Annotated in this window: 123 protein-coding genes, 1 tRNA gene and 4 pseudogenes (2 of these 128 running past the window's edge); 76 read left to right on the top strand and 52 right to left on the bottom strand. The window is 57.8% G+C overall.

The window, feature by feature from the left end:
• The 11 genes and pseudogenes from OLX72_RS04425 to OLX72_RS04375 all read left to right on the top strand — a co-directional run.
• Positions 1-499, top strand: partial view of a TadE/TadG family type IV pilus assembly protein gene (locus OLX72_RS04425; RefSeq protein WP_114868745.1) — the 3' portion only. The gene continues 197 nt to the left of window position 1, outside the view; only the last 499 of its 696 coding nucleotides appear in the window; its start codon lies beyond the left edge, outside the window; its stop codon occupies positions 497-499.
• Positions 492-1,733, top strand: coding sequence for an AAA family ATPase (locus OLX72_RS04420; RefSeq protein ID WP_433989910.1), 1,242 nt, complete (start codon positions 492-494; stop codon positions 1,731-1,733). The genes OLX72_RS04425 and OLX72_RS04420 overlap by 8 nt, the downstream gene beginning before the upstream one ends.
• Positions 1,734-1,747: 14 nt before the next feature.
• Positions 1,748-3,139, top strand: a complete 1,392-nt coding sequence (locus OLX72_RS04415) for a CpaF family protein (RefSeq protein WP_433989909.1) — start codon at positions 1,748-1,750, stop codon at positions 3,137-3,139.
• 3 nt (positions 3,140-3,142) lie between these two features.
• A complete protein-coding gene (locus OLX72_RS04410; protein ID WP_433989908.1) occupies positions 3,143-4,114 on the top strand; it encodes a type II secretion system F family protein in 972 nt (323 codons plus the stop codon).
• A gap of 10 nt (positions 4,115-4,124) precedes the next feature.
• Positions 4,125-5,126, top strand: coding sequence for a type II secretion system F family protein (locus OLX72_RS04405; protein ID WP_114868749.1), 1,002 nt, complete (start codon positions 4,125-4,127; stop codon positions 5,124-5,126).
• A gap of 224 nt (positions 5,127-5,350) precedes the next feature.
• Positions 5,351-6,205 carry a helix-turn-helix transcriptional regulator gene (locus OLX72_RS04400; RefSeq protein WP_433989907.1) on the top strand — a complete coding sequence of 285 codons (855 nt, stop codon included), beginning with the start codon at positions 5,351-5,353 and terminating at the stop codon, positions 6,203-6,205.
• Positions 6,195-6,683 carry an A24 family peptidase gene (locus OLX72_RS04395; protein WP_114868751.1) on the top strand — a complete coding sequence of 163 codons (489 nt, stop codon included), beginning with the start codon at positions 6,195-6,197 and terminating at the stop codon, positions 6,681-6,683. Before OLX72_RS04400 ends, OLX72_RS04395 begins: the two co-directional genes overlap by 11 nt.
• Positions 6,684-6,938: 255 nt before the next feature.
• The gene (locus OLX72_RS04390; RefSeq protein WP_433989906.1) at positions 6,939-7,643 is read left to right on the top strand and encodes an IS6 family transposase; all 705 of its coding nucleotides are present in this window, start codon (positions 6,939-6,941) and stop codon (positions 7,641-7,643) included.
• A 38-nt stretch (positions 7,644-7,681) separates the two neighbouring features.
• Positions 7,682-7,813 (top strand): annotated as a pseudogene (locus tag OLX72_RS04385) (IS5/IS1182 family transposase); the annotation flags it as partial.
• A pseudogene (locus tag OLX72_RS04380) lies at positions 7,801-8,097 on the top strand (DDE-type integrase/transposase/recombinase); the annotation flags it as partial. The pseudogenes OLX72_RS04385 and OLX72_RS04380, both read left to right, overlap by 13 nt.
• A gap of 179 nt (positions 8,098-8,276) precedes the next feature.
• Positions 8,277-9,023 (top strand): transglutaminase-like cysteine peptidase, encoded by a 747-nt coding sequence (locus OLX72_RS04375; RefSeq protein ID WP_433989905.1) that lies wholly within the window; start codon positions 8,277-8,279, stop codon positions 9,021-9,023.
• A gap of 71 nt (positions 9,024-9,094) precedes the next feature.
• On the opposite strand, the gene OLX72_RS04370 is transcribed toward OLX72_RS04375, so the two are convergent.
• A complete protein-coding gene (locus tag OLX72_RS04370; protein ID WP_433989904.1) occupies positions 9,095-10,294 on the bottom strand; it encodes a hypothetical protein in 1,200 nt (399 codons plus the stop codon).
• A gap of 856 nt (positions 10,295-11,150) precedes the next feature.
• On the opposite strand from OLX72_RS04370, the gene OLX72_RS04365 reads away from it, so the two are divergent.
• Positions 11,151-11,852, top strand: a complete 702-nt coding sequence (locus OLX72_RS04365) for an IS6 family transposase (protein WP_433989903.1) — start codon at positions 11,151-11,153, stop codon at positions 11,850-11,852.
• 180 nt (positions 11,853-12,032) lie between these two features.
• On the opposite strand, the gene OLX72_RS04360 is transcribed toward OLX72_RS04365, so the two are convergent.
• Positions 12,033-13,064, bottom strand: a complete 1,032-nt coding sequence (locus tag OLX72_RS04360) for an IS110 family transposase (RefSeq protein WP_433989902.1) — start codon at positions 13,062-13,064, stop codon at positions 12,033-12,035.
• Positions 13,065-13,152: 88 nt separating this feature from the next.
• Here OLX72_RS04360 and OLX72_RS04355 point away from each other — a divergent pair.
• Positions 13,153-13,245 (top strand): annotated as a pseudogene (locus OLX72_RS04355) (IS6 family transposase); the annotation flags it as partial.
• Positions 13,246-13,391: 146 nt separating this feature from the next.
• Here the strand turns inward: OLX72_RS04355 and otnC are convergent.
• Genes otnC through OLX72_RS04335 form a run of 4 tightly spaced genes read right to left on the bottom strand, consistent with a single transcriptional unit; the run spans position 13,392 to position 16,337 of the window.
• Positions 13,392-14,036, bottom strand: a complete 645-nt coding sequence (gene otnC, locus OLX72_RS04350; RefSeq protein ID WP_433989901.1) for a 3-oxo-tetronate 4-phosphate decarboxylase — start codon at positions 14,034-14,036, stop codon at positions 13,392-13,394.
• The gene (gene otnK / locus OLX72_RS04345; RefSeq protein WP_433989900.1) at positions 14,033-15,259 is read right to left on the bottom strand and encodes a 3-oxo-tetronate kinase; all 1,227 of its coding nucleotides are present in this window, start codon (positions 15,257-15,259) and stop codon (positions 14,033-14,035) included. The genes otnC and otnK overlap by 4 nt, the downstream gene beginning before the upstream one ends.
• The gene (locus tag OLX72_RS04340; RefSeq protein WP_433989899.1) at positions 15,256-16,050 is read right to left on the bottom strand and encodes an N-acyl homoserine lactonase family protein; all 795 of its coding nucleotides are present in this window, start codon (positions 16,048-16,050) and stop codon (positions 15,256-15,258) included. Before OLX72_RS04340 ends, otnK begins: the two co-directional genes overlap by 4 nt.
• Positions 16,047-16,337: a putative quinol monooxygenase gene (locus OLX72_RS04335; protein WP_433989898.1), complete on the bottom strand. Its 291-nt coding sequence runs from the start codon at positions 16,335-16,337 to the stop codon at positions 16,047-16,049. Before OLX72_RS04335 ends, OLX72_RS04340 begins: the two co-directional genes overlap by 4 nt.
• Before the next feature lie 133 nt (positions 16,338-16,470).
• Between OLX72_RS04335 and OLX72_RS04330 the strand changes: the two genes are divergently transcribed.
• Genes OLX72_RS04330 through OLX72_RS04320 form a run of 3 tightly spaced genes read left to right on the top strand, consistent with a single transcriptional unit; the run spans position 16,471 to position 19,253 of the window.
• On the top strand, positions 16,471-17,565 hold the full coding sequence (locus tag OLX72_RS04330; protein ID WP_433989897.1) for an isocitrate/isopropylmalate dehydrogenase family protein: 1,095 nt from the start codon (positions 16,471-16,473) through the stop codon (positions 17,563-17,565).
• Positions 17,562-18,572 carry a Gfo/Idh/MocA family protein gene (locus tag OLX72_RS04325; protein WP_433989896.1) on the top strand — a complete coding sequence of 337 codons (1,011 nt, stop codon included), beginning with the start codon at positions 17,562-17,564 and terminating at the stop codon, positions 18,570-18,572. The genes OLX72_RS04330 and OLX72_RS04325 overlap by 4 nt, the downstream gene beginning before the upstream one ends.
• Positions 18,573-18,578: 6 nt before the next feature.
• Positions 18,579-19,253 carry a GntR family transcriptional regulator gene (locus OLX72_RS04320; protein ID WP_433989895.1) on the top strand — a complete coding sequence of 225 codons (675 nt, stop codon included), beginning with the start codon at positions 18,579-18,581 and terminating at the stop codon, positions 19,251-19,253.
• 4 nt (positions 19,254-19,257) lie between these two features.
• Here the strand turns inward: OLX72_RS04320 and fahA are convergent, their stop codons facing one another.
• Together fahA and hmgA are read right to left on the bottom strand one after the other, a co-directional pair.
• A complete protein-coding gene (fahA, locus tag OLX72_RS04315; RefSeq protein WP_433989894.1) occupies positions 19,258-20,517 on the bottom strand; it encodes a fumarylacetoacetase in 1,260 nt (419 codons plus the stop codon).
• 214 nt (positions 20,518-20,731) lie between these two features.
• Entirely contained in the window at positions 20,732-22,093 is a 1,362-nt protein-coding gene (hmgA, locus tag OLX72_RS04310; protein ID WP_433989893.1) for a homogentisate 1,2-dioxygenase, read from the bottom strand.
• 71 nt (positions 22,094-22,164) lie between these two features.
• Here hmgA and OLX72_RS04305 point away from each other — a divergent pair, with 71 nt between their 5' ends.
• Positions 22,165-22,617, top strand: a complete 453-nt coding sequence (locus OLX72_RS04305; protein ID WP_433989892.1) for a MarR family winged helix-turn-helix transcriptional regulator — start codon at positions 22,165-22,167, stop codon at positions 22,615-22,617.
• On the opposite strand, the gene OLX72_RS04300 is transcribed toward OLX72_RS04305, so the two are convergent.
• The 17 genes from OLX72_RS04300 to OLX72_RS04220 form a co-directional block, all read right to left on the bottom strand.
• Complete coding sequence (locus OLX72_RS04300; RefSeq protein WP_433989891.1) at positions 22,614-23,423, bottom strand: division plane positioning ATPase MipZ; 810 nt, start codon at positions 23,421-23,423, stop codon at positions 22,614-22,616. The genes OLX72_RS04305 and OLX72_RS04300 overlap by 4 nt on opposite strands.
• 180 nt (positions 23,424-23,603) lie before the next feature.
• A complete protein-coding gene (gene rpmE / locus OLX72_RS04295; RefSeq protein WP_114868763.1) occupies positions 23,604-23,825 on the bottom strand; it encodes a 50S ribosomal protein L31 in 222 nt (73 codons plus the stop codon).
• Positions 23,826-23,836: 11 nt separating this feature from the next.
• Positions 23,837-24,232, bottom strand: coding sequence for a 50S ribosomal protein L19 (rplS, locus tag OLX72_RS04290; RefSeq protein WP_114868764.1), 396 nt, complete (start codon positions 24,230-24,232; stop codon positions 23,837-23,839).
• Between the two features lie 279 nt (positions 24,233-24,511).
• A complete protein-coding gene (locus OLX72_RS04285; RefSeq protein WP_433989890.1) occupies positions 24,512-25,321 on the bottom strand; it encodes a GNAT family N-acetyltransferase in 810 nt (269 codons plus the stop codon).
• Entirely contained in the window at positions 25,311-26,126 is an 816-nt protein-coding gene (gene trmD, locus OLX72_RS04280; RefSeq protein WP_433989889.1) for a tRNA (guanosine(37)-N1)-methyltransferase TrmD, read from the bottom strand. The genes OLX72_RS04285 and trmD overlap by 11 nt, the downstream gene beginning before the upstream one ends.
• Complete coding sequence (locus OLX72_RS04275; protein ID WP_433989888.1) at positions 26,123-26,917, bottom strand: hypothetical protein; 795 nt, start codon at positions 26,915-26,917, stop codon at positions 26,123-26,125. Before OLX72_RS04275 ends, trmD begins: the two co-directional genes overlap by 4 nt.
• A 57-nt stretch (positions 26,918-26,974) precedes the next feature.
• The gene (gene rimM / locus OLX72_RS04270; protein ID WP_433989887.1) at positions 26,975-27,478 is read right to left on the bottom strand and encodes a ribosome maturation factor RimM; all 504 of its coding nucleotides are present in this window, start codon (positions 27,476-27,478) and stop codon (positions 26,975-26,977) included.
• On the bottom strand, positions 27,475-27,618 hold the full coding sequence (locus tag OLX72_RS04265; RefSeq protein ID WP_162797883.1) for a hypothetical protein: 144 nt from the start codon (positions 27,616-27,618) through the stop codon (positions 27,475-27,477). Before OLX72_RS04265 ends, rimM begins: the two co-directional genes overlap by 4 nt.
• 10 nt (positions 27,619-27,628) lie before the next feature.
• Positions 27,629-28,258: a 5,6-dimethylbenzimidazole synthase gene (gene bluB / locus OLX72_RS04260; RefSeq protein WP_433989886.1), complete on the bottom strand. Its 630-nt coding sequence runs from the start codon at positions 28,256-28,258 to the stop codon at positions 27,629-27,631.
• A gap of 17 nt (positions 28,259-28,275) precedes the next feature.
• Positions 28,276-28,725, bottom strand: a complete 450-nt coding sequence (gene rpsP, locus OLX72_RS04255; protein ID WP_114868770.1) for a 30S ribosomal protein S16 — start codon at positions 28,723-28,725, stop codon at positions 28,276-28,278.
• Between the two features lie 41 nt (positions 28,726-28,766).
• The gene (locus OLX72_RS04250) at positions 28,767-29,063 is read right to left on the bottom strand and encodes a chorismate mutase (protein ID WP_114868771.1); all 297 of its coding nucleotides are present in this window, start codon (positions 29,061-29,063) and stop codon (positions 28,767-28,769) included.
• The gene (locus OLX72_RS04245; protein WP_433989885.1) at positions 29,056-29,664 is read right to left on the bottom strand and encodes a GNAT family N-acetyltransferase; all 609 of its coding nucleotides are present in this window, start codon (positions 29,662-29,664) and stop codon (positions 29,056-29,058) included. The genes OLX72_RS04250 and OLX72_RS04245 overlap by 8 nt, the downstream gene beginning before the upstream one ends.
• Positions 29,661-30,200 carry a GNAT family N-acetyltransferase gene (locus OLX72_RS04240; RefSeq protein ID WP_433989884.1) on the bottom strand — a complete coding sequence of 180 codons (540 nt, stop codon included), beginning with the start codon at positions 30,198-30,200 and terminating at the stop codon, positions 29,661-29,663. Before OLX72_RS04240 ends, OLX72_RS04245 begins: the two co-directional genes overlap by 4 nt.
• 88 nt (positions 30,201-30,288) lie before the next feature.
• A complete protein-coding gene (ffh, locus tag OLX72_RS04235; protein ID WP_433989883.1) occupies positions 30,289-31,785 on the bottom strand; it encodes a signal recognition particle protein in 1,497 nt (498 codons plus the stop codon).
• A gap of 180 nt (positions 31,786-31,965) precedes the next feature.
• A complete protein-coding gene (locus OLX72_RS04230; protein ID WP_433989882.1) occupies positions 31,966-32,187 on the bottom strand; it encodes a hypothetical protein in 222 nt (73 codons plus the stop codon).
• Positions 32,188-32,208: 21 nt separating this feature from the next.
• A complete protein-coding gene (locus OLX72_RS04225; RefSeq protein WP_433989881.1) occupies positions 32,209-32,460 on the bottom strand; it encodes a hypothetical protein in 252 nt (83 codons plus the stop codon).
• Positions 32,461-32,499: 39 nt separating this feature from the next.
• Positions 32,500-33,081: an FMN-dependent NADH-azoreductase gene (locus OLX72_RS04220; protein WP_433989880.1), complete on the bottom strand. Its 582-nt coding sequence runs from the start codon at positions 33,079-33,081 to the stop codon at positions 32,500-32,502.
• 120 nt (positions 33,082-33,201) lie between these two features.
• Here OLX72_RS04220 and OLX72_RS04215 point away from each other — a divergent pair, with 120 nt between their 5' ends.
• The 3 genes from OLX72_RS04215 (at position 33,202) to OLX72_RS04205 (ending at position 35,470) form a co-directional block, all read left to right on the top strand.
• Entirely contained in the window at positions 33,202-34,080 is an 879-nt protein-coding gene (locus OLX72_RS04215) for a LysR family transcriptional regulator (protein WP_433989879.1), read from the top strand.
• A complete protein-coding gene (locus OLX72_RS04210) occupies positions 34,077-34,955 on the top strand; it encodes a DMT family transporter (protein WP_433989878.1) in 879 nt (292 codons plus the stop codon). The genes OLX72_RS04215 and OLX72_RS04210 overlap by 4 nt, the downstream gene beginning before the upstream one ends.
• Before the next feature lie 101 nt (positions 34,956-35,056).
• Positions 35,057-35,470, top strand: coding sequence for a universal stress protein (locus OLX72_RS04205; protein WP_433989877.1), 414 nt, complete (start codon positions 35,057-35,059; stop codon positions 35,468-35,470).
• On the opposite strand, the gene OLX72_RS04200 is transcribed toward OLX72_RS04205, so the two are convergent.
• Positions 35,467-35,805 carry an ArsR/SmtB family transcription factor gene (locus tag OLX72_RS04200; protein ID WP_433989876.1) on the bottom strand — a complete coding sequence of 113 codons (339 nt, stop codon included), beginning with the start codon at positions 35,803-35,805 and terminating at the stop codon, positions 35,467-35,469. The genes OLX72_RS04205 and OLX72_RS04200 overlap by 4 nt on opposite strands.
• Before the next feature lie 259 nt (positions 35,806-36,064).
• Between OLX72_RS04200 and OLX72_RS04195 the strand changes: the two genes are divergently transcribed.
• The 5 genes from OLX72_RS04195 to OLX72_RS04175 all read left to right on the top strand — a co-directional run bounded on the left by OLX72_RS04195 (position 36,065) and on the right by OLX72_RS04175 (position 38,655).
• Positions 36,065-36,367, top strand: coding sequence for an AtpZ/AtpI family protein (locus OLX72_RS04195; protein WP_433989875.1), 303 nt, complete (start codon positions 36,065-36,067; stop codon positions 36,365-36,367).
• Between the two features lie 51 nt (positions 36,368-36,418).
• A complete protein-coding gene (locus tag OLX72_RS04190; protein WP_433990429.1) occupies positions 36,419-37,126 on the top strand; it encodes a F0F1 ATP synthase subunit A in 708 nt (235 codons plus the stop codon).
• Between the two features lie 67 nt (positions 37,127-37,193).
• A complete protein-coding gene (locus tag OLX72_RS04185) occupies positions 37,194-37,430 on the top strand; it encodes a F0F1 ATP synthase subunit C (protein ID WP_114868782.1) in 237 nt (78 codons plus the stop codon).
• Positions 37,431-37,516: 86 nt separating this feature from the next.
• Positions 37,517-38,089: a F0F1 ATP synthase subunit B' gene (locus OLX72_RS04180; protein ID WP_433989874.1), complete on the top strand. Its 573-nt coding sequence runs from the start codon at positions 37,517-37,519 to the stop codon at positions 38,087-38,089.
• 5 nt (positions 38,090-38,094) lie between these two features.
• The gene (locus tag OLX72_RS04175) at positions 38,095-38,655 is read left to right on the top strand and encodes a F0F1 ATP synthase subunit B (protein WP_433989873.1); all 561 of its coding nucleotides are present in this window, start codon (positions 38,095-38,097) and stop codon (positions 38,653-38,655) included.
• Positions 38,656-38,762: 107 nt separating this feature from the next.
• On the opposite strand, the gene OLX72_RS04170 is transcribed toward OLX72_RS04175, so the two are convergent.
• Positions 38,763-39,539, bottom strand: a complete 777-nt coding sequence (locus tag OLX72_RS04170) for a FadR/GntR family transcriptional regulator (protein WP_114872051.1) — start codon at positions 39,537-39,539, stop codon at positions 38,763-38,765.
• Positions 39,540-39,657: 118 nt separating this feature from the next.
• Here OLX72_RS04170 and OLX72_RS04165 point away from each other — a divergent pair, with 118 nt between their 5' ends.
• Positions 39,658-40,068, top strand: a complete 411-nt coding sequence (locus OLX72_RS04165) for a hypothetical protein (protein WP_114868785.1) — start codon at positions 39,658-39,660, stop codon at positions 40,066-40,068.
• Between the two features lie 37 nt (positions 40,069-40,105).
• Here the strand turns inward: OLX72_RS04165 and OLX72_RS04160 are convergent, their stop codons facing one another.
• Entirely contained in the window at positions 40,106-40,684 is a 579-nt protein-coding gene (locus tag OLX72_RS04160) for a HupE/UreJ family protein (protein ID WP_433990428.1), read from the bottom strand.
• A 255-nt stretch (positions 40,685-40,939) separates the two neighbouring features.
• Here OLX72_RS04160 and smc point away from each other — a divergent pair, with 255 nt between their 5' ends.
• Entirely contained in the window at positions 40,940-44,395 is a 3,456-nt protein-coding gene (gene smc, locus OLX72_RS04155) for a chromosome segregation protein SMC (protein WP_114868787.1), read from the top strand.
• Between the two features lie 56 nt (positions 44,396-44,451).
• Positions 44,452-44,811, top strand: coding sequence for a hypothetical protein (locus OLX72_RS04150; protein WP_114868788.1), 360 nt, complete (start codon positions 44,452-44,454; stop codon positions 44,809-44,811).
• A 9-nt stretch (positions 44,812-44,820) separates the two neighbouring features.
• On the opposite strand, the gene OLX72_RS04145 is transcribed toward OLX72_RS04150, so the two are convergent.
• Entirely contained in the window at positions 44,821-45,996 is a 1,176-nt protein-coding gene (locus OLX72_RS04145; protein ID WP_433989872.1) for a lytic murein transglycosylase, read from the bottom strand.
• Between the two features lie 46 nt (positions 45,997-46,042).
• A complete protein-coding gene (gene cbiB, locus OLX72_RS04140) occupies positions 46,043-46,951 on the bottom strand; it encodes an adenosylcobinamide-phosphate synthase CbiB (protein ID WP_114868790.1) in 909 nt (302 codons plus the stop codon).
• A 214-nt stretch (positions 46,952-47,165) separates the two neighbouring features.
• Between cbiB and OLX72_RS04135 the strand changes: the two are divergent.
• A pseudogene (locus tag OLX72_RS04135) lies at positions 47,166-47,529 on the top strand (response regulator transcription factor).
• On the opposite strand, the gene OLX72_RS04130 reads toward OLX72_RS04135, so the two are convergent.
• Positions 47,530-48,510 carry a glutathione S-transferase family protein gene (locus OLX72_RS04130; RefSeq protein ID WP_114868792.1) on the bottom strand — a complete coding sequence of 327 codons (981 nt, stop codon included), beginning with the start codon at positions 48,508-48,510 and terminating at the stop codon, positions 47,530-47,532.
• Positions 48,511-48,728: 218 nt separating this feature from the next.
• Between OLX72_RS04130 and OLX72_RS04125 the strand changes: the two genes are divergently transcribed.
• Positions 48,729-49,079, top strand: coding sequence for a hypothetical protein (locus tag OLX72_RS04125; protein ID WP_114872052.1), 351 nt, complete (start codon positions 48,729-48,731; stop codon positions 49,077-49,079).
• A 13-nt stretch (positions 49,080-49,092) separates the two neighbouring features.
• Here the strand turns inward: OLX72_RS04125 and OLX72_RS04120 are convergent, their stop codons facing one another.
• Positions 49,093-50,265: a MalY/PatB family protein gene (locus tag OLX72_RS04120; protein WP_114868793.1), complete on the bottom strand. Its 1,173-nt coding sequence runs from the start codon at positions 50,263-50,265 to the stop codon at positions 49,093-49,095.
• 96 nt (positions 50,266-50,361) lie between these two features.
• Here OLX72_RS04120 and def (OLX72_RS04115) point away from each other — a divergent pair, with 96 nt between their 5' ends.
• Genes def (OLX72_RS04115) through OLX72_RS04090 form a run of 6 tightly spaced genes read left to right on the top strand, consistent with a single transcriptional unit; the run spans position 50,362 to position 53,309 of the window.
• A complete protein-coding gene (gene def, locus OLX72_RS04115) occupies positions 50,362-50,880 on the top strand; it encodes a peptide deformylase (RefSeq protein ID WP_433989871.1) in 519 nt (172 codons plus the stop codon).
• Positions 50,881-50,884: 4 nt separating this feature from the next.
• Positions 50,885-51,382: a peptide deformylase gene (gene def, locus OLX72_RS04110; RefSeq protein ID WP_433989870.1), complete on the top strand. Its 498-nt coding sequence runs from the start codon at positions 50,885-50,887 to the stop codon at positions 51,380-51,382.
• Positions 51,379-51,873 (top strand): peptide deformylase, encoded by a 495-nt coding sequence (gene def, locus OLX72_RS04105; protein ID WP_114868796.1) that lies wholly within the window; start codon positions 51,379-51,381, stop codon positions 51,871-51,873. The genes def (OLX72_RS04110) and def (OLX72_RS04105) overlap by 4 nt, the downstream gene beginning before the upstream one ends.
• Positions 51,874-51,914: 41 nt before the next feature.
• Positions 51,915-52,829, top strand: a complete 915-nt coding sequence (gene fmt, locus OLX72_RS04100; RefSeq protein ID WP_433989869.1) for a methionyl-tRNA formyltransferase — start codon at positions 51,915-51,917, stop codon at positions 52,827-52,829.
• A gap of 1 nt (position 52,830) precedes the next feature.
• Complete coding sequence (locus tag OLX72_RS04095; protein WP_114868798.1) at positions 52,831-53,067, top strand: hypothetical protein; 237 nt, start codon at positions 52,831-52,833, stop codon at positions 53,065-53,067.
• 5 nt (positions 53,068-53,072) lie between these two features.
• Positions 53,073-53,309 (top strand): GlsB/YeaQ/YmgE family stress response membrane protein, encoded by a 237-nt coding sequence (locus OLX72_RS04090; RefSeq protein WP_114868799.1) that lies wholly within the window; start codon positions 53,073-53,075, stop codon positions 53,307-53,309.
• A gap of 54 nt (positions 53,310-53,363) precedes the next feature.
• Here the strand turns inward: OLX72_RS04090 and OLX72_RS04085 are convergent, their stop codons facing one another.
• The 6 genes from OLX72_RS04085 to OLX72_RS04060 all read right to left on the bottom strand — a co-directional run bounded on the left by OLX72_RS04085 (position 53,364) and on the right by OLX72_RS04060 (position 57,157).
• Complete coding sequence (locus OLX72_RS04085) at positions 53,364-53,987, bottom strand: trimeric intracellular cation channel family protein (RefSeq protein ID WP_433989868.1); 624 nt, start codon at positions 53,985-53,987, stop codon at positions 53,364-53,366.
• The gene (gene rnhA / locus OLX72_RS04080) at positions 53,984-54,457 is read right to left on the bottom strand and encodes a ribonuclease HI (RefSeq protein ID WP_433989867.1); all 474 of its coding nucleotides are present in this window, start codon (positions 54,455-54,457) and stop codon (positions 53,984-53,986) included. Before rnhA ends, OLX72_RS04085 begins: the two co-directional genes overlap by 4 nt.
• Positions 54,450-55,043: a class I SAM-dependent methyltransferase gene (locus OLX72_RS04075; RefSeq protein ID WP_114868802.1), complete on the bottom strand. Its 594-nt coding sequence runs from the start codon at positions 55,041-55,043 to the stop codon at positions 54,450-54,452. The genes rnhA and OLX72_RS04075 overlap by 8 nt, the downstream gene beginning before the upstream one ends.
• On the bottom strand, positions 55,040-55,501 hold the full coding sequence (locus OLX72_RS04070) for a DUF3429 domain-containing protein (RefSeq protein WP_205389032.1): 462 nt from the start codon (positions 55,499-55,501) through the stop codon (positions 55,040-55,042). The genes OLX72_RS04075 and OLX72_RS04070 overlap by 4 nt, the downstream gene beginning before the upstream one ends.
• Before the next feature lie 14 nt (positions 55,502-55,515).
• Positions 55,516-56,466 (bottom strand): 4-hydroxy-3-methylbut-2-enyl diphosphate reductase, encoded by a 951-nt coding sequence (gene ispH / locus OLX72_RS04065; RefSeq protein ID WP_433989866.1) that lies wholly within the window; start codon positions 56,464-56,466, stop codon positions 55,516-55,518.
• 115 nt (positions 56,467-56,581) lie between these two features.
• A complete protein-coding gene (locus OLX72_RS04060) occupies positions 56,582-57,157 on the bottom strand; it encodes an NYN domain-containing protein (protein WP_433989865.1) in 576 nt (191 codons plus the stop codon).
• A gap of 96 nt (positions 57,158-57,253) precedes the next feature.
• Between OLX72_RS04060 and folK the strand changes: the two genes are divergently transcribed.
• The 11 genes from folK (at position 57,254) to recO (ending at position 65,910) form a co-directional block, all read left to right on the top strand.
• Positions 57,254-57,862: a 2-amino-4-hydroxy-6-hydroxymethyldihydropteridine diphosphokinase gene (folK, locus tag OLX72_RS04055; RefSeq protein WP_114868805.1), complete on the top strand. Its 609-nt coding sequence runs from the start codon at positions 57,254-57,256 to the stop codon at positions 57,860-57,862.
• A gap of 88 nt (positions 57,863-57,950) precedes the next feature.
• Positions 57,951-58,304: a DNA-directed RNA polymerase subunit omega gene (gene rpoZ, locus OLX72_RS04050; RefSeq protein ID WP_433989864.1), complete on the top strand. Its 354-nt coding sequence runs from the start codon at positions 57,951-57,953 to the stop codon at positions 58,302-58,304.
• Between the two features lie 30 nt (positions 58,305-58,334).
• Positions 58,335-60,479 carry a RelA/SpoT family protein gene (locus tag OLX72_RS04045; RefSeq protein WP_433989863.1) on the top strand — a complete coding sequence of 715 codons (2,145 nt, stop codon included), beginning with the start codon at positions 58,335-58,337 and terminating at the stop codon, positions 60,477-60,479.
• Positions 60,480-60,492: 13 nt separating this feature from the next.
• Positions 60,493-61,149 carry a DUF2062 domain-containing protein gene (locus OLX72_RS04040; RefSeq protein ID WP_114868808.1) on the top strand — a complete coding sequence of 219 codons (657 nt, stop codon included), beginning with the start codon at positions 60,493-60,495 and terminating at the stop codon, positions 61,147-61,149.
• 33 nt (positions 61,150-61,182) lie between these two features.
• Complete coding sequence (locus tag OLX72_RS04035) at positions 61,183-61,932, top strand: pyridoxine 5'-phosphate synthase (RefSeq protein ID WP_114868809.1); 750 nt, start codon at positions 61,183-61,185, stop codon at positions 61,930-61,932.
• On the top strand, positions 61,929-62,330 hold the full coding sequence (gene acpS / locus OLX72_RS04030) for a holo-ACP synthase (RefSeq protein ID WP_114868810.1): 402 nt from the start codon (positions 61,929-61,931) through the stop codon (positions 62,328-62,330). Before OLX72_RS04035 ends, acpS begins: the two co-directional genes overlap by 4 nt.
• 54 nt (positions 62,331-62,384) lie before the next feature.
• Positions 62,385-63,221 carry a signal peptidase I gene (gene lepB / locus OLX72_RS04025; RefSeq protein WP_114868811.1) on the top strand — a complete coding sequence of 279 codons (837 nt, stop codon included), beginning with the start codon at positions 62,385-62,387 and terminating at the stop codon, positions 63,219-63,221.
• Entirely contained in the window at positions 63,218-63,901 is a 684-nt protein-coding gene (gene rnc, locus OLX72_RS04020; RefSeq protein ID WP_114868812.1) for a ribonuclease III, read from the top strand. The genes lepB and rnc overlap by 4 nt, the downstream gene beginning before the upstream one ends.
• Positions 63,898-64,803 (top strand): GTPase Era, encoded by a 906-nt coding sequence (era, locus tag OLX72_RS04015; RefSeq protein ID WP_433989862.1) that lies wholly within the window; start codon positions 63,898-63,900, stop codon positions 64,801-64,803. The genes rnc and era overlap by 4 nt, the downstream gene beginning before the upstream one ends.
• Positions 64,800-65,129, top strand: a complete 330-nt coding sequence (locus OLX72_RS04010) for a DUF1491 family protein (protein ID WP_114868814.1) — start codon at positions 64,800-64,802, stop codon at positions 65,127-65,129. Before era ends, OLX72_RS04010 begins: the two co-directional genes overlap by 4 nt.
• Before the next feature lie 58 nt (positions 65,130-65,187).
• A complete protein-coding gene (recO, locus tag OLX72_RS04005; RefSeq protein WP_114868815.1) occupies positions 65,188-65,910 on the top strand; it encodes a DNA repair protein RecO in 723 nt (240 codons plus the stop codon).
• Here the strand turns inward: recO and OLX72_RS04000 are convergent.
• The 4 genes from OLX72_RS04000 to OLX72_RS03985 all read right to left on the bottom strand — a co-directional run bounded on the left by OLX72_RS04000 (position 65,894) and on the right by OLX72_RS03985 (position 70,417).
• Positions 65,894-66,283, bottom strand: coding sequence for an META domain-containing protein (locus tag OLX72_RS04000; RefSeq protein ID WP_433989861.1), 390 nt, complete (start codon positions 66,281-66,283; stop codon positions 65,894-65,896). The genes recO and OLX72_RS04000 overlap by 17 nt on opposite strands.
• Before the next feature lie 28 nt (positions 66,284-66,311).
• On the bottom strand, positions 66,312-66,848 hold the full coding sequence (locus OLX72_RS03995; protein WP_114868817.1) for a TetR/AcrR family transcriptional regulator: 537 nt from the start codon (positions 66,846-66,848) through the stop codon (positions 66,312-66,314).
• A 67-nt stretch (positions 66,849-66,915) separates the two neighbouring features.
• Entirely contained in the window at positions 66,916-68,601 is a 1,686-nt protein-coding gene (locus OLX72_RS03990; protein ID WP_114872054.1) for an acyl-CoA dehydrogenase family protein, read from the bottom strand.
• A 217-nt stretch (positions 68,602-68,818) separates the two neighbouring features.
• On the bottom strand, positions 68,819-70,417 hold the full coding sequence (locus OLX72_RS03985; protein WP_114868818.1) for a phosphoenolpyruvate carboxykinase: 1,599 nt from the start codon (positions 70,415-70,417) through the stop codon (positions 68,819-68,821).
• Positions 70,418-70,755: 338 nt separating this feature from the next.
• Here OLX72_RS03985 and OLX72_RS03980 point away from each other — a divergent pair, with 338 nt between their 5' ends.
• The 7 genes from OLX72_RS03980 to OLX72_RS03950 are packed head-to-tail and all read left to right on the top strand — an operon-like array spanning position 70,756 to position 76,197.
• Complete coding sequence (locus OLX72_RS03980; protein WP_114868819.1) at positions 70,756-71,457, top strand: response regulator transcription factor; 702 nt, start codon at positions 70,756-70,758, stop codon at positions 71,455-71,457.
• A 29-nt stretch (positions 71,458-71,486) separates the two neighbouring features.
• A complete protein-coding gene (locus OLX72_RS03975; RefSeq protein ID WP_205389033.1) occupies positions 71,487-73,196 on the top strand; it encodes a sensor histidine kinase in 1,710 nt (569 codons plus the stop codon).
• A gap of 3 nt (positions 73,197-73,199) precedes the next feature.
• Complete coding sequence (locus OLX72_RS03970; RefSeq protein WP_433989860.1) at positions 73,200-73,673, top strand: HPr kinase/phosphorylase; 474 nt, start codon at positions 73,200-73,202, stop codon at positions 73,671-73,673.
• A 2-nt stretch (positions 73,674-73,675) separates the two neighbouring features.
• Positions 73,676-74,581 carry an RNase adapter RapZ gene (gene rapZ, locus OLX72_RS03965; RefSeq protein WP_114868820.1) on the top strand — a complete coding sequence of 302 codons (906 nt, stop codon included), beginning with the start codon at positions 73,676-73,678 and terminating at the stop codon, positions 74,579-74,581.
• The gene (locus OLX72_RS03960; protein WP_114868821.1) at positions 74,578-74,973 is read left to right on the top strand and encodes a PTS sugar transporter subunit IIA; all 396 of its coding nucleotides are present in this window, start codon (positions 74,578-74,580) and stop codon (positions 74,971-74,973) included. Before rapZ ends, OLX72_RS03960 begins: the two co-directional genes overlap by 4 nt.
• Positions 74,974-74,997: 24 nt before the next feature.
• Entirely contained in the window at positions 74,998-75,267 is a 270-nt protein-coding gene (locus OLX72_RS03955) for an HPr family phosphocarrier protein (protein WP_114868822.1), read from the top strand.
• Positions 75,268-75,303: 36 nt separating this feature from the next.
• Positions 75,304-76,197 (top strand): lysophospholipid acyltransferase family protein, encoded by an 894-nt coding sequence (locus OLX72_RS03950; protein WP_433989859.1) that lies wholly within the window; start codon positions 75,304-75,306, stop codon positions 76,195-76,197.
• A gap of 9 nt (positions 76,198-76,206) precedes the next feature.
• On the opposite strand, the gene OLX72_RS03945 is transcribed toward OLX72_RS03950, so the two are convergent.
• A complete protein-coding gene (locus OLX72_RS03945; protein ID WP_114872057.1) occupies positions 76,207-77,082 on the bottom strand; it encodes a 3-hydroxybutyryl-CoA dehydrogenase in 876 nt (291 codons plus the stop codon).
• Positions 77,083-77,255: 173 nt separating this feature from the next.
• Here OLX72_RS03945 and OLX72_RS03940 point away from each other — a divergent pair, with 173 nt between their 5' ends.
• Positions 77,256-78,077 carry a DUF6473 family protein gene (locus tag OLX72_RS03940; protein WP_114868824.1) on the top strand — a complete coding sequence of 274 codons (822 nt, stop codon included), beginning with the start codon at positions 77,256-77,258 and terminating at the stop codon, positions 78,075-78,077.
• Between the two features lie 62 nt (positions 78,078-78,139).
• Here the strand turns inward: OLX72_RS03940 and OLX72_RS03935 are convergent, their stop codons facing one another.
• The 6 genes from OLX72_RS03935 to OLX72_RS03910 all read right to left on the bottom strand — a co-directional run bounded on the left by OLX72_RS03935 (position 78,140) and on the right by OLX72_RS03910 (position 82,362).
• Positions 78,140-79,066: an electron transfer flavoprotein subunit alpha/FixB family protein gene (locus OLX72_RS03935; protein WP_433989858.1), complete on the bottom strand. Its 927-nt coding sequence runs from the start codon at positions 79,064-79,066 to the stop codon at positions 78,140-78,142.
• Complete coding sequence (locus tag OLX72_RS03930) at positions 79,066-79,824, bottom strand: electron transfer flavoprotein subunit beta/FixA family protein (protein WP_114868826.1); 759 nt, start codon at positions 79,822-79,824, stop codon at positions 79,066-79,068. The genes OLX72_RS03935 and OLX72_RS03930 overlap by 1 nt, the downstream gene beginning before the upstream one ends.
• Before the next feature lie 165 nt (positions 79,825-79,989).
• Positions 79,990-80,562, bottom strand: a complete 573-nt coding sequence (locus OLX72_RS03925; protein ID WP_433989857.1) for a cob(I)yrinic acid a,c-diamide adenosyltransferase — start codon at positions 80,560-80,562, stop codon at positions 79,990-79,992.
• 1 nt (position 80,563) lies between these two features.
• Positions 80,564-80,773, bottom strand: coding sequence for a twin transmembrane helix small protein (locus OLX72_RS03920; RefSeq protein WP_114868828.1), 210 nt, complete (start codon positions 80,771-80,773; stop codon positions 80,564-80,566).
• Positions 80,774-80,881: 108 nt separating this feature from the next.
• Positions 80,882-81,709 (bottom strand): SDR family NAD(P)-dependent oxidoreductase, encoded by an 828-nt coding sequence (locus tag OLX72_RS03915; RefSeq protein ID WP_114868829.1) that lies wholly within the window; start codon positions 81,707-81,709, stop codon positions 80,882-80,884.
• A gap of 68 nt (positions 81,710-81,777) precedes the next feature.
• On the bottom strand, positions 81,778-82,362 hold the full coding sequence (locus OLX72_RS03910) for an SH3 domain-containing protein (protein ID WP_433989856.1): 585 nt from the start codon (positions 82,360-82,362) through the stop codon (positions 81,778-81,780).
• 187 nt (positions 82,363-82,549) lie between these two features.
• Between OLX72_RS03910 and OLX72_RS03905 the strand changes: the two genes are divergently transcribed.
• From OLX72_RS03905 to OLX72_RS03895, 3 genes are read left to right on the top strand one after another with little or no spacing between them, the layout of a single operon-like run.
• A complete protein-coding gene (locus OLX72_RS03905) occupies positions 82,550-84,862 on the top strand; it encodes a DNA topoisomerase IV subunit A (RefSeq protein ID WP_433989855.1) in 2,313 nt (770 codons plus the stop codon).
• A complete protein-coding gene (locus OLX72_RS03900) occupies positions 84,783-86,117 on the top strand; it encodes a DUF898 family protein (RefSeq protein WP_114868831.1) in 1,335 nt (444 codons plus the stop codon). Before OLX72_RS03905 ends, OLX72_RS03900 begins: the two co-directional genes overlap by 80 nt.
• Positions 86,114-87,211, top strand: a complete 1,098-nt coding sequence (locus tag OLX72_RS03895) for a M48 family metallopeptidase (protein ID WP_114868832.1) — start codon at positions 86,114-86,116, stop codon at positions 87,209-87,211. The genes OLX72_RS03900 and OLX72_RS03895 overlap by 4 nt, the downstream gene beginning before the upstream one ends.
• Positions 87,212-87,250: 39 nt before the next feature.
• Here OLX72_RS03895 and OLX72_RS03890 read toward each other — a convergent pair whose 3' ends face one another.
• Positions 87,251-88,606 (bottom strand): cytochrome P450, encoded by a 1,356-nt coding sequence (locus OLX72_RS03890; RefSeq protein ID WP_433989854.1) that lies wholly within the window; start codon positions 88,604-88,606, stop codon positions 87,251-87,253.
• Positions 88,607-88,725: 119 nt separating this feature from the next.
• On the opposite strand from OLX72_RS03890, the gene OLX72_RS03885 reads away from it, so the two are divergent.
• Positions 88,726-89,325 (top strand): hypothetical protein, encoded by a 600-nt coding sequence (locus OLX72_RS03885; protein WP_114868834.1) that lies wholly within the window; start codon positions 88,726-88,728, stop codon positions 89,323-89,325.
• A gap of 116 nt (positions 89,326-89,441) precedes the next feature.
• Positions 89,442-90,617, top strand: a complete 1,176-nt coding sequence (gene tuf, locus OLX72_RS03880; RefSeq protein WP_114868835.1) for an elongation factor Tu — start codon at positions 89,442-89,444, stop codon at positions 90,615-90,617.
• A gap of 202 nt (positions 90,618-90,819) precedes the next feature.
• Here tuf and OLX72_RS03875 read toward each other — a convergent pair whose 3' ends face one another.
• Positions 90,820-91,386, bottom strand: coding sequence for a lysophospholipid acyltransferase family protein (locus OLX72_RS03875; protein ID WP_368073726.1), 567 nt, complete (start codon positions 91,384-91,386; stop codon positions 90,820-90,822).
• Positions 91,387-91,684: 298 nt separating this feature from the next.
• Between OLX72_RS03875 and OLX72_RS03870 the strand changes: the two genes are divergently transcribed.
• From OLX72_RS03870 to OLX72_RS03810, 13 genes are all read left to right on the top strand, one after another.
• Positions 91,685-92,332 carry a CatB-related O-acetyltransferase gene (locus OLX72_RS03870; RefSeq protein ID WP_433989853.1) on the top strand — a complete coding sequence of 216 codons (648 nt, stop codon included), beginning with the start codon at positions 91,685-91,687 and terminating at the stop codon, positions 92,330-92,332.
• Between the two features lie 136 nt (positions 92,333-92,468).
• Positions 92,469-92,544: transfer RNA gene (locus tag OLX72_RS03865), tRNA-Trp, on the top strand.
• A gap of 143 nt (positions 92,545-92,687) precedes the next feature.
• Entirely contained in the window at positions 92,688-93,248 is a 561-nt protein-coding gene (locus OLX72_RS03860; RefSeq protein ID WP_433989852.1) for a hypothetical protein, read from the top strand.
• A 153-nt stretch (positions 93,249-93,401) separates the two neighbouring features.
• Positions 93,402-93,599, top strand: a complete 198-nt coding sequence (secE, locus tag OLX72_RS03855; RefSeq protein WP_114868839.1) for a preprotein translocase subunit SecE — start codon at positions 93,402-93,404, stop codon at positions 93,597-93,599.
• A 223-nt stretch (positions 93,600-93,822) separates the two neighbouring features.
• Positions 93,823-94,356: a transcription termination/antitermination protein NusG gene (gene nusG, locus OLX72_RS03850; RefSeq protein ID WP_114868840.1), complete on the top strand. Its 534-nt coding sequence runs from the start codon at positions 93,823-93,825 to the stop codon at positions 94,354-94,356.
• A gap of 103 nt (positions 94,357-94,459) precedes the next feature.
• Positions 94,460-94,885 (top strand): 50S ribosomal protein L11, encoded by a 426-nt coding sequence (gene rplK / locus OLX72_RS03845; protein ID WP_114868841.1) that lies wholly within the window; start codon positions 94,460-94,462, stop codon positions 94,883-94,885.
• Between the two features lies 1 nt (position 94,886).
• The gene (rplA, locus tag OLX72_RS03840; RefSeq protein WP_114868842.1) at positions 94,887-95,585 is read left to right on the top strand and encodes a 50S ribosomal protein L1; all 699 of its coding nucleotides are present in this window, start codon (positions 94,887-94,889) and stop codon (positions 95,583-95,585) included.
• Between the two features lie 269 nt (positions 95,586-95,854).
• Positions 95,855-96,370 (top strand): 50S ribosomal protein L10, encoded by a 516-nt coding sequence (rplJ, locus tag OLX72_RS03835; protein WP_114868843.1) that lies wholly within the window; start codon positions 95,855-95,857, stop codon positions 96,368-96,370.
• 73 nt (positions 96,371-96,443) lie between these two features.
• Positions 96,444-96,824 carry a 50S ribosomal protein L7/L12 gene (rplL, locus tag OLX72_RS03830; RefSeq protein WP_114868844.1) on the top strand — a complete coding sequence of 127 codons (381 nt, stop codon included), beginning with the start codon at positions 96,444-96,446 and terminating at the stop codon, positions 96,822-96,824.
• Between the two features lie 239 nt (positions 96,825-97,063).
• On the top strand, positions 97,064-101,200 hold the full coding sequence (gene rpoB / locus OLX72_RS03825; RefSeq protein WP_114868845.1) for a DNA-directed RNA polymerase subunit beta: 4,137 nt from the start codon (positions 97,064-97,066) through the stop codon (positions 101,198-101,200).
• Between the two features lie 53 nt (positions 101,201-101,253).
• Positions 101,254-105,495, top strand: coding sequence for a DNA-directed RNA polymerase subunit beta' (gene rpoC, locus OLX72_RS03820; RefSeq protein WP_114868846.1), 4,242 nt, complete (start codon positions 101,254-101,256; stop codon positions 105,493-105,495).
• A gap of 118 nt (positions 105,496-105,613) precedes the next feature.
• Positions 105,614-106,420 carry a glycosyltransferase gene (locus OLX72_RS03815; RefSeq protein WP_433989851.1) on the top strand — a complete coding sequence of 269 codons (807 nt, stop codon included), beginning with the start codon at positions 105,614-105,616 and terminating at the stop codon, positions 106,418-106,420.
• A complete protein-coding gene (locus OLX72_RS03810; protein ID WP_114868848.1) occupies positions 106,421-107,287 on the top strand; it encodes a DMT family transporter in 867 nt (288 codons plus the stop codon).
• Here OLX72_RS03810 and OLX72_RS03805 read toward each other — a convergent pair.
• Complete coding sequence (locus tag OLX72_RS03805; protein ID WP_433989850.1) at positions 107,276-108,085, bottom strand: putative rhamnosyl transferase; 810 nt, start codon at positions 108,083-108,085, stop codon at positions 107,276-107,278. The two genes, OLX72_RS03810 and OLX72_RS03805, sit on opposite strands and share 12 nt — an antisense overlap.
• A gap of 342 nt (positions 108,086-108,427) precedes the next feature.
• Between OLX72_RS03805 and rpsL the strand changes: the two genes are divergently transcribed.
• The 3 genes in view from rpsL to fusA are tightly spaced (at most 23 nt apart) and all read left to right on the top strand, a layout consistent with a single transcriptional unit that may run on beyond the window.
• Positions 108,428-108,799 (top strand): 30S ribosomal protein S12, encoded by a 372-nt coding sequence (rpsL, locus tag OLX72_RS03800; RefSeq protein WP_011570072.1) that lies wholly within the window; start codon positions 108,428-108,430, stop codon positions 108,797-108,799.
• A 12-nt stretch (positions 108,800-108,811) separates the two neighbouring features.
• Positions 108,812-109,282 carry a 30S ribosomal protein S7 gene (gene rpsG, locus OLX72_RS03795; protein WP_114868850.1) on the top strand — a complete coding sequence of 157 codons (471 nt, stop codon included), beginning with the start codon at positions 108,812-108,814 and terminating at the stop codon, positions 109,280-109,282.
• Positions 109,283-109,305: 23 nt separating this feature from the next.
• Positions 109,306-111,177: the 5' portion of an elongation factor G gene (gene fusA, locus OLX72_RS03790; protein ID WP_114868851.1), read on the top strand. Its footprint extends 252 nt past the window's final position; the window shows 1,872 of its 2,124 coding nt (coding positions 1-1,872); its start codon is at positions 109,306-109,308; its stop codon lies beyond the right edge, outside the window.

Genomic DNA, 111,177 nt, shown 5'->3' with positions numbered 1-111,177 from the left:
CGTGATGCCTCCTGCTTGCAGTGCGGTTCCTACAACCAACGCCCGGGGTACGTATACTGACATTACGGGTCCTAGATTTGGCACCAATTGTAGTTTTGCAGCAGGCGTGTGCACAGAACCAGCCGCTACGATTTGCACCGGCGCAGCCCCGGTTGGAGCCGAAGCGCAAAACACAGTGACCGAAATTTGGAACATGCTGCAGTTTGCGGTGCCAAATGATCCGACCGCCGACTTCGACGAGGGGAACATTTCTTTCGCTTATGAATTTGACCCTCAAATGAATTTTTTGGGTGGACCCTATGTTCCAATGGTCACGGTCACCATAGAAGACCTTCCGTTCCGTTTCATCTCGCCGCTGGGGGGACTCGCTGCCCTGGTGATCGGCACGGACACACCGGAAACGAATGCCCTCACAACCGCGACAGCAGACTTCAAAATTTTAATCGACTTCACAGCCACCTTGCCTGGCGAAGACCTCGCCAGCGGAACCAATGGCTAAATTTTCAAAAGAAGGGATCTTCGAAATGACAAATAAATCATTGGGCCTTATCTCTGGTGATGATACAATCAATGCCTCTGTCTTGAAGGCAGTCGACCGACTGAACGACCTTTCCATCGAGACATTGAGCGGGACATTGTCCTCCGTCAACGGATCCGCCAGCCGGTTCCTAAGCGAACACGATCTCGTTGTGTTCCAGTTATCGGAACAAAAAGACGCAGATATTGTCGGTTCGTTGCGTCGGCAGGTTGGATCAAAATGCACTCTGCTTGCGCTCAGCAATAAAGACATTTCGCTATCCGCGGCGCGCGCTTTGAAAAAGTCTGGTGTGGACGAAATTCTGCCCTTTCCAATCGGGCAGGAAGAATTGACCGAACAAATCGAGCGCCTTACAGCCGACATGTCCCTGCTGCCCGCGATCTACAATCCGCAGACGGAACATTTGGGCCAAGTTATCAGTGTATGCCCTGCCCGCGGAGGGATCGGTGCCTCCACTTTGGCGGTCAATCTTGCCGACCAATTGCAGGGCCACACAGGCATTTTCAAGAAAAAGAAAAAGAACAAGGTTGCCATTGTCGATCTGGACCTTCAGTTCGGCACCGTCGCAACGGCACTCGACCTTACGCCATCCAACGGGCTTTTGCGAATGGCGCAGGGCGGTGTGACGCCGGACCACACGTTTCTGCAGCAATCCATGGTACAGCATGTCTCTGGTCTGGATGTGCTGACTGCCCCGGAAGAATTTATGCCGTTGGATGCTCTGACACGCGAACAAGTTCATGCACTAATCGAAAACCTGCGTCAGGAATACGACTATGTTGTAATCGATCTGCCGCGCGCATTGGTTGAGTGGCTAGGCGCTGTGGTGAAGGCCACAGACCGGATGCTGATGGTCAGTGACAGCACGGTTTCTTCTGTTCGCCAAGCCTGTCGGCTGATTGATTTCTTTGCCAAGGAGCGCTTGGAACCCCCTGTGGAGATGGTTGTCGGCCATGAAGCGAAACCAACGTTTCGGTCAGGACATCATGTCGAGGCGAAAAAAGCACTCGGTCGCGACTTGAAGTATTGGCTGCCATTCGACGTTCGCAATGCAAAGCATGCGCGGGATCGCGGCCAGTTGCTTTCGCAAACTTCGAGTAGCTGTGCCTTGTCAAAAGCCATCCGTACCATGGGTCGCAAAATCATGGATGAATCACTACTCAATGCAAACGTTCGCGTTGGCAAAATCGCCTAATTGGAGCCACTAAAATGTTCGAAAAATTCTCACGGGCCACACGCTCAAACGAAGCGGAAGTTATTCAACTGCACAGCCAACCAGCAAAACAGGTAGAAAAGGAAATTCAGCCTGAACCCGTGCAAGCAGACAGCCAATTGACAGAATGGTTGGAGCTGAAGAGCACTCTTCACGAAGCGTTGCTTGACCGGCTCAACTTGTCCGTCATCGAAAAGGTGGAGCAAGATGCGCTGCGCCGGGAAGTCGCCGGCGTTGTCAGCAGTACCCTTGGCCAAACGGGCCGCCCGCTCAACAGCGACGATTTTAACAAGATCGTGGATGAGCTTCTCGACGAAATCTTGGGCTACGGTCCATTGGAGCCACTTCTAGCCGATCCGACGGTCAACGATATTCTGGTGAATGGATACCGGACAGTCTATGTCGAACGCCAAGGTCTTTTGGAGCGCGTGCCCGTTCGTTTCCGGGATGAAAAGCATCTTTTGCGGGTTATTGACAAGATCGTCAGCAAGATTGGACGCCGTGTCGATGAACGCCAACCATGGGTAGACGCTCGCTTGGAAGACGGTAGCCGCGTAAACGCCATTATCCGCCCTTGTTCCATTGACGGACCAAGCGTTTCAATTCGGAAGTTTTCTGAATCCAAGCTCACAATGGACAAGCTGGTCGCGGCCGGAGCGCTGAACGAAAAAGCAGCGCGTTTTCTAGAAGCAATTGTCTATTCCCGCCTGAACATTCTGATCGCGGGTGGCACAGGCTCGGGTAAAACAACTATGCTGAACGCAATGTCCTCGTTTATCGATCACAGCGAACGTATTGTTACGATCGAGGATGCTGCTGAACTACAGCTTCAGCAAGAACATGTGGTCCGCCTTGAGACACGCCCCGCCACACCATCAGGCGACGGACAGGTCATCCAACGCGATCTTGTTCGCAACGCACTGCGTATGCGCCCTGATAGAATTATCGTCGGTGAGGTTCGCGGCGCCGAAACGTTTGACATGCTGCAGGCGATGAACACGGGGCATGACGGTTCCATGACCACCGTGCATGCCAACTCGGCGCGGGATTCATTGGGTCGTTTGGAACAAATGGTCACGATGACAGGTATCGAGTTCCCGGCAGCCGCCGTTCGATCACAGATCGCCTCAGGTTTGCAGTTCATTGTGCATTTGTCACGGCTTGCGGACGGGTCTCGCCGGGTCACCAGCATTTCGGAGATTACAGGAATGGAGGGTGCTGTTGTTACAATGCAGGATATCTTTGTGTTCCAAAAGCGGGGACGCACCGAGAAAGGCGAAGTGTTGGGCGAGTTTGTTTCTACTGGTATTCGCCCAAAATGCTTTGATTTGTTGACAGCCGCTGGTGTTGATCTTGATCCAGACATATTTCGGGTTACAGGAGACTAAGATATGAACAGCATATATTCCATCGAACTGCTAAACTATCTGACCTTGGCCTGCGTTTTCGTCGGTATATTCATGCTGGTCAGTGGGCTGGGCCATCTCATGCGTCGCGGGGAAAACCAGGCGGAAGCCCGCAATCGCCGCCTGCGCATGATCCGCGATGGTGTGAAGGGCGAAGACCGGCTCATGCTTCTGCGTCCCGAAACACCGAAAGGGTTTCTGGCTCGGGTGCCGCTGTACGGACAACTGCCCGAGATGCTTATGCAAGCGGGATTGCAAGTGTCAGTGCAGAATTTTCTACTGCTATCTGCAGGGGGTACCGCGACGCTCGCCGTTGTTGGGTTGCTGTTCCTGCCCATTTGGCAAGCCGCTCCAATCGCATTTCTTTTGGGCGCGCTTGCTCCTGTCTTAATCTTAAAATCCCGTCAGGAAAAGCGCCGGAAAGATCTCACCAACCAGTTGCCGGACGCGTTGGAACTTATGGCCCGCGGGCTTAGAATTGGTCACCCCGTCAACACTTCTATCAAGGCTGTTGCCGACGAGATGCAAGATCCCATCGGGTCAGAGTTCGGTATTATTTTTGACCAGGTCAACTTCGGCGAAGAGCTGCCGGACGCAGTTCAAGACTTCGCTGAACGGGTCGGTTCGGAAGACGCACAATACCTGGCGGCGAGTCTTGCCATCCAACATGGCACCGGTGGCGACCTTGAGCGGATCGTCTCAGTTCTGGCAAGTGTGGTCAGACGGCGGATCGCGCTTCGTTCTAGGATCCGAGCGATTTCTTCGGAAGGGCGATTGTCAGGGCTTCTGCTGTCAATTATTCCGCTGGTGATTATGGCCGTCATGTCTTTCAATGCGCCAGGATACTATACCGATATCAGTGACGATCCAGCCTTCGTCAAACTTGCAGCGCTGGTTGTGGTTCTGATGGTCTCCAACGTCATAATTCTTAACAAACTTGTCAATTTCCGCGTCTGAGGTAAGCATCATGAACAATATTTTAGAAAGTTTTTCACACCGGTTTGGCCTTCAGGCCGAAACACTTCTGCTGGCGCTTTTTGGTCTCGGTATTCTGCTGCTTTTTGCGGCAATCAGTTCGGCGCTAAGCCAGCGTCACCCTGCAGCGGCGCGCATTGCCAATCTGCGCAACCAAAGATTTGAGGCACGCAATAACCGTGGACTTTTGCGAGATACAGTCGCCACACCCAAAGGCCTGTTCAAGGCCGCGCTGCCAAGTAGGCAATCGGAACGGCGCAAGATTGAGGACAAACTCATCCAAGCCGGGTTCACAGGCTCAAGTGCTTTGCGCATCTATACGTTGACGCGCGTATGGTTGGGCTTGTTTTTACCTCTTATGGTGGCCGCGCTTATCGTCGCCTCAAGAGTGCCGGGAATTCCTGTTCCCTTATCGATTGCCAGTTTTTTTGCATCCATTAGCCAGTCCAACGCGATTCAACTGGTCGGTATATTAACGGCGATTGGGTATTTTCTGCCCGCAGTTTGGCTGAACCGCTGCTTGAAGGAACGCCAGCGCAGGATTCGGGAAGCCTTTCCGAATGCGCTCGATCTTTTGCAAATTTCAATTCAAGCAGGTCTTGGGTTCGACGCGGCAATGACCCGGGTCGGCAACGAATTGACCGTTGCATCTCCGGATCTGGCTTTCGAATTTCTCAACACGCAGCACGAAATTCAGGCTGGGCGCTCCCGTGCGACGGCACTATCCGAAATGGCGCGACGTTCTGGAGTTGAAGAGATCAGCTCGTTTGCGACGGTAGTCCAGCAGTCCATGCGGTATGGGACAAGCATGTCAGACGCTTTGACAGTTTATGCGACCGAAATGCGGGAGAGACGCGAGACTAGAGCGCAGGAACTGGCAAACCAGTTACCAGTGAAAATGTCAGCCGTTTTGGCATCACTTATGCTTCCAACACTGATGATTATCACCGCCGCACCTTCTGTGATTCGTTACTTCAGGGGATTCGGAGCATAATTATTGATCCCGATTTCGCTACATTATTGCGTTGTATACGGATGCGTTTCCAGAATCGGCATCAATATAGCCTTATTCTCTGTAAAACTTTTAAATAATCGAATTTGGAGTTAACTTTCAATTTAGTTTAGGTGGTTTCAGACCAAAAAAGAATCGAGACAAATAATTGGTGGGGGCCTTTTTGTAAGAGGGCTTTGATCGAATTTCGGTCAGTGTTAAAGAGTATGAGTAATTTATTTTCGGCGCGCAATTGCGCGTCAGGTGCCCGCGCGCCGTCGTCAGACCTGATTCAAGTTACCGAAGTCTTATGCCAGGCCTTTCTAGGCAGCCATCCGCTTTTGGACGCATTGCGCCATACGGCCCAGCTTATAGGTGCCGACTTTGCTTCAATCAGTCGTGTTGATATGCGATGCGAATCTGGTAGGGCGAAGGTTCTCAGCTTCGGTGCTCCTTGCCAGCTGTCCAACATCACGCGCAATGTCGACGTCTCCTTCGCCAAGGTGATCTGTGGCAACAATTTGCCGAGCGCCAAGTTGGGATCCGTCTGGTTTGGCTGCCTGGATGACTTTGAAGATAACGAAGCTCTCACCGACATTTTTCAAAGCAACAGATTGACCCAATCAGTCGTAATTTTGCTTGATCGAAAAAACGAAAACGCTGACTTTCTGGAACTGCATTTCGGTCACCAACTTCCTTACGGTTTTGATGATCACCTGTCACTTTTCGGCGTCGTCCTTTCCGATTGTTGGAATAAACGTGCGTTGGGGCAGGTTTTAGAAGCAAAGCTGTCTAAAATGCGCAGCAAGGTCGCCCAAAGGCGATTGAAGGATGTCTTATCACTGGAAAACCCGTGCCAACTGAGCCGAGCAGAATTTCGGGTTTGTTCCTTGCTGGCTCGGGGCCTAAATAACAAGGCCTTGCTGTTCGAGCTATCAATCAGCATCTCGACTCTGCGCACCCACCTGCGGAATATATACGCCAAAACGGGTGTCAGCACTCAACCTGAACTGATCCATTACCTTCTGAGCCCGGCTATATCGAGCCAACCAACTTCTTCGGATCGGGCATATGTCGCTTGAAATGATGCAATTTGCTCCGTTGGTTTTGATCACTCCTCTTTTGGTAACGATGGCTTTGTGTGACTTAAAGGATCTGAAGATTTCCAATCGGCTTGTTCTGACAATGCTTGCGGGCTTCATACTTTCAGCACCACTGTTTCTGTCGGGTCACGAAGCAGCCTATCGTGCAATCACAGGCTGCGCAGTATTCGCTCTGGGTGTAGCTGGGTTTGCTTTCCGGCTTTGGGGAGGTGGCGATGTCAAAGCGATTGCAGTGCTCACACTTTTTGTACCCGGATATTCCCTGCTCCTTTTCGCATTCACTTTTTCAGCATCCATGGCTCTCGGCATGATTATCGTTCTCACTGGAAGAGTCTTGCTTGGAAGCCCAAACTTCCACTGGAGCGCATTGCGACCTGAGGCCGGTTATCCGATGGGCGTGTCAATCGCCATGTCAGGGATATCCTTGCCTTGGATCGCGATGATCTTGTCGGGATAGATCAGCTCGGTCTTTCGCATCTGTTTACTCCTTCGAAAGGTTGAGCAAACTCTACATCAAATTGAGGGAAGTTCCGGGGGGCAGGTCACATATAAATACCTCCTTCGGCATTGTCAGATTAAACGACCTTGTCGGTCTCTTTCCGCCCGGAGCTTTGTATCTCCAGCGCAACTTTCACATTTGTTTGGACATCACCAAGGCTCTGTCAGAAGAAACTGACTTGAGCCGGGCAGGACGGTTTCGTGACGTCTGAAGATGACAAAATCTGACCCATTTCGCTATTTCAAAACAAGTCGTGAGATCATCCGCCTGGCGGTGATGCTGTATGTCCGGTTTCCTCTGTCCCTTCGCAATGTGGAAGATTTGCTCCATGAACGGGGCATTGATGTCAGCCATGAAGCCGTTCGATTTTGGTGGCATCGGTTCGGGCCGATTTTTGCTTCCGAGATCCGTAAACGCCGGATCGAAGGCATGAAATCCAGTCGCTGGCGCTGGCACCTGGATGAGATGTTCGTGAAGATCAGCGGCGAACAGCACTATCTCTGGCGGGCCGTCGATCATGAAGGCGAAATCCTGGAAAGATTCGTCACAAAGGCACGTGATAAGAAGGCTGCGTTGAAATTTCTAAAGAAAGCAATGCGTAAGCACGGCAGTCCCGACATGATCGTGACGGACGGGCTGGCATCGTATGGCGCGGCTCTGAAGGAGATCGGCGCTGCAGACAGACAGGAAACTGGTCGCTGGTTGAACAACAGAGCAGAAAACTCACACCTGCCGTTCCGACGACGAGAGCGGGCGATGCTGCGGTTCAGGCGTATGCGAAGTTTGCAGAAATTCGCCTCCGTCCACGCTTCCGTCTACAACCATTTTAATCAGGAACGCAGCCTCTCAACTCGAACGAATTTCAAACTCAACCGTGCCGCCGCTCTGGCTGAGTGGCGCGGTCTCGGTGCGGCATAAGGATCAGCCTTACTGTCCTTCCAGAGACTGGTTTGCATTTGTCTGACACCACCGGCGCGCGGGCACTGATGAGCAGTTTACCAAAGGTGGAATGGCTGCTGGGGGACCGCGGATATGATGCCGTCTGGTTCAGAGAAGCGTTGAAAGACAAAGGGATATCGTCACGGATCAGCTGCGATCGTACGGCGCGGCGCTGAAGGAAATCGTTGCAGTAGATCGTCAGGAAACCGGCCGGTGGGCGAACAACAGGGCTGAAAATTCGCACTTGCCGTTTCGACGAAGGGAGAGGGCGATGTTGCGTTTCAGGCGCATGCGAAGTTTGCAGAAATTCGCCGCAGTTCACGCTTCCGTCTATAATCACTTTAATCAGGAACGCAGCCTCTCAACTCGACCCAATTTCAAGCTCAAACGCGCCGCTGCTCTCGCCGAGTGGCGCTGTCTCGGCGCTGCATAAGGGGCAGTGTCACTGTCCAAGCTGAGACTAGTTCGAATTAGTCTGGCAGCACCTCCCCGAGGCAGTTAATAAACCCACATATCTGTTCTTCGCCAATTGTGTTAGCCTAACACTGGCGCGACTTACTGCCACTATTTCATCACGCATCGCGTCACTTTTTAGCAGCAATCAGGGGTAGTTTGCCTTATTCAGGTCTAAACTTTGCCATTAACACCCCGGATAAAGTTTTCAGTCGCGCTTTCTTTCTCTGCCGGGAAAGCAAACAGCGCTGGCTCATTATTAAATTGAATGAGGCTCCTGATATGACACGCATACGTTTCGCTTTTCGCCCGTTGCTCAGACTGCCCCGGGTTGCCACAGGTCTTTTCGCGCTCAGCCTGGGCCTCACCCTCGCAATTCTGCCCGCAACAGGTGCCCGGTCCGCCGATGAAAGCCGTTTCCTGCCTGCAAAGATGGCGATTGCCGCCCCTAGCGGCGCGCATAACCTCTGTGGAAAATATCGCTGGGCCTGCTCGCATTCGGGGACAAACAGTAAGGTAACACAAAATGATCTGCGTCAGGTCGATCAGATCAACCGGCGTGTGAACCGTCAGATCCGCGAAGTCACTGACCAGTCACAGTACCGCAAGCCGGATTACTGGACTTTGCCTAAGTCCAGGCGTGGTGATTGTGAAGACTTCGCCCTGCTCAAAAAGAAGGATCTTATAGGGGCGGGCATTGCCCCTCAGAACCTCCTGCTGACCACCGTACTTGACCGTAAGGGGCGCAGCCACGCGGTTCTGGTCGTGCGTACCACCGCCGGCGACTACGTACTCGATAACCTCAACGACAAGGTAAAGCCCTGGAAAAACACACGCTATACTTTCCTGCGGATGCAAAATCCGGCAAAACCCAATGCCTGGGTCGGGGTCCTGACCAAGACCTGACACTGGTCACCGGAACATAAAAAAAGCCGCGGCATGGACCGCGGCTTTTTTTCATTGAGGGGTGCCGAAGGTCAATTGTTACGGCCGCCTTTATTGCCTCCGCCGGCGCCGCTGTTGCCTCCGCCGGCGCCGCTGTTGCCTCCGCCGGCGCCGCTGTTGCCTCCGCCGGCGCCGCTGTTGCCTCCGCCGGCGCCGTTGTTGCCTCCGCCGTTGCCGGTTCCAGGACCCGAGCCGCCAGTGTTGCCACCCCCGTTGCCGGGATTGCCGGCATTGCCGTTCCCGTTGCCCGGACCATCACCGACGCTGTTGCCGCCGCCACCGCCGCCCTTACCGCTTTTGCCACCGCCACTGCGATCAGAGGAGTCGCGCCCTTGGTTGCCTGCGCTGGTACTGCTGCCTTGCCCCAGACTTTCTCCTGACCGGCCACTATTGGTACTGGAATTGCCATTGCCGCGTCGCTGTTGAGGTTCGGACGCCAGCTTCGTCGTGTACGGCTTGCCGTTCCACGTGAAGGTTTTCTTACCTGCCTTTTGCGCGGCGGCAAACGCTGAGTTAAATGAAGTTGCAGCTGATCCATCGCCCTGGTTGCCCGGACTGTTGGACGCTCCATTGCCGTTGCTGTCGCCGGAGTTGCCATTCGTGTTGGACGAGTTGCCGTTGCCGGGACCATCACCGCCGTTGTTGCCTCCGCCGTTGCCGGTTCCAGGACCCGAACCGCCAGTGTTGCCACCACCGTTGCCGGGATTGCCGGTATTGCCGTTCCCGTTACCCGGACCATCGCCATCGCCGTCCCCATCGCCGTCCCCATCGCCGTCGCCGTCGCCGTCCCCATCGCCGTCGCCGTCCCCATCGCCGTCCCCCTCGCCGTCGCCAGGGAAAGTCCCACCAGAGGGATCAGAATCCGATTCTGTGTTATCAATCGCGCCTGTGGGGTCATCTGACAGCAGCAGTGCGAGGCCCGGGCATGCCTCGCCTGCGCCGACAAGAATGTCGGCGTAGTTCGGATGGCGCTGAATGTATTCAATAAAGCCGGAGGTAATCGTCTCGCAGCTGCATAGAGCTTCGAGGGACATATTCTCTACGGCACTGCGAGTGCTACTGATGCTACATTGATTCAGGTTGCCTGAAAGCGCCTGCGCTTTCGCTCCCTCCGGTGCAGAAAGGCCAAGGGATGTCACCAAAACAAAGGACGTCGTCGTCCACAACCGTCTCATACTGATACTCATAACCATCTCACTCACTTCTCTAAAACGCAGCAGAACGCGCTGCATTATTACCATTGCGGCGCCGTATTATTGCCAAATTCGGTACACCAAGTCCACGCCATGGTACTGACAAATCAATTGCTTCGTGCGTCGCTTCGGCCGCAGCCTGGGACAGTGACATGTGGCAAAAAGCAACGCACGTAGCAAGAAAAGTCATACTCAAAGGCCCTATAAACAAGGATACTGGTTACAAACACAAACAACACTGGAGGGTATGGCGAACAACAAGCCCATTCAGCACGCTTTAGTTGTAAAGGATTGGCAGAAAGTGTCAATTGGTAGACTCTAAGGTGTACTTTTGTACACTAACGTTGTGAGATGGCACCTTAAACCACTGTCATCGCTTGATAAAACAGAGATTCAAGAGCGGTAGTTACTTTACCAAAATGACCCAGAAACAGTCTTATTCCTAACAAGAACCTATTCAATACTGAGCTGGTTAGTAACGAGTTCGTTGGGTTTCCAGATGAATGAACTGCATAAGGAAGGGCACGATGACCCCTTCGTCATTTGTAAAAAGTACATCCCGAGTTTTTGGGAACGCTCAGCAGAGATAGCCGAAGTGTGCGTTATTGCGTTGCTTGTCTGCGCTTCGGTCTATCATCTTATGCTGAGCTAACGCGCAGTCCGGCTTTCGTCAGCAAGGCGAAGGCCGGATGCGACGCTAATTCTGTGGACCTTTTGGGCAGTGGGGAAAAGGTCGCACCAATTCCCCCTTGCATACCAAAAGACCAGTACTAATTCGGATTTAGGTAGTGGCGTTTGTCGCGCACGAGTTTCCTGGGTTGGGGGCAGTGCACTGGAAGGTTCTGTCAGAGCAAAATCACTTGAGGCGGGCAGGGCGGTTTTGTAGCTTTGCCGGATGACCAAATCTGATCCATTTCGCTATTTCAAAACGAGGCGAGAGATCATCCGCCTGGCGGTAATGCTGTACGTCCGTTTCCCGCTGTCGCTGCGCAATGTGGAAGATTTGCTCCACGAACGCGGCATCGATGTTAGTCATGAATCGGTGAGATATTGGTGGCATCGGTTTGGCCCGTTGTTCGCTGCCGAGATAAGAAAGCGCCGGATTGCGAGCATGAAATCCAGCCGATGGCGCTGGCATCTGGACGAGATGTTCGTAAAAATCAACGGTGAGCAGCATTATCTATGGCGGGCTGTCGATCATGAAGGCGAAGTTCTGGAAAGCTTTGTGACAAAGACGCGCGACAAGAAGGCCGCGTTGAAATTCCTAAAGAAAGCAATGCGCAAGTACGGCAATCCTGAAGTGATTGTGACGGACGGGCTGGCATCGTACGGCGCTGCGCTGAAAGAAATCGGTGCGGAACACCGCCAAGAAACCGGCCGGTGGATGAACAATAGGGCAGAGAATTCACATCTGCCTTTCCGACGACGAGAACGGGCCATGCTTCGCTTCAGGCGCATGCGAAGTTTGCAGAAATTCGCCTCCGTCCACGCATCCGTTTACAATTACTTGTGTGGTTGCCGCCCGTTGTGCAAGAAGTTTTTCGATTGGATGGGTGATCGAGTGCGCACTTGTGTCAGGCCTTTTGTTGCAGCGTGATGTGAGCTGCTGGCCGGTATGGTGATCTGCAGACCGGTTCCACATCTTCAACACGAACTTTTAAGTTCTAATGATTGTCCTGGTTTTTCCGGTCCAGATCTGATCGATCATTTTGCCCATTCAGGTCGTCGACTTCTCACCCCTCTTTACCGACTTCAGGCTGTGACGTTCCGTATCGTTTCACGTAACGGCAGCCCATGCCGGATTTCGGTAATCCTCCTTCTTTGTCAGCATGGCCCAGATTGCCCGCGCCATCTTGTTGGCCAGCGCAATGGCCACCAGCATCCGTGGTTTTCTTGCCATCATCCGATCTAGCCATGAACCTTCGGGAATCGATCTGCGCCCGTGCCAGGCCAGTCGCGACATCGCACCGATAATCAGGAGCCGTCGGATGTCGGCTTGCCCTGCCTTTGAAACACGCCCAAGCCGCTGCTTGCCACCCGATGAGTACTGGCGCGGCACCAAGCCCAGCCATGCTGCGAAGTCCCGACCACGCTTGAAAGTCTTCATGTCTGGAGCAAAAGCTTCGATCGCTAACGCAGTGAGCGGGCCCACGCCTGGCATCGTCTGCAGCCGACGCGCAGTGTCGGCCTCGGCAGCAAGACCCTTGAGCCTTTCTGACTTTGTCTCGATCCGACCCGTTTTCTCGGTGATCTGTTCAAGAAGATCACGACATTCTTCCCGCATCAAGTCGGGAAGATCACTGTTTGGCTCCTCAATGATCGCCTCGATGCGCTTGATCTGCCCTATTCCTTTGGGTGCGATGTGGCCATATTCGTAAAGGTTTGAACGCAGTGCGTTCACCAACGCTGTTCGCTGACGAATGAGCCGTTCGCGACCGCGAAACAGGATTGCATGGGCCTGCTGCTCTTCCGATTTAGGCTCGACAAACCGCATCTCCGGGCGCTGCGCAGCAATGACAATTGCTTCAGCGTCAGCAGCATCGTTCTTATGGCGCTTTACGAATGGTTTCACATATTGCGGCGCAATCAGTTTTGTCTCATGGCCTAGGCGGACCATCTCACGCGACCAATAATATGCGCTGCCGCATGCTTCCATTACAACGACTGCGGGTGGATGGTCTCCCATGAACCTCAAAAACTGCACGCGTGTCAGCTTCTTGCAGAACCTGACTTGCCCTGTCATCGATGCGCCGTGAGCCTGAAAAACGCTCTTCGCCAGATCGACGCCTATCATTGTATCCTTCGTCATGGTTGCCGTCCTTTCCTGCTTCAGTGGCTGTACTCCACCATCATGGCACATTGCGATGCCGTCGAGGGAGGGCGGCAACCACCCCATCTTCAATCAGGACCGCAGCCTCTCAACGCGACCCAATTTCAAACTCAACCGCGCCGCCGCTCTGGCTGAGTGGCGCGGCCTCGGTGCGGCATAAGGAACAGCCTCACCGTCCTTGCAGAGACTGGTTCGCATTTGTCTGACAACACCAGCGCAACTGCTGTATTCGGGTCGTTTCCCTGTGATGGCCTTTCGCAACGCAACTGGCAATCCCGCGGCAGAATTGCCGAAGAAAAACCCGTGCTACCAGTCGACATCGAATTTGCGCACAAGGGCCTGAACCTGCGCATCATTCAGCAGATTGGGTGACATGTTGCGGCACATCAGCGTCAGTTTGGCGGTTTCTTCCAGTTCTTCCATCGCATAGACGGCGGCGTCCAGATCCTTGCCTGCCACCACTGGGCCGTGATTGGCCAGCAAGACAGCACTGCGTTTTCCTGCAAGGCCGCGCACAGCCTCGCCCATTGCCGGATCGCCCGGCATGAAAAACGGCAGCAACCTGACCTTGCCCAGTTTCATGACGCCATAGGCCGTGATGGGTGGAAGAACGTTTTCGGGGTCCACATCCGGCAGGGCCGAAAGGGCTACCGCATGACAGGAATGCAGGTGCACCACGGCGCCCGTGCCCGTGCGTGTCTGGTAAAACGCATCATGCAGCGCCAGTTCCTTGGTGGGGGCATCGCCTGACAGCAGTCGCCCCGTTGGGTCCAGATGGCTGATGCGTGCCGGATCAAGAAACCCCATTGAGGTTCCGGTGGGTGTAACCAGAACCGATCCGTCGTCGAGACGCACGGAAATATTGCCTGACGATCCCCCCGTCAGGCCGCGATCAAACATGGATTTGGCCCAACGAGCCATGTCGTCCCGGGCGGCGGTTTCGTCTGTCATGCTTTTGCCTCTAGCTGGTCAAGCGCGGTCTGAAAAAACTGTTCATCGCCAAAATTACCGGACTTCAGCGCAACCGCCATATTCTGGCCCGCTATTTTCAGGGCAGGTACGCCGGGCGCGATGCGCGGGCCGATGTGCAATACCTTGGCGCCCAGTCCGGCAATCACCGCGCCCGAGGTTTCCCCACCCGCCGAAACGATGCGTGTTACCCCGTTTTTGGCCAGTATTCGGGATAATTCGCGGAACAGGTCTTCGATCTTTGCGGCAATCACATCCTTCCCGTATGTCACCTGCGCCGCCCGCACCGCCTCGGGGTCCGCCGAGGAATAGACCAGCGGCGCAGCATCTTGCGCCAGAACCCATTCTGCGATCCCCTGTGCCGTCTGTGTGCCGTCCATGACAGAGGCAGCGATGATTTCCTGATACGGGGCGCGTTCCTTGGAAAACGCCACTTGCGCGCGCGTCGCGGCCGAACAGGACCCTGACAAAACCACACCGCGCCCCTTGGCACCTTGCCAGTCGATTGAATGGCGGGTGATGCCGAAATTCGCTGGCAGGCCCAGTGCGATGCCGGACCCGCCACATAACAGGACGCGGTCACGCGCACTCGCACCGATGGCGATCAGGTCCGCATCCCGGATTGCATCGACAATCACCATTGCATTTGCGCCCTGATTGCGCGCTGTGATCGCCTCCGCCCCCTTAAACACAGTGCGGGCGTCAATGTGATCAACATTCCAGTTTGTTTGGCGCTGTAGAACGCGACGCAGATCGGGATCGCTCATCGGGGTCAGCGGATGATGCTGCATGCCGCTTTCATGCAGCGGGTGATCGCCCACGAACAAATGCCCCTGATAGACACTGCGCCCGTTTTCCGGAAAGGCAGGGCAAACGAGCACACGTGTTTCGCCAATGAGATCGGCCAGTGCCTCGATCACCGGCCCGATGTTGCCGTCGTCTGTGGAATCAAAGGTTGAACAGACCTTGAAAACAATCTGCGTACAGCCCTGCGCCAGCAACCATCGGCCCGCTGCCAATGATTGCGCTACAGCCTCGGTCTTTGGCGCGGTGCGGGATTTGAGAGAGATAACACCGGCGTCACAGGACAACGCGGCAGTTGCGGGAACCCCGACAAACTGGCTGACGGTCATGCCGCCTTCGGCCAGCGTAAGCGCGATGTCGGACGCGCCGGTAAAATCATCTGCGATCACACCCAGCTTCAAAACGGAATTGCCTTTTTCGGCCCCTGATCCAGCCGGAACGCGTATTCCGGCCCGTCCACCGGAAAACAATCGCGCACCAGTGGATCATGACCCGGAATAATCAGACCATCTGTGCTGGCCAGCTTTTTCAGGCGGGCAAACCCCTGCAACATGTTTTCGATGTCCACCACGATAGGGAACGGTTTTTGCAGTAAGACGTTTTCATAATAATGCGCGGCGTCCGATGCCAGACACAGCCAGCCGGCATCGGTCTGCACACGCACAGCCTGAAGCCCGCGGGAATGGCCCCCCAGACAATGCACGGTAACGCCATCCGCAATCTGCCCATCGCCATCGTGAAACACGGCCCGCCCCGAATAGACACGTTTGATGGCATCACACACATGATCGGCAGTGAATGGCATGCGCAATGTCTCGTGGCACATGCACGGACCGGAGGCATAGGCCATTTCGGCTGCTTGCAAGTGGATGGTTGCGTTGGGAAACTGGGCAAAGCCGCCCGCATGATCATAGTGCAGATGGGTGATGACCAGCGTCGTAATGTCTTCGGGGCGCAGGCCAATTCCTTGCAATGCGGCGCCTGGTTCGCGCAGGATCGGGCGGTTGCGCCGTTTGGCTTCGGCGGCGTCATAACCGGTATCGACAAGGATAACCTCGTCGCCGCGTCGGAGCACCCAGATGAAATAATCCATCGCATGAGGCGCATCATGATTGTCATCAAAGATAAAGCTGTCGGCGCGGGTGCGGGTGTTACGTTCAGCATATTTCAGCGCGTGGACAGTCCAGTTCATTGTTGGACAGCCCTGTAGGTCCGCACCTTTTTGGCTGCGATCATCGGCGTGGTCTCTGCGGTAAAGCGTTTGAAATGGTCCGACCGCAAATGCACGTCGAACACGGCAGCGTCGGTATAAAGCTCGTACAGAAAAACCTCGTTCGGGCGGCAGGGATCGGTGCAGACATCAAATTGAAGGCACCCTGCCTCGCCATGCAGGGACAGGGTGGCGTTTTCCAGCATCAGCGGCATGAACCGGTCCATCTCTTCGGTGTGGATGTCAAAGATGACAGTCACTGCAAACATTCTTGCATGTCTCCCCGGTTGGGCAAAATGAAACTTGCGTATCAATTAGCGTATACATTAATATTCTGATAACAAGCGTTTCATCACGCGTCAAATCCGCAGGTGGGTCTGCGAACCGGAAAGTCAGGATGTTATGGTCAGCCAGTTTGAAATTGCCGTTTTCGAAGGGGACGGGATCGGCCCTGAAATCACCCGCCCGACCCTTGATATCCTGAACGCGCTGGCGACGGATGCAGGCGATTACGGGTTCACCTTTGTGTCTGCGGCGGCAGGTGCAGCGCATTATGCGAAAACCGGCGAAGCGCTGCCTGCGGCGTCGATGAAGATCGCGCGCAGATCGGATGCAATCCTATTGTCTGCAATGGGCTTGCCATCGGTGCGATACGCGGATGGAACCGAAATTTCGCCACAAATCGAAATCCGCAAGGCGCTTGATCTTTATGCCGGTGTCCGCCCTGTCCGCATTCTGCCGGGCCAGCGTACCCCGCTGAAGCTGGAAGGCGGCCAGCCGGTTGATTTCGTGCTGATCCGGGAAAGCACAGAAGGCCTGTTTCACACACAAGGTTGCGGCGAGGTCGAACAGGACGAGGCCCGCGAAACCCTGCGCATTACCCGCCACACCAGCGAGAAACTGTTCCGATTTGCATTCGATCTTGCGCAAAAGCGCAAGGCCAGCGGGCGTGGCGCGGGGCGTGTAACCTGTGTGGACAAGGCCAACGTGTTCCGCGCCTTTGCCTTTTTCCGCGAAATTTTCGATGGTGAGGCCAAAGCCTTTCCCGACATTGTGGCCGATCACGCCTATGTCGATGCAACGGCGCTTTGGATGGTCGAAAAGCCGTGGATTTTCGATGTGATGGTCACGGAAAACATGTTCGGGGATATCCTGTCTGATCTGGGCGCCGGGCTGATGGGGGGATTGGGCATGGCACCGTCAGCCGATATCGGTGATGAAAACGCCGTGTTCCAGCCCTGCCATGGATCTGCGCCCGATATAGCGGGGCAGGGGATCGCCAATCCGTTCGCTATGCTGTTGTCCGGGGCGATGATGCTGGATTGGCTGGGTACCAAACACAACAATCCCGCGATGGTGAGGGATGCGAAATCGCTGGAACGCGCGGTGGATCGTGTGGTGGCGGATGGCGTCAAGACCACGCGCGATCTGGGTGGGACCGCCACAACACAAGAAGCGGCAGCGGCTGTTCTGAACGCGCTGCGGGCCAGCCGATGAAACTCCGCGTTGCAGGTCTGGGAGCGGGATATTTCAGCCGGTTCCACTATGACGCCTGGCGCAGATTGCCCGAGGCCGATCTGGTCGGTGTAGCAGACACGAACCTTGTCAAGGCGGGTGAAACCGGTGCGCCCGCCTATCCGACTTTGCCTGCGATGCTGAAAGCGACCAGCCCCGATCTTCTGGATATCATCACGCCGCCCGAAACCCATCTGGATGCAATCAAAACCGCGCTGGATCACGGGATTGCCGCGATCATCTGCCAGAAACCGTTCTGCTCTTCGCTGGATCAGGCGCGCAATGCCAAGGCGCTGGCCGCGCAGGCGAACGTGCCGTTGATCATTCATGAAAATTTCCGTTTCCAGCCGTGGTACCGTCTGATCAGGAACCAGATCGACAGCGATGCCATTGGCACCGTGCATCAGATCACGTTCCGCCTGCGCACCGGTGATGGGCAGGGGCCACAGGCCTATCTGGATCGCCAGCCTTATTTCCAGACGATGCCCCGCCTTCTGGTGCATGAAACAGCCGTGCACTGGATTGACACGTTCCAATATCTGCTAGGCCCCGCACAGGCCGTTTATGCCGATCTTCGGCGGATGAATACGGCTATTGCAGGGGAAGACGCGGGATACGTGATTTTCGATTTCCCCGGTGGCGTGCGCGCCCTGTTTGACGGCAACCGTCATCTGGATCACGCGGCAGAAAACCACCGCATGACACTGGGCGAAGCCTTGGTGGAAGGCACCAGGGGAACGCTGACACTTAGCGGCACTGGCGCAGTGCATCACAGGGCCTTCGGTGAAATACAGCAACGATGTATCCTGGAGCCGGAAGACTGGGCCGATTTTGCCGGTGATTGCGTTCATGCATTGCAGGCGCATGTTATCGCCGGATTGCTGCACGGCCGTCCGCTGGAAAACACGGCTGCCGATTATCTCAATGTGATCGAGGTGGAAGAGGCGATATACCGGTCCGCGCACGAATGGCGCAAGATCGAGGTGTGATGAGATATGACGGACAGCACAAAGCCGAAATCCCAGACCCAACGCGCAGTCGAGGATATGCGCGCTTTGATCTTTAGTGGCGATCTGGCGGCAGGTACCGATCATCTGGAACAGGAACTGGCACAACGTCTGGGCATGTCGCGCACGCCCGTACGCGAAGCGACGCTGTTGCTGGAAGCTCAGGGTCTGCTGGAGGTGCGGGCACGTAAAGGTGTGCGCATTCAGGCGCTGTCGCCCGATGATATGGCCGAAATATACGAGGTGCTGACCGAGTTGGAAAGCGTATCGGCCTATCGCGCCGCCAAGGCGGGATTATCAAGCAGTCAGTTGTCGCAACTGGCTGGCAGTATCGACCAAATGGAAGCTGCGCTGCGCGCAGAGGATCGCGAAGCATGGGCCACGGCGGACGCCGCGTTCCATGACGAACTGGTGGCGCTGGGCGGCAACAGCCGTATCCAGAGCATTGTGGCGATGTACAACGATCAGGTGCGCCGCGCGCGCGCCATGACGCTGCATATGCGCCCGATGCCGCATCAATCCAACCACGATCACCGCGCCCTATTCGATGCCATCGCGCGCGGAGACGCAGACGCTGCGCGCGCGATCCACCACAGCCATCGCGCGCAGGCGCAACAAATGATGGTGTCGCTGCTGAAACAATTCGGGTTGAAACGGGTGTAAAACCTTAGCGTGTCAGTGGCAGCGCCGGCTTTACGGCTCCGCTGCACTGTCCAAACCCGATCCTGTACCCGTCGCCCTGCGCATGACCGGACAGGGTGATCCTATCCCCGTCCTCGATAAAGCTGCGCACCTTTCCGGTATTCAGCGCCAGCGGTTCCTGTCCACCCCAACTGAGTTCCAGCAAGGATCCGCATGTCTCGCGTGTGGGGCCGGAAATCGTGCCTGATCCCAAAAGATCGCCGGAATTCATCGCGCAGCCGGACGAAGCGTGATGTGCCAGTTGCTGGGCAGCGGAATAATACATCTGATTGTAATTGGTCGTGCAAATCGTCGTCGGCATTGGTGCTTCTAGTGGCAGAATTTGCACTTCAAGATCAATATCATACAACATCGGGCCGGGTTCCTGAAGATAGGGCAGCAGCGCCGTGTCTCGGGGCGGGCCATAGGTGCGGAACGGCTCCAGCGCAGCGCGTGTTACGATCCACGGGCTGATCGTGGTGGCAAACGCCTTGGCCTGAAACGGACCAAGCGGTTGATATTCCCACGCCTGAATATCGCGCGCCGACCAGTCGTTCAGCAACACATAGCCGAATATCATCTGGTCCGCTTCGGCCACGGAAACCATCTGGCCCATTGGCGTTGACGTGCCTACGATTGCGCCCAGCTCCAGTTCGAAATCCAGCCGCTTGCACGGGCCGAAAACCGGCGTGTCCGCATCCGGTGCTTTGGTCTGGCCATTGGGGCGGATGATATCCGTACCGCTGATCACAACCGTACTGGCGCGACCATTATACCCGATGGGACTATACAGCCAGTTGGGTGGCAGCGCATTGTCCGCGCCGCGAAACATCGTGCCGACATTGGTGGCATGGTGGCGGCTGGCGTAGAAATCAGTGAATTCGGACACGGCGATTGGCATGTGCATTTGCGCGCCGTCCATCGCCACCAGATGATGTGCGACCGTGGTCTGGTCTTTTGAACCCGCCGAAAGCAGGGTGATCAAACAGCTGCGCAATTCAGCCCACGCATCCGCGCCCAGATCCATGAAATCATTCCAGAACGGCAGATCGAACACCGGTGTTTCGCCAACGCTGACAAGCCCCGCATCTTCCAGTGCGGCCAGATCAACGATCTGATCGCCGATCGCCACACCGCAGCGCGCATTGCTGTCGGCGGTCGAAAACACGCCGCAGGGCAGGTTGTTCAGCGGAAACGGGGTGTCTGCGCTGTTGGCGGTTTCAACCCACGATTTCAGCAGTGGCATGTGCGGCCTCTTGTGCAGGTTTGAACGCTATTCGTCTTTGTCCTTGCGCCGCGACTGTAACCAGCGCAGCGCAAAAAACAGAACGGCAAATACCGCGATCCAGAACAGCAAGTCGATCAAAGCAGGTGACATAAGGCCCCGTCAGTTTTTGCAACACTCAACACTTGGTCCTTTAAACACGATTGCAGGCGGAGCCGCCACGTCATTTCTTGTTTCACTTCTTGCCGGGTGTTCCGTCAAATTTCTTTTCAAGGTCGGCCCAGCAGTCGATGTAATCATCCTGCAAAGGGGCCTCTTGCGCGGCAAATCGGGTCAGATGCTGGGGAAACCGGGTTTCCAGCATGAACGACATGGTATTGTCGAGCTTTTCCGCCTCCAGCGTCGCGTTTGAAGCGCCTTCAAACGCCTGCCGGTCAGGGCCGTGGGGCAGCATCATGTTGTGCAGGCTCAGCCCGCCGGGGATGAAGCCCTGGGGTTTGGCATCGTACTGGCCATAGATATTGCCCATCAGTTCGGACATTATGTTCTTGTGATACCACGGCGGGCGGAACGTATTTTCGGCGACCATCCAGCGTTCGCGAAACAGCACGAAATCGATATTGGCGGTGCCTTCCTGCCCTGACGGGGCGGTGAGGACGGTAAAAATTGACGGATCGGGGTGATCGAACAGGATCGCACCGACAGGGCAATAAGTGCGCAGATCGTATTTGCAGGGGGCATAATTGCCATGCCATGCAACCACATCCAGCGGGCTGTGGCCGATCCGGGTTTCGTGAAACTGGCCGCACCATTTTATCGTCACGGTGCTGGGTGCTTCGCGATCTTCGAACGCGGCGACGGGCGTTTTAAAATCTCGCCGGTTTGCCATGCAGTTCGCGCCAATCGGGCCGCGCCCGGGCAGTTGGAATTTCTGGCCGTAGTTTTCACACACAAACCCGCGCGCCGGGCCTTCCAGCACTTCCACCCGATAGAGCAGGCCCCGCGGCAGAATGGCGATTTCCGTGGGTTCCAGATCAATGATACCCAGTTCCGTGCAAAACCGCAGACGTCCCTCTTGCGGGATCACCAGCGTTTCGGAATCGGCCGAATAAAAATAGGTGTCTTTCATGGATTGCGTGACCAGATAGACGTGGCTTGCCATCCCCACCTGCGTGTTCACATCGCCCGCGGTTGTCATCGTGCGCATGCCGGTCAGCCAGGTCAGTTTTTCACCCGCGTGTGGCACCGGATCCCAGCGATACTGGCCCAGTGAAATGACATCCGGATCCACATGTGGGGCCGATTTCCAATAGGGCAGATCGATTTTTGAATACCGGTTTGAATGCTTCACGGACGGGCGGATACGATAGCACCATGTGCGTTCGTTCTGGTGCAAAGGGGCGGTAAATGCTGTGCCGCTCAATTGTTCGCCGTAAAGGCCGTAATTGCATTTTTGCGGGCTGTTCATGCCCTGGGGCAGGGCGCCGGGCAACGCCTCTGTTTCGAAATCGTTTCCGAACCCTGGCATATAGCCTTCGGTGGTGCCGACGGGGGCGTCGGCCTGAACGAAATCATGCGCATCTGACTCTCGGTTCATCACGTATCCTTTCTGAAACAGGTTGCACCTGTAATAGTTGTTTTTGTAACTAACAAGGAAACGGAGTGCACATGGCCCAAAATCAGGATTTTGATCTGCACCTTTTCCTGCCTTATCTGCTGAACCAGGCGGCCGAGGCAAGCAGCCTGTCGTTTCAGCAGGTTTACAAAAACCGCTATGGAATGTTGCGTGCGGAATGGCGGGTGCTGTTCCATCTTGGGGTTTATGGCCCGCTGACGGCAAAAGACATTTGTGATCGTGCAAAAATGCACAAGACCAAGATCAGCCGCGCAGTGCAGAAACTGGCTGATCGCCGCTATCTGAGGCGTGACCCCAGCACAAGCGACAGACGATCTGAAATTCTGGCGCTGACCGAACGGGGGCAGGCGGTTTACCGGGATTTGAACGGGATCGCACAGCAATACGAAACGGAATTGCTCGCGTCGTTTTCAAGCAAGGAACGGAAAATTCTGAAACAGCTTTTGATCAGGCTGGCAAACGGACCTTCCCGCAACAACGCCTAGAAATCAACTGTGACGCCGGGCAGCTTCAGGGCCTTGACCAGATCGCGCAATTCCTGACGCGCGGCCACGTTCGAGATGTTCAACTGCTTCACGCCGATATCCTTAAGATCCAGCAGCGTCAGACCGCGCGGGAACAGTTCGCGAAAGATCACCCGTTCACTAAAGCCGGGCGCCACGCGAAATCCGATACGCCTGGCCAGCATGTCGATCGCCTTTTCCATCTTGGCCTTGTTAACCATGTTCTGCGCACCCAAGCGGTTGCGCACAACGACCCAGTCCAGCGGTTGCAGGCCAGCCTGGGCGCGCAATTGGCGCGCGTTCCAGACCATTTCGGAGTAGACCGACGGCCCCAGTATCTTTTCGCCGCCCACATCAATGCGGGCCAGCAGATCAAAATCGACAAAGCTGTCGTTCAGCGGGGTGATCAGTGTGTCGGCCAGCGAATGCGCAACCTGTGACAGGCGCGTATGCGATCCGGGGCAATCGATCAGGATGAAATCACTGTCCGGTTCCAGCGCGGCAATGGCTGCCGACAGGCGGTGGTCATAGACGTTTTCACCGGGGCGCAGGCTTGATTTGTCAATATCGGGCAGGTCGTGACAATCCGGGCTGGGCAGGTCCAGACCTTCACTGGCCAGAAACCCTTTGCGGTTTTCGATGTAGCGCCCGAATGTACGTTGCCTCAGATCAAGATCCAGCGCGCTGATCTTGTGTCCCATCCGCGCAAGCGCCGTGGCCACGTGCATGGACACGGTGGATTTGCCTGCGCCGCCCTTTTCGTTCCCGACTACGATGATATGCGCCATGCCTGTCCCTCACCCTTTCGGTGTATTGTTAGCCACTATAAATTGTGCCGCGCCTTAAGGGAAGCACAACTGATAAGGTATTGCGTGTTGCTGCGCAGGTTTGTCACACAAAGGGACAGACAAATGAAAAACGCCGCACCCAACGGGCACGGCGTCTGATCTTGCAAAGCGACGGGAGTCTTAGAATCCCAGACCTTCGTATTTCTTTTTGAACTTGGACACGCGGCCACCGGTATCCAGCAAACGCGAGCTGCCGCCCGTCCATGCCGGGTGCGCCGAGGGATCAATATCCAGCGACAGCGTGTCGCCTTCCTTGCCCCATGTCGAACGCATTTGAACGATGGAGCCGTCTGTCATTTTCACGTTGATATCGTGGTAATCGGGGTGAATGTCTTTTTTCATGACAGCGTTCCTCAGGCCGATGCGCCGGACTTTTTGTCCGACAGTACTTTGTAGTTGGAATCTTCGGCGATACGGGCCGATTTACCGCGGCGTGCACGCAGATAGTAAAGCTTGGCACGGCGGACGCGGCCACGGCGGACCACTTCGATGCTTTCGATGTTGGTGGAATGCAGCGGGAATACCCGTTCCACGCCTTCACCAAACGAAATTTTGCGAACTGTGAACGCGCCGGCAATACCGCTGCCGCCCTTGCGTGCGATGCACACGCCTTCATAGTTCTGCACACGGGTGCGTGTGCCTTCGGTGACTTTAAAACCGACACGGATTGTGTCGCCGGCTTTGAAATCGGGGATTTTATGCCCCAGGGCCGCAACTTGTTCGGCCTCCAGCTGAGCGATCAGATTCATCGCGTATTCTCCTAAATGCTCGCGGTTGTTCCACGAAGTTTTGCGCGCACCGAGAGCTCTTGGTCTTCAATCGGGTCCGTCGTAACGCCCGCCAGAGATCGACATGTCATTCCTTGCGATTGGCATTCGGGGCCGATGCGTGGGCTGTGATGGTGCGGCAGAAGAACGCCGTGTCACATCCCCTGGTCCAATAAACCAAAGCGTCCGGAGCCAAAATGATTCCAGACCTGCGCCGTATAGGGGTTTGCGGGGGCGGGATCAAGCGGGTTCGTGGCTGAACTAGCTGGTCAATTTCCCGCCGGGCAGGGCCTCTGCATCGACAGCAGTCAGGATGATGCGGGGCTGCGGGCTTAAGCCCGTTTTGGCGCAGACCGCCTCGGATGCGGTATTTCCGGGTTGCACGCCTGTCATGAACTGCTGAAACCCAAACCGCTCATGCATTTTCAGCAGCGCCATCGCCCCCAGAATCAGCGCCAGTTTCTTGCCGCGATGCTGCTTGTGCGTGGCCAGCATCCCCCACCAGGCCTCACTGCCCCTGATCGAGTCGTCGGGATGGGCAAAACTTGATGCGGCGGCACAGGATGCCACCTGCCCGTGTTCGTCCAGCGCAACGATGCCCAATCCGGGTTTCAGTTGCCCGCGCAGAACCGAACCGGCCAATGGCAACACGCCACAGCAAAGCGCCACATCAGCAAGCCGTTCAAGATGAAGATCGGGCGCATCCGCGCCAATCCAATGTGCGGTGATGCCCTTGGGCAATGCGTATGTCGCAACGATGTTTCGGGCGGCTTTGATCGCGGTGTCGCCACCACTCCAGCATTGATAGCGGGTGATGGAATAGCCGCGTGCTTCCAGTTCCGATTGGACAATGTCCGCGTCCTCGGCCGGGACATCGGCATAGGTGCTGGCGCCTTGCAAAGCGATCAAACGGTCCATCAGCGGCCCGCTTTCAGCGCTTGGCCTCAACAATCCGACAGTGCGCCCGTAATAGCTGACGCGCACGTCCCCGGCAAAAAGATCATAGATCGAACGGCCCCGCCGCAACAGCGATTGCTGGCTTTCCGTGCCGAAAAACCGATCATTCACCATTGTTTTGATCCGTGTCCGGTTTGCTTTTGTAACGTGCCCACAAATCTGGCCTGCGCGCCTGTGTCAGCTTTTTCGACATATCGTGCCGCCATGCGGCCACCTTGGCATGGTCCCCCGATGTCAGAATGGCCGGTATCCCGCGCCCGTTCCAGATGGCGGGGCGGGTATATTGTGGATGCTCCAGCAATCCGTCGGAAAAGCTTTCTTCCTCGGTCGAGGCCCGATTGCCCAGAACACCGGGCAACAGCCGCACCGTTGCATCGATCAGCGCCTGTGCCGCAATTTCGCCGCCAGTCAAAACGAAATCACCCAGCGAAACCTCCTGGATGTTGTAGTGTTCGATCACGCGTTCATCGACGCCTTCAAACCGCCCGCACAGCAGCGTCACCCCATCTGCCGCTGCCAAATCCTGCATCAGCGCCTGGGTCATCGGCGCACCGCGTGGCGACAGGTAGATGATCGGCCAGCGGCCCCTTGCGGTTTTCTGGGTGTCGTCAATCGCGCGCCCGACGACATCCGCGCGCAACACCATTCCGGCCCCGCCACCGGCGGGCGTGTCATCCACATTGCGGTGCTTGCCTTCGCCGTAGCGGCGCAAATCAACCGTTTCCAGTTGCCACAATCCGTCGTGTAACGCCTTGCCAGTCAGGCTTTCGCCCAACACGCCGGGAAAGGCCGTGGGAAACAGGGTGATCACCTTGGCCTTCCAGACGCCCGCCAGGTCCGGCGTCGGGGTAATCAACTCTTGCGGTTGCGCCAAGGCGCGAATGGATTTCCGGCCATAGGATCGGGGCGGTTTTGTCACTCTGATGTCTCCCTGGCTGCACGCAAAATCGCGTCCTTCGCCTGTTTGCGCGCCTTTGCATCTGTAATCGTTCGGTTCGCATCCAGCAATCGGGCCAGCACGTCCATGTCGGGGCGGGTGTTGGCTGCGGGCGCGCGGGTCAGTGTGGCCTGCGTGGCGGCAGGCACCTCGCACAGGTTCAAGACAGGTGTGGCGGGGCCAAGCGGCAGATGCGTCGTATCCTCAAGCCGGGTGTGATGCACGGCGCAAGGCACGGCGTGTGCGATCTGGGTGACGGTTCTGTCCAGTGTCGCCGCGTCCGGATAGCGCGCACAGAACGCATCAAAATCAAGCGTCAGCGATGACGATTTAACATGCTGCCAATAGGCGCTTTCGATCCAGGTATCCGGCGCGCGGGTGGACAGAAAAAACACGATTTCGGCGCGTGGAAACTGCGCCTGTGCAATATCTGCCATTTCGGCTGCCAGAACGGGTGCTGCGGAATAATCACCCATGTCGTCACGTCCGGGCAAATGACCAGCCAGTTCTTCGGCAGACAGGCACAACACACGCTTGGGCATGGCAGGCAGATCGGCCAGAACGCGGGCAAACCGGGTGTTGAATTTCAGCAGCGTGACCGGATCACGCCACATCGAATATCCGCGCGCGGCTGAAACCACATCGGACAAGGCCCACCGCAGCAGGCTGCGCATATGCGGGCGCAGCGCCTTGCGATTGTCACGCAACACCTGTTGGACCGACGATGTGCCGGTTTTGTGAAACCCCATGTGAATGACGATGCGGCGCGGCATCAGCCGGGCCCGGATTGCGCGCGAATTCCCGGCTTTGTACAGCGCGCATTTGCCATCTTAAAACAGCCCCTCGGGCGGGTCCGCGATAATGCGCCCGGATTCAAGATCGACGGTGGGCACCGCCTCTTTGGTAAAGGGCAACAGCACCGTGGCACTTGATCCGGGCTGGATGATTTCCAGAAGGTCGGCAGCCCCGTGGTTCAGCACTGTTTTAACATGGCCCAGAACCGTGCCGCCGGTGTCCAGCACCTTTAGCCCGATCAGATCGGCATGATAGAATTCGTCATCGGGCAGGGATGGCAATTGCGCGCGGGTGGCGAACAGCCGCGCTCCTTTCAGCGCGTCGGCCTGCTCTTTTGTGACCACACCCGACAATTGGGCCGTAAACCCGTTCTTGATCGGATGGCCCAGCGTGACGGTATAGGCGGTTTGTCCGTCTTCGGACAAAAGCGGGGTATAGCTGCCGATATCTTCCGGCACCGCGCAAAAGCTTTTCAGTCGCACTGCGCCATTCACCCCGTAAGATCCGGCAATGGCCCCTAAACAGATCAGCTCTGTCATTGTGTCTCCAACCGGCAAATGCCGGATTCAAATTGCCCGCCCAGCCTGTCGCACGCCTGCCCGTTCTGGCTGCGTTCGAACAGAACGCCAGCCATAAAGACCGCCACCAGCATGATCAATGTTCTAACAGGGCGCAACATCCGGCTGAACCTATCGGGTTTCAACGGGAAGCTGCGCGCGGCGCTTTTCCCAGTTCAGGGTTTCCAGTTCCGGCACCGTGCCGGTTTGTTCGGGCCAGCCGACGCAGAGGTAGGCCACCAACAGCCAGCTTTGCGGAACCTGAAGATCGCGCGCCATTCTGTCGGGATCAAGGATCGATACCCAGCCAACACCCAATCCGCGCGCCCGTGCGGCCAGCCAGAACAGGTTGATCGCACCCACAACCGAATAGCGGCGCATTTCTGGCATGCTCGCCGCGCCCAGGCCCTTGCCCTTGGGAGTTGTTTCGTCACAGTAAATCGCCAGCTGAACAGGCGCTTCGGCCATGCCTGACAATTTCAAAGCACCATAGGATGCGGCCTGATCACCCTCTTGTCCGGACAAGGCGGCGGCATTGGCAGACCGGTAATTGTCGAGTGCCGCCGCGCGGGCCGTTTCGCTTTCAACCCGCACAATGCGCCAGGGTTCCGACAGACCAACGGACGGGGCCATTGAAAACGCGTCGAGGCACTGCATCAGCAGTGCCTCGTCCACGGGATCGGTGCGAAAGCGGCGCACATCGCGCCGCCACCGCATGAGGTGCGCAAGTTCGGTCTGAAAATCGGGCGAAAAGCTGTTCATTCCAGACCGCGCCCCGCTTATTCCGCTTTGGCGTCTTCCGCCGCAGCCTCTTCGGCAGGGGCTTCTTCTGCGGGCGCTTCTTCAACCACTTCCGGCTCTTCAACAGGGGCTTTGGCGGCTTCTTCGGCTGCGGCTGCCTTTTCGGCTTTTTCTTCGGCGCGGGCCTTGGCCTTGTCGCCGGGGGTGCCTTTGTTGGGGTTGTTACGCTCGGTCTTTTCTTTCACGCCGGCTGCTTCCAGCATGCGCGCGATCCGGTCGGTCGGCTGTGCGCCCTGACCCAGCCAGTATTGTATGCGCTCCATATCCATTTTCACGCGCTCTTCGCTGTCTTTGGGCAGCAGCGGGTTATACGTACCCAGCTTTTCGATAAAGCGACCATCGCGCGGCATACGGCTGTCAGCCGCAACAATGCGATAGAACGGGCGCTTTTTGGAGCCGCCGCGGGCAAGACGAATTTTCATGGCCATTGTGAGTTTCTCCTTAGGAATGGCAGTCGGGCAGGTGCCCGTCAGGATTGTTGTTTTTCATGGTGGTGGATGACTTCCTGAATGATGAAGTTCAGGAAAGCCTTGGCGAATTCGGGGTCCAGATCGGCCCGCTTTGCCAGGTCTTCTAAACGTGCGATCTGGGCCGCTTCGCGGGTCGGATCGGACGGGGGAAGGTCGTGTTCGGCTTTGAGTTTCCCCACAGCCTGCGTGTGCTTGAACCGCTCGCCCAAAGTATAGACAAGGATGGCATCAAGACGGTCGATGCTTTCGCGGTGCTCTTTCAGCACGATCGCGGCGCGGGATACGGCGTCAGTCAATGGCGTAGCCTTTCGGTTTGAACAGCGGATCGGCGTAATGGCTGATTTCCATATCTATGCCATGGGCCAGTTGGGTATCGTTCAGCGCGGCGGGGGACGGGTGGCGATACACAACGTCGTTGCCATCTACCGAAGCCGCATCAGGGTCTTTCACAGCACCCAGCCGTTCGGCCAGACGGATGCTGTCCAGATTCTTCGGATCGATATAGCTGACCGCGCTGTCCCAGCCGTTCCTGTAGAAATACCGGCGCGCCGCGTGCGTCGCTTCCAGTGCAAGACCCTGACCAGCCGCTTCAGGCCAGATCACCCATGCGATTTCGGCTTCGGGCCATTTTGCCGGTTTCCAGCCACCTGCCATGCCATAGGTTTCATCGGTTTTCTTGTCGTGGATCATCCACATGCCAAAGCCGCGGATCTGCCAATGGCCGATTTCAGCGGCATAAAGCATCCATGCTTCGTAAGCATTCAGCGGCCCGCCCATGAACCGCGCGCGATAGCTGGTGAATGTCGATTTGAAATCCGGGTAATCCTCGGGCTTGGGGCCGCGCAGGATCAGGCGTTTGGTTTCAATCACCGGAATGGTAAAATCTGTGGCGCTCATGAATAGGCCTCGATCCCGCCATCAGCCAGCTCAACCGGCGCACGGTGGCGAAAGACATACATCGGGCCATGACGTTCATGGGTGATGCTGCCATCAGGATATGCCCCCAGCCGCTTTGCCACAGCGGCCGAGCCGTCATTACCGGGTTTCACAAGGCTTATCGCGGTTGGCCAGCCAAGAATGTCATAGGCATAGGCCCGCGCGGCGTGGCCCGCTTCGGTGGCAAAGCCCTTGCCTTCGAAACCGTTGAATAGATCCCAGCCGATTTCCGGTTCTGGCCAGCCCTCGGGTTCGAACAGGCCGATCAGACCGACGGCCTCGCCGGTGTCCCTTGTCTCGGCAATCCAGCGTCCGAAACCTTTGAGCGTCCAGTGCCCGATTTCCATTGCCAGCATCCGCCAACTGCCCTCGGCTGTCAGCGGTCCGCCGACAAAATGGGATCGCTCGCTGGCATAGAACGCAGCAAAGGGCGCGATGTCGCGCGCTTCGGGTGCGCGCAAGATCAGGCGCTCGGTGGTGAGGGTCGGGATCAGCATCACAGGCCGCAGCTCCGGTCGCAGCCGTGCGGAACAGCCAACGCCGCACGCTTGCGGCGGAAAAATTTGCAAACAGAAGGAGCGGTGATCATTTCTTTTTCCCGAATCCGCTCAGACCCGGTGGCAGGCCCATGCCGCCACCCAGACCGGGCAGTTTGCCGCCCATCTGGCGGGCCGCAGCCTCAAGCGCTTTGGGGTCCATGCCGGCGGCCATGTCTTCGGGGCTGGGGCCGCCTTTGCCAAACATGCCTTTCATGGCCTGTTTCATCATGCCGCCTTTGCCCATTTTGCCCATCTTCTTCATCATGTCGCCCATCTGGCGGTGCATTTTGAGAAGCTTGTTCAACTCGCTCACTTCCAGACCGGCACCACGCGCGATGCGCTTTTTGCGGCTGGCTTGCAGAATCTGCGGGTTGGCGCGTTCCTTTTTCGTCATCGACTGGATCAGCGCGATCTGGTGGGTCAGAACCTTGTCGTCAAAACCCGCCTCTTCGACCTGTTTGGCCATTTTCCCCATGCCGGGCATCATGCCCATCATGCCCTGCATGCCGCCCATCTTGATCATCTGTTCCAGCTGCATGCGCAGATCGTTCATGTTGAACTGGCCTTTGGCCATCCGCTTCATCATGCGTTCGGCCTGTTCGGCCTCCAGCGTGTCCTGCGCCTTTTCAACCAGCGCGACAATGTCGCCCATGCCAAGGATGCGGCCCGCGATACGTTCGGGTTCGAACGTCTCCAGCGCATCCATCTTTTCGCCAAGGCCGACGAACTTGATCGGCTTGCCTGTAACGGCGCGCATCGACAGGGCGGCCCCGCCGCGTCCGTCGCCGTCCATCCGCGTCAGGACAACGCCGGTCACGCCGATCTTGTCGTCAAATTCGGTGGCAACGTTCACGGCATCCTGACCGGTCAGACCATCAACAACCAGCAGCGTTTCACGCGGGTTGGCCACATCGCGCACGGCCGCCGCCTGCGCGATCAGATCCGCATCAATATGCAGCCGGCCCGCCGTATCAAGCATATAGACGTCGTAGCCCCCAAGGCTGGCCTGGGTCTTGGCGCGCTTGGCGATCGCAACTGGGTCTTCGCCCTTGACGATGGGCAGGGTGTCCACACCAATCTGCACACCCAGAATGGCCAGCTGTTCCATCGCCGCCGGACGGTTCGTATCAAGCGAGGCCATCAGCACGCGTTTGCCATCGCGGTCTTTCAGCCGTTTGGCCAGTTTCGCGGTTGTCGTGGTCTTGCCCGAACCTTGCAGGCCCACCATCAGGATCGGGGCGGGTGCATTATCGATTTTCAGCGCACCGGGTTCGCCTTCGCCGCGCAACACGTCAATCAGCGCGTCGTGCACGATCTTGACGACCTGCTGGCCCGGAGTGACTGATTTTGTCACGGCCTGACCGGTGGCCTTTTCCTGCACCGCCTTGACGAAATCACGCGCCACCGGCAGCGATACGTCCGCTTCCAGCAGGGCGACGCGCACCTCTCTCAAAGCTGTTTTTACATCCTCGTCCGACAGCGCACCCTGTTTGGTCAGGCGGTCAAATACGCCGGACAGGCGTTCGGATAGGTTTTCAAACATGGGCCATCGCCCCCTTCGGTCGGTTGCGGAATACCCTATTGATGTAGGGGACCCGCGTTAAATGCACAAATGCCCCCGTGGGCGCAACGCGCTGACGGGGGGCGATCCCTTGTTCTCAAGGGACCGGAAGGCTGATGCTTCCGGATGATGCGGGCTTTTAGGCGGGGGAACGTGGCAGAGTCAAGCGCGGCGCGCATCAAGCCATGTATTGATGGCATCTGCGCCGCGCGCGGCCCCGCCGCCGCTGGTGTAAACCTGCGTTACGGGGTGATTGCCCGCGCTCATCCCTGCGGGAAACACCAGAGTTATACGTGACGGAGCTTTCCCGCCGGATGACCCGGTGCGCGACGGTGCAGAGGTTTCGACAATCGCGTGGGACAGATCATCAAGCGGATGGGTCACGGTTTGATAGCCGAAGACCGACTAGCGCTGCAATTTCAGGCTATTGTCGGACGCGTTCAGAATAACCTGAGTGCGGCGAACAAACACGGCGAAACATAACCCGCCCAGCAACGCCCCCGCTCCGCCAAAGCCAAGCCCTGCAAGCAAGTTGTCGGTGGACACAAGAAGCCCGATCGCCACAAACACAAACACGAAACCGGCCAGCATGATCCCGATCAACCATGGCGTATCGTTCAGGATCAGGTGGTCGGAAGTGTTGCGTATGACCTTCATGGGCAGACCCTAGAATCTGCCCATGCTGTATGTAAACCGTTAAGCGGCGATTGCCCGAACCGAGGCTTGCGCGGCCTTGAGTGTCGCATCGGGCGACAGGGCCATCTGGTCAGCGGCCACAAATTCGACTTGGGTAATACCGACAAAGCCCAGAACGTGGCGCAGGTATCCGGTGGCAAAGTCGATGTCGGACCCCATTTTGGTGCCACCCGACGCCACCGCGATAATCGCGCGTTTACCTTGCAACAACCCCTTGGGGCCGTCCGCGCTGTATTCGAATGTCAGGCCAGCGCGGGCAATAAGATCGATCCATGCCTTCAGGGCTGCAGGGATGGCAAAGTTGTAGATCGGCGCGCCGATCACGATCACATCGGCGGCGACCAGTTCGCCCACCAGCGTGTCGGACAGGGCCAGCGTATCCCGCTGCACGTCATCGCGGTCTTTTGCGGGGGTGAAATTGGCGCCGATCCAGTCCGCTGAAATCAGCGGCAGCGGCTGGGCCAGATCGCGGCGCAGAATGCGGGCGTCGGGAAAACGCGATACGATTTGCGCCGTCAGGTCGCGTGAGATGGAATTTTCAGTACGCGCCGAGGCGTCGATATGCAGAATAGTTTGGGTCATGGTCTGTCCTTGTGTCGCGGGTTGCGGATGTACCCTGCCAAATTGGCTATTGCAGATACGAACACAATTGGCGAAAATCCACATCACATGTGAAATCACGCACAGAGGACGGCGCGCCGAATGGACAACTGGGACGAAATCAGAACCGCCTATCAGGTGGCCCGTATGGGAACAGTCAGCGGGGCCGCCGATATTCTCGGTGTGCACCACGCGACTGTGATCCGCCACATCGACGCACTTGAGGCGCGGCTGGGCGTGAAACTGTTCCAACGGCACGCACGCGGCTATACGGCCACCGAAGCCGGGGATGACCTGTTGCGGGTGGCCACGGCCACAGATGACCAGTTCAGCCAGCTTGTCGGGCGGATCAAGGGGCGCGGCGCGGATGTGTCGGGCGATCTGGTCGTGACCTCGCTTGTGTCCCTGTCCCCGCTGCTGGCGCCGGCGCTGGGCGAATTCCAGATCGCGAATCCCGATGTGGTTATCCGGTATCTGACGGGCGACCGCCTGTTCCGCCTTGAATATGGCGAAGCGCATGTCGCCATACGCGCCGGATCGGCACCGGATCAGCCCGACAATGTCGTGCAGCCTTTCGTGCCGTTGCGCATGGGGCTTTATGCGACATCCGCCTATGTCGCGCGTCATGGCGTGCCGAAGGGTGTCGACGATTTCGCAAATCATTACTTTGTGGGCCACGACGACGAAACGTCGCGCGCGCCCTTCAACAAGTGGCTGCGCGCCCATGCCCCCGCCGAAAATATCATTTTCCGCAGCACGGATGCCCGTGCGATGGAACAGGCGGTTATGGCCGGTGTCGGGATCGGTTTTCTGCCGCTGTGGCAGGCCGCACAATGCCAGGATGTAACCGAAATCTGCCCCCCCGAAGAAAGCTGGTCGGCCCCTTTGTGGCTGGTCACACATGTCGATCTGCACCGCACCACCAAAGTGCAAAGCTTTCTGACCTATCTGAAGGAACAGGCCAAAGGATGGGCGTGTTGAGCCAAACAAGGCGCGGCCATCTGGCGATGCTGGTTTTCTCGGCCCTTGTCGCGGGGTCGTTTTCGCTTGGGTCGATGGCGGCCAATGAAATTGCGCCCGCCGCGCTGAATGCGGTGCGTTTTGCGATTGCCGCCTGTGTGATCGGTGGCGCCGCATTGATGACCAGGGGTTTGCCGCGTACGGCGTTTGCGGCGCCGTGGCGCTATCTGGTGCTGGGGGGCCTGTTCGCCACATATTTCGTCCTGATGTTCGAAGGCCTGAAAACCGCTGCCCCTGTCAGCACCTCTGCGGTCTTCACGCTGACCCCTGTCATGGCTGCTGGGTTCGGCTGGTTGCTTTTGCGCCAGCGTCTGACACCACGGATGGCGGTGGCACTGGCCATCGGCGGTGCCGGCGCGTTGTGGGTGATCTTTCGCGCCGATCTTGAGGCGCTGCTGGCGTTTCGCATCGGTACCGGCGAAATGATCTATTTCTGGGGATGTATGGCCCACGCCATCTACACACCGATGATCCGCAAACTGAACCGCGGCGAACCGGCGGTGGTTTTTACCTTCGGGATGTTGCTGGCAGGCTTCCTGATTTTGCTGGTCTATGGCTGGTCCGACCTGCGCGCGACCGATTGGGCGGCTCTTCCGGCGATTGTCTGGATCACCCTGTTTTACATCGCGATTTTTGCCAGTGCGGCAACGTTTGTTCTGTTGCAATTCGCAAGCCTGCGACTGCCATCCTCCAAGGTGATGGCCTATACGTACCTGACACCCAGTTGGGTCATCCTGTGGGAAATCGCGCTGGGCAACGGCGCGCCGCCGATGCTGGTTCTGGGCGGGGTTTTTCTGACCATTATTGCCCTGATCCTGTTGCTGCGCGAAGACTGATTTTCGCAGTCCGTTTTGACACAACGCATTTGCTGTTTTGCATTGAGCGTTAGGATTGCATGCGCGCGGTTATCGTGCCGCATGCAAAACTGGAGGAGGATATGTATCACAAAATCATGGTTCCCGTTGATCTGCAAATGCAGCCGATGGTCGAGAATTCACTGAATGTAGCAACCGATCTCGCGACCTTGTACGGGGCAAGTATCACGCTGGTCAGTATAACGCCCAGCGTTGTCGCCACCGGCGCCACGACGCCGGAGCAGGCAGCTGACGAGCTAAAGGAAATGGCCGCCGCCCATGCGCGCAAAAGCGGTCTTTCCGTCGTCGCGCATCATATGACAACGCCGGATGTGCCTGCCGAACTTGACACTATGCTGCTCAAGGCCGTGGATGCGGTCGAGGCCGATCTTGTCGTGGTTGCGTCCCACGAGCCGGGAAGGGCGGACTATATTTCAGCCTCACATGCCGGGCGGCTGGCAACCTTTGCCAAGGTTGCGGTTCTTGTCGTGCGCTAGCCGTCGTTGGCGGTCTGGTCCAGTTCGCGTTCCAAAAACCGCTCGAACGCGTCCAGATTGACCGGTTCGAACTGCCCGAACCCCTGCATCCACACGCTGGCGGCGCGCAGGGCGTCCGGTTCCAGCTTGCACCATTTCACGCGCCCCCGCTTTTCCTGCGCGATCAGACCCGCGCGCGTCAGGATCGCAAGGTGTTTGGAAATTGCGGCCAGTGACATCTCGAACGGCTCGGCCACATCCGTGACGGCCATGTCGTCCTCAAGCAGCATCGACAGGATGGTGCGGCGTGTCGGATCGGCAAGGGCGGCAAAACTGGCATCAAGCGTATCGGTCATGGCTGATGCTTAGGCGCGCAGCGATATGATCGTCAACCATTTGGTTGAATATGCTCCTGGCGGCGAAACCGGCTCAAAGGCGGGCTGCGGCAGAAGGTCCACCTGCTTCATCTTTTCAAAAATACTTACAATAACAGAGGTTTAAAGGTGTCCAGCGCCTGCGTTCAGGGCCGTTGACTCCGGTGTCGGCTGCGCTTAGCTACGGGGCAAGGATCCGTTGGGGGTTTTGCCTGTGGTCACCGACAGCGAAAAGCAGCGAATGGCGCAGCTTGAAGCCAGACTTGCCGCAGCAAAACAGGGGGAAACCCCGAAACACCATTCGGATGAACACTATTCGCAGGCCCATCTGGCATGGCGCATGGTGATTGAACTGGTGGCCGGTTTGGGGATCGGTTTTGGCATTGGATACGGGCTGGACAGCCTGTTCGGGACTCTCCCGATTTTTCTGGTGCTGTTTACGTTGTTGGGTCTCGCGGCCGGAGTAAAGACGATGCTTCGAAGCGCGCAGGAGATCCAGGATAAGAAAGTGGCCGAACTGGCCGAGAGAGACGAGAGGGACTGACACGTGGCAGAAGAAGCGCAGAGCGAAGGCGGCGGTCTTGTTTTTCACCCGATGGACCAGTTCATCGTCAAGCCGTTGTTCGGTGGTGATGCAATCCATTGGTACACCCCAACGAACGTGACGCTTTGGATGGGTCTGGCCGTGCTGGCCATTTTTGCCCTTCTGGTGCTGGGCACGTCCAAGCGGGCCATCGTGCCCGGGCGCACGCAATCCGTAGCGGAAATGGCGTACGGTTTCATTCACAAGATGGTCGAGGATATCTGCGGCAAAGAGGGGCTGAAGTATTTCCCCTATGTGATGACGCTGTTCATGTTCATCGTCTTTGCGAACTTCCTGGGCCTGATCCCCGGGGCGTTCACCACGACCAGCCACATCGCCGTAACGGCTGTGATGGCGGTGGCGGTTTTTCTCGGCGTGACCGTTCTGGGTTTTGTTCTGAATGGCGCGGGTTTCCTGAGCTTGTTCTGGGTCAGCGCGGCCCCCTTGCCCCTGCGCCCGATTCTGGCGCTGATTGAGGTTATTTCCTATTTCGTGCGTCCGGTCAGCCATTCCATTCGTCTGGCAGGCAACATGATGGCCGGTCACGCGGTGATCAAGGTGTTCGCGGCCTTTGCGGCGATTGCCACAATAGCACCGCTGTCGATCATGGCGATCACGGCGATTTATGCGCTCGAGGTTCTGGTGTCTTTCATTCAGGCCTACGTGTTCGCAATTCTCACCTGCGTGTATCTGAAAGACGCACTGCATCCGCATCACTAACAACCGGTTCGCAGCATCGTTGCGCATCAGAATAAATCATTCAATTCCATCGTAAGGAGAAAAAGACATGGAAGGCGATATCGTACAAATGGGTGCCTACATTGGCGCAGGTCTGGCTTGTATCGGCATGGGCGGCGCTGCCCTTGGTGTGGGCAACGTTGTTGGTAACTTCCTGTCGGGTGCGTTCCGCAACCCGTCGGCAGCCGCCGGTCAGACCGCCACAATGTTCATCGGCATCGCGTTTGCAGAAGCTCTGGGGATCTTTTCGTTCCTCGTTGCGCTGCTGCTGATGTTTGCCGTCTGATCCTAAAGGTAACATATCCTTACGGTCGGGCAGACGTTGCATGCGTCTGCCCGGTGTAACGGCAAGTTCCTTCAGGAGAGAACGACATGGCAACCGAAACGCAAAATGCTTCGGGCGACGGATTGGCCGACGCGACGGGTGTGGCGACACACTCTGCCGCTGATGCTGCACCGGCCATGCCCCAGCTGGACTTCAGTCATTTCCCGAACCAGATTTTCTGGCTTCTGGTCACGCTGGTGGTCATCTATCTAATTCTGTCGCGCGTGGCCCTGCCACGGATTGCGGCCATTCTGGCTGAACGTCAGGGTACGATCACGAACGACATCGCCGCTGCCGAGGACCTGAAACAAAAGGCCCATCAGGCGGAAGAGGCTTATAATCAGGCACTGGCCGACGCCCGCACCGAAGCACATCGCATCGTGGCCGAAGCCAAGGCTGACATTCAGGCCGATCTGGACAAGGCAATTGCCAAGGCCGACGCCGAGATTGCAGCGAAATCTGCCGAGTCCGAAAAGGCGATTGCCGAAATCCGCGCCGGTGCGATGGATAGCGTCAAAGAGGTCGCCAAGGACACCGCGAAAGAAATCGTGGCAGCCATGGGCGGCAAAGCCGATGCGCGCACCGTCACGTCGGCGGTCAATGCAAGGCTGAAGGGATAAAGCAGATGAGACATACACTTGCCATCCTGATGACCTTTGCGGCGGCCTCGCCTGTTATGGCGGCGTCCGGTCCGTTCTTTTCGCTCAAGAACACCAACTTTATTGTTCTGATCGCGTTTATCCTGTTCTTCGCGGTTCTCTACTACTTCAAGGTGCCTTCACTGATTGCCGGAATGCTCGACAAGCGGGCCACCGGTATCGAGTCGGAACTGGAAGAGGCGCGTTCCCTGCGCGAAGAGGCACAGACATTGCTTGCCAGCTATGAACGCAAGCAGAAAGAAGTGCAGGAACAGGCAAGCCGTATCGTTTCGGCCGCCAAGGAAGAAGCGAACGTCGCAGCCGAACAGGCCAAGGCGGATCTTGCCAAATCCATCACGCGGCGTCTTGCAGCAGCCGAAGATCAGATCGATTCTGCAAAAACCGCAGCGATCCGGGATGTGCGCGATCAGGCGGTTGTTGTGGCCGTGGCCGCAGCCCGCGACGTGATTGCAAAGCAGATGACAGCCGCTGAAGGCAATGCATTGATTGATGCCGCCATCGCCGAAGTCGAAGCAAAGCTGCACTGATCAGTCAAACGCACGGACAAGAAAAGAAAGACCCGGTCAGAAATGGCCGGGTTTTTTGCTGCCGCGGTCACGTGGTTGATGACGGTGCGATCGGTCAGAAAAGTGGTTCAGGATTGAACCTGACCGGTTTCATGTTCCAGCCGCTGCTGCGCGATCTTTTCGTGTTCCTGGGCCTTGCGCTGGTCATTCAACGCCGCCTCGACAAAATTCAGATGCGCTTCGACGGCGGCGCGCGCAGCATCCGGATCGCGAAACTGCAGCGCATCGTTGATCGCCCGGTGCTGGTCCAGCAACATGTCGCGCGTAGTGCGCTGTGCGAACATGACCTGCCGGTTGTAAAAGACGCCACCCTTCAACAGTTCGTACATTGACCGCATCATATGCAGCATGACGACATTATGGCTCGCTTCGATGATCGACATATGGAATTGCGCATCCAGACGCGCTTCGTCTTCGGACTCCTTTTTGCTGTGGGCCGCGACCATCTTGTCAAAAATCGCCTGAACCACGGCCAGATCGGTATCGGATGCCAGGCGCGCGGCCCGCATCGCCGCCAGCGATTCCAGATCGCGCCGGAACGCGATATAGTCAAACACCGCTTCGTCATGTGTGGCAAACAGGCTGGTCAGGGCCGGTGAAAAGGCCGACCCCAGCACATCGGCCACAAAGATACCCGAACCGGCGCGGCTGGTCAGCAACCCACGGTCCTGCAGTTCAGACACAGCGTCCCGCAAGGACGGGCGCGATACGCCCAAACGTTCGGCCAGTTCGCGTTCTGCCGGCAGCCGTTCACCCGCACGCAGGATACCGCGCAAGATCAGCTTTTCGATTTGCCTGACGACAGATGTCGACAGTTTTTCCGGTTGGACTTTTTTGAAAGGCATGTGTTTCGCTTTCCGATTGGTCAAATCATATGACCAATGAACGGTTTCATCAATGGCTTTCACCACAGAGCGCGCTAGGCTAACGCGTTGTTAACCATTGCGCAGACAGGATGGCGCAATGAAGCGCGTTTGCCTTGTTGTTTCGCTGATGCTTGCCGCCTGCAACACGCCGGGCCCGCGTTTTCGCGATTTGCCTGCAACACGGGTCAGTGTGGCTGACAGCGTGTTTGATGTGCGTGTACGCGGTGAACTGGCCGAAGCGCTGCGGGTCAATCCGCAATACGCCCCGCGGCTGGGTGTGATCCGAAACCGCGCCGCCCACGCCATGGCTGCCGTCAGCGGTTGCCGTGTCAAAGAGGTGCGCGGCGATCAGGCGCTGACCACCGGATTGCTGGACTGTCGCAATTTGGGTTCCGGCAATCTGGTTGCTCCCCGCACCACAGGCGCGTTTGAATGTATCCGCACGGATCGCGGGCAATTCGATCTGCCCGACAGTGTTTATGAAGACTATGACTGTGATCCTGTCTGACATGAAAGTGCACAAGGCGCGGACAGGATAGGCCGCCTTATCCGGCGCTCATCAGGGCGATCAGCGGGCCTTCGATCTGTTCCAGACACAAAAACACGCCGACACCGGCAACCATAGCACCGGCAAGCTGGGTTTGCAGCGTGCTGGCCTGCCGTGCCGCCAATCCGGCGCCGACCGCAATCAGATATTGCACCACGCCCAAACCGGTCAGATACCCGATCAGAACAGCCGCGCCTGCGCCGCCTTCCTGCGCTGCAATGCTGGCACCAAAAGCCGCCCCGTGGAACAGCCCGAACCCGGCAAACGCCATTAGGACAGCGCCGCGCCCGCCAGTCCGGTTGCGTGCGATCAGGCCGCCCAGAACGATCAGCGACAGCGCAATCATCGCTTCTTGCAAGGGTAGGTTCAGCCCGGCATATGCAGCGCTACAGCCCGCCAGCATGGCCGCTATATAGAACAAAGGTGCTTTGAACCGGTGACCGGACAGATGCGCCATGATCCCCATCGCCACTACGAAAAACAGATGATCAAACCCCAGCACCGGATGCCCGATGCCTGACCGGATACCGTGCGAAAACGTCTCCATCGGCAAACCGGCCAGTGGGTGGTGGGCCAGCGCGGGGCGGCAAGCATAAAACGTTTCATCGGGTTCCTTCCGGTATCATGCTGCGATGTCACGCCTGTCCGGTCCGGATGTCAACGCCCGATAAATTTCGCATAATCGGGATAATCGGCGCTGAATGGACCGAAACAGGCGATATATTGTGGATAAGTCGAAAATTATCCCCACATAAAGTAGCAGAAGCGTTGACATGCGGGGTAATGCACCGTCACCCTGCAAGACGTTCGGAATCAACAACACGAGGGCCCGTTGCGGTTTTCCAAACTCAGACTGACCGGCTTCAAAAGCTTTGTGGACCCGACCGACCTGATCATCTCGGACGGACTGACTGGTGTTGTCGGTCCGAACGGCTGCGGTAAATCCAATCTGCTTGAGGCGCTGCGCTGGGTGATGGGTGAAAACCGCCCCACATCGATGCGCGGCAGCGGCATGGAAGATGTGATTTTTGCCGGTGCTGCGTCCCGCCCCGCGCGCAATTTTGCCGAGGTCAGCCTTCAGATCGACAATTCGGATCGACTGGCGCCTGCAGGGTTCAATGACAGCGACACGCTGGAAATCGTGCGCCGCATCACCCGCGACGTGGGCAGCGCGTTCAAGGCCGGAGCCAAGGATGTGCGCGCGCGCGACGTACAGATGCTGTTTGCCGATGCCTCCACCGGGGCACATTCGCCGGCGCTGGTCGGACAGGGCAAAATTGCCGAACTGATCAACGCAAAACCAAAAAACCGCCGCCGCATTCTGGAAGAGGCCGCTGGTATTTCGGGGCTTTACCAGCGCCGCCACGAGGCGGAACTGAAGCTGAACGGCGCTGAAACAAATCTGGCGCGCGTGGACGATGTGATCGAGCAACTGGCCGCACAGCTTGCCCAACTGGCACGGCAAGCCAAACAGGCCGCCCGCTACCGCGAGATCGGCGAGGAACTGCGCCGCGCGGAAGGCATGTTGCTGTACCGTCGTTGGAAAGAGGCAGACGAAGCCCGCCTGCACGCGCAGGGCGAATTGCGCGATCGTACTGCAGCAGCATCGGCTGCCGAAATCGCGGCACGTCAGGCCGCCAAGCTGCGCGCCAGCGCCGAAGAGACATTGCCAGGCCTGCGCGAGGAAGAAGCCATCGCAGCCGCAGTCTTGCAACGCCTCATGGTTCAGCGAGACACGCTGAGCGATCAGGAAAACCGCGCTCGCCAGACGATTGAAACCCTGCAATCGCGCATCGAACAACTGACCCATGACATGACGCGCGAAGCGGGGCTGAACCGCGACGCCGGCGAAACGATCGAACGGCTTGAATGGGAAGCGGGCGAACTGAAAAAAGCCAGCGAAGGCCACGAAGACCGCCTGACAGAGGCCGAAACCGCCGCACGCGAGGCCGGATCGGTGTTGCAGGCCCGCGAGGCCGACCTGTCACAATTGACCGAAGACGTGGCCCGTCTGTCTGCGCGCCACCATTCGGCGCAACGTGTTCTGGAAGACAGCCGGAAAACCCAGACCAAAGCGGAAAGCGACGCAGAAGCCGCGCGTGCGGCGGTTGCGGCATCGCAAAGCGCGCTGGACAAGGCCGGTGAAGATTTCACAGCCGCTCAAGCAGCGGAAGCCAGCGCAACCAAGGCGGCGCAACAGGCAGACGATCATCTGACCAAGACAGAAGCGTCCCGCGCCCAGACCCAGACCCGCGAGGCCGACGCCCGCGCCGAACGATCACAGGCCGAAGGTGAAATGAACGCCCTGCGCGCCGAAGTGGGCGCATTGGCCAAGCTGGTCGAACGCGATACCGCAGAGGGCGGGCAGATACTGGACCGGTTGCAGGTGCAACAGGGGTTTGAAAAGGCACTGGGTGCCGCGCTGGCCGATGATCTGCGTGCCCCCGAAGTCGAAGAAGACGGGCCGTCAGGCTGGGCCGTGCTGCCGCGATATGACCGTGAACAGCCGCTGCCCAAGGGCGTAACGCCGCTGACGCAACACGTTTCGGTGCCCGATGTTCTAGCGCGCCGGATGGGCCAGATCGGTCTGGTGGATTCTGATGACGGCCCACGGCTTCAGCCGTTGCTGAACCCGGGCCAAAGGCTTGTGTCGCCCGAAGGCGATCTGTGGCGTTGGGACGGGTTCCGCGCCTGGGCCGAAGATGCCCCGAGTGCGGCGGCATTGCGCTTGCAGCAGTTGAACCGGCTGGAAGAACTGAAGCAGGAACTGGAACGCGCCTCAGCCCGCGCCGAAGGAGCCCGCGCGGCCCATGACACCCTGACCAGCCTGCTGGCAGAGCAGGCGCGCGCCGATCAGGCGGCCCGCGATGCGCGCCGCGCCGCGGATACCGCGGTGGCTGATGCCAACCGCGCCCTCAGTCGCGCCGAGGCGGACCGCAATCTGGCACAGGGGCGTCTGGAATCCCTTGGTCTGGCCGTGTCGCGCCACGAAGAAGAAGCAATGAACGCGCGCGCCCAGATGATCGAGGCGGAACGCGCGCTTGCCGAACTGGGCGATCTGGAACAGGCCCGCGCCGATGCCGAAGACATCAAGATGACAGTCGAAGCGGCCCGTATCACCATGATGTCGCGCCGCTCGGCCCATGACGAACTGCGCCGCGAAGGCGATGCCCGCCTGAAACGGTCACAGGATGTGACCAAGGAAATCAGCGGCTGGCGTCACCGGCTGGAAACGGCGGAAAAGCGGATACAGGAACTGGCGGACCGCAAGACAGCCACCGAAGAGGAACTGGCCAAGGCCAGCGCCGCGCCGGATGAAATCGCTGCCCAACGCGCGGAGTTGAACACCGCGATCGCAACTGCTGAAACACGGCGCAACACCGCCGCCGATGCGCTGGCCGAAGCAGAAACTGCCACCCGCGACGCGGTCAACGCGGAGCGCGAGGCAGAGCGCCGCGCCGGAGAAGCGCGCGAACAACGCGCACGGTCCGAAGCGCGCAGCGATGCCGCGCTTGAAATCGTCGCCACCGCAACGGCGCGGATCAGCGAAGATCAGAACTGCACGCCAGCGCAACTGCTGGAGCAACTGAAGACCGACCCGGAAAAAATGCCGGGTGCCGAAGCGATCGAAGCTGACGTAAACCGACTGAAACGCCAGCGCGATGCTTTGGGGGCGGTCAACCTGCGGGCCGAAGAAGATGCCAAGGATGTTCAGGAAGAACACGATACTCTGGTCAATGAAAAAAGCGATCTGGAAGAGGCGATCAAGACCCTGCGCAGCGGGATTGCCAGCCTGAACCGCGAAGGGCGCGAACGCCTGCTGACTGCATTCGAGCAGGTGAATTCGAATTTTTCGATGTTGTTCACCCATCTGTTTGGCGGAGGCGAGGCCAATCTGGTCATGGTCGAAAGCGATGACCCGCTGGAAGCCGGTTTGGAAATCATGTGCCAGCCTCCGGGCAAGAAACTGAGCACACTCAGCCTGCTGTCGGGCGGAGAGCAGACATTGACGGCCACCGCGCTGATCTTTGGCGTGTTTCTGGCCAATCCCGCGCCAATCTGTGTGCTGGACGAGGTCGACGCGCCGCTGGATGATGCCAACGTGACCCGTCTGTGCGACCTGCTGGATGAAATGACCCGCCGTACCGAAACGCGTTTTCTGATCATCACGCACCATGCCGTCACGATGAGCAGGATGGACCGCCTGTTCGGTGTCACAATGGCGGAACAGGGTGTATCGCAGCTTGTGTCTGTCGATCTGAAAAAGGCCGAAAGCCTGGTGGCCTGAGCGCAGTCACCGGAATGTGACAGGACAGCGCCGCAGGATCGCCTAGTCTGGTCGGTATGAAAATCACCTATCCACTTCTTGCGGTCCTTGCATCGACTCTGGGCGCATCAGCGCAGGACTGGCCCTTGCGGGACAGTGATGTCGCCTTGAACAGCGCCGAGGCATCACAATACGTCACAGGCCGTACCGTTGTCTTCTATGACGACGGCCAGTCCAAGTTTTCGGTTGGCGGCGCCTATTCCTATACCTATGCAAACGACGGAGGCAGTGCCTTTGGCACGTTTTCGGTGCGTGATGATGGCGCGGTTTGCATTGATTACAAAAACGGATTTTCTCGATGTGATCTTTATGTGCGCAGCGGTGCCAACATGGTGATGATCACGCAGAAAGGCGAACGGTTCCCGATCCGGCCCTGACCGGTCCCGTTACAGCGCGTTTAGCAGGGCCGGTGTGGGCCACGCATCCGCCGGCAGCCCCAGACGCATCTGTTCGGCCTGCACCGCGGCGCGGGTTTTTGCGCCCAGAATGCCATCAACCTTGCCAACATCATGGCCCAGGGCCTGCAACCGGGTTTGCAACTGTTTCATCTGCGCCCCGTCCAGACCGTTGGCCGGCTGGCCGGCATCGTATCTGTCAGCGCCTTCCAACCGGGTCGCGAAATAGGCCGCTGTCAGCACATAGACAAAGCTTTGGTTCCATTCGAAATAGACGTTGAAATTGGGATAGGCCAGAAACGCCGGCCCGCCCGCGCCCTGTGGCAACAGAACCGAGGCCCGAAGATCATCTGCCGCCAGCGTTCCGGATCGCGCAGTGACACCCATTGTTTTCCAGTCGCCGACGGTGCGGGTTTTTCCCGTTCCGGTGGTTTCCAGCGCAAATCCCTGTGGAAGGCGTATTTCCTGCAACCACGGCTGGCCAGCCTGCCAGCCCAGCGATTGCAGCATTTTCGCGCCGGACAGCAGCGCATCGGGTGCCGATGTTTTCAACATGACCTTACCATCCCCGTCACCGTCCACCCCGTTTTCGATAATGTCGCGGGGCAGCATCTGAACCATCCCGATCTCGCCCGCCCATGCGCCTGTGGTGCGTACCGGATCAAAATCGCCGGCTTCGAACAGTTCAAGTGCGGCAAAAATCTGCGGGCGGAACAATGCCGGACGGCGGCAATCATGGGACAGAGTAACAAGTGCGTTCAGCGTGTTGAAATCGCCCTGAACCGCACCGAAATCCGTTTCAAACGCCCAGAACGCCAGCAATACACCGCGCGGCACACCGTATTCCGCCTCCATCCGGTCAAACACCGCATCGTATTTCCGGGCGTTGCGCTGCCCGTTATCAATGCGGTTCTGCGAAATCAGGCGGCGGGAAAAATCAAGAAACGGGCGCTGGAAAACCCCTTGCGACCGGTCCGCCTTCAGAACGGCAGGATCCTTCCTGACGCCGGCAAAAAACCTGTCAACACTGGCGGGGTCATGTCCTTTTGCGACGGCTTCGGTCTTCAGACCGGACACAAACGCATTGAAATCGCCGCCGCATTCGGCGCGCGCGGGCGCGGGGGAAACCAAAAGGCAAAGGGCAAAGAAGTAGGTGAGAATACGCATGAACAAAATCCGGTCCTGGAATGAATTTACCTGACAGGACTGTAGGTCAGATCAGGGTGATTACAAAGCACGCGGCAAGGATCATGCCCCATGTTTTCCACAACACGGTCACGGCGGCATCTATGTCGTTGTGCGTCAGCGTCTTGCGCCCGGTCGGATTCACATAGGCAAATTCGATCTTTTGCCCATGATAGGATCGCGGGCCTGCAAGTGCGATATCCAACGCGCGGGCCATTGCCGCCTCGGGCCAGCCTGCGTTGGGAGATTTGTGGCGGCGTGCGTCGGATGCGATCCCACTCCAATGCGCCAGTTGGCCCGACAAAAGCGCGATTGTTGCCGCCGTCAGACGGGCCGGGATCAGGTTCAACAGATCATCGAAACGGGCCGCAGCCCATCCGAAATCCGCGTGGCGGTCCGTGCGATAACCGATCATGCTGTCCGCAGTGTTCACGATCTTGTAAAGGATCAGGCCGGGCAAGCCGCCAACAAGAAACCAGAAGGCCGGCGCGATTACACCGTCGGAAAGGTTTTCCGCCGCGCTTTCTATCGCGGCGCGTGCCACATCGCTGTCCGACATAGTGCCTGTGTCACGGCTGACGATGCGCGCCACCATCAACCGCCCGTCCCCGGTGGACAGGCGCAAAGCATCTGCGACCGCGCCGACATGATCACTTAAAGAGCGTTGCGCCAGAAGGATCGCAACCACGACAATTTCAGCCAGCGGGCCAAATGCGGCCAGTGTTTCGCCAAGCGCCAGCGCGCCAATCGATAGGGCCGCAACCACGCCAATGCCCCTTAACCTGCGCAATTGGCCGGTGTTCAGCCTTGTATCGCACCACCCGATAATCCGGCCCATTACCACCGCCGGATGCGGTACCCGATCCCAAAGCCAGCGCGGTTCACCCAAAACGGCATCCAGCAATAACGCGGCAAAAAGAAGAAAGGCGCTGCTCACTGAATAACCCGATCCATGCTGCGCGTGCCCCTGAAAGTTGTGCGGTAAATTGCCGGTTTTCCGCGCGTTGAAGCGGATTCACGCCGCCCTTACAAGTGGTTTCTGTGGATAAGTCAAATGCGAACGAATGCGTTAACGATTTGTTAGGACATTCAACTCACACCGAGAGGCAGTTCCAATTGATCAGTGGTGTGGTGGGCTCCTTGGGGGAAAAATGAATGTTCTAATCGTTGAAAGTCAGCATCATCTGGGCGCGCTTTGGCAGCGCCATCTGGAGCGTCAGGGCGCGATTGTCAGCCGTGCCACCAGTCAGGAAGACGCGATTGCCAGCCTCTATTCGCGGGACTTCGACGTGATCGTTCTGGACCTTGTGCTGGAACAGGGCAGTGCGCTTGCCGTGTCGGATTTTGCAAGTTACCGCCGCCCCAAAGCGCGGGTGATCTTTGTGACGAATACCAGCTTTTTTTTCCGACGGATCGATCTTTGCCCACAGCCCGAACGCCTGCGCCCTTGTGCAAAGCAGCACACCACCCGAAGATCTGGCGGCAATGATCGAACACTACGCCGCCGCGCGGTAATCACATCGCGTCGCGCCCATGCGGTGCGTCATAATCCAGAACCGGATTGATCGGGATGATGCGGTGCGGGTTAATGCTGTCGTGGCTGTAATGGTAATGCCGCACAATGTGGGCAAAGTTTACCGTCTTTCTGACGTCCGGCCACTGGTACAATTCCCGCACATAGGCCCACAGTGCCGGATAATCTACGATGCGGTTGCGGTTGCATTTGAAATGCAGATGATAGACGGGATCAAAACGGATCAGGGTGGTGAACAACCGCCAGTCTGCTTCTGTCAAATCGTCGCCCATCAGATAGCGGTGGGTGCGCAAACGCTGCTCAAGCCAGTCCAGTGTTTCAAAAAGCGGGCCCACGGCCGCATCATAGGCGGACTGGGTCGTCGCGAAACCGCACTTGTAAACGCCATTGTTCAAAGTGTCGTAAATCCGGGCATTCACCGGCGCAATGGCGTCACGCAGATGCACCGGCCAGTAATCATCATCGTTTCCGGTGATGTCATCAAACGCCGAATTGAACATGCGAATGATTTCCGAGCTTTCGTTCGATACGATGGTTTCCCGCTTGGTATCCCACAAAATCGGAACCGTCACGCGGCCGGAATATTCAGGATCGGCCTTGGTGTAGATGTCGCGCGCGAAGGGCAGGCCATACAATGTGTCGCCCGTGGCACCATCTTTATCTGTCTCAAACGTCCAACCATCTGACAGCATGTCAGGATGCACTGCTGAAACCGAAATGTGATTGTTCAGCCCCTTGAGCTGTCGAAAGATCAGGGTCCGGTGTGCCCATGGGCAGGCATAGCTGACATAAAGGTGGTAGCGCCCACTTTGCGCGGCAAATCCGCCTTTTCCGGTCGGGCCGGGCGTCCCGTCAGGTGTAGTCCAGTTTCTGAATCCCGCCGCCGACCGTTCGAATGCGCCGCCCGATTTCTTGGTATCATACCATGTGTCGTGCCAGACACCTTCGATCAAAAGACCCATTCTTCCGCTCCCTTTTGGATGGTTGGATACCTATGGCGGAACGCCTTGTGAATCTACCCGAGCGGGCGCGCAACGGGCCTGCACAAATGCACATTCGCATCATTATCCGGTCACATGCGCAGGATTGTCACGAAAACTGTTAGTAATTGTTGCCAAAAATTTACTTGCTTTACGTAGCAGTTTGGCGAAGCTGAAATGCCTTAAGGGGATGTATGAGTATGACAACGTTTTTGCCGAAAGAAGTTCAGGACGGGCTGGATGCCGCCCGCCTTGCCAGTCTAAGAAAATCATCACGGTTACGGCTGTTTGCCGATGGGATGCCTTATCCGGTGCTGCGGTTGTGGGGCACAGGATTTTCCTTGGCCGCCGAAGACGCGCCGCATTTGCGCGGGTTTGTCGATCTTTATGACGGGGCCAACCACCTGTATCAGTGCCTGATCATCGCGTCAGAAGAAGAAAACGGCGAGCTGATTTTTGAATTCAAGCGCAATACAGCGGCGTCCGACAGCGCGCCGGTCGATTTCTACCGCGATCCGGGGGCGCCTGTGGCGCTGTTGCCCAACGCGTGACGATAAGGCCCGTTTACTGAAGGTCTGAAAACGCGCGCTGCATCCGTGCGCACGCGTCTTCGACGGTTGCGCGTTGCGTTGCCAGATTGAACCGCTGGAACAATTCGCCGCCAGTGCCAAAACTCGGGCCGGCGGACACAGCGATTTTTGCGTCATCACGGATGCGCGACGCTATTTCGTCAAAGCTCATCCCGGTACCGGAAAAATCAACCCACGCCAGATAGGTTGCCTGAAGCGGCATAGACCAAAGGCCGGGAATCGCCTTGATTGCGGCATCGAATACTTTCCTGTTGCCCTCCAGATGCTCGATCTGGGCATCCACCCATTTGCCGCCTTCGGGTGAATAGGCTGCTTCGATCATCCGCATGCCCAGAGAGCCGGGTTTGTAATCCAGCATGTTCAGGCGCTGTTTCATGGCCGCGCGCAGGTCGGGATCGGGGATGATCATGTTGCCGGTGCGCTGACCGGCGATGTTAAACGTCTTGGACGCCGCCGTAAGGTATACCGCGCGGCCACGGTGATCCGGGGCGGCCACATCCATCGGCACGAATTTATTGCCGGAATAGACCAGATCGTGATGGATTTCGTCCGAAACCAGCAGCAGATCGTTGCGCGCGGCAAAGTCTGCGACAGCGCGCAATTCATCTGCTGTCCAGACCCGGCCAGACGGGTTTTGCGGCGAACACCAGATCAGGATCTTCTCGGATCCGTCCAAACGTTTTTGGGCGTCTTCCAGATCCAGAACATAGGTGTCACCGTCCCGCGCCAGCGGGCATTCCACAACCCTGCGGCCGGTCTTGTTAATCTTGATGGCAAACTCGTGATAAACAGGCGTAAAGATCACCGCCCCGTCGCCCGGTTCGCTCCAGACATCCAGACACAGGGCAATCGCATTGCCCAACCCTTGCGCGGTCAGAATCCAGTCTGTGTCGATCTTCCAGTTGTGGCGCGTTTCCATCCACCACTGGATCGCTTCAAAATATTTTGGATATTCGTAGACATAGCCGAAATTGCCATGATCCGCCGCTGCGTGTACGGCATCAATGACACACGGCGCCGTCGCAAAATCAGAATCAGCGGTCCACATCGCCAGACCGTCATCGGGGGAAACGCCGCAAAGGCGCTCCATAAGGTCCCATTTGCTGCTGTTTGTGCCGCGACGGTCGATAGGCGTGTTGAAATCCATGTACTGTCTCCTGATAGTGTCCGCGCACGCTAACCGGAAATAAATCGGCTGCAAGGGGGCGTTGCACCGCACCCGTTGGTGCCCTAAATCATAAGCATGAAACGAAACATCCTGATCCACCCCGATCCGCGCCTGAAAAAGCTGTGTGAGCCGGTAACAGACCTAAGTGATCCGCTGCGCCAGTTGGCTGACGATCTGCTTGAAACGATGTACAAGGCGCCGGGCATTGGCCTTGCCGCGCCGCAGGTTGGCGTGCTTGACAGGCTGATCGTGCTGGATTGCGAAAAGGGCGAAAATGCCGCGCCCAAGCCGCTGGTCATGTTCAACCCGCATGTCGTGGCCGTGTCTGATGAACAGAACACCTATGAAGAAGGCTGTTTGTCGATCCCGGATCAATTCGCCGATGTGACCCGCCCCGCCGAGGTTGAAGTGGCGTGGATCGATCGCGATGGCAACGCGCAGCAACAGGGCTTTAACGGGTTGTGGGCCACCTGTGTCCAGCACGAGATTGATCATCTGGATGGCAAGCTGTTCATTGACTATCTGGGCCCGCTGAAACGCCAGATGATCACCCGCCGCATGCAAAAACTGAAACGCGAACTGGCGCGGGCCTGATCCGGTGGCCGTTTTACCAATCCTGAAATGGCCCGACGCGATATTGGCGCAGATTTGCGCGCCCGTTCGGGATGTGGCCGCTGTGCAGGATTTGGCACGTGATATGCTGGACACCATGTATGCCGCCCCCGGTCGTGGCCTTGCAGCGCCACAGGTCGGGCAACTGCACCGCATGTTCGTGATGGATGCGGGTTGGAAAGACGGAAAACCCGATCCTCTGGTGATGATCAATCCGGTCATTCTGGAACTGGGCGAGGAAACCGCAATCAACACCGAAGGTTGCCTGTCGCTGCCGGGTATCACGGCAGAGGTGCAGCGCCCCGCCACGGTACTGGTGCAGTGGATCACACCGGAAGGTGCACGCGCGGTTCAGGGGTTTCAGGGGTTTGCCGCAGTCTGTGTGCAACATGAAATGGATCATCTTGACGGGATCGTGACGCTAGACCATCTGGACAGCGAGACACCCACGTCGCTTGAAGCGGCCTATCAGGCGCAGCAATGAGCATCCGGCGCTGTATCCCCTGGCCAGACAAAAGACTGCGCAAGGTGGCCGCACCGGTCGAGGCGATCACGGATGACATAAAAGCCATATGGCAGGACATGATCAATACGATGGAGTCGGTGCCTGGTGTCGGGCTGGCCGCGCCGCAGATCGGCGAGTCGCTGCGCCTGGCTGTGGTTGATGCGTCAAACGAACGGGGCCGCGTGGTGCGCATGGCCAACCCTGAAGTGCTGCATGCATCGGTTGAATTGCGCGAACATGACGAAGGCAGCCCGAACCTGAAAGGTGTCTGGGCCAGGATCAAACGCCCGCGTGCCGTGACGGTGCGCTACATGGATCACACAGGCACGGTTGTGGAAGACGATTATGTCGGGCTGTGGGCCACGTCGGTGCAGCACCAGATCGACCACCTGAACGGCAAGATGTTTTTTGATCACCTGTCCAAGGTCAAGCGCGACATGCTTTTGCGCCGCGCCCGAAAACTGGGTTAGGCAAAGCCGGATACCGGCCAGTCCGAAGGGAACAAACCGCAATGCGCATCGTCTTTATGGGAACGCCCGAATTTTCCGTGCCTGTCCTGCAGGCGCTGGTTGACGCCGGACATGACATTGCGGCGGTCTACTGCCAGCCGCCCCGCCCCGCAGGGCGCGGCAAGAAAACCAGACCCAGCCCGGTGCAGGTCTGTGCCGAAAAAACGGGTCTGCCGGTGCGCCACCCGGTGTCCCTGAAAACTGCCGAAGCGCAGGCAGAATTTGCCGCCCTGAATGCCGATGTTGCTGTCGTTGTCGCGTATGGCCTGATCCTGCCGGAACCGGTGCTGAACGCCCCCCGGTTTGGTTGTCTGAACATCCACGCGTCTCTGTTGCCGCGATGGCGCGGCGCGGCACCGATCCACCGTGCGATTATGGCCGGGGACAGGGAAACCGGCGTGTGCATCATGCAGATGGAAACGGGCCTTGATACCGGGCCGGTGTTGATACGCGAAAGCACCGTTATTGGCGCGGATGACACGACCGGCACCTTGCATGACCGCCTGTCGCATATGGGCGCTGCCCTGATCATCCGCGCGCTGGATCAACTTTCCGATCTCACGCCTGTGCCCCAACCGGCCGAGTGCGTGACCTATGCCGCGAAAATCGACAAGGCCGAAGCGCGGCTGGACTGGAACCGGCCGGCCAGCATGGTGGATCGCCATATTCGCGGCCTGTCACCGTTTCCCGGCGCATGGTGTGAAATAAACGGCGAACGCGTCAAGGTTCTGACATCGCGTCTGGCAGAGGGGCAGGGCGCGCCGGGCGAAGTGCTGGACGACAGGTTGCGGGTGGCCTGCGCGACCGGGGCTGTGCAACTGCTGAGCTTGCAACGGGCGGGCAAAGCGGCGCAGGATGCAGAAGATTTATTGCGTGGCTGGCAGGTGCCCAAGGGAACCCGCCTATCGGAGGTTTGAAATGTTCCCGACACTTATGGGTACTGTGGTGATCGCCGGGCTTGTTGGCTATCTGTCGGAAAAATCAGGCTTTACCCATAATGGCATCGTGCAATCCATCATCATCTGCATTGGGGGCGCGTTCCTGTTCTATTTCGTACGCCTGATGTTCGGGTTCGGGTTTTCCAGCCCCGGAGTGAATGCGATCGTGTCGTCCATCGGCGCGCTGGTCATCGTGCCGACCCATTGGAGGAAATAGAGAGTATGCCAATTATCTGGTTGATCATCGTTGGTGCTGCCGCCGGTTTTCTGGCGACGCGGTTGATGAAGGTCGAAGCGGATATCATCACCACGGTGGTGATCGGTATGGCCGGGGCGCTGATCGGGGGCCTGGTTCTGCATGCATTGCTAAGCGTGATGGGTGCAATGGCAGGATTTGTCGGGGCCGTACTGGGCGCGCTGTTGCTGGTGTGGGGCTGGCAGAGGTTCTTTCGCAAGTAGCGTGCGCGGCAAGCGTGGCGCCGCCCGTATTTGAGGCAAAAAGAGACGGCAGTATCAGTTTGCCGGCGGGCGGCTTTTGTACACCGGCATTTTCCAGCCAAAGGCAAGAGACCCTGCGCGCAAAGCCCATGTGACACCGGCACATATCCCCAAAGCGGCCAGCGCGTTATCTGTTTGTGTCTGGACAAGAAGCGCCGAAGCAGCGCCAGCGAAGGCGGCGGTGACATAGAGTTCGCCCTGCTTAAGGACAAGCGGCACTTCGTTGCAGACCACATCCCGCAACAGACCCCCGAAGCACCCGGTGGAAATACCCATGATGATCACGATAATCGGGGGTTGTGACAACGCCAGCGCGACACCGGTTCCCGCAGCTACAGCAATGGCCAGTGCGAAACTGTCAAGCCACAGCAAAAGGTTATAGCGGCTTTCGACGCGGTGGGCGGTAAAGAACACCAGCACAGAGGCGGCTGCCGCCAGAAGGATATAAGCGGGCTGACCGATCCAGAACACTGGATCGCGATTAAGCAGAACATCCCTCACGGTGCCCCCGCCCAAAGCGGTCAGGCAGGCGATAAAGGCAAAGCCGACAAGATCAAGCTGCGCACGGCTGGCGACCAAAGCACCGGTCAGCGCGAAGACAAGCACCGATCCGTAATCAAGAAGCGACAGAAGGATCATGTGGATTTGCCAGACGCAGCTGGTTTGAACGGTGCCATTCCGGCCCGTGCAAGGGCGTCGGCACGTTCGTTTTCGGGGTGGCCGGCGTGGCCTTTGACCCATTCCCATGTCACATCGTGACGCGCCTGTGCCGCGTCCAGCCGTTGCCACAGCTCGGCGTTCTTTACCGGCTTTTTGGCGGCGGTTTTCCAGCCGTTGCGTTTCCACCCGTGTATCCAACCGGTGACACCATTTTTGACATAGGTGCTGTCGGTGACGATCGTGACGGGTATGCCGCGATCAAGGGTTTCAAGCGCATGGATTGCCGCCAGCAATTCCATCCGGTTGTTGGTGGTCAGGGCTTCTCCGCCGGACAGTTCTTTTTCCTTCACGATCTTGCCGTCGCGCATCGCGCGCAGCAGAACACCCCAGCCGCCAGGGCCGGGATTGCCCGAACAGGCCCCGTCTGTATATGCAATCACGTCAGGCATGAGCGGCCAGAGATATCCAGTCTGACAGGCTGCCGTCCAGCCCTTTTCCTCGCCCCAGCGTGACTTCGGTGATGGTGAACCCTGCGGTCTGCAAAAGTGCGTTCAGATCATCCTGCGTGTAATAGGTGTAAAGGCGCCCCAGCTTGTCACGCGCCGATCCGGTGCCCAGCTTGAGCCCCAGATGAAACTGCCCGCCGGGAACAAGTGCCTTAACGATCTGATCCAGATGCACCGGCATATCGGCGCGCGGGGCGTGCAGCAGGGAAAAGTTTGCCCACAGACCGTCATATGTATCTTGCGCGTCCAGGTCGTGGAACGTGGCTTGCCAGGCCGTGACACCCTTTTGGCGCGCCGCCATCGCGACCATTTCCGCGGACGCATCTGTGGCATCCACCTGCAATCCGGCCTGCGCCATCACTGCCGCCGCCGCCCCGGGACCACAGCCCAGATCCAGCACCCTGCCGCCTTTGGGCAGTTTCGCGATAAAAGCTGTCAGGCGCGGATCGGTGGCATTGTCGCGATCTGTCATGCGCGCATAATCCTGTGCCTGCGTATCGTAAACCCGAACGGTTTCGTGATCGTTCACAAAAAAACTCCCACACTCAGACAGGCGACAACCACCGCGGTCAGCAATAGACGCAAGCGCATCCACCACACTGGCGTCAAACCCCAGCGGTAAAAGGCGAAATCAAGCACCAGCAGCCCCAGAAATCCGAACATCAGGTTCATGCCCGCCGCGACAGGCCCGCCCCCCACCATGAAGAACGCCCAGAGAGCCGGAATGACCGACAGCGTATAGCCCGTTGCGGCCTGCGGCCCCGATGCGCGCGTGGCAAAGCCCCACAGGACACCGGACATGAAGCTGAGAATAACAGTGCCATAGGCCAGCCCGACATAGGGGCCGACAAAGCGCGGGCCGATCGCCTGAACCGTCCAGTCGGCCAGTGACCCGTGCAGATAGGTGACGGCACCCCAGACAAACGGCAAAAGCCCTGCCAGACCCAGATAAAGCGGCGCAGCAGGGATGTGTTTTACCAGCGACATAACGGGCTGTGCCTTTATGCCGGTTCGCGCAGAACGCGCGGAACTTTGAATTCCACGTTTTCGCTGGCGGTTTCCACCCGCTCAACCCGCAGGTCATAGCGCTGTTCGAACGCGTCAATCACCTCGTTCACCAGCAATTCTGGGGCAGATGCGCCGGCCGTAACACCGACAGAGCGGATGCCATCCAAAGCGCGCCAGTCGATATTGGTGGCCCGCATGACAAGCTGGGCATAGCCGCAACCCGCCTTGCGGCCCACTTCGACCAGGCGTTGCGAATTGGATGAATTGGGTGCGCCAACCACCAGCATCGCGTCACAGTGCGGCGCCATTGCCTTGACCGCCTCTTGCCGGTTGGTCGTGGCATAGCAGATGTCTTCCTTGTGCGGACCGACGATGGCTGGAAAACGGACGTGCAGCGCGGCGACGATATCGGCGGTGTCATCCACGGAAAGAGTGGTTTGTGTGACAAAGGCCAGTTTCTGCGCATCGCGCACCTGTACCTTTGCAACGTCGTCCACTGTTTCCACCAGCAGCACTTCGCCGTCCGGGAGCTGGCCCATTGTTCCAATGGTTTCAGGGTGGCCCGCATGACCGATCATGATCATTTGCAGCCCGTTATCGGAATGGCGCTGGGCTTCGATATGGACCTTGCTGACCAACGGGCAGGTAGCATCGACATAGACCATGTTGCGCACTTCTGCCGCGTGAGGAACCGATTTCGGCACGCCATGGGCCGAAAAAATGACAGGGCGGTCATCGGGGCATTCCGACAGTTCTTCGACAAAGACCGCGCCTTTGTCGCGCAGGGCATCCACAACGAATTTGTTATGTACGATTTCGTGGCGCACGTAGACGGGTGCGCCCCATTTGTCAATCGCCAGTTCAACGATCTTGATGGCCCTGTCCACGCCGGCGCAGAATCCGCGCGGGGCGGCAAGGTAAAGCGTCAAGGCGGGTTTGGTCATGTGCGTGTCTCCTGAAAGGAACACGTAAATCTTTGCGGGCCGTGCGTAAAGGGAGGCATGCTGCCGAAAATGATCGAACCGGAACGGGGTGAGTGGCCCGTTCCGGTTCAGGTCTTCAGGTGGCTTCCAGATAGTCCACGCTTTCCGGCGCGACATAGGGTTCGCGCGGCGGACGCCCGATCACGTCTTTCAATTCGTTCAGTTCGATAAAATTATCGGCCTGACGACGCAGATCATCCGAGATCATCGGAGGCTGGCTGCGAATGGTCGAAACCACCGAAACACGCACGCCCTGTCTTTGCATGCTTTCCAGCAACGGGCGGAAATCGCCGTCGCCGGAAAACAGAACCATGTGATCGATGTGAGGCGCGAGTTCCATGGCATCGACGGTCAGTTCGATGTCCATGTTACCTTTGACTTTGCGCCGCCCCATGCTGTCTGTGTATTCCTTGGCGGGCTTTGTTACCATCGAGAACCCGTTGTAATTCAGCCAGTCGACCAAGGGCCGGATCGGCGAATATTCGTCATTCTCAAGCAGTGCCGTGTAATAGAAAGCCCGCAAAAGCTTTCCGCGACGCATAAATTCCTGACGCAACAGTTTATAATCAATATCAAAGCCAAGGGATTTTGCAGCGGCATACAAATTGGAGCCGTCGATGAACAGCGCAAGCCGTTCGTCCTTGTAGAACATAAATTATCCTTTCAAAAAACCCGTTTCGCCTGTGATTTCCGTGAGTGAGCTTTAAAATGTGCGAAACGGATGCTCATTATTTAGGATATTTTCGGCATGGCTCAAGCCCAAAGCAGCGCAGTTATCGGCGGTCTCTCGCCGGTGCAGGACAGGCTTGCTTTGGTGGCGATTGGTGGGAATATTCCATCTGACGCTGGGGAAGTCATCGAGACTGTTTCAAAATCTGTACAACAATTTCAATCAGTTGGCCTGAATATCCGCGCGATCAGCGGGTTCTACAAGACACCTTGTTTTCCGGCAGGGGCCGGCCCTGATTACATAAATGCTGCCGTAGCGTTAACTACAGGTTTGACGGCCCGCGAAACGCTGGATGCGCTTCATGAAATCGAAAATTCGTTCGGGCGACAGAGAATCGAACGGTGGGGGCGCCGCACGCTGGATCTTGATCTGGTTGCCTATGACACCGCCGTTATACCGGATAGAAAAACCCATGACCACTGGCGCGCCTTGCCCCCGGAAACGCAGTCAAATGCCGCCCCGGATCAGCTTGTTTTGCCCCATCCAAGGCTACAGGACAGGGCCTTTGTGTTGATTCCTTTGGCAGATGTGGCCGCCCAGTGGGTGCATCCGGTTCTTGGAACAACGATTTCCGAGATGTTGGCCGCGCTGCCCGACGCCGCGCGGGCAGAAGTCAGGAAACTGTGACATTTTAACTTGGAAAAGCGCTTGTCAATGGCGCCGAACCCCCTTAAATACTCCTCTTCTGACCGATTTTTGAGACATTGGAGCATCCATGGCCCGCGTAACTGTAGAAGACTGCGTCGATAAGGTTCCGAACCGATTTGAACTGGTTATGCTTGCGGCACACCGTGCCCGCGAAATCTCGGCCGGCTCGGCGGTGACCGTGGATCGTGACAATGACAAGAATCCCGTCGTGTCACTGCGTGAAATCGCGGAAGAAACGCAATCGGCCGATGCACTGCGCGAGCGTCTGATCGAAAGCAACCAATCCCAGATCGAAGTGGACGAACCGGAAGAAGACGCAATGGCGCTTTTGATGGGGTCCGAAGTGGACAAGCCCGCAGAGGACGACATGTCCGAAGAGAAATTGCTGCGCGCTTTGATGGAAGCGCAAGGGCAGGGCTAAGCCTGCCCATAAATAGGGCACGAACCGGAAATGATTGCACCAGACGACCTGATTGCCCTGGTTCGTAACTATAACCCGAAAACCAATGATACCCTGATCCGCGCGGCCTATGACTACGGGCTGGAAATGCACGCGGGTCAGTTTCGCCATTCGGGCGAACCCTATTTTTCGCACCCTGTTGCCGTCGCGGCCATTCTGACCGAACAGCGTCTGGATGATGCCACGATTATTACGGCACTTTTGCACGACACGATCGAAGACACCAAGGCATCCTATTCCGAAGTGGCCGATCTGTTTGGCAACGAGGTGGCAATCCTTGTTGACGGCGTGACCAAGCTGACCAATCTGCAATTGTCCAGCACCGAGACTAAACAGGCCGAAAACTTCCGCAAACTGTTCTTTGCTATGTCAAAGGATCTGCGCGTCATTCTGGTCAAGCTGGCCGACCGTCTGCACAACATGCGCACGATCAAATCGATGCGCGCCGACAAGCAGGTGCAGAAATCACGCGAAACCATGGACATCTATGCGCCGCTGGCCGGACGTATGGGGATGCAATGGATGCGCGAAGAGTTGGAAGATCTGGCGTTTCGTGTTCTGAATCCGGAAGGGCGCGCCAGCATCATCCGGCGCTTTATCACGCTGCAACGCGAAACCGGAGACGTGATCCACCGGATCACAGGCGACATGCGTACAGAACTGGACAAGGCGAATGTACCCGCCGAAGTGTTCGGGCGGGCCAAAAAACCCTATTCGATCTGGCGCAAAATGCAGGAAAAGGAACAGGGGTTTTCGCGCCTGTCCGACATCTACGGGTTTCGCGTGATCACCGAAAGCGAAGAGGATTGTTACCGCGCGATGGGGGCGATCCACCAAAGATGGCGGGCTGTTCCCGGCCGGTTCAAGGATTATATCAGCCAGCCGAAAACCAACGGCTACCGCTCCATCCACACCACGGTCTCGGGCCGTGATGGCAAACGGGTCGAGGTGCAGATCCGCACTGGCCAGATGCATGATGTGGCCGAAACCGGCGTGGCGGCACATTGGTCCTATCGAGATGGCGTACGCGCCAACAACCCGTTTGCGGTTGATCCGGCCAAATGGATTTCGTCGCTGACGGAACAGTTCGATGCCGAAGAGGACCACGAGGATTTCCTCGAAGCGGTCAAGCTCGAGATGTATTCGGATCAGGTGTTTTGCTTCACGCCCAAGGGCGATGTGGTCAAACTGCCACGCGGTGCGACCCCGATAGATTATGCCTATGCGATCCACACCCGCATCGGCAGTGGCTGTGTGGGGGCCAAGGTTGATGGATTGCGCGTGCCGTTGTGGACGCGACTGAAAAACGGGCAGTCGGTCGAAATCATCACCGCCGAAGGCCAGATACCCCAGGCGACATGGCTGGAAATTGCCACAACGGGCAAGGCCAAGTCGGCGATCCGGCGCGCCCTCCGCGAAGTTGATCGGGACAGGTTCATCAAGCTGGGGCACGAACTGGCGCGCTCTGCCTTTGAACATGTTGGTAAAAAGGCCACCGACAAGGTTCTGGAAACCGCCGCACGGCATCTTCGGCTGGATGATCGCGAAACATTGTTGGCCCGTCTGGGCAGTGCGGAACTGAACGGTCACAGCGTAGTACAGGCCGTCTATCCTGATCTGGTGCCGGATGTGAGCGACCAGATCGACAAACGCCGCGCCGTTATCGGTCTGGATGTGGGTCAGAATTTTGATCGTGCGCCCTGTTGCCAACCTCTGCCGGGGGAACGGATTGTCGGCATCACCTTTCGCGGCAAGGGGGTTGTGATCCACGCCATTGATTGCGATCGTCTGACGGAATACGAGGACCAGCCAAACCGCTGGCTGGACCTGCACTGGCACAGCGGCAGCCACCCACCTATCTATACTGCAACGCTGGATTTGACGATCAGCAACGATGCTGGCGTGCTTGGGCGGATTTGCACATTGATCGGAGAGCAAAAGGCCAATATCTCGAATCTCGAATTTCTGGATAGAAAGCCTGACTTTTACCGTCTGCTGATCTATGTGGAACTCAGGGATGTTGAACATTTGCATTCCGTGATGCTGGCATTGGAAGCGGAAAGTCATGTCGCCGCAATAGAACGTTTCCGTGATCCTGCTGCGGTTCAGGCCGTGGCGGAACAAGACAAGAAGTAAGGACGCCGGTTTTTTGGTTTTCAAACGTCGCGATAAAAAAAGCCTGCTGCGCGGGACGGCAGACATGGTCTATCCCAAGGGCGGCTGGGCGCGGGCGTTTCACTATGTAAAGCATCGGGTGCGCCGTTTACCCGATTCTCCCGAACGGATCGCACGCGGCATCTGGGCAGGTGTGTTCACCACATTTACCCCGTTTTACGGGCTGCATTTCATTGTGGCGGCCTTGGTGTCGCGTATCATGCAGGGCAATATTCTGGCGGCGTTGATGGCCACGTTTTTCGGCAATCCGCTTACCTATGTCCCGATCGGAGTTGTGTCGCTGAAAACAGGGCACTGGATGCTGGGCACTGAATTTCAAGAAGGCGAACACCGTTCGTTCGGGGGGAAATTTGTTGATGCGGGGCGTGATCTGAAAGACAACGTTGTGGCGTTCTTTACCAGTCAGGACATGGACTGGACAGGACTTGAAGTCTTTTATGACGAAGTGTTCTTTCCCTATTTGGTGGGTGGCATACTGCCCGGCGTCATCACTGCAACCATAATGTATTATCTCAGTGTGCCGCTGATCCGGGCCTATCAAAAACGCCGAAAAGGCGCGATAAAGGCCAAGTTTGACGCGATCAAGAAAAAGGCCGCGGCCAAGGCCGAAGCCAAGCGCAAAGCGGATTAGGCGCGCCGGTAACACGACAGAAAGGGCCACAGGATGACATCGACAGGTAAATTGCGACTGGGCGTAAATATTGATCACGTGGCAACCGTGCGCAATGCGCGTGGCGGGAAATACCCTGATCCGCTGCGTGCCGCGCGTATCGCTCAGGAATCGGGTGCGGACGGGATAACCGCACATCTGCGTGAAGACCGCCGCCATATTTCCGATGCCGATATCGAAGGTCTGATGGACATTCTGACGGTTCCGCTGAATTTTGAAATGGCGGCCACACCCGAGATGCAACAGATTGCATTGCGCCACAAACCCCACGCGGTGTGCATCGTGCCCGAAAAGCGTGAAGAACGCACCACCGAAGGCGGGCTGGAAGTGGCGCGCGAAGAAAACCATCTGGCCCACTACATTGCGCCGCTGCGCGATGCGGGATGCCGGGTGTCGATCTTTATTGCCGCAGACCGGCGCCAGATCGAAGCCGCGCACCGGATCGGGGCGCAGGTAATCGAACTTCACACCGGGGCCTATTGCGATCATTTCGCCGAAGGTGATTTCAAATCCAGCCAGACAGAACTGCGCAAACTGGAAGATATGTCCGCGTTCGCCCACTCTCTGGGGCTTGAGGTGCACGCCGGACACGGGCTGACCTATGATACGGTCGCGCCGGTCGCGGCCTTTCCCGAGGTGATGGAACTGAACATCGGCCATTTCCTGATCGGAGAGGCGATTTTTCGCGGGCTGGAACCGGCGATTGCCGAAATGCGCAGATTGATGGACGAGGCGCGAAAGTGATCCTTGGCATCGGGACCGATCTTGCCAACATCGAACGTATTCAGGGCACGCTCGATCGCTTTGGCGACAGGTTTCGCAACCGTGTGTTCACCGAAACCGAACAGCGCAAAGCCGAACGGCGCAAGGATACCGCAGGCACCTATGCCAAACGCTGGGCGGCGAAAGAGGCATGTTCAAAGGCGCTGGGCACCGGATTGCGCATGGGCATTTCGTGGAAGGATATGGCCGTCAGCAACATCCGCAGCGGACAACCTGTGATGACTGTCACAGGGTGGGCGGCGCAACGCCTAGCGGAAATGACGCCGCCGGGGCACGAAGCGATCATTCACGTCACCCTGACTGATGATCACCCCTGGGCGCAGGCCTTTGTCCTGATCGAGGCGCGTCCCTTGACTTAACCCTGCTGCGCCCGCATGTAGCGCAGCAATATCACCGGCATCGGAGAGGCAAAAATGTCCGCCAAGGCGAAGAAAGAAAACGGATTTGTCGAAACGATCAAAACGATCGTTTACGCGCTGTTGATTGCCGGCGTTTTTCGCACGTTGTTCTATCAACCCTTCTGGATTCCTTCAGGGTCGATGAAGGAAACGCTGTTGATCGGTGATTTCCTGTTCGTGAACAAAATGGCCTATGGCTATTCCTATGCATCCTGCCCCAGCCTGATCATTCCGTCTGTCGGGTTGAATGTGGACGCCGAAGACATCTGCGGCGTGTTCAAAGGCAGCAACAACCGCTTGTTTGGCGGTGATCCCGAACGCGGTGATGTTGTGGTGTTCCGCCATCCCGTATCCGGTCAGGATTACATCAAACGGCTGATCGGCTTGCCCGGTGATACGATCCAGATGAAGAATTCTGTTTTGCACATCAACGGCAATCCGGTCGAGTTGCAGGACGACGGTGTGTTTAGCGAACCCGCCATCGCGCAGGGCCCGCAACGGCTGCGCCCGCGCTGTGAAAACGGCCCCGTTGGCGAAGGTGGCATCTGCGAGAAATCACGACAGATCGAAACACTGCCCAACGGCGTATCGCATGCCATTCTGAACGTGACGACACAATCTTCTGACAATACGGGTGTGTTTACAGTTCCGGCCGGCGAATACTTCTTTATGGGCGACAATCGCGATAATTCCTCGGACAGCAGGCTTGACCAGCGCGTTGGTGGCGTCGGGTTTGTCCCTTACGAAAACCTGATTGGCCGGGCAGACCGGATCATGTTTTCGTCAGCGGGCAGTTCCATGCTGTTTTTCTGGACGTGGCGGTCGGACCGGTATTTCAAGAGGATCGATTGAAGCTTTCATCCGACTTGCATGCGTTCGAGACGCGGATAGGGCACCGTTTTTCCAGTCCTGATTTACTGGTGCGCGCGGTCACACATTCTTCCATGTCCTCGCCCACGCGCGACGATAACCAGCGGCTTGAGTTTCTGGGCGACCGCGTCCTGGGCCTGGTGATGGCACAGGCGCTTTTGGAACATGATCAATCCGCGCCCGAAGGCACGCTGGCGCCGCGCTATAACGCGCTGGTACGCAAGGAAACCTGCGCCGATATCGCACGCGATATCGATGTGGGCGCCGTTCTGAAGCTGGGCCGGTCCGAAATGAAATCAGGCGGACGGCGCAAGCAGGCCCTGCTGGGCGATGCCATGGAAGCGGTGATTGCAGCCGTTTATCTGGATGCGGGTTTTGATGCCGCGCAAGCGATGATCCTGCGCTTGTGGGGCAGTCGCATCGGCGCAGTAGAAGAAGACGCGCGTGATGCCAAAACTGCGTTGCAGGAATGGGCGCAGGCCCGCGGGCAGGTGCCCCCGTCTTATACCGAGGTCAAGCGAACCGGGCCGGATCACGCGCCTGTGTTCACCATTCAGGTTTCGCTGGCTGACGGGCAGACCGAAACCGCGACCGCAGGATCGAAACGGCAGGCCGAGCAAGCGGCTGCCAAGACTCTTTTATCCCGATTGGAAACACCATGACCCGCGCCGGATTTGTCGCCCTGATCGGAGAGCCCAATGCGGGCAAGTCGACATTGCTGAACCGTATGGTCGGGGCCAAGGTTTCGATCGTGACCCACAAGGTGCAAACCACGCGCGCCCGCGTGCGCGGCGTGGCGACGCAGGGTGACACCCAGATCGTGTTTGTCGATACACCCGGACTGTTTCAGCCCAAACGACGGCTGGACCGCGCCATGGTTGCCGCCGCCTGGGGCGGAGCATCGGATGCGGATGTAATCGTGCTGATGGTCGAGGCGCATCGCGGCGTGACCGAAGGGGTGGAACGTATCCTGACCGGTCTTGAAGAAATCGGCAAAGGCCGCACTGTGGCGCTGGCCATCAATAAAATCGATCGCGTTGCGTCCGAAGTGCTTTTGGGACTGACCAAGGATTTGAACGACCGTTTTGATTTTGCCGAAACCTTCATGATTTCGGCGGAAAAGGGCCACGGCGTCGACGCCCTGCGCGAATGGCTGGCCGAAGCCCTGCCCGAAGGTCCGTGGCTCTATCCCGAAGACCAGATTGCCGATCTGCCGATGCGCATGATTGCCGCGGAAATGACCCGGGAAAAGCTGACGCTGCGCCTGCATCAGGAACTGCCCTATCAGTTGACGGTCGAAACCGAAAACTGGGAAGAACGCAAAGACGGCAGCGCGCGGATCGATCAGATCATCTATGTGATGCGTGACGGGCACAAAGGCATTGTTCTGGGCAACAAGGGCGAAACCATCAAAGCCGTATCCAAGGCGGCCCGCGCCGAGTTGGAAGCGTTTCTGGATCGCAAGATCCATCTGTTTCTACAGGTCAAGGTGCGGCCCAACTGGCTTGAGGAATCCGAACGCTATTCTGAAATGGGGCTGGATTTCAAAGACGGTAATGAATGACACGCCTGACGGCAGAATTCTGGGTGCAGGCCTATCTGGCGCGGTTGCGGCAATACAACATCCCCGCCTACGTGGTGGCGCATGGCGACAACACGGCGGGGGCGGTTCTGGTCAAGCTGAACACACTTGATGGCAATGCAACCTGCTTTCAACGCGGGTTTGATCTGATGTCAGGTGCGCGGCAATGGCACAGCCTTTTGTCCGGCCAGGAACCGGAAGTAGACAGCGCCATCGCCCGGCAGCGCAGTTTTGATCCCGATCTTTGGGTGATCGAGGTCGAAGATCGTGACGGGCGCCATTTGCTGGATGAACCGGGCCTTGAATAGCGCCTGCCTTGTGATCCGGCGGCTTACGTACAGCACGTCGGCACGCTAAAGTACCGCTATGGAATGGCGCGATCATGGCATTTTACTGAACGTGCGACGCCACGGGGAAACCTCGGCGATTGTCGAGGTGTTTACCGAAAGCCACGGGCGGCATGCCGGTGTTGTACGTGGCGGCACCAGCCGGAAAATCGCCCCGATCCTGCAACCGGGCGCGCAGCTTGATGTGACCTGGCGCGCGCGGCTTGAGGATCATATCGGCAGTTACACGGTCGAACCGATCCGCAGCCGTGCCGGCGCGATGTCGGATCGGTTGGCCCTGGCGGGACTGAACGCCGTTACCGCCCTTTTGGCGTTCTGTCTGCCCGAACGCGAGGCGCATCAGAACCTTTATGCGCGCAGCGAACAGGTGCTGGACCTGCTGGATCAGGGCGATATCTGGCCGCTGGCCTATCTGCGCTGGGAACTGGCCCTGCTGGAAGATATGGGGTTCGGGCTGGATTTAAGCGTTTGCGCGGTAACGGGGGCCACGGACGATCTGGTATATGTATCGCCGCGCAGCGGGCGCGCGGTGTCGCGTGCAGGGGCGGGCGAATGGGCTGACCGGATGCTGGCGCTTCCCGATTGCCTGCGCGGGATCGGGACGGCACCGGATTCCGAAATCTCGCAGGCCTTTGATACAACAGGTTACTTTCTGGAACAGCGGCTGGCGCCCGAACTGGGCAACAAGCCGTTGCCCGATGCGCGTGCCAGATTTGTAGCGGCCTTCAACCGCCGGCTTTGAACACCATCTGTCGCCCCGCCTCGTTGGACAGCAACATGACATCGCCCAGCACTTCGATCAGACTCATGGCATCCAGAGACTGAAAATAGACCGTTTCCTGCGCCAGATTGGGGCAGGCCATTTTTGTCGAAATCAGGTTTTCCGCATCAAACCACGGATAGGGAACGCGTAGCGTGGCGCTGTACCCGTTACACGGGCCTTGGCCGGTGATCTGACCCGGCTCTGGAAAGGTCAGCGTTGTCCGCGCCGTGAACGGTGCGTTGTCAATTTCGCGCAGCACCCATGTTTTTCCCGCACCGCCATAGGCCGATACGGTTTCATCGCCCTGACAGGCGGACAGTGCAACAGCTGCGGCACAGAGTGTCAGACGCATTTTCAATACTTCCCTTTTCGTCGGTGCCTCAGCGCAGGGCAAGGATCAGATCAACCAGCTTTTCGATGGCCTCACTCTGGCGCGGATGGTCCTGCATCTGAAGCCCGATGCGGGCGGCAAACAGGACAGCGGCAAAATCACTATCTGTCACACCCAACTGGCGCAGCAAATCCGTGATCATCTGCGTGCGTCGTTCATCCGCTTCGGCGATAACATTCGCAACCGTATGGTTTCCCTGCGCCCATGCGCGCAGGGCGGCTTCGGTTTGCGGGTCTGATAATGCCGTGTCGCCATCAGGTGCCTTCGCAATCTGGCGCAGTTGCAGTGGCGCGGTTTCGGCGGCGTTCAGGGTCGCGGAAAAATCATCCACGGCACTGGCCAGCCACACATCCAAAAGCCCGTCATGATAGGCTGGAATATCCTTGAAGTGCCAGTAAAACGAACCCTTTGTGGTGCCAAGCCTGCGGGCCAACGCCTCGGCCTTAAGCGCGTCCGGCCCGTGTTCTTTCAGGGCGGAAAGTCCGGCGTTGATCCAGGCTTCTTTTGTCAGGCGTGGTTTGCTCATGCCCTACCGTACGATAGCGTATGGTGAGGCGCAATACGATAATACATACGTATGCGTATGTTTGACGCTATGACAGCAAACGGCGCGCAATTACCTGTGCCTGTATTTCTGCCGCACCTTCAAAGATGTTCAGAATGCGGGCATCGCACAGCACGCGGCTGATCTTGTATTCGAGTGCGAAACCGTTGCCGCCGTGAATTTGCAATCCGTTGTCGGCGCAGGCCCATGCGACGCGCGCGCCCAGAAGTTTGGCCATACCCGCCTCCAGATCGCAACGACGTCCTTCGTCTTTTTCACTGGCGCTGAAATAGGTCAGCTGGCGCGCGATCATGATCTCCACCGCCATCATCGCCAGCTTGCCGGAGACACGCGGGAACGCGATCAGCGGTTTGCCGAACTGTTTGCGGTCCTGCGCGTATTGCATTGCGATATCCAGCGCGGATTGCGCCACACCGATGGCGCGCGCAGCGGTCTGGATACGGGCGGATTCAAAGGTTTCCATCAATTGCTTGAAACCCTTGCCCTCTTCCCCGCCCAACAGGTTTTCACCTTTGACGTGGAAACCATCGAAGGCGAGTTCGTATTCCTTCATCCCGCGATATCCCAGCACTTCAATCTCGCCGCCGGTCATACCATCGGTCGGGAACGGGTGTTCGTCCGTACCGGGCGTTTTTTCCGCCAGAAACATGCTAAGCCCGCGATGATCGGTGCTGTCGGGATTGGTGCGCGCCAGCAGCGTCATCACATGGGTGCGCGCCGCGTGGGTGATCCAGGTTTTGTTGCCGGTAATCTTGTAATCTTCACCGTCTTTCACCGCGCGGGTGCGCAAAGACCCAAGATCTGATCCGGTGTTGGGTTCGGTAAATACGGCTGTGGGCAGGGTTTCAGCCGAGGCAAGACGCGGCAGCCATTTTTGTTTCTGCTCTTCCGTGCCTCCGCAAAGGATCAGTTCGGCGGCGATTTCCGACCGGGTGCCCAGCGATCCGACCCCGATATAACCGCGCGACAATTCTTCGGACACGACACACATAGAGGCCTTGGAAAGGCCAAAGCCGCCGTATTCTTCAGGAATTGTCAGGCCGAACACACCCATTTCGGCCAGCTCTTCGATGATCTCCATCGGGATCAGTTCGTCCTTCAGGTGCCAGTCATGCGCGTGGGGTTCAACCTTTTCCACGGCAAAGCGGCGGAACTGCTCGCGGATCATTTCCAGCTCGTCATCCAGACCGGATGTGCCGACCATGGTATTTGCCGAATGTTCCTGCATAAGTTCAACCAGCCGCGTGCGCGCGGCTTGGGTGTTGCCCGATTGGGTAAGTGTCTGAACCTCGGGGGTCATCATGGCGCGCATATCGTCCTGTGACAGGCCGATATCCTGCGGGCGCAGCATTTCGCCCTGCGACATCGGGATGCCACCATAAATCTGCCAGAGGTATTCGCCGAATGCGATCTGGTGGATGATTTGTTCGGTTTCGCCAAACTTGCCATCGGCCACAAGGCGTTCGGCCCAGTTTTGCATCTGTTGCAGCGACTGGACATAGGTGGCCAGCCACGCCAGCCCGTGTGCGGCGGTCTGGTTTTCTTCCACCTGCGCGCCCGAAACGCGGCCATCCTCGCTGACCAGGTCCAGAACCTTGGTCCGCGCTGTCTCAAGTACGGATTGAACAGGCGGCAGCGCCTTGGCGGTCAATGTGATCAGGTTGTCCAACACAGGTGTGGCAGTCATCGAAATATCCTGTCCGTCGTGGGGCATTGCAAACATCCTTTTTCCGGCTCGCACCCCGATAATCATTTCGCAGGTGCAGCGCAACTTAAATGCTAGGACGTGCGGCCATTTGTTCAATTGTTGCGCGCGAGTTTTTGTAATTTTTGAATTCTCGGTCGGGCATCTGCGCAATTTCAGCCCAAAAACCGCGCAATCCTGATGCCGCAACGGAAAAGGGCCGGATCATCCGGCCCCTGTCTGTCGATCAGCCGATTGCAGCGGCTTTCACGTCGTCATCTATATAAGGCACGTATTGCTCAAAGTTGGTCGCAAACATCTTGACCAGTTTCGCGGCCTGACGGTCATAGGCTTCCGGGTTGTCCCATGTTCTGCGTGGATCCAGCAGGATATCCGCAACTCCGTTCACCGAAACGGGCACTTCAAATCCGAAATTTGCATCCTTGCGATAGGTCGCGTTGGCCAGCGATCCTTCCAAAGCAGCCGTCAGCAGGCCGCGTGTCGCCTTGATCGGCATCCGGCTGCCCGTGCCATAGGCGCCACCGGTCCATCCTGTGTTCACCAGCCAGCATGTAGCACCATGTGTTGCGATCTTTTCGCGCAGCAGGTTGCCATAAACCTCCGGGCGCCGGGGCATGAACGGGGCTCCGAAACAGGTGCTGAACGTCGGTTCCGGTTCTGTCACGCCGCGTTCCGTTCCTGCCACTTTCGATGTAAAGCCAGACAGGAAGTGATACATCGCCTGCGCTGGTGTCAGCCGCGCGATCGGGGGCAGAACGCCAAATGCATCACAGGTCAGCATGATCACGTTTTTCGGATGGCCACCCAACGCCGTCGCGGAAGCATTAGATATATAATGCAGCGGATAGGCACAGCGCATGTTCGCCGTCAGGCTGTCATCTTCGAAATCCAGTTCCTTGGTGTCGGGATCGAACACCATGTTTTCGATCACAGTACCGAATTTTTCGGTGGTTGCGTAAATTTCGGGTTCGGCCTCGGGGTTGAGGTTGATGGTCTTGGCATAACACCCGCCTTCAAAGTTAAAGGTGCCACGGTTGGACCAGCCGTGTTCGTCATCGCCAATCAGCGTGCGCGCCGGATCGGCCGACAGGGTGGTTTTGCCGGTGCCGGACAGGCCGAAGAACACGGCAGTATCCACAGGATTACCATGGGCATGATTGGCCGAACAGTGCATCGGCATGATACCTTTTTCCGGCAGCAGGTAGTTCAACAGTGAAAACACCGACTTCTTGTTTTCACCGGCATATTCCGTGCCGCCGATCAGGATCAGCTTTTTGTCAAAGTTCATCGCGATTACGGTTTCCGACCGGCAATTGTGGCGTTTTGGGTCCGCCGAGAAGCTGGGGCAGTTGATAACAGTGAAATCCGCCACAAAATCGTCCAGATCTTCACGGTCGGGGCGGCGCAACATATGGCGGATAAACAACCCGTGCCACGCCAGTTCGGTGATCATGCGTACATCTATGGCATGGGCCGCATCGGCACCGCCCACCAGATCCTGCACGAAATAGTCTCGCCCCTTCATGTGTTCCAGCATGTCGGCATAAAGCGCATCAAAGCCTTCCGGGCTCATCTCGGCGTTGTTGTCCCACCAGATCGTATCAGCAACACTGTCTGTTTTGACCACATGCTTGTCTTTGGGGGATCGTCCGGTGAATTTTCCGGTTGTCACAAGAAACGCGCCGCCCTTGCCCAGCGTGCCTTCGTTGTTGCGCAGTGCCGCTTCGATCAGGGATGGTTCAATCAGGTTGTAATGTACATTGCCCAGCTCTGTGATCCCTTGATCTTCGAGGCGAAATTTTGGGTTAACCCGTCCTGAACTCATGTGCTTTGGTCTCCTGTGGGCGCATGCGGAACTGTGGCAAACACGTGCCGCCGCATTAGGCGTGTTACACTGTTGCGGCCTCTTAGCATGGCGGATTCAGGCATGAACAGGACGCTTTTTCCGAGTTAGCGCCACCATTGGTTAGTTTTTCGCAACAATAGCCAAAACTGGCCATACAAATGTCCGATTGTGAGACAATTTAGTCATTCGTAAGAATTTTTTGGAGAAATCGCAGACGATTGCCCAGCCGATTCGCAGTTAAAGATTGATTCTAAGCACTGAAAAAGTGAAGTATCGCGAAAAAAGCAGGCAAAACGAGCAGAATAAGGAAATTTACCATGTCGAAAATCGCATTGGTGGACGACGACAGGAATATCCTGACGTCTGTATCCATGACTCTTGAGGCAGAAGGTTTTGAGGTCGAAACCTATAATGACGGCCAGGCCGCTCTGGATGCCTTTAACAAGAAACTGCCTGATATGGCCGTGCTTGATATCAAAATGCCGCGTATGGACGGAATGGATCTGTTGCAGCGCCTGCGTCAGAAAACCAGCATGCCGGTGATCTTTCTGACATCGAAAGATGACGAGATTGACGAAGTGCTTGGCCTGCGGATGGGCGCGGACGACTACGTCAAGAAGCCCTTTTCGCAACGGCTTCTGGTGGAACGCATCCGCGCATTGCTGCGCCGTCAGGATGCGGTGGCCGGCGATATCGTCGGCGATACCGAAGAAACCAAAGTGATGGAACGTGGCGAACTGCGGATGGATCCGCTGCGTCACGCTGTAAGCTGGAAAGGTCGTGACGTATCACTGACTGTAACGGAATTTCTTTTGTTGCAGGCGCTGGCCCAACGCCCCGGGTTCGTCAAAAGCCGTGATCAGCTGATGGATGTTGCTTACGACGATCAGGTCTATGTGGATGACCGCACCATTGACAGCCACATCAAGCGCCTGCGTAAGAAAATGCGTACCGCGGACGATGAATTCTCTGCGATTGAGACACTCTACGGGATCGGCTACAGATATAACGAAGAATAAACAGGCAGAAGAAGGCTTTGGCCGAAAGGATGTCCGTGCGGGATACGGCCCCACCCACGCGTAATGGTGATGTGGTTCTGGGCGACGATTGGGTCGCCCCGGACAGCAACGTCGAAAACGAGTTGCGCGTGCGCCGTGAACGGCGCGGGCTCTTCTCGCTCAAGGCATCGCCCCTTGCCCGCAAGATTATCACGTTCAACCTGATCGCGCTGAACGTGCTGGTTGCCGGCATCCTTTACCTGAACTCGTCCCGCGACAGCCTTGCGCTGCAGCGGGCAAATGCACTGGTCAGCGAGGCGGAATTGATCGCCGACGTGTTCGAGGCGCAATTGCCTGCGGACGCCGCTGTCGATCTGACCAATACCGATGTGCTGGACGTTTCCGGCACATTGGCGGGTCTTGATCTGCGCAGCGGCATCGAGGTTTTTGTTTTCAACGCCGACGAATCCCTGATTTCCATGACGGAAGGGCGCACCGACGGCGGTGTGCTGGGTGGCACCAGAGCGAACGAAAACGGCAAAACCCTGATTACAGACGGGCTGTCGTCGATCTGGAACGCTGTGTCGCGTGTGTTTTCCTCGGGTCAAAGTGATGCGGACACGCCGATTCAGGAACAGTTGAAGGAATTTTTACCCGCGACACTGGCCAATGGCACGCAGGTGGAAAACTCACAGGATGCGGGTGGCGGCATCCTGTTCAGTGTCACAACGCCGATCTTGCACAACGGGCAGGCCATTGGCGTAGTCGCAATCACCAGCGCTGCCGGCGAAATTGATAATCTTGTACGTGGCGAACGTGAACGCGTGTTGCAGATGTTCGTGATCGCCACGTTGGTGTCCATCGGGCTTAGCCTTGTTCTGGCGTCGACGATTGCGAACCCGATTTCCGATCTGGCCGCCGCTGCCGAACTGGGCCGCGACAAGGACGCGCGCAAGATGAACCCCGGGCGTATCCGCATCCCCGATCTGACGGCACGCCCCGACGAGATTGGCCGGTTGAGCGGTGCGCTGCGCGGTATGGTGGCCGCACTCTACAATCGCATCGACGGAAACGAACAGTTTGCCGCCGATGTGGCGCATGAAATCAAAAACCCGCTGGCATCGCTGCGGTCTGCCGTAGGTACGATGCGCCGCGTCAAACGCGATGACCAACGCGAAAAGCTGCTGGAAGTCATCGAACATGACGTGCGCCGGCTTGACCGGCTGGTCAGCGATATTTCCAACGCGTCGCGTCTGGATTCCGAACTGGTCAAGGAAGAGGAAGAACCCTTTGATCTGCTGAAGATGCTTGGAAACCTGAGCGAATATCTGGGTGAAGAGGCGAAAACAAAAGGCATCGATTTCATTTCCGACCTGCCCGGCGATCCGATCGTCGTGCACGGTCTTGAGGCGCGTCTGGCCCAGGTATTCGTGAACCTGATCACCAACGCCATTTCGTTCTGCGAAGACGGCGATGCGATCCGCGTCTGGGCGCGCAAACGGCAGAACCGTGTTCTGGTAGTGATCGAAGACACCGGTCCGGGCATTCCCGATCAGGCGCTGGGCAAGATTTTCAAGCGCTTCTACTCCCAGCGTCCGGACGAGCATTTCGGCAATAACTCGGGTCTTGGTCTGGCCATTTCGAAACAGATCGTCGAAGCGCATGGCGGCGTGATCTGGGCCGAAAACATCCGCCCGACCGATGCGGATATCACGTCTGATCCCCTGGGCGCGCGGTTTGTTGTGGGCCTTCCGGTCTGACACGTGGCGCGGTCCGGCAAACGTGAAACCAGCCTTGTTTCGCCCTTGGGCGCCACTCCTTTTGACAGCGCGGTTCATGCAACATGCATCGCGATGCAGGATCGCGGATTGCTTGTTCTGGGTGCGGCGGGCAGCGGAAAATCGGCGCTGGCCCTGCAACTTATCGCCCTTGGGGCCAAACTGGTGGCGGATGACCGGGTTCTTCTTTCAGATGAAGACGGCGGCATCACGGCCACCGCCCCTGAGCCTATCGCCGGATTGATTGAAGCACGCGGCCTAGGTGTGTTGAACGCGCCGGTGTGCAAACGCGCCCCGATCAGGCTGGTGGTGTCGATGGATCATGTTGAAACCGAACGCATTCCGCCATTTCGCACCTGTCAGATAGGCCCCTACACTGTTCCGCTGGTTCACAAATCTGACAACGGGCATTTTCCCGCCGCTGTGGCACTATATCTGTTACACGGTCGAAAGGAGTGATCATGCCCGATCCCGGACCAACAGATCAGAACCGCTGCCGCTTTGTGCTTGTCACCGGCCCTTCCGGGGCAGGGCGATCCACCGCGATCAACGTTCTGGAGGATCTGGGGTTCGAGGCGATCGACAATCTGCCGCTGCGCTTGCTGCCAACCCTTCTTGACGGTCCCGCCGAAGACCGCCCGATGGCTTTGGGGGTTGATACGCGCAACCGTGATTTTTCAACCACCGCGCTGATCGACTCGGTGGAAAATCTGGCCCGACTGTCACACCTGTCCCCCGAGGTTTTGTATCTGGATTGCAGCCGCGATGTCTTGCTGCGCCGGTTTTCCGAAACCCGGCGGCGCCACCCGCTGGCCCCCGCCGAAAGCCCGGATGTGGGGATAGATCGCGAATTCGATCTGTTGGACCCGATCCGCGCCCGCGCCAGTATCCTGATCGATACATCCGATCTGAACGTGCATCACTTGCGCGCCGAGGTCGAACGCTGGTTCGCGCCTGTCGGTCCCGGACGGATGGCTGTTTCGCTGCATTCCTTTTCCTACAAACGCGGCTTGCCGCGCGGCATCGACATGGTTTTTGACTGCCGGTTTCTGAACAATCCTTATTGGGTTCCTGAATTACGCGGTTTCGACGGGCGCGATGCCCAGGTGGCCGACTATGTTGCGGCAGACGCCCGCTTTGCCCAGTTTTTCGAAAAAACGCTGGATTTCACCGAATTCCTGTTGCCCGCCTACGCGGAAGAGGGCAAAGCACATTTTTCAATCGGCTTTGGATGCACCGGTGGCCAGCACAGATCGGTCACAGTGACCGAAAGATTGGCGCAAGCCCTTGCGGAGAAGGGGTGGCAAGTGTCAATTAGGCATCGCGAGCTTGAGCGCCGCGCGGCAGAGGGTAAGAAACAGGCGTGATCGGGATTGTTATTGTCGCGCATGGCGGGCTGGCCAAGGAATACATGTCGGCGGTGGAACACGTGGTGGGCCGCCAACCGGGCATTCGGGCTATCGCAATCGAAGCGGACCATGATCGGGACGCAAAGCAAACTGAAATCTGTGTGGCGGCCGATGCGGTCGATACCGGCGACGGTGTTGTTGTCGTCACCGATCTGTTCGGCGGCTCGCCTTCAAACCTGAGCTTGCGCGCCTGCAAACCCGAAGACCGCCGGATTATTTACGGCGCTAATCTGCCGATGCTGATCAAACTGGCCAAAAGCCGCGACTTGCCGGTATCCGATGCGGTACGGGCTGCGCTGGAAGCCGGCAAGAAATACATCGACAGCCAGAATGTGTCTTCGGATGCGTAAGAAATTCAAGAAAGTAATACCCTTATGACCCAGCGCAGTTTGAACATCGTGAACGAAAAAGGGCTGCACGCCCGCGCATCTGCAAAACTGGTCGAGGTTGTCGAGGCGTTTGATGCGACAGCCGAAGTGTCGCGCGACGGAATGTCGGCCTCGGGTGACAGCATCATGGGGCTTTTGATGTTGGCAGCGTCCAAGGGAACGACTATTGACGTGCAAACATCGGGGCCGGATGCTGATGCTTTGGCTGATGCGCTGGAAATGCTGGTGGCTGACAAATTCGGCGAAGGGTACTAGGCGCGCGATGCGCACCCGGGCAAAAGAAAGATCGTAGTGGCAAACACGGTTCAGGATAGCACGTCGGGTCTTTCCAAAGACTCTGAAAAGGATACCGGCGAAATCTATGATCGCCGCACCCTGACCTATGCCAACTCCTTTGACGATCCCTGGACCAGTTTTGCGATCCGTGCCATCGAATGGTGTACCGGAAAGCTGACGATCCTGCGGATGGTCAACAAGTTCGAAAAAACGAACGAGGCGCATCGCGGTCAGAAGTTCTGGCGTGGCGCGCTGAACGTCATGGGTATAGATCTGCTGACCCCGCCAGAGCAGTTGGCCAATATTCCGCAAAGCGGGCCTGTTGTCGTTGTGGCCAACCACCCGCACGGAATGGTGGATGGTATGATTTTTGCCGACATGATCGGGCGCGTGCGGCTGGATTATCGCATTCTTACACGGTCGGTGCTGACCGGTCTGGACGAAGCGGCAACATCTTTCATGATCCCGGTGCCGTTCCCGCACGATCCCGAAGCCCAGGCTAAAATGGTTGAAATGCGCGCCAAGGCGATGGCCCATCTGAAAGACGGCGGCGTCGTGGCCCTGTTCCCGTCAGGTGTCGTGATGTCGTCCGATACGTGGTTCGGCCCCGCGATCGAACGCGAGTGGAGCCTGTTCACCGCGAAAATGATCCGCCGTTCCGGCGCGCGGGTGGTTCCGATTTTCTATCCGGGACGCAATTCGCGCTGGTATCAGATCGCCAACCGGATTTCACCTATCCTGCGGCAAGGGCTGTTGCTGCACGAAATCGTCCGGTCCTGCAACAAACCACAGGCCCCCGTGATCGGCGCACCGCTAAGCGATGAACAGATGGCCATGCTGGAAACCGACCCGCGCGGTTTCATGGCGTGGCTTCGCGCGCATACGCTCTCGCTGGCTGACAAGGCCTGATCCCTGCCTTTAACGGGTCGGCACCGGCATCTCACCGCGATAATCATAAAAACCGCGCTGCGACTTGCGCCCAAGCCAGCCGGCTTCGACATATTTGGTCAGCAGCGGGCAGGGGCGGTATTTGGTGTCCGCCAAACCGTCATGCAACACGTTCATGATGGCCAGACAGGTATCAAGCCCGATAAAATCAGCCAGTTCCAGCGGACCCATCGGATGGTTTGCGCCCAGCTTCATCGACTGGTCAATTGACAGGACAGATCCGACCCCTTCGTAAAGAGTGTATACCGCTTCATTGATCATCGGCATAAGGATGCGGTTGACGATAAATCCGGGGAAATCTTCGGCTGACGCGGATGTTTTCCCTAACCGGTCCACTACGGATTTGCACGCGGCATAGGTGGGTTCATCGGTTGCAATGCCACGGATCAATTCGACAAGCTGCATCACCGGCACAGGGTTCATGAAATGAAACCCCATGAATTTTTCGGGCCTGTCCGTCCGGCTGGCCAGACGGGTGATCGAAATCGACGATGTGTTCGATGTCAGGATCGTATCGGGCTTAAGATGCGGCAAAAGATCTTCGAAAATCGCCTGCTTGACGGTTTCGCGTTCTGTTGCCGCTTCGATCACCAGATCGGTCTGGCCAAGTTCTGTCAGGGTCACAGTGGTCTTGATCCTCGCCATCGCCTTGGATTTCTCGGCCTCTTCGATCTTGCCGCGGCCAACCTGCCGTTCCAGATTGCGGTCGATCAGATCGATCGCGGCCTGTAGTGCGTCGGAACTGATATCTGTCAGCAGAACATCATATCCGGCAAGCGCCATAACATGTGCAATGCCGTTGCCCATCTGGCCTGCACCCACGATGCCAATTCTCTGAATGTCCATGTCGCGTGTTCCCTTGTGTTCAGGCCCTAACATACGGGGCATGGCAGGGGGGCCGCAAGGGCCGTAAACCGATCAAACTTGTGGCAATTTGGCGGGGCTTGGCGCGCTTGGGTTAGGGCTTTGGTAAGGCCGGTTGCACATTCTGGGGCCGGGTGAGAACGAAGGTGGGCAAGATGACCTATGAAGGATTGGGCACGCGTGCCCTTGATTATTTTCCGTGCCGGTATGGTGCGTCAAAACTGCTGTTCCGTGGGCCACGGCGCGATCTTTCAACGGCGTATTGTGCCTTTGTCGGCGGCACCGAAACCTATGGCAAATTCCTGGCCAGCCCGTATCCGTCCATAATCGAACGCGAAATTGGGATGCCATGCGTTAATCTGGGCTTTCCCAATGCGGGGATCGATGTGTTCATGCACGATCCGTTTGTGCCGGTAGCCGCCGCCGGTGCACAGATCAGCGTGGTGCAGGTGATGGGTGCCCAGAACATGTCGAACCGGTTCTATACGGTGCATCCGCGACGCAATGACAGGTTCGTCAAGGCCAGCCAGATGATGCAGGCGGTGTATGGCGATGTAGATTTCACCGAATTCCATTTCACAAAGCACCTGATCAGATCGCTGATGGCGCTGTCGGCCGACCGGTTTTCCTGTGTCCGGCGGGAACTGCAACAGGCGTGGCAGGCGCGGATGGAACTGCTTTTGTCCAAACTGGGCGGAAAGATCATTCTTCTTTGGTTCGCGCGCCACAGCCCCGATGAAGACGGTTTTAGTACGACGAGCGACCCGATGTTCGTGACCCGCAAGATGATCGAAAGCCTGCGCCCGCACGTCGCCGATATTGTCGAGGTGGTTGCCAGCCCGGCAGCACAGGCGCAGGGCACGCGCGGTATGATCTTTGCCCAGATGGAAGCGCCCGCAGCCGGGCACATCATGGGGCCGGCTGCGCATCAGGAAGCGGCCGATGCCGTTTCCCGCAGTATCAACCGCCTGATATGAAAAGGCCCGCCGTTTCGGGCGGGCCTTGGAAATGCGCCAAAACGCAGGTTGTTTTGGTATTTTTAAAGTTTTTCGATCAGTTCCGGCACAGCTGTGAACAGGTCGGCGACCAGACCGAAATCGGCAACCTGAAAGATCGGCGCTTCTTCGTCTTTGTTGATCGCCACGATCACCTTGCTGTCTTTCATACCGGCCAGATGCTGGATCGCACCGGAAATGCCAACGGCAACGTACAGATCAGGGGCCACAACCTTGCCCGTCTGGCCGACCTGCCAGTCGTTCGGGGCATAGCCACTGTCAACCGCTGCGCGCGATGCACCAACAGCCGCACCCAGCTTGTCCGCCAGTGTTTCGATCAGCGCGAAATCGTCTTTCGATCCCACACCGCGCCCGCCCGACACGACCACACCGGCCGATGTCAGCTCGGGGCGGTCACTGGCCGCAACCTTGTCCTCGACCCATTCGCTCAGACCCGGATTGCCGGCGGCACCGATGGTTTCGACAGATGCAGACCCGCCCATTTCAGCGGCGTCAAAGGTAGATACACGGAACGATACAACCTTTTTGCCATCGCTGGATTTGACGGTCTGGATCGCGTTGCCCGCATAGATCGGGCGCTCGAACGTGTTGGCGTCAACGATACCGGACACGTCGGTCAGAACCATCACATCCAGCAAAGCCGCGACACGCGGCAGCACGTTTTTCGCATCGGTCGTCGCGGGCGCTACGATATGTTCGTAGTCCCCTGCAAGCGATACGATTAGATCGGCGGTCGATTCCGCCAGACGGTGGCCCAATGCGGGATCTTCGGCACACAGCACCTTGGACACGCCGGAAATCTTCGCAGCTTCGACTGCCGCCGCCGCCGCAGACCCGCCCGCGCACAACACAGTCACATCGCCCAGTTGCGCCGCCGCAGTTACCGCCTTGGAGGTGGCATCCAGCGACAGTTCGCCATCATTGACTTCGGCAAGGAGTAAAACAGCCATTACACAGCCCCCGCTTCTTTGAGTTTCTCGACAAGTTCGTCCACCGAGCCCACTTTGATACCAGCCGCGCGGCTTTCGGGTTCGCCGGTTTTCACGATCTCAAGACGCGGAGTGACATCAACGCCGTAATCCGCTGCGGTTTTTTCATCCAGCGGCTTTTTCTTGGCTTTCATGATGTTGGGCAGCGATGCATAGCGCGGTTCGTTCAGGCGCAAATCAACCGTCACAACGGCGGGCATCTTGACCTTGATGGTCTGCAAGCCGCCATCGACTTCGCGGGTCACGGTTGCGCTGTCGCCCGAGATTTCAAGACCGGATGCAAAGGTCGCCTGCGACCAACCCAGCAATGCGCTCAGCATCTGGCCGGTGGCGTTCAGATCATTATCGATCGCCTGCTTGCCGCACAGCACCAGACCTGGCTGTTCTTCGTCAACAATCGCCTTGAGAATCTTGGCAACGGCCAGCGGTTCGATGTCGTTGTGAACATCTTCTGCCGCCACCACCAGAATGGCGCGGTCTGCGCCCATCGCCAGCGCGGTGCGCAGCGTTTCCTGGCTTTGCTTGACGCCGATCGACACCGCAATCACTTCTTCCGCAGCGCCGGCTTCTTTCAGACGGATCGCCTGTTCGACCGCGATCTCGTCAAACGGGTTCATCGACATTTTCACATTGGCAAGATCAACACCCGATCCATCCGCTTTCACACGAACTTTCACGTTATAGTCGATCACGCGTTTGACAGGTACCAAAACCTTCATGGGCGTTTCTCTCCTTACTTGATAAATCGCCGGGGCGACTCGGTCTAAATCATTCCCGCTGTTGATAGCGACAGGTGTGTCCGCGAAACAGGGTAAAATCGTCACCCCAAGGTCTAGGGACGTCGCGTTTTTTGCTTATCCCGTTTTTTTGCAAAGGTTTTGACCCTATCGGTTGGCCCCCGGCACCCACAGTACATCGTCCTTTCCGTCGTTGTTCGCGATCCGCGCGGCGACAAAAAACCAGTCTGACAACCGATTCAGATATGTGACCGCCGAGGGGTTGATCGCCTCGACGGTGGCCAGTTCCACGGCAAGCCGCTCGGCCCGCCGTGCGACGGTGCGGCAGACATGCAAATGCGCAGCCAGCGCCGCACCGCCGGGCAGGATGAAGCTGCGCAGCGGTTCCAGAATATCATTCATCCGGTCAATCTCGGCTTCCAGACGTTCGAACTGTTGCGGCGCCATGCGCAACGGCGGGTATTCCGCTTCGGCGTCCTGTTCCATATCAGGGCGGCACAGATCAGCCCCCAGATCGAACAGATCGTTCTGGATGCGCGACAATTGCAGGTCCATGTCGCCGGTGGCGTGCAAACGGGCGACGCCCACAAAACAGTTCAATTCATCCGAAGTGCCATAGGCCGACACCCGCAGCGCGTGCTTTGCCACCCGCGCGCCGTTGCCCAGTGCGGTTTCACCCGCGTCACCGGTTTTTGTATAAATCTTGTTCAGAACAACCATGTCACTGCCCTCCTGTTCCGCGCAGATACACATAAAGACAGATCAGCAGCACAGCGATAAACTGCGCGATCAGCCGATAGCGCATCATCTTGTTTCCATATTTCCGGTTGGTTTCGCCGCCCTTGGCAAAACCGCCGATTCCCAGCATCAAAATGACGACAACGGCCAGAACCGCCAGAACGACAAGTACAAAAAGCGGGTCTGATGGCATATAAACTGTCCTTTTCTCGGGTCTGAGCGGTCATGTAGCCGCCCACGACAAAAAAGCGAACCGATTTCTTTGTGCGTAGGCCAGCGCCAAAGGCCGGTATCTGCTGCTTCAGGTTCGGGCCAATACCCAATCCAATGCTCTTGTGGGCAACAGACGGCGCAGTGCGCCCATCAGATAGGTTGGTGTAGTGACGTAATAACGCGGTTTGGGGCGCCGCGATTCCAGGGCGTGTACCAGTTTTTTTGTAACGGCGCTTGCGGGCAGTTCGAACGTGTCGGGCCCGCTGCTTGAATAGAGGCGCTTGTGCAGGGTGTTTTCATAGAAAGACGCGCGCGGGCTGTCCTGCCATTTGATCCAGCGTTCATAATGCGGGATCGAATTGACGCGAATTTTCGATGTGACGGGCCCCGGTTCGATCAGGACAATCTTGATCGGCGTGTCGCGCATTTCGATGCGCATCGTGTCGGTCAGACCTTCCAGCGCGAATTTGGTGGCGTTGTAAGCCCCGCGCATCCGCAGCGTGACAAAGCCCAGCACGGACGAACATTGAATGATCCGGCCATGCCCCTGCGCGCGCATCACCGGAATGACCCGGCAGGTCAGATCGTGCCAGCCAAAGAAATTCGCCTCGAATATGGCGCGCAAACCGTCAACCGGCAGGTCTTCAACTGCGCCGGGCAGGCCATGCGCGCCGTTGTTGAACAGCGCATCCAGCGTGCCACCGGTGGCCGCCAGAACCTCGGCCAGTCCGGATTCCAACGTGGCGGGGTCGGTGTAATCCAAAAGCGGGCTTTCAAACCCTTCAGCGATCAGGCGCGCGCAGTCTTCGGGGCGCCGGCAGGCGGCAAACACCCGCCATCCCCGCGACTTCAGCCCTTGCGCCGCGTCATATCCGATGCCGGACGAACAGCCTGTAATCAGTATGGATTTCTGCATTTCTTACCCTTTTCGGCCTGTTCTGACCTGTCGCGCACCAAAGCGCAACCGGTACGGACCGTCGGGTGTCACTGCCGCAACAAATTGGCTGAAATCCAACCCATTTCGCGGCTTTCGGGGTTCTGCATTCTGATCCAGCCCGTGCCGGGGTCTTCCAGCACCTCAACCTCGGTGCCGCCCTGCAGTTGCAGGATCACCGGATAATCGATGCCCGGGCCGGACCGGATATTGACCAGCGTGCCATCTATAATCCGGATGTCTTTTGCGGGCGCTGGAAATGTGCCGTCCGAAATGCTGTCCAATGCCGCCAGCGACAACACGACATCCGCAATAGGGGCGGCGGGCGCAACCTCGGCGGTTTCTACCGGCTCGGGTTCCGGTGTCGGCTCGGGCGCTGCGACGGGTTCGGGCGCGGGCTCAGGCGGGGTATTGCCCAGAACCAGGCGCGTTCTGGACGGATCGGGCGCGATATTCGAACCTTCTACAAAAACAGGCGCGCGGCTCGTTGTGGCACGAGGGCTTGGCTCCGGCTTGGACGCGCTTTCTGCTTCGGCCTCAAGCCGCGCGCTGGCCGGTACGAAGTCAGCCCCGCCGCTCAGCTCGTAAAACGCCCAGCCCATGAAAAGGAACGACAGAAAAACAAACCGGTTCATAACGCTCCTTCCTTTGTGATTGCGGATCAGCCTTGCCGCGACCCATTTGAAACTATCGCATCGTGGTACATTATCAAATCGGGCGCGGATTCGGCAGCGGAAAAACCGCGCATAATTCCCCTTCTTCGTGCATAAAACAGGCACGTCCTCGCTTTACCCTGCTGCGGTCACAGCGTATCAGATGGGCATGAACGACATCACAGACGATACAGGCCTGCCCGCACCCGATCTGACAGAACCGCTGCGCCGCGCGATCGGGGACAGGTATCTGACCTATGCGCTGTCCACGATCATGCACCGCGCGCTGCCCGATGCGCGTGACGGACTAAAGCCGGTGCATCGCCGCATTCTTTACGCGATGCGCGAACTGCGCCTGTCCAGCAACGGCGGTTACCGCAAATCGGCCAAGATCAGCGGCGATGTGATGGGTAATTACCACCCGCATGGCGATGCGGCGATTTACGATGCGATGGCGCGTCTCGCGCAGGATTTCAACGTGCGCTATCCGCTGGTCGACGGGCAGGGCAATTTCGGCAATATCGACGGTGATAACCCCGCCGCGTCGCGCTATACCGAAGCCCGCATGACCATCGTCGCCGAGGCGATGCTGGAAGGGTTGAACGAAAACGCGGTGGATTTCCGCGACAATTACGATGGCACCCTGACCGAACCGGTGGTGCTGCCTGCTTCGTTCCCGAACCTGTTGGCCAACGGGTCAAGCGGTATCGCGGTGGGCATGGCCACCAACATCCCGCCTCACAACATCGCCGAACTGTGTGACGCCTGTATCCACCTGATCAAAATGCCGGATGCACGCGACGATACATTGCTGAAATATGTGCCGGGGCCGGATTTTCCGACCGGCGGGATCATCGTCGAACCCCCGGAAAACATTGCACAGGCTTACCGCACAGGGCGCGGGTCATTCCGTCTGCGCTGCAAATACGAGGTCGAGGATCTGGGTCGCGGCCAGTGGCAGATCGTGGTCACGGAAATCCCCTATCAGGTACAGAAATCCAAGCTGATCGAAAAAATCGCGGAACTGATCCAGACCAAAAAGTTGCCGATTCTGGCCGATATCCGTGACGAAAGCGCCGATGACATCCGAATGGTGCTGGAACCACGGTCAAAGAATGTCGATCCCGAAGTGCTGATGGGCATGCTGTTTCGCAATTCCGATCTGGAAATCCGGTTTTCCCTGAACCTGAACGTGCTGATCGACGGTCTGACGCCCAAAGTGTGCAGCATGAAGGAAGTGCTGCGCGCGTTTCTGGACCACCGCCAAGAGGTTCTTATCCGCCGTTCGACGCACCGGATGGAAAAGATCGACCACCGGCTGGAGGTGTTGGAAGGTTTCATCATCGCCTTCCTCAACCTGGACCGCGTGATCGACATCATCCGCTATGATGACGATCCAAAGGCCGGCCTGATGTACGAAGACTGGTCAAAGGATCATCCCCGTGCCCAGGACGAAGCCGATTATGTGCCCCCCGTGGTGCGCCCCGAAGAAGAACCGTCCCTGTCCGAAGTGCAGGCCGAAGCGATCCTGAACATGCGTCTGCGCTCCTTGCGCCGTCTGGAAGAGATGGAGCTTTTGCGCGAACAAGGCGCCCTGATGGAAGAACGCGCCGGGCTAGAGGATTTGCTGGACAGCCCTGACCTGCAATGGGACAGCATCGCCAACCAGTTGCGCGAAACCAGAAAGCTGTTCGGCAAGGATTACGAAGGCGGCGCACGACGCACGCAATTCGCCATCGCGGGCGAAGTCGAAGATGTGCCGATCGAGGCGATGATTGATCGCGAGCCGATCACCGTGGTGTGCAGCCAGATGGGATGGATCAGGGCCATGACCGGCCACATTGATCTGACGCGTGAATTGAAATTCAAGGACGGCGACGGGCCGCGTTTCGCCTTTCATGCCGAAACCACCGACCGTTTGCTTGTGTTCGGGGCCAATGGGCGGTTTTACACCCTGTCTGGCGCCAACCTGCCCGGCGGGCGGGGCATGGGCGAACCGTTGCGCCTGATGGTCGATCTGCCAAATGATGCGGAAATCGTGGGGCTTTACATCCATAAACCGGATCGCAAGCTTCTGGTGGCCTCTTCGGCGGGTGACGGATTTATCGTGCCGGAAAATGATGTTGTGGCGCAAACCCGCAGCGGCAAACAGGTGCTGAACGTGCGCGATGGCGTGCGCGCACTGGTCTGTACCCCGGTGGCGGGCGATGCGATTGCAGTGGTTGGCGAAAACCGCAAGGTTCTGGTGTTCATGGCTGATGAACTGCCTGAAATGGGGCGTGGAAAAGGTGTGCGTCTGCAAAAATACAAGGACGGAGGTCTGAGTGATGCGGCCAGTTTCACCCTGGCAGAAGGCCTCAGCTGGTCCGACCCGGCCGGACGCACCCGAACCGAAACCGACCTTGGCGAATGGACCGGAAAACGCGCCAGCGCAGGCCGCATGGCCCCGCGCGGTTTCCCCCGCGACAACAAATTCACCTGATTGCTGGGATACCGAATTTGTCGGAAGACGCGGCGCGCTGTTCTGGCTGGCGCTGAAAACCGGCATCTTGTCGGTGCTGACACTGGGGATTTACCGCTTCTGGATGAAGACACGGTTGCGGCGCTGGTACTGGTCGGCGATCCGGCCCGGCGGCCAGCCGCTGGAATATGTCGGCGATCCGATCGAAAAGCTGCTGGGGTTTTTCATCGCGGTCGTGATCCTTGCCTTTTATATCGGCATTGTGAACCTGCTGCTGATGTTCGCCAGCTTTTCGCTGTTTCAGGGCAACGCCGTCGCCTACCTGGTCAGCTTTGTCGGTGTGATCCCGATCTGGTTCTATGCCCGCTACCGCGCCCGCAGATACGTTCTGGGGCGGACGCGCTGGCAGGGCGTGCGGTTTGGTCTGGAACCGGGGGCATGGGGCTATGCGCTGCGCGCCCTTGTGCACTGGGGCATCACCATCCTGACCCTTGGGATGCTGTGGCCACGCATGACCTTCGCGCTGGAAAAATACAAGACGGACCGCACCTTTTACGGCTCTGCCAAGCTGCATCAGGGCGGTGCCTGGCGCATGCTTTACCCTGCGGCTATTCCCGTCGCTGTGGCGGTCATGATCCTGTTTCTGGGCGGCGTCTGGGTGTTATGGTTTGATCCGGTTGTTCCCGTCGGGGCCAATGTGTTTGCGACCATTGATGATGTGTTCAACGAAGCGGGCCAGAATGATCTGAACGCGCCGCAGCGTCTGTTTTTATTGCCCCTGGCGTTGCTGTTGCTGGTCTATGGGGCGGTGCATTACAACGCGGCCAGCACCCGGATACTGGCCAATCACAAAACGGCAGACGGTATTGCGCTGTTTTCGCACCTGCGCCCGACACGCGTGTTCGGCATCTATTCCTGGGGCAACACGATCAGTTATCTGGCCCTTGTTCTGGGGCTGGTGGGGTTGTTCTTGCTGGCCATTCCGCTGATCGGGCTGGACGGGTTGCTGGCGATTGGCGGCGACAGCCCGGTTTCGGAGATGAACGTGCCGCGCTGGATGGCCATCGGTATCCTTGCACTGGTCTATTTCGGCGTCTTTCTGATGTGGTCGGTGCTGTCGCATGTATTCGTGACCTTTCCGTTGATGCGCCATTACGCGCAAACGCTCCAGATCGTGAACCCGGCTGCGCTGACCGCCATCAGCCAGCGCGCACGCGATGAATTTGCCGAAGCCGAAGGCTTTGCCGAAGCGTTGGATCTGGGGGCAGCGATATGAACGGCATTGCGCCAAAAGCCACCTGTTACTTCGATGGTGACAACGCGGTGGCACGTGCCGCCACCTTGCAGTTCAGTTCCGATTACCGCGACCTGCGCATTACTGTGGAAGGGCAGCCACCATTGATCTGGCCCGCGTCTGATATCCGGCTGGTACCCGATCAGGCGGGCCGCGACAAATTCGTGCTGCGCCTGAAAACCGATCCGGTGGCACGCCTGATTGTCACAGATCGCTCGATCCTTGCCAGTTTGCCCAACAAAAACCGTCCCGCGCCACCAAAAGGGCGGGGCCGGTTGTTGGGCTGGGCGCTGGCCGCTGTGGCATCGGTGGCCCTGATCGTGGGTGTTCTGGTGCCCAAAATAGCCGACCAGTTGGCGGCATATATCCCGCCCGAAGGCGAACGCGCCCTTGGCCAGACCACATTGGATCAAATCCGCGATGCGCTGGACGACACCGGCTTTGCGCCTGTCCCGTTTTGCGAAAACCAGTTGGGCTTGGCGGCGCTGGATCGGATGCAGCAAAAGCTGACACTCGGCCTTTCGCCCGATGCGGACCTGTCGGTGTTTGTGCTGGATCATGACATGGTCAACGCCTTCGCGCTTCCCGGCGGTTTTGTCGTGTTGTTTCGCGGGTTGATCGACGCGGCAGAAGGCCCTGACGAAGTCGCTGCCGTGCTGGCCCATGAAATCGGCCATGTGATGAGCCGCGATCCAACACGGCACGCCTTGCGCTCGGCCGGATCGATCGGGGTGCTGGGCCTTTTGTTCGGGGATTTTGCCGGTGGGGCGGTCGTACTGTTCCTGACCGAACGGCTGATTGATGCGCGCTATTCCCAAGGGGCGGAAAAAGCGGCGGATGAATTTGCTTACGGGCGTTTAGGGGCCGCAGACGTATCTCCGGCGGCGCTGGGCGATATGTTCGAACGGTTGCGCGCCAAATACGGCGAAAGCGAAGGCATCGTGGCGCATTTTCTGTCGCATCCCGCGCTTAGCGACCGAATTGCCGCTGCCCGCGCCGCAGCGCCAGACGGACAAACCTTCGCGCCAATCCTGTCAGCTACGGACTGGATGGCGCTGCAAACGGTGTGTGACTAGGCGTCGGTCGGTTCACGGCATTGGCGGCGAATGCGGCCTCTAAACCGGTTCCGCCGTCAGCCAGACACCGCCTTCGGGGCGCAGTGTCAGGATCATGACGGGGCTGGGATCCTTGCCCGCGACCGGATGGAACCGGAACCGTCCCAGCAAAGTGGCGAGAATGATCACCGCCTCTTGCAGCGCAAAGGATGCGCCGATGCAGATGCGCGGCCCGTCCCCGAACGGCAGATAGGCATACCGGTCAATGGCTTTCGGATCGGCAAACCGGTCTGGATTGAATGCATCGGGATCCTTCCACAAGACATGGCTGCGATGCAGCGCATAGATCGGGATGATCACCGTATCGCCCTTGCGTATTTCGCGCCCGCACAACGTGTCCGGCGCCATCGCCGTGCGCGACACCATTGCGGCAGGCGGATAAAGGCGCAGCGCTTCGTCGATGATCTGGCGCACAAACGGTAGCTTTGACACATCTTCGCCTGTCACTGGGCGATCCGCGCACACCGCCTGAATCTCGGCGCGGGCGCGATCCTGCACATCCAGATCAAAGGCACACAGATACAGCGACCATGCCAGCGTCAGAGCAGTGGTTTCGTGACCGGCCACAATAAAGGTCAGCAGGTTGTCGCGCAGTTCTGCGGTGTTCATCTTGCGTTTGGATTTCGGGTCTTCGCCGTCCAGCAGCAAATCCAGCAGATCGGGAACGTCATCGGCACCGCGTGCCGCGCGTGCGTCAATTGCGGTGTCGGCCACGGTCTTCATCTGCTTCAGCGCCTTGCCGGACATTATTCTTCCCGGGCGCGGCACCCAGTCGGGCGCGCCCAGAATGTCGAACAGCGAAATCTTGCCGGCTTCGGAAATATAGGCGTCAATGGCCGTGTGCACACTATCACGATCAAACGATCCGTCGCCTGAAAACGTGACATCCGAAATCACGTCAAAGGTGGTTGTCACCATTTCGTCCAGCATATCCACGGCGCGGGGGCCGGCCGTTGCAACGCGCGCGGCGGCACGGTCTGCCGCACCGGTCATGATCGGGGCAAGGTTCATGACGTTGCGATGCGAGAACACCGGCGCGGCGGTCCGCCGCTGCCAGCGCCAGTGCGCGCCTTCTGCAATGAACAGGGATTCCCCGATTGCAGGTCGCAACAGGTTCTTTGTCACCAGTGACTTGGGATATTGATCCAGCCGTTCCAGCAACATGATCCGGATCGCTTCCGGGTCCATCACCATATGCCAGCGTTTGCCGGTTTTGCCCGACACCATAGGTTGCCGGGTGGCAATTTCGGGGATGATGCTCAGCACGTTCTGGCGCGCGGCATTCAGGCTTTTGAAGATACCCCACGGCTCGCGCACAAGGGGAACTTTGACCGGTTGCCTGTTTTCGATGTTCATGCGCACGGGCCTTTCATGATTCAACTTCACATATAGGTGTAGCGCAGCGAACGGCAAAGGTTTGCACCCCTGGCCGCACTGGGCTATCTGACAGGGGCAACCCCAGAACGAGAGATCACATGCCCCGGATTTTCGCCTTGCTGACAGCCCTGTTGCTTTTGACCGCCTGCGGCGCGCAAACCCTGGAGGGGCCGCCCGTGCCGCTGGGGGATTTCAAACTGGGGCACAATGTGGTGGTCGCCAGCAAGATGCAGCAGGGGCCGGTGTCGCGTGCGGCGACCGAAGAAGAATGGGTCGCTTCAATGACCAAGGCGATCGGGGATCGTTTCGGACGTTACGACGGGGAACAGCTTTATCATCTGGGTGTCAGCATCGAGGCATTCATGCTGGCCCCGCCCGGCGTGCCGGTGGTCTACACGCCCAAATCGGTACTGATCGTCAAAGCCACGTTATGGGATGACACTGACGGGCGCAAACTGAACGAGGCGGCGCACCAGATCGCGGTGCTGGAAACCACCAGTGGCGAGTCCGTTCTGGTTGGTTCCGGATGGGGTCGCAACAAGCAAAAGCAGCTGGATGGCCTGTCTTTCAACGCCGCCAAATCCATCGAAACATGGCTGCTGGAAGGCCAGGAAAAATACGGCTGGTTCGGCCCGGATGAGCGCGTGATGCCGGCCGAGGATGAAACCAACGAAGCGGTGTTGCAGTCACCCTCCTGATCCGGGCCGGTTCGCTGACAGTAACAGCTTGATTTTCCCAACGGAACGCCATATGTCGCCCGCGCAGAGGAAACAGGGTCGCGAGGACCCCATAATGCAAAAAGGGCGCCCAAAATATGGCTAAGGCAAAGTTTGAACGCAATAAACCGCACGTTAACATTGGCACGATTGGTCACGTTGACCACGGCAAGACGACGCTGACGGCTGCGATTACGAAGTATTTTGGCGATTTCAAAGCCTATGACCAGATTGACGGTGCGCCGGAAGAGAAGGCGCGCGGGATCACGATTTCGACGGCGCATGTTGAGTATGAAACAGATGCGCGCCACTACGCGCACGTGGATTGCCCTGGTCACGCGGATTATGTGAAGAACATGATCACCGGCGCGGCGCAGATGGACGGCGCGATCCTTGTTGTGAACGCAGCCGATGGCCCGATGCCGCAAACGCGCGAGCACATTCTGCTGGGCCGTCAGGTCGGCATCCCGCACATGGTTGTCTACATGAACAAGGTGGATCAGGTGGACGACGCGGAACTGCTGGAACTGGTCGAAATGGAAATCCGCGAACTGCTGTCGTCCTATGACTATCCGGGCGATGACATTCCGGTCATTCCCGGCTCGGCTCTGGCCGCGATGGAAGGCCGGGATCCCGAGATCGGCGAGAACTCGATCCGTGCGCTGATGGCGGCGGTTGACGAATTCATCCCGACACCCGCGCGTGCGGTAGACCAGCCGTTCCTGATGCCGGTCGAGGACGTGTTCTCGATCTCTGGCCGTGGTACGGTTGTGACCGGCCGTGTGGAGCGTGGCGTGATCAACGTGGGCGACGAGATTGAAATCGTCGGCATCCGCGACACCAAGAAAACCACCTGTACCGGTGTTGAAATGTTCCGCAAGCTGCTGGATCGCGGTGAAGCGGGTGACAACATCGGCGCGCTGCTGCGCGGCGTGGACCGTGACGGCGTTGAGCGCGGTCAGGTTCTGTGCAAGCCGGGTTCGGTGACACCGCACACCAAGTTCGAGGCGGAAGCCTATATCCTGACCAAGGAAGAGGGTGGCCGTCACACGCCGTTCTTTGCCAACTACCGTCCGCAGTTCTACTTCCGCACCACGGATGTGACAGGCACGGTCCAACTGGCCGAAGGTACGGAAATGGTGATGCCGGGCGACAACGTGTCCTTTGGCGTTGAACTGATCGCGCCGATCGCGATGGAACAGGGCCTGCGTTTCGCCATCCGCGAAGGCGGCCGCACCGTCGGCGCCGGCGTCGTGTCCAAAATCCTCGCGTAAGCGGGACCGCGACGCGCGGTCAATCGCGTGTTGATGCCAATTCAAATGAGGCCGCCGGAGGTTCCGGCGGCCTTTTTTTGTGCGCGTTGCTGACCTGTGCGCACGAACCTGCGCAACAGGGTTTGGCCAAGCGTTTGTGCAGCACGCCTCCGGCGAGGATATTTATAAACAGAAGAAGCGGGCGGAAAAAACAGCCAAGGTGCTACCGGCCGGGCCGCCCGCACGCCGCATCGCTGGCATCGGTTACTTCGTCCAGTGCGGCCTGCAAGGACACCCGCAATGTTTCCAGTGTGGCATCATCGCATTTGCGCGGCACGCTTTCCTGCCATTCCCGGCACAGCATGACACCGCTTGTCCAAGGCAGCGGCATCATCATCCTGTCCCATGTGGGAAATTCAACCACACGGCTGGCGGCAAAAGATACGACAAACACGCGTTTGCCCGACACCCGCGCCCAGACCAGCGGAACGGTCGAAGCCACCCGCGCAGGCCCACGCGGACCGTCGGTTGCGATCCCAATGGAAACACCGTCCCGGATGCGCCCCAGAACCTCGCGCGAGAGGGCGACGTGGCGCTTGTGGCTGGACATCGAAATGCTGTCAAAGCCAAACGCCTTTTGCAGGCGGCCCGCCATAGTTCCGGCCCGCGCGGACGAAGTCAGGGTACAGACCGGGCCCAGCGACAGATCGACGATAAACGGCGCCATCATCAGGCGCTGGTGCCAGATGGCGATGATCACCGGTTCACCGCTTTTGACAAGCGCGTCCATGTCTTCAAACCCATCGCGACGCCAGCGCGCCGTGCGATAGCAAAACCGCAAATACCACTTGAACAGAGCGGTCAGACCCCGGGCGAGTGTTTCACTGTCTGCTATTTTTCTTCGAAGGCTCACATCACCGATCCACAGTTGACGCGCCAGTCATAGTCAAACCTGTTCCCAACGCAAGCGCGTGCCCCCCTGCCTGGCGAGCTCGTTACATGAAAACAGGACATCTGGCTTGTGATCCGGCACCGGATCAGCGCACCTTGGGCGTTCAGTGCGCCACAAAAACCAGAGAGGATTGGGCATGCCGCTTGACCCGACACAAACCCGACCTGTGCGTTTTGCGGACGGGACCGAGTATTCCGGCACGGTTTACCTGAACCGGATACTGGATCATCCCAATATTCAGGTCGGGGATTTCACCTATTTCAGCAGCTTTGATCCGATCGGGCAGCCTGCGGATTGTGCGGCGCGTCTGGCCCCCTATCTGTTTGCCGGCGCCCCCGAAAAAATCCGCATCGGTCGGTTTTGCCAGATTGCCCACGGCACGCAGTTCATCACCCAAAGCGCCAATCATCGCATGGACGGGCCGTCCACCTATCCGTTTGCGATTTTCGATCCGGACCGGATTGCCGGGTATCGCCAGACTCTGGCAGCGGGCCGTGACACCGTTGTGGGGCATGATTGCTGGCTGGGTCATGGCTCTGTGATTCTGCCCGGTGCACAGTTGGGAAACGGGGTTATTGTGGGGGCTGGCGCGGTGGTGGCGGGCACCATCCCTGATTACGCGATCGTGGCGGGCAACCGCGCCCAGATTGTGCGGATGCGATTTTCGCCTGATGATATTGCCGCGTTGAACCGGATCGCATGGTGGCACTGGCCAATCGAAAAGATAGCGGCCCATGAAGATGCCATTGTGGGTGGGCGGGTTGACGATCTGGCGCGGCTTTGACGGCTACGGCCGTGGCCGCGTGTTCCGTCGGGCACAGTTCATTCGCCTGCCGCGTGAAAAAGACGGGGCACAGCGGTTTCGGCAAGACTGCCTCTTGATCTTGGATCAGCCATCCCGTACCAGCATGCGTGGTCGGAGGGGTTTAGCTCAGTTGGTAGAGCATCGGTCTCCAAAACCGAGGGTCGTGGGTTCGAGTCCCTCAGCCCCTGCCACGACCACAGGTCAGACCGCGAAACAGGCGCGCCGCCTCATTATTGCCGTAATTTTACCTTAATCAGATTCGCGAACGTGCAGCTGTTGTTTGGCTGCCTGCCTGCGTTCTTGTTTCTTTATGGTTCGAGTTGGAGTCTGCCCTATGACCGATACAAATACTGATGAAGCCATCCGAATGCTGTTGCGCGAAACTGGGCACGGCACCTCCAAACAGCTTGAGTCGCGCAAGAAACTGCCACCGCTGATCGAACCCGAAGCGCAAGGCGTTGCAAAAGACAAAGAGGCGAAGCCCCGCAGCCGGATTTCCGCACTGGGCCTCAAGCCAAGACATTTTATTCTGATCGCGCTGGTGACAGCGGCGATTATGCGCCCGTGGCTGGTGTTGTGGGGCAGCCTGTTGTTCTTTGCTCTGGCGACTATCCTCTATTTCTCGCTTGGTCCGGATTTCTGGACCAACAAGATCACGCGCCTTTATCTCTGGTTGCTGCGCAAAAGCCCTGCGTCAGCTGAAAAAATCAGGCTTGCGGCGCGGCGCACCTCGCGCCGGATGGAAAAGATGCTTGAGAAACTGCCTGCGCGCTGGACATCGGGGCTGTATCTGCCGGATTTCGATCCGCCAGCACAGCACGATCCGTTTGATGATCGTCCCGATCCGTTCGAGCGGCTGCAACAGGTGGCAAGCGACGTCGAAAAAACAGCCTGAGTCCGGTTGCCCCGGGATCGTGTCCGGGTGACATTTGTGCCACCTGAACGAAGGGGAACGCGCCTGTCTGTCAGCCATTTCTGTTTTGCCGCCTTGAATTCGTCGCCGTCGCCGGTTACATGCGCCCCATCGCTAGCAGAAAGCATACCGAAAATGGCCACGTCGAACCCGTTCCAGTTCCTTCAGCAAGTCCGCGCCGAGGTGTCCAAGGTTATTTGGCCAACCCGTCGCGAAGTGTTTCTGACCACGGTCATGGTTTTTATCATGGCGGCACTGACGGCTGTATTCTTTGCGCTGGTTGATCTGATCATTCGCGGCGGGCTTCAGACACTTCTGGGCTACTTCGGCTGATCCCGTTCTGGCAGGCGAAAAATGCCGTTGCCCTCTTGATCATTTTGCAGCGCGGCGTTAGGTGACGGCCTACCTTCAGACAATGGCGTGCTGCGATTCGTGCTGCGCGCCGATTTTTATTGTGGGTGAACAGGCGATCATGAACAGGTAACCGCTTGTGATTGAGTGAGAATTTTGGCCCGGTTTGATCCGGAATTGTACAAGAACAAAGGCGAGTTGGCAGATGGCGAAACGGTGGTATTCGGTTAGCGTGCTCTCGAATTTCGAGAAAAAGATCGCCGAACAAATCCGGACCTCGGTCGCTGAACAGCACCTTGAGGACGATATCGAAGAAGTGCTGGTGCCAACCGAAGAGGTGATCGAGGTGCGGCGCGGCAAGAAGGTGACGACAGAGCGCCGCTTTATGCCCGGCTATGTGCTGGTGCGCATGGAGATGTCGGATCAGGGCTATCACCTGATCAACTCTATCAACCGCGTCACAGGGTTTCTGGGGCCGCAGGGGCGCCCGATGCCGATGCGCGATGCCGAAGTAAATGCGATCCTGAACCGTGTTCAGGAGGGCGAGGATGCCCCAAGAACGCTGATCCATTTCGAGGTCGGCGAAAAGGTAAAGGTCAACGATGGTCCGTTCGAGGATTTCGACGGTACTGTGGAAGAAGTTGATGACGACAATCAGCGGCTCAAGGTGTCCGTGTCCATTTTCGGACGCGAAACACCGGTCGAACTGGAATTCACTCAGGTCACGAAACAATCCTGAGTCGAGCACTGTGGGAGGCGAGGGCATCGCGATGTCCGGACCGAACCACACAACCGTAAGCCACCCCGACGCGTCCGGGTGGTGTTGAAAAAGGAGAGGCCAAATGGCCAAGAAACTCGTCGGCACGATGAAGCTGCAAGTCAAAGCTGGTCAAGCCAACCCATCGCCCCCCGTCGGCCCCGCACTGGGCCAGCGCGGTATCAACATCATGGAATTCTGCAAGGCGTTCAACGCCAAGACCGCAGACATGGAGCCCGGTGCGCCGTGCCCGACCGTGATCACGTATTACCAGGACAAGTCCTTTACGATGGAAATCAAGACGCCGCCGGCGTCGCATTACCTGAAAAAGGCTGCTGGTCTGACATCCGGTTCCAAAACCCCGTCGCGTGAGACTGTGGGCAGCGTCACCGTCAAGCAGGTCCGCGAAATCGCCGAGGCGAAAATGAAAGACCTCAACGCAAACGATATCGAAGGCGCGATGAAGATCATCGTCGGGTCGGCGAACTCTATGGGCATCGAGGTTAAGTAAGATGGCGAAACTTGGAAAACGTACAGTCGCGGCACGCGCGGCACTCGCTGGCAAGGACAACCTTTCGGTTGAAGAAGCCGTTGCGCTGATCAAAGGCAATGCGACCGCGAAATTCGACGAAACTGTCGAAATCTCGGTCAACCTGGGTGTTGACCCGCGCCATGCAGACCAGATGGTGCGCGGCGTGGTCGGCCTGCCCAACGGCACCGGCAAAACCATGCGTGTTGCCGTATTCGCCCGCGGACCGAAAGCCGACGAAGCCAAGGAAGCAGGCGCCGACATCGTTGGCGCAGAGGACCTGATGGAAATCGTGCAAGGCGGCAAGATCGAATTTGATCGCTGCATCGCGACACCGGACATGATGCCTGTTGTGGGCCGTCTGGGTAAGGTTCTTGGCCCGCGCAACCTGATGCCGAACCCCAAGGTCGGTACGGTTACAATGGACGTGGCGGACGCAGTGAAAGCAGCCAAAGGCGGCGAAGTGCAGTTCAAGGTCGAAAAGGCCGGAGTTGTGCACGCAGGTGTTGGCAAGGCGTCATTTGACGAGGCCAAACTGGTTGAAAACATCCGCGCCTTTGTTGGTGCCGTGTCCAAGGCCAAGCCGACCGGATCAAAAGGCACGTATATGAAAAAGATCTCGCTGACCTCGACAATGGGTCCGGGCGTGTCTGTGTCTGTTGATTCTGCAATGGCGGAATAAGGGAAGGCGCGCCGACTGAACGGCGCGCGACCCTGCAAGAATTCGGCACTTTTTGTGCCGGATAGTTGGGCCAGACGACCGGCCCGGCTTCTGTCCGAGACGGAGGGTGCGGCATCTGCTGCATAATTCCTTCCTGAGATGGGAAACGAGACATTTTTCGCCTTCGGGTGATTTTGGCCTCGGGACCCTGAAGTTGGACCCGAAACGTTCCGGATCTGATCCGGAACTGAACTGAGCCGGGGGGAAACCCCCATAATTGGAGTGAAACTGTGGATAGAGCCCAGAAAGAAAAATTGGTCGAGGAACTCGGCCAGATCTTCGAAAGCTCTGGCGTCGTTGTGGTAGCCCACTACGCCGGTCTGACAGTTGCCGAGATGCAGGATCTGCGCGCGCGTGCACGCGACGCGGGTGGATCTGTGCGTGTTGCCAAGAACAGGCTCGCCAAAATCGCCCTTGAGGGACAGCCATGCGAAAGCATCGCCAGCTTCCTTTCGGGTATGACCGTTCTGACCTATTCCGAAGACCCCGTGGCAGCAGCCAAGGTGGCCGAGGACTTTGCCAAGGATAACAAGAAGTTTGAGATTCTTGGCGGGGCAATGGGTTCGAACGCTCTGGACCGGGCCGGTGTTGAGGCCGTATCGAAAATGCCGTCGCGCGATGAGCTTATCGCGACAATCGCTGGCATGATCGGTGCACCTGCATCCAACATTGCCGGGGCCATTGGCGCACCTGCTAGCAACATCGCGTCCATCTTGTCCACGATCGAGGACAAGGCGGCCGCCTGAGCAACTGAAAGACCGACGGGTGGTTGAAACTACGTCGTTGGAACACATTTAGTAGAAACGGAAAGAGCTAATCATGGCTGATCTGAAAAAACTGGCAGAAGAGATCGTTGGTCTGACCCTGCTGGAAGCACAAGAACTGAAAACAATTCTGAAAGACGAATACGGCATCGAGCCCGCCGCTGGCGGCGCAGTGATGATGGCCGGCCCTGCAGGTGGCGACGCCGGCGCGGCAGCTGAAGAGCAAACAGAATTTGATGTTATCCTGGTCGCCGCTGGCGCATCCAAGATCAACGTCATCAAAGAAGTACGCTCGATCACAGGCCTGGGCCTGAAAGAAGCAAAAGATCTGGTCGAAGCCGGCGGCAAAGCTGTCAAAGAAGGCGCGTCCAAAGAAGAAGCAGAAGAGATCAAAGGCAAGCTGGAAGCAGCTGGCGCAGAGGTCGAACTGAAGTGATCGGTGCCGGGGCAACCCGGACCTGATGGGAAGGCTGGGCACGTGAATGCGTGCCCAGCCGAACCTGTCTTAGCAAGGGCTTTGTGACAAAGCGTTTTCTAAGGTGCGGTTCAATGATCGGGAGGCCTCCGGTGGGACGGAAGCCATGAATAGATCGAAACGTACCGTCTCGTATGGGCGAGATGCCGTAGCCCGACGGCAGTCTTGTCCGGTGAGAAACAAAAAAGGTGACACCTGATATGGCTCAATCGTTCCTTGGCCAGAAACGTCTTCGTAAATACTATGGCAAAATCCGTGAAGTTCTGGAGATGCCAAACCTGATCGAGGTCCAGAAATCCTCGTATGATCTGTTCCTGAAATCCGGTGATGCCGATACCCCGACCGAAGGGGAAGGCATCATGGGTGTGTTCCAGTCGGTCTTTCCGATCAAGGATTTCAACGAAACATCCGTGCTTGAATTCGTGAAATACGAACTGGAAAAGCCGAAATATGATGTGGAAGAGTGCCAGCAGCGCGACATGACCTATGCCGCTCCGCTCAAGGTCACCCTGCGTCTGATCGTGTTCGATATCGACGAAGATACAGGCGCGAAATCGGTCAAGGATATCAAGGAACAAGACGTGTTCATGGGCGATATGCCCCTGATGACGCCGAACGGCACATTTGTCGTGAACGGCACCGAACGCGTGATCGTATCGCAGATGCACCGCTCGCCCGGTGTGTTCTTTGATCACGACAAGGGCAAAACCCACTCTTCGGGCAAATTGTTGTTCGCCTGCCGCATTATCCCCTATCGCGGCAGCTGGCTCGACTTTGAATTTGACGCAAAAGATATCGTATTCGCGCGGATCGACCGCCGCCGCAAACTGCCTGTGACCACCCTGCTGTATTCGCTGGGCATGGACCAGGAAGCGATCATGGATGCGTATTACGAAACCATCCCGTTCAAGCTGAAAAAAGGCAAAGGCTGGGTCACGCCGTTCTTCCCGCAGCGCGTGCGCGGCACCCGCCCGACCTATGATCTGGTCGATGCAAAAACCGGAGAAGTGATTGCCGAAGCCGGCAAGAAAGTGACGCCGCGCGCGGTCAAGCAGTTGATCGACGACGGCAAGGTCAAGGATCTGCTGGTTCCGTTCGAAAATATCGTTGGCCGCTTTGTTGCCAAGGACATCATCAACGAGGAAACCGGCGCGATCTATGTCGAAGCGGGCGATGAGCTGACGCTTGAATACGACAAGGGCGGCGATCTGATCGGTGGGTCGGTCAAGGAACTAATGGATGCGGGTATCACCGACATTCCGGTTCTGGACATCGACAACATCAATGTCGGTCCCTACATGCGCAACACCATGGCCGCCGACAAGAACCTGAACCGCGAAACCGCGCTGATGGATATCTATCGCGTCATGCGTCCGGGTGAACCGCCTACCGTCGAAGCGGCGAGTGCCCTGTTTGACACATTGTTCTTTGATTCCGAACGGTACGACCTGTCCGCAGTGGGCCGTGTCAAAATGAACATGCGTCTTGATCTGGATGCGGAAGACACCCAGCGCACCCTGCGCAAGGAAGACATCGTGGCCTGCATCAAGGCCTTGGTCGAACTGCGCGACGGCAAGGGCGATATCGACGATATCGACCACCTTGGAAACCGTCGTGTGCGTTCGGTTGGCGAACTGATGGAAAACCAGTACCGCGTCGGTCTGTTGCGGATGGAACGTGCGATCAAAGAACGCATGTCCAGCGTCGAGATCGATACTGTGATGCCGCAGGACCTGATCAACGCCAAACCGGCAGCCGCCGCCGTGCGCGAATTCTTTGGCTCCAGCCAGTTGTCGCAGTTCATGGACCAGACCAACCCGCTGTCCGAAGTGACGCACAAGCGCCGCCTGTCCGCGCTTGGACCGGGCGGTCTGACCCGCGAACGCGCCGGCTTCGAAGTGCGCGACGTGCATCCGACCCACTATGGCCGGATGTGTCCGATTGAAACGCCGGAAGGTCCGAACATCGGTCTGATCAACTCGCTGGCCACCTTTGCCCGCGTGAACAAATACGGCTTTATCGAAACACCTTATCGCGTCGTCAAAGACCGTCAGGTGACAGACGAAGTCCACTATATGTCCGCGACCGAAGAAATGCGCCACACTGTGGCACAGGCCAACGCGCAGCTGGACGAAAGCGGCAAGTTCAAGAACGATCTGGTATCGACTCGTCAGTCGGGCGATTACACGCTTGCGCCGTCGGAAAACGTCGATCTGATTGACGTCAGCCCGAAACAGTTGGTGTCGGTTGCTGCATCGCTGATCCCGTTCCTGGAAAACGATGACGCCAACCGCGCCCTGATGGGATCGAACATGCAACGTCAGGCGGTTCCGCTGTTGCAGGCCGAAGCCCCGTTGGTGGGGACCGGCATCGAAGAAGTTGTGGCACGGGATTCCGGCGCGGCCATCATGGCCAAACGCGGTGGCATCATCGACCAGGTCGATGCGACACGTATCGTTGTGCGCGCGACCGAAGATCTGGAACTGGGCGATGCGGGTGTGGACATTTACCGCATGCGCAAATTCCAGCGGTCGAACCAGAACACCTGTATCAACCAGCGTCCGCTGATCAAAGTGGGTGACATGGTACAGAAAGGCGAAGTGATTGCCGATGGTCCGTCCACCGATATCGGTGAACTGGCGCTTGGCAAGAACGTCGTTGTCGCGTTCATGCCGTGGAATGGCTACAACTACGAAGACTCGATCCTGATTTCCGAGCGGATCGCGCGGGATGACGTGTTCACCTCGATCCACATCGAGGAATTCGAAGTCGCCGCCCGTGACACCAAGCTTGGGCCGGAAGAGATCACCCGCGACATTCCCAACGTCGGCGAAGAAGCGCTGCGCAACCTCGACGAGGCGGGCATCGTTTACATCGGCGCGGATGTGGAACCGGGCGATATTCTGGTGGGCAAGATCACCCCCAAGGGCGAAAGCCCGATGACGCCGGAAGAAAAACTGCTGCGCGCCATCTTTGGTGAGAAGGCATCGGACGTGCGCGATACATCGCTGCGCGTGAAGCCGGGTGACTTCGGTACGGTCGTGGAAGTGCGCGTCTTTAACCGCCACGGTGTGGAAAAAGACGAACGCGCCCTGCAGATCGAGCGTGAAGAAGTCGAACGTCTGGCCCGTGACCGGGACGACGAGCTGGCCATTCTGGATCGCAATATCTATGCGCGTCTGAAAACGCTTATTCTGGGCAAAGTGGCTGTCAAAGGCCCCAAAGGTGTCAAAGCCGGGTCTGAAATCACCGAAGACATGCTGGAAATGCTGATCCGCAGCCAGTGGTGGCAATTGGCCCTGAAAGACGAAAAGGACGCCCAGATCGTCGAGGCCCTGAACGAGCAGTACGAGGTGCAAAAGCGCGCTCTTGATGCCCGTTTTGAGGACAAGGTCGAAAAAGTCCGCCGTGGCGATGATCTGCCCCCGGGCGTGATGAAAATGGTCAAGGTGTTTGTGGCGGTAAAGCGCAAGCTGCAACCGGGCGACAAAATGGCCGGCCGTCACGGCAACAAGGGTGTGATTTCCAAGGTTGTCCCGATGGAAGACATGCCGTTCCTTGCAGATGGAACGCCGGTTGATTTCTGTCTGAACCCGCTGGGCGTGCCGTCGCGCATGAACGTCGGCCAGATTCTGGAAACGCATATGGGCTGGGCCGCACGCGGCCTGGGTGTGAACATCGACGAAGCGCTTAAGGAATATAAGCGCTCTGGCGATCTGACACCGGTCCGTGAGGCGATGAAACTGGCCTATGGCGATGATGTCTACGATGAAGGCATTGCCGGCATGGACGAAGACGCCCTGATCGAAGCGGCAGGGAACGTTACCCACGGCGTGCCGATTGCAACGCCCGTTTTTGACGGTGCAAAAGAGGCCGATGTGAACGACGCGCTTGTGCGGTCGGGCTTTGATACATCGGGCCAGTCGGTTCTGTTTGATGGCCGCACCGGCGAGCAGTTTGCCCGCCCTGTGACCGTCGGCGTGAAATACCTGCTGAAACTGCACCACCTTGTGGACGATAAAATCCACGCGCGTTCAACAGGGCCATACAGCCTTGTCACCCAACAGCCGTTGGGCGGTAAAGCGCAGTTCGGTGGCCAGCGGTTCGGGGAAATGGAAGTCTGGGCGCTGGAAGCGTACGGCGCGGCCTATACCCTGCAGGAAATGCTTACCGTGAAATCGGATGACGTGGCCGGACGGACGAAAGTCTATGAAAGCATCGTCAAAGGCGAAGACAACTTTGAAGCCGGTATTCCGGAAAGCTTTAACGTGCTTGTTAAAGAAGTCCGCGGCCTTGGCCTGAACATGGAACTCCTGGATGCGGAGGAAGACGAGTGACGGGTTAATCCCCGTCATCTCACTCTCCACGCTCCCAATTCAAGGAATTGAAAATGAACCAGGAACTGACAAACAACCCGTTTAACCCGCTGACGCCGCCCAAGGTGTTTGACGAGATCAAAGTATCGCTGGCCTCGCCCGAGCGTATTCTGAGCTGGTCCTTCGGCGAGATCAAAAAACCCGAAACCATCAACTACCGCACATTCAAACCCGAACGTGACGGCCTGTTCTGCGCGCGTATCTTTGGCCCGATCAAAGATTACGAATGTCTGTGCGGCAAATACAAACGCATGAAATACCGCGGTGTTGTCTGCGAAAAATGCGGCGTCGAAGTAACGTTGCAAAAGGTCCGCCGCGAGCGGATGGGCCACATTGAACTGGCCGCTCCCGTTGCGCATATCTGGTTCCTGAAATCGCTGCCCTCCCGCATCGGCCTGATGCTGGACATGACATTGCGCGATCTGGAACGGGTTCTTTATTTCGAAAACTATGTGGTGATCGAACCCGGCCTGACGGACCTGACCTATGGTCAGATGATGACCGAAGAAGAGTATATGGACGCGCAGGATGCCTATGGCATGGACGCGTTTACCGCCAATATCGGTGCCGAAGCGATCCGTGAAATGCTGGCCCAGATCGATCTGGAAGCCGAAGCAGACCAACTGCGCGCCGATCTGGCCGAAGCCACTGGCGAATTGAAGCCCAAGAAGATCATCAAGCGCCTGAAAGTGGTTGAATCCTTCCTTGAATCGGGCAACCGCCCGGAATGGATGGTTCTGACCGTGATCCCAGTGATCCCGCCGGAACTGCGCCCGCTGGTGCCGCTGGATGGTGGCCGCTTTGCCACGTCCGACCTGAACGATCTCTATCGTCGTGTGATCAACCGGAACAACCGTCTTAAGCGTCTGATCGAACTGCGTGCGCCTGATATCATCGTGCGCAACGAAAAGCGGATGTTGCAGGAATCTGTCGACGCTCTGTTTGACAACGGCCGCCGTGGCCGCGTGATCACCGGTGCCAACAAGCGCCCGCTGAAATCGCTGTCTGACATGCTGAAGGGCAAACAAGGCCGGTTCCGTCAGAACCTCTTGGGTAAACGCGTCGACTTTTCGGGTCGTTCGGTCATTGTGACTGGGCCGGAACTCAAACTGCACCAATGCGGTCTGCCCAAAAAGATGGCGCTCGAACTGTTCAAGCCGTTCATCTATTCGCGTCTTGAAGCCAAAGGCCTGTCCAGCACTGTGAAACAGGCCAAGAAGCTGGTCGAAAAAGAACGCCCCGAAGTCTGGGATATTCTGGATGAAGTCATCCGCGAACATCCCGTCATGCTGAACCGTGCGCCTACGCTGCACCGTCTTGGTATTCAGGCGTTCGAACCCGTTCTGATCGAAGGCAAGGCGATCCAGCTGCACCCGCTGGTGTGTTCGGCCTTCAACGCCGACTTTGACGGCGACCAGATGGCCGTGCACGTCCCGCTGAGCCTTGAGGCGCAGTTGGAAGCGCGTGTGCTGATGATGTCGACAAACAACGTTCTGTCGCCCGCCAACGGCGCACCGATTATTGTTCCGTCGCAGGACATGATCCTTGGCCTTTACTACACCACGCTGGAACGCGAAGGCATGGTCGGCGAAGGCATGTCGTTTGCATCAATCGAAGAAGTGCAGCACGCACTGGATGCCGGTGTCGTACACCTGCACTCCAAGATCGTGGCGCGCATTCCGCAAATCGATGACGAAGGCAACGAAGTGCAGGTGCGCTTTGACACCACGCCGGGCCGCGTGCGTCTGGGGGCCTTGCTGCCGCTGAATGCCAAGGCACCGTTCAGCCTGGTCAACCGTCTGCTGCGCAAGAAAGAAGTGCAGCAGGTCATCGATACCGTCTACCGCTATTGCGGACAGAAGGAATCGGTCATTTTCTGTGATCAGATCATGACTATGGGCTTCCGCGAGGCGTTCAAGGCGGGCATTTCGTTCGGCAAGGACGACATGCTGATCCCCGATACCAAATGGCCGATCGTGGATGAAACCCGCGAACAGGTGAAAGACTTTGAACAACAGTACATGGATGGCCTGATCACTCAGGGTGAAAAGTACAACAAGGTCGTCGATGCATGGTCCAAATGTAACGACAAGGTCACCGAAGCGATGATGGGGTCGATCTCGGCCAGCCGCCGCGACGAAGCGGGTGCCGAAATGGAGCCGAACTCGGTTTACATGATGGCTCACTCCGGTGCGCGTGGTTCTGTGACCCAGATGAAACAGCTGGGCGGCATGCGCGGCCTGATGGCCAAGCCGAACGGCGACATCATCGAAACGCCGATCATCTCGAACTTCAAGGAAGGTCTGACCGTTCTTGAATACTTCAACTCGACACACGGTGCGCGCAAGGGCCTGTCCGATACGGCCCTGAAAACGGCCAACTCGGGCTATCTGACGCGGCGTCTGGTGGACGTGGCACAGGACTGCATCGTGCGTATGCGCGATTGCGGAACCGATGCCTCGATCACCGCCGAAGCTGCGGTGAACGATGGTGAGGTTGTTGCGTCCTTGGCCGAACGTGTGCTGGGCCGTGTCGCCGCAGAAGATATCCTGCGCCCCGGAACCGAAGAGGTGCTGGTTGCACGCGGCACCATGATCGACGAATTGATGGCCGATGCCATCGACGAGGCAGCCGTTGCAAGCGCCCGCATCCGGAGCCCGCTGACCTGCGAGGCCGAAGAAGGCGTGTGTGCGATGTGTTACGGTCGTGATCTTGCACGCGGTACAATGGTCAACACCGGCGAAGCCGTGGGCATCATCGCCGCACAGTCGATCGGTGAACCCGGTACACAGCTGACAATGCGGACGTTCCACATTGGCGGCGTGGCACAGGGCGGACAACAATCGTTCCAGGAAGCATCGCAATCCGGTAAAGTCGCCTTTGAAAACGCCCAGACGCTGAAAAACTCGGCGGGTGAAACCATGGTCATGGGCCGGAACATGAAAATGTCTATCCTTGACGAAAACGGTGAAGAACGCGCCAATCACAAACTGGGTTACGGCACCAAACTGTTTATCAAAGAGGGCGATACCGTTACCCGCGGCGACAAACTGTTTGAATGGGATCCCTACACGCTGCCCATCATTGCCGAAAAGTCCGGCACAACCAAATATGTCGATCTGGTATCGGGCATCGCCGTGCGCGACGAAACCGATGATGCCACCGGCATGACCCAGAAGATCGTGATCGACTGGCGCGCGGCCCCCAAGGGCAACGAGCTTAAGCCCGAGATCATTCTGGTGGGTGAAGATGGCGAACCGGTCCGCAACGATGCGGGAAATCCGGTGACCTATCCGATGTCGGTCGATGCGGTTCTGTCGGTCGAAGACGGCCAGGAAATCGCAGCCGGTGACGTTGTCGCGCGTATTCCGCGGGAAGGCGCCAAGACCAAGGACATCACCGGTGGTCTGCCGCGTGTGGCCGAACTGTTCGAGGCACGTCGCCCCAAAGACCACGCGATCATCGCCGAAATCGACGGCTATGTGCGCTTTGGACGTGACTACAAGAACAAGCGTCGCATCAGCATCGAACCTGCGGACGAAAGCCTTGATCCGGCGGAATACATGGTGCCCAAGGGCAAGCATATTCCGGTGCAGGAAGGCGACTTTATCCAGAAGGGCGATTACATCATGGACGGCAATCCCGCGCCGCATGACATCCTGTCCATCATGGGTGTCGAAGCGCTAGCCGATTACATGATCGACGAGGTTCAGGACGTCTATCGCCTTCAGGGTGTTAAGATCAACGACAAGCATATCGAAGTGATCGTGCGCCAGATGCTCCAGAAATGGGAAATTCTGGACAGCGGCGAAACCACGCTGCTGAAAGGCGAGCATGTCGACAAGGCCGAGTTTGAAGAGGCCAACGCCAAGGCGATCAAGAAAGGCGGGCGCCCTGCTTCGGGCGAACCGATCCTTCTGGGGATCACCAAGGCGTCTTTGCAGACACGGTCGTTCATCTCGGCGGCGTCGTTCCAGGAAACCACGCGGGTTCTGACCGAAGCATCGGTTCAGGGCAAACGTGACAAACTGGTCGGCCTGAAAGAGAACGTGATCGTGGGCCGCCTGATCCCTGCCGGTACAGGCGGGGCAACCCAGCACGTTCGCAAGATCGCAACAGATCGCGACAACGTCGTGATCGAGGCCCGCCGCGAAGAAGCCGAAGCCGCCGCCGCCCTAGCGGCCCCGGCCGAGGATGATGTGGTAGGTGGCGATGTGTTCGATACGGTTGTCGAAAGCACCGACAGCCGCGATTGATCCGCGCCCCGAACTGAGAAACTTTTGCCCCCCGCATCCACCGTGATGCGGGGGGTTTTCTTTGTCCGAAAAGACGTGCTTTGTAGGCGCGGACACATCTGCACAATTGGGGAACGGGATGACACATAAGACGATCATGATCGGCTTGCTGCGGTTTTCTGTCCTGACGCCCACCTATTATTCCGAACGTTTTCCAACACTCGACAAGGCGGCAGAGCACCTGTTTTCCGATGACCGGATGGCTCTGCGGTTCCGCCTGTTCGAAAACCTGTGCCTGCCGTCGCTCGTGCAGCAAACCGATCCGGATTTTCACTGCGTTGTGCTGACCGCCGAAACGATGCTGGAAGTATACAAAAAGCGGCTGGAAACGCTGCTGGCACCCTATCCGCATATCACCTGCCGGCCGGTCGGGACCGAACGGCATTACCAGTTGATCAAACAAGGCTATAAATCCGTCCCGACAGGGGATGCCAGCCACAAGATCCTGTTCCGACTGGATGATGATGATGCGGTTGATCTGGGGTTTGTGGAACGGACCAAACGTCTTGCCAATGGGTTGCTGGCGCTGGGCAACCCCGATCTGCCAACCGCGATTTCCTTTAACCGCGGCTATTACGCTGATCTGACGGGCGGCGCGGTTGATGTGTTCGATGCCTGCGAACGCGCGCCCCTGTCTACGGGCACCGCGCTGCTGGCGCCTGTCGGGTTTGCCCGTAACCCTTATCGTTACAACCACCGCGCGCTGGCGCAGCACTTTAATCTCTATTCCGATATTTCTATGCCGGGTTTTATCCGGACAATTCACGGTGACAACAAATCCAGACCGACCCAGATGGGGATCACACGCAAACAGGGGGATGATGTGATAGATCGCAACCTGCGGCGCCATTTCGCGCTGTCCCTGACCGATCTCAAGGCGCTTTGAATGTCTGCAAACCTTAAAGGCGCGTTGTTCATGATGATCAGCATGGCGGCCTTTACCCTGAACGATGCCTTCATGAAGCTGACGAACGGTGACATTCCCCTGTTCCAGTTGGTGTTTCTGCGCGGCGTTCTGGCATCGGTTCTAATCTTCGGTCTGGCGCGGTATCTGGGCACGATCCACCTGCGTATCGCGCGGCGCGATTGGGGCCTGATCGCCCTGCGCAGCAGTGCCGAAATCGGCGCGACCTATTTCTTTCTGACGGCGCTGTTCAATATGCCGCTGGCGAATGTCACGGCGGTGCTGCAGGTGTTGCCGCTGACCGTGACGCTGGCCAGTGCGCTGGTGTTCAGTGAAACCATCGGCTGGCGGCGGATGCTGGCCATTATCGTCGGGTTTGCCGGAATGTTGCTGATCGTCCGTCCCGGACCTGACGGGTTCAACATATATGCGCTTTACGCGCTGGGGGCGGTGGCCTGCGTGACTGTGCGCGATCTGTCGACGCGCAAACTGTCCTCGGGTGTGCCGTCAATGACAGTGACACTGGTTGCGTCCCTGACTATCACAACCGTCGCAGGTCTTGCATCGCTTGGCGCCGACTGGGCGCCGGTATCCGCACATAATGCCAAACTGATCGCCGCGGCCTCTTTCTTTATTCTGGGCGGTTACCTGTTCAGCGTGATGGTTATGCGTGCGGGCGATGTGTCGTTCGTGGCCCCGTTCCGCTATACCGGGCTGGTCTGGGCGCTGGTGCTGGGATGGTTCATGTTCGGCGACTGGCCAACGCCGCTGACGCTGCTGGGCGCGGGCATCGTCGTATCGACAGGGCTGTTTTCGCTCTATCGCGAACGGGCGCTGTTACGGCGTTGAAAACACGCGCCGCACATGATCGGCGCTGATGTTGTACGTCTCTTGGAACAGAGCTTCGCCCGCAGCGTCCAGCGGTGCCAGCGTGACGGGCTGCACATTCGGCTTTTGGCGGGAATCGTTAAAATCATTGTGGCCGCGCAACATCATGTCGGTGCCGCTGAACGTCACGGTCGGCATCCGGCGCACAACCGCCTGATGGCTGAAATTCATCACCGACAGATCGACATCGGGGCGAAACATGAACCCAAGCCCTGCAGTCCAATAGGGTTTCCGGATCGCACAGGCTGAAATGCCTTCCGGTCCAGGCTGGGCGATGTACCCCTGATTGAAATCAATCGCGATATGGCGGTTGTCACGCAGCAGGCCCGCCACATCGGCGGCCGCCTGGCGAAGCTGCGCGATAAAGCTGGTTGCAACGGCATCATCGTCATCCAGCCTGAATTGCAAACAGGGTTCGGCATCAGATTTGCGGACAGAATTGATGGCGTCGCGCATCACCTGCCGGTGCCGGCCCGGCGGATGGGCCTGCACCACCACCTGCGGCATGTCCGCAACCAGCGCCTCAAGCCGCTGGCGATCTGCTTGGGGCAAGGACTCTCCTATCACGATCAGATAGGTGAAATCGGGATCTGTCTGGGCGCGCAGGCAGGGCAGGGTGAAGGTTTCGAAAAACCGGAACCTTTCCTCCAACCGAGTTTCATCATAAAGATACGCGATACGGGATTGCAGATCGTCATGTTCCACCTGAAACCCGCCAAGTCCGGGATATGAAAAACGGCAAAGCCCGATCACCTGCATTTTGTCCGTCGCTCCTGCCTGGGTTTGGTTTAAACCCGCCTATGTCAACATTGCAGGGCTGTGTCGCGCACGCAAGCGGCGAGGGGCTGTTGACAGGGGGTGCGACTCCCCCTATACGCGCGCTATCTCGGAACAAGGGTTCGCCCTTTCTGTCCGAAATCAGAACTTAAGTGGTCACGATCCGACCTAATGCTGGTCCGATCCTCTGTAAGCCCACCGCGTCGTTTCCCCGGTACGGAAACGTGGCGGTCTTTTCGCTTTGCGGACGCGTAAAGTGAGTGATTTGAAACCGCGGGGCCGCCCCGCATGACACATGTGTTGCGAAACGGGGAAAGAACCGGAATGCCAACGATACAACAGCTGATCCGCAAACCGCGCCAGCCGAAAATTAAACGCTCGAAATCCATGCACCTGCAAGAGTGCCCGCAAAAGCGCGGCGTCTGCACACGGGTTTATACAACAACACCGAAAAAGCCGAACTCGGCCATGCGGAAGGTTGCCAAAGTGCGCCTGACAAACGGGTTTGAGGTCATCAGCTATATTCCGGGTGAAAGCCACAACCTTCAGGAACACTCGGTTGTTCTGATCCGCGGCGGTCGTGTCAAAGACCTTCCCGGTGTGCGCTATCACATCCTGCGGGGTGTTCTGGACACGCAAGGCGTAAAAGATCGTAAACAACGTCGTTCGAAATACGGCGCCAAGCGTCCGAAGTAAGGAGAGACTGGTATGTCCCGTCGTCACGCCGCTGAGAAGCGCGAAATTCTGCCCGACGCCAAATTCGGCGATCTGGTTCTGAGCAAATTCATGAATAACCTGATGATCGACGGTAAAAAGTCGGTTGCCGAAACCATCGTGTATAACGCCTTGGATCGTGTCGAAGACAAGATCAAACGCGCACCCGTCGAAGTGTTCCACGAAGCGCTGGACAACATCCAGCCCTCTGTCGAGGTTCGTTCGCGCCGTGTGGGTGGTGCCACCTATCAGGTTCCGGTCGAAGTGCGCCCCGAGCGCCGTCAGGCGCTTGCCATCCGCTGGCTGATCAAAGCCGCGCGGTCGCGCAACGAAAACACAATGGAAGAACGCCTTGCCGGCGAGCTGCTGGATGCTGTGAATTCCCGTGGTTCCGCTGTGAAAAAGCGCGAAGACACCCACAAGATGGCCGATGCGAACAAAGCATTCAGCCATTACCGCTGGTAAATTTTACACTGAGGCACTGACCCATGGCACGCGACTATCCGTTAACCCGTTACCGTAACTTCGGCATCATGGCCCATATCGACGCAGGCAAAACCACCTGCAGCGAGCGGATCCTGTTTTACACCGGCAAGTCCCACAACATCGGCGAAGTGCATGATGGCGCAGCCACAATGGACTGGATGGAGCAAGAGCAGGAGCGTGGTATCACCATCACGTCTGCTGCGACAACCACGTTCTGGCAGCGTCAGGAAGAGCCGACCGCCGAAGGGACATCCGACACGAAGTTCCGGATGAACATCATCGACACACCCGGCCACGTTGACTTTACAATCGAAGTCGAACGGTCGCTGGCTGTTCTGGATGGCGCGGTTGCCGTTCTGGATGCCAACGCCGGCGTCGAGCCGCAAACAGAAACCGTTTGGCGTCAGGCCGACCGGTACAAAGTGCCGCGGATCGTGTTCGTCAACAAAATGGACAAAATCGGCGCGGACTTTTTCAACTGTGTGAAAATGATCAAGGACCGGACCGGCGCGACGCCGTGCCCGGTGCAAATCCCGATTGGTGCTGAAACCGAACTGGAAGGCATCGTTGACCTGATCACCATGGAAGAATGGGTTTGGGAAGGCGAAGATCTGGGCGCGTCCTGGGTCAAAAAGCCGATCCGTGACAGCCTGAAGGACCAGGCCGAAGAATGGCGCGCCAACATGATCGAAATCGCCGTCGACATGGACGACGATGCGATGGAAGCGTATCTGGAAGGCACCGAGCCTGACGTGGACACGCTGCGCAAACTGATCCGCAAGGGTACTCTCGGGATCAAGTTCATTCCTGTTCTGTGTGGCTCTGCCTTCAAGAACAAGGGTGTCCAGCCGCTGCTGAACGCCGTGATCGATTTCCTGCCCAGCCCGCTGGACGTTGTCGATTACATGGGCTTCAAACCCGGCGACGAAACGGAAACACGTGATATTCCGCGCCGCGCGGATGATGCGATGCCGTTCTCGGGTCTGGCGTTCAAAATCATGAACGACCCCTTTGTCGGCTCGCTGACATTCACACGCATCTATTCCGGCGTGCTGAAAAAAGGCGACACACTGCTGAATTCGACCAAAGGCAAAAAAGAACGCGTTGGCCGGATGATGATGATGCACTCGATCAACCGCGAAGAGATCGAAGAAGCGTTTGCCGGCGACATTATCGCGCTGGCCGGTCTGAAAGACACCACGACAGGTGACACATTGTCGGATCCCAAAGATCCGGTGGTACTGGAAACCATGACTTTCCCCGATCCTGTGATCGAGATTGCCGTGGAGCCGAAAACCAAGGCAGACCAGGAAAAAATGTCGCAAGGTCTGGCACGTCTGGCGGCTGAAGATCCGTCGTTCCGCGTCGAAACCGACATCGAATCCGGTCAGACCATCATGAAAGGCATGGGTGAACTTCACCTTGATATTCTGGTGGACCGCCTGAAACGCGAATTCAAGGTCGAAGCGAACATCGGTGCACCGCAAGTGGCGTATCGTGAAACCATCAGCCGCGAAGTCGAACATGCCTATACCCACAAGAAACAGTCGGGTGGCTCAGGCCAGTTCGCCGAAGTCAAACTGCTGATTTCGCCGACAGAACCGGGCGAAGGCTATTCGTTTGAATCGCGCATCGTCGGTGGTGCCGTGCCCAAGGAATACATCCCGGGTGTTGAAAAAGGCATCAAGTCGGTGATGGACAGCGGACCTCTGGCCGGCTTCCCTGTGATCGACTTCAAGGTCGCGTTGCTGGACGGTAAGTTCCACGATGTTGACTCGTCGGTTCTGGCGTTTGAAATCGCGGCCCGCATGGGCATGCGCGAAGGCATGAAAAAGGCGGGCGCCAAAATGCTCGAACCGATCATGCGCGTCGAA

It is taken from the genome of Sulfitobacter sp. TBRI5 (assembly GCF_051013555.1).
Taxonomy (GTDB): Bacteria; Pseudomonadota; Alphaproteobacteria; order Rhodobacterales; family Rhodobacteraceae; genus JL08.
This window is presented reverse-complemented; position numbering and strand designations above follow the sequence as displayed.

Excerpts from the sequence above, each read along its gene's own strand:
- OLX72_RS04420 (WP_433989910.1), top strand. The coding sequence starts at position 492 with ATGGCTAAATTTTCAAAAGAAGGGATCTTCGAAATGACAAATAAATCA.
- OLX72_RS04415 (WP_433989909.1), top strand. The coding sequence starts at position 1,748 with ATGTTCGAAAAATTCTCACGGGCCACACGCTCAAACGAAGCGGAAGTT.
- OLX72_RS04410 (WP_433989908.1), top strand. The coding sequence starts at position 3,143 with ATGAACAGCATATATTCCATCGAACTGCTAAACTATCTGACCTTGGCC.
- OLX72_RS04405 (WP_114868749.1), top strand. The coding sequence starts at position 4,125 with ATGAACAATATTTTAGAAAGTTTTTCACACCGGTTTGGCCTTCAGGCC.
- OLX72_RS04400 (WP_433989907.1), top strand. The coding sequence starts at position 5,351 with ATGAGTAATTTATTTTCGGCGCGCAATTGCGCGTCAGGTGCCCGCGCG.
- OLX72_RS04395 (WP_114868751.1), top strand. The coding sequence starts at position 6,195 with ATGTCGCTTGAAATGATGCAATTTGCTCCGTTGGTTTTGATCACTCCT.
- OLX72_RS04390 (WP_433989906.1), top strand. The coding sequence starts at position 6,939 with ATGACAAAATCTGACCCATTTCGCTATTTCAAAACAAGTCGTGAGATC.
- OLX72_RS04370 (WP_433989904.1), bottom strand. The coding sequence starts at position 10,294 with ATGCAGCGCGTTCTGCTGCGTTTTAGAGAAGTGAGTGAGATGGTTATG.
- OLX72_RS04365 (WP_433989903.1), top strand. The coding sequence starts at position 11,151 with ATGACCAAATCTGATCCATTTCGCTATTTCAAAACGAGGCGAGAGATC.
- OLX72_RS04360 (WP_433989902.1), bottom strand. The coding sequence starts at position 13,064 with ATGACGAAGGATACAATGATAGGCGTCGATCTGGCGAAGAGCGTTTTT.
- otnC (WP_433989901.1), bottom strand. The coding sequence starts at position 14,036 with ATGACAGACGAAACCGCCGCCCGGGACGACATGGCTCGTTGGGCCAAA.
- OLX72_RS04340 (WP_433989899.1), bottom strand. The coding sequence starts at position 16,050 with ATGAACTGGACTGTCCACGCGCTGAAATATGCTGAACGTAACACCCGC.
- OLX72_RS04335 (WP_433989898.1), bottom strand. The coding sequence starts at position 16,337 with ATGTTTGCAGTGACTGTCATCTTTGACATCCACACCGAAGAGATGGAC.
- OLX72_RS04330 (WP_433989897.1), top strand. The coding sequence starts at position 16,471 with ATGGTCAGCCAGTTTGAAATTGCCGTTTTCGAAGGGGACGGGATCGGC.
- OLX72_RS04325 (WP_433989896.1), top strand. The coding sequence starts at position 17,562 with ATGAAACTCCGCGTTGCAGGTCTGGGAGCGGGATATTTCAGCCGGTTC.
- OLX72_RS04320 (WP_433989895.1), top strand. The coding sequence starts at position 18,579 with ATGACGGACAGCACAAAGCCGAAATCCCAGACCCAACGCGCAGTCGAG.
- fahA (WP_433989894.1), bottom strand. The coding sequence starts at position 20,517 with ATGCCACTGCTGAAATCGTGGGTTGAAACCGCCAACAGCGCAGACACC.
- hmgA (WP_433989893.1), bottom strand. The coding sequence starts at position 22,093 with ATGAACCGAGAGTCAGATGCGCATGATTTCGTTCAGGCCGACGCCCCC.
- OLX72_RS04305 (WP_433989892.1), top strand. The coding sequence starts at position 22,165 with ATGGCCCAAAATCAGGATTTTGATCTGCACCTTTTCCTGCCTTATCTG.
- OLX72_RS04300 (WP_433989891.1), bottom strand. The coding sequence starts at position 23,423 with ATGGCGCATATCATCGTAGTCGGGAACGAAAAGGGCGGCGCAGGCAAA.
- rpmE (WP_114868763.1), bottom strand. The coding sequence starts at position 23,825 with ATGAAAAAAGACATTCACCCCGATTACCACGATATCAACGTGAAAATG.
- rplS (WP_114868764.1), bottom strand. The coding sequence starts at position 24,232 with ATGAATCTGATCGCTCAGCTGGAGGCCGAACAAGTTGCGGCCCTGGGG.
- OLX72_RS04285 (WP_433989890.1), bottom strand. The coding sequence starts at position 25,321 with ATGGTGAATGATCGGTTTTTCGGCACGGAAAGCCAGCAATCGCTGTTG.
- OLX72_RS04275 (WP_433989888.1), bottom strand. The coding sequence starts at position 26,917 with ATGCCGCGCCGCATCGTCATTCACATGGGGTTTCACAAAACCGGCACA.
- rimM (WP_433989887.1), bottom strand. The coding sequence starts at position 27,478 with ATGACAGAGCTGATCTGTTTAGGGGCCATTGCCGGATCTTACGGGGTG.
- OLX72_RS04265 (WP_162797883.1), bottom strand. The coding sequence starts at position 27,618 with ATGTTGCGCCCTGTTAGAACATTGATCATGCTGGTGGCGGTCTTTATG.
- bluB (WP_433989886.1), bottom strand. The coding sequence starts at position 28,258 with ATGAACAGCTTTTCGCCCGATTTTCAGACCGAACTTGCGCACCTCATG.
- rpsP (WP_114868770.1), bottom strand. The coding sequence starts at position 28,725 with ATGGCCATGAAAATTCGTCTTGCCCGCGGCGGCTCCAAAAAGCGCCCG.
- OLX72_RS04245 (WP_433989885.1), bottom strand. The coding sequence starts at position 29,664 with ATGAGCGCCACAGATTTTACCATTCCGGTGATTGAAACCAAACGCCTG.
- OLX72_RS04240 (WP_433989884.1), bottom strand. The coding sequence starts at position 30,200 with ATGCTGATCCCGACCCTCACCACCGAGCGCCTGATCTTGCGCGCACCC.
- ffh (WP_433989883.1), bottom strand. The coding sequence starts at position 31,785 with ATGTTTGAAAACCTATCCGAACGCCTGTCCGGCGTATTTGACCGCCTG.
- OLX72_RS04225 (WP_433989881.1), bottom strand. The coding sequence starts at position 32,460 with ATGAAGGTCATACGCAACACTTCCGACCACCTGATCCTGAACGATACG.
- OLX72_RS04220 (WP_433989880.1), bottom strand. The coding sequence starts at position 33,081 with ATGACCCAAACTATTCTGCATATCGACGCCTCGGCGCGTACTGAAAAT.
- OLX72_RS04215 (WP_433989879.1), top strand. The coding sequence starts at position 33,202 with ATGGACAACTGGGACGAAATCAGAACCGCCTATCAGGTGGCCCGTATG.
- OLX72_RS04205 (WP_433989877.1), top strand. The coding sequence starts at position 35,057 with ATGTATCACAAAATCATGGTTCCCGTTGATCTGCAAATGCAGCCGATG.
- OLX72_RS04200 (WP_433989876.1), bottom strand. The coding sequence starts at position 35,805 with ATGACCGATACGCTTGATGCCAGTTTTGCCGCCCTTGCCGATCCGACA.
- OLX72_RS04195 (WP_433989875.1), top strand. The coding sequence starts at position 36,065 with ATGGCGCAGCTTGAAGCCAGACTTGCCGCAGCAAAACAGGGGGAAACC.
- OLX72_RS04190 (WP_433990429.1), top strand. The coding sequence starts at position 36,419 with ATGGACCAGTTCATCGTCAAGCCGTTGTTCGGTGGTGATGCAATCCAT.
- OLX72_RS04185 (WP_114868782.1), top strand. The coding sequence starts at position 37,194 with ATGGAAGGCGATATCGTACAAATGGGTGCCTACATTGGCGCAGGTCTG.
- OLX72_RS04180 (WP_433989874.1), top strand. The coding sequence starts at position 37,517 with ATGGCAACCGAAACGCAAAATGCTTCGGGCGACGGATTGGCCGACGCG.
- OLX72_RS04175 (WP_433989873.1), top strand. The coding sequence starts at position 38,095 with ATGAGACATACACTTGCCATCCTGATGACCTTTGCGGCGGCCTCGCCT.
- OLX72_RS04170 (WP_114872051.1), bottom strand. The coding sequence starts at position 39,539 with ATGCCTTTCAAAAAAGTCCAACCGGAAAAACTGTCGACATCTGTCGTC.
- OLX72_RS04165 (WP_114868785.1), top strand. The coding sequence starts at position 39,658 with ATGAAGCGCGTTTGCCTTGTTGTTTCGCTGATGCTTGCCGCCTGCAAC.
- OLX72_RS04150 (WP_114868788.1), top strand. The coding sequence starts at position 44,452 with ATGAAAATCACCTATCCACTTCTTGCGGTCCTTGCATCGACTCTGGGC.
- OLX72_RS04145 (WP_433989872.1), bottom strand. The coding sequence starts at position 45,996 with ATGCGTATTCTCACCTACTTCTTTGCCCTTTGCCTTTTGGTTTCCCCC.
- OLX72_RS04130 (WP_114868792.1), bottom strand. The coding sequence starts at position 48,510 with ATGGGTCTTTTGATCGAAGGTGTCTGGCACGACACATGGTATGATACC.
- OLX72_RS04125 (WP_114872052.1), top strand. The coding sequence starts at position 48,729 with ATGACAACGTTTTTGCCGAAAGAAGTTCAGGACGGGCTGGATGCCGCC.
- OLX72_RS04120 (WP_114868793.1), bottom strand. The coding sequence starts at position 50,265 with ATGGATTTCAACACGCCTATCGACCGTCGCGGCACAAACAGCAGCAAA.
- def (WP_433989871.1), top strand. The coding sequence starts at position 50,362 with ATGAAACGAAACATCCTGATCCACCCCGATCCGCGCCTGAAAAAGCTG.
- def (WP_114868796.1), top strand. The coding sequence starts at position 51,379 with ATGAGCATCCGGCGCTGTATCCCCTGGCCAGACAAAAGACTGCGCAAG.
- fmt (WP_433989869.1), top strand. The coding sequence starts at position 51,915 with ATGCGCATCGTCTTTATGGGAACGCCCGAATTTTCCGTGCCTGTCCTG.
- OLX72_RS04095 (WP_114868798.1), top strand. The coding sequence starts at position 52,831 with ATGTTCCCGACACTTATGGGTACTGTGGTGATCGCCGGGCTTGTTGGC.
- OLX72_RS04090 (WP_114868799.1), top strand. The coding sequence starts at position 53,073 with ATGCCAATTATCTGGTTGATCATCGTTGGTGCTGCCGCCGGTTTTCTG.
- OLX72_RS04085 (WP_433989868.1), bottom strand. The coding sequence starts at position 53,987 with ATGATCCTTCTGTCGCTTCTTGATTACGGATCGGTGCTTGTCTTCGCG.
- rnhA (WP_433989867.1), bottom strand. The coding sequence starts at position 54,457 with ATGCCTGACGTGATTGCATATACAGACGGGGCCTGTTCGGGCAATCCC.
- OLX72_RS04070 (WP_205389032.1), bottom strand. The coding sequence starts at position 55,501 with ATGTCGCTGGTAAAACACATCCCTGCTGCGCCGCTTTATCTGGGTCTG.
- ispH (WP_433989866.1), bottom strand. The coding sequence starts at position 56,466 with ATGACCAAACCCGCCTTGACGCTTTACCTTGCCGCCCCGCGCGGATTC.
- OLX72_RS04060 (WP_433989865.1), bottom strand. The coding sequence starts at position 57,157 with ATGTTCTACAAGGACGAACGGCTTGCGCTGTTCATCGACGGCTCCAAT.
- folK (WP_114868805.1), top strand. The coding sequence starts at position 57,254 with ATGGCTCAAGCCCAAAGCAGCGCAGTTATCGGCGGTCTCTCGCCGGTG.
- rpoZ (WP_433989864.1), top strand. The coding sequence starts at position 57,951 with ATGGCCCGCGTAACTGTAGAAGACTGCGTCGATAAGGTTCCGAACCGA.
- OLX72_RS04045 (WP_433989863.1), top strand. The coding sequence starts at position 58,335 with ATGATTGCACCAGACGACCTGATTGCCCTGGTTCGTAACTATAACCCG.
- OLX72_RS04035 (WP_114868809.1), top strand. The coding sequence starts at position 61,183 with ATGACATCGACAGGTAAATTGCGACTGGGCGTAAATATTGATCACGTG.
- lepB (WP_114868811.1), top strand. The coding sequence starts at position 62,385 with ATGTCCGCCAAGGCGAAGAAAGAAAACGGATTTGTCGAAACGATCAAA.
- era (WP_433989862.1), top strand. The coding sequence starts at position 63,898 with ATGACCCGCGCCGGATTTGTCGCCCTGATCGGAGAGCCCAATGCGGGC.
- OLX72_RS04010 (WP_114868814.1), top strand. The coding sequence starts at position 64,800 with ATGACACGCCTGACGGCAGAATTCTGGGTGCAGGCCTATCTGGCGCGG.
- recO (WP_114868815.1), top strand. The coding sequence starts at position 65,188 with ATGGAATGGCGCGATCATGGCATTTTACTGAACGTGCGACGCCACGGG.
- OLX72_RS04000 (WP_433989861.1), bottom strand. The coding sequence starts at position 66,283 with ATGCGTCTGACACTCTGTGCCGCAGCTGTTGCACTGTCCGCCTGTCAG.
- OLX72_RS03995 (WP_114868817.1), bottom strand. The coding sequence starts at position 66,848 with ATGAGCAAACCACGCCTGACAAAAGAAGCCTGGATCAACGCCGGACTT.
- OLX72_RS03990 (WP_114872054.1), bottom strand. The coding sequence starts at position 68,601 with ATGCCCCACGACGGACAGGATATTTCGATGACTGCCACACCTGTGTTG.
- OLX72_RS03985 (WP_114868818.1), bottom strand. The coding sequence starts at position 70,417 with ATGAGTTCAGGACGGGTTAACCCAAAATTTCGCCTCGAAGATCAAGGG.
- OLX72_RS03980 (WP_114868819.1), top strand. The coding sequence starts at position 70,756 with ATGTCGAAAATCGCATTGGTGGACGACGACAGGAATATCCTGACGTCT.
- OLX72_RS03975 (WP_205389033.1), top strand. The coding sequence starts at position 71,487 with ATGTCCGTGCGGGATACGGCCCCACCCACGCGTAATGGTGATGTGGTT.
- rapZ (WP_114868820.1), top strand. The coding sequence starts at position 73,676 with ATGCCCGATCCCGGACCAACAGATCAGAACCGCTGCCGCTTTGTGCTT.
- OLX72_RS03955 (WP_114868822.1), top strand. The coding sequence starts at position 74,998 with ATGACCCAGCGCAGTTTGAACATCGTGAACGAAAAAGGGCTGCACGCC.
- OLX72_RS03945 (WP_114872057.1), bottom strand. The coding sequence starts at position 77,082 with ATGGACATTCAGAGAATTGGCATCGTGGGTGCAGGCCAGATGGGCAAC.
- OLX72_RS03940 (WP_114868824.1), top strand. The coding sequence starts at position 77,256 with ATGACCTATGAAGGATTGGGCACGCGTGCCCTTGATTATTTTCCGTGC.
- OLX72_RS03935 (WP_433989858.1), bottom strand. The coding sequence starts at position 79,066 with ATGGCTGTTTTACTCCTTGCCGAAGTCAATGATGGCGAACTGTCGCTG.
- OLX72_RS03930 (WP_114868826.1), bottom strand. The coding sequence starts at position 79,824 with ATGAAGGTTTTGGTACCTGTCAAACGCGTGATCGACTATAACGTGAAA.
- OLX72_RS03925 (WP_433989857.1), bottom strand. The coding sequence starts at position 80,562 with ATGGTTGTTCTGAACAAGATTTATACAAAAACCGGTGACGCGGGTGAA.
- OLX72_RS03920 (WP_114868828.1), bottom strand. The coding sequence starts at position 80,773 with ATGCCATCAGACCCGCTTTTTGTACTTGTCGTTCTGGCGGTTCTGGCC.
- OLX72_RS03915 (WP_114868829.1), bottom strand. The coding sequence starts at position 81,709 with ATGCAGAAATCCATACTGATTACAGGCTGTTCGTCCGGCATCGGATAT.
- OLX72_RS03910 (WP_433989856.1), bottom strand. The coding sequence starts at position 82,362 with ATGAACCGGTTTGTTTTTCTGTCGTTCCTTTTCATGGGCTGGGCGTTT.
- OLX72_RS03905 (WP_433989855.1), top strand. The coding sequence starts at position 82,550 with ATGAACGACATCACAGACGATACAGGCCTGCCCGCACCCGATCTGACA.
- OLX72_RS03895 (WP_114868832.1), top strand. The coding sequence starts at position 86,114 with ATGAACGGCATTGCGCCAAAAGCCACCTGTTACTTCGATGGTGACAAC.
- OLX72_RS03890 (WP_433989854.1), bottom strand. The coding sequence starts at position 88,606 with ATGAACATCGAAAACAGGCAACCGGTCAAAGTTCCCCTTGTGCGCGAG.
- OLX72_RS03885 (WP_114868834.1), top strand. The coding sequence starts at position 88,726 with ATGCCCCGGATTTTCGCCTTGCTGACAGCCCTGTTGCTTTTGACCGCC.
- tuf (WP_114868835.1), top strand. The coding sequence starts at position 89,442 with ATGGCTAAGGCAAAGTTTGAACGCAATAAACCGCACGTTAACATTGGC.
- OLX72_RS03875 (WP_368073726.1), bottom strand. The coding sequence starts at position 91,386 with ATGGACGCGCTTGTCAAAAGCGGTGAACCGGTGATCATCGCCATCTGG.
- OLX72_RS03870 (WP_433989853.1), top strand. The coding sequence starts at position 91,685 with ATGCCGCTTGACCCGACACAAACCCGACCTGTGCGTTTTGCGGACGGG.
- OLX72_RS03860 (WP_433989852.1), top strand. The coding sequence starts at position 92,688 with ATGACCGATACAAATACTGATGAAGCCATCCGAATGCTGTTGCGCGAA.
- secE (WP_114868839.1), top strand. The coding sequence starts at position 93,402 with ATGGCCACGTCGAACCCGTTCCAGTTCCTTCAGCAAGTCCGCGCCGAG.
- nusG (WP_114868840.1), top strand. The coding sequence starts at position 93,823 with ATGGCGAAACGGTGGTATTCGGTTAGCGTGCTCTCGAATTTCGAGAAA.
- rplK (WP_114868841.1), top strand. The coding sequence starts at position 94,460 with ATGGCCAAGAAACTCGTCGGCACGATGAAGCTGCAAGTCAAAGCTGGT.
- rplA (WP_114868842.1), top strand. The coding sequence starts at position 94,887 with ATGGCGAAACTTGGAAAACGTACAGTCGCGGCACGCGCGGCACTCGCT.
- rplL (WP_114868844.1), top strand. The coding sequence starts at position 96,444 with ATGGCTGATCTGAAAAAACTGGCAGAAGAGATCGTTGGTCTGACCCTG.
- rpoB (WP_114868845.1), top strand. The coding sequence starts at position 97,064 with ATGGCTCAATCGTTCCTTGGCCAGAAACGTCTTCGTAAATACTATGGC.
- rpoC (WP_114868846.1), top strand. The coding sequence starts at position 101,254 with ATGAACCAGGAACTGACAAACAACCCGTTTAACCCGCTGACGCCGCCC.
- OLX72_RS03815 (WP_433989851.1), top strand. The coding sequence starts at position 105,614 with ATGACACATAAGACGATCATGATCGGCTTGCTGCGGTTTTCTGTCCTG.
- OLX72_RS03810 (WP_114868848.1), top strand. The coding sequence starts at position 106,421 with ATGTCTGCAAACCTTAAAGGCGCGTTGTTCATGATGATCAGCATGGCG.
- OLX72_RS03805 (WP_433989850.1), bottom strand. The coding sequence starts at position 108,085 with ATGCAGGTGATCGGGCTTTGCCGTTTTTCATATCCCGGACTTGGCGGG.
- rpsL (WP_011570072.1), top strand. The coding sequence starts at position 108,428 with ATGCCAACGATACAACAGCTGATCCGCAAACCGCGCCAGCCGAAAATT.
- rpsG (WP_114868850.1), top strand. The coding sequence starts at position 108,812 with ATGTCCCGTCGTCACGCCGCTGAGAAGCGCGAAATTCTGCCCGACGCC.